The organism is Fertoeibacter niger (assembly GCF_009380135.2).
Taxonomy (GTDB): Bacteria; Pseudomonadota; Alphaproteobacteria; order Rhodobacterales; family Rhodobacteraceae; genus Fertoeibacter; species Fertoeibacter niger.
Genome location: NZ_WHUT02000003.1, coordinates 111,215 through 223,471, shown reverse-complemented (window position 1 = coordinate 223,471; position 112,257 = coordinate 111,215). Strand labels below are relative to the sequence as shown.

Below are 112,257 nucleotides of genomic sequence, written 5' to 3'. Positions count from 1 at the left end.
GCCACCTTCGCCTCGGGCCGCTGTTCGGAAGACGAGACCACCGCTACCATCACCCGCACCTATGCCGAAACCGGAGAAATCCTGTGCCCGCATTCCGCCGTGGGTGTGCATGTGGCCGAACAACATCTGGGCCCCACGCCGATGATCACGCTGGCCACCGCCCATCCCGCCAAATTCCCCGATGCGGTCGAGGCGGCGATGGGCACGCGCCCGGCGCTGCCCCCCCGCATGGCCGACCTGTTTGATCGGCCCGAACGCATCACCCGCGCGCCCAATGATCTGGCGGCGCTGCAAACCCTTATCCGCGAAAGGACCGGGCGTTGACCAACGGCCAAGACCTGCTTCGGCTTACCACCCTTCCCAATGGCTTTCGCATCGTCACCGAACATATGCCGGGGCTGAAATCGGCCTCGATCGGCATCTGGGTGCAGGCGGGCGGGCGGCACGAGAGGGCCGAACAGAACGGCATCGCGCATTTTCTGGAGCATATGGCCTTCAAGGGCACAAAGCGCCGGTCAGCCCTGCGGATTGCCGAGGAAATCGAGGATGTGGGCGGCTATATCAACGCCTATACGTCCAAGGAGATTACCGCCTATTACGCCCGCGTCCTGTCGCCTGATGTGGCGCTGGCGCTGGATGTGATTGCCGATATCGTGCTGAACCCGGTGTTCGACCCCAAGGAGATCGAGACGGAACGCCATGTGATCCTGCAGGAAATCGGGCAGGCGCTGGATACGCCCGACGACATCATCTTTGACTGGCTGCAAGAGGTGTCCTACCCCGACCAGCCCTTCGGCCGCACCATCCTGGGGCCGGAAGAGCGCGTGTCGGGCTTTTCGCGCAACGATCTTTTGCGTTTCGTCACAGAACATTACGGGCCCGACCAGATGATATTGGCGGCAGCGGGCGGCATCGACCATGACGCCATTCTGGCGCAGGCGACGGCGCTGTTCGGTGGGCTGGCGCGGGTGGGCGGGTCGCTGATCCAGCCTGCGGCCTTCGCGGGCGGCGAGCGGCGCGAGGTGAAGGATCTGGAACAGGCGCATTTCGCGCTGGCGTTTGAAAGCCCCGGCTACCGCGCGCCCGATGTCTATGCAGCCCAGGTCTATGCCACCGCGCTGGGGGGTGGCATGTCGAGCCGCCTGTTCCAGAAAATCCGCGAGGAGCGGGGGTTATGCTATTCGATCTTCGCGCAGTCGGGTGCTTATGAGGATACCGGCCAGATCACGATCTATGCGGGCACGTCCGAGGAAGAGATCGGCGAGCTGACGCATCTGACGATTGCGGAATTGAAACGGTCGGCCGATGACATGACCGATGCCGAGGTGAACCGCGCCCGGGCGCAGTTGAAGGCAGGGCTCTTGATGGGGCTGGAAAGCCCGTCGAACCGGGCCGAGCGGTTGGCCCGCCTGCTGGCGATCTGGGGCCGCATTCCCGATATCGACGAGGCTGTGGCGCGCATCGACGCGGTGACAACCGCAGGCGTGCGCGGCTATGCGGCGACGATGACCGGGGCCCGCGCGGCGCTGGCGCTGTATGGCCCGGTGGGTGACGCGCCCGGGGTGGATGCGATCCGGCAGGCGCTTGCCGCCTGATGCTGGGCCTGCGCCGCAAGGTCAGGATTGAAACCGCGCGGATGACCCTGCGCCTGCCCACGCACGGCGATTACAATGCCTGGGCGGGCCTGCGCGCCAACAGCGCCGATTTCCTGCGGCTGTGGGAACCGCAATGGTCGTCGGAACACCTGACGCGCAAGGCCTTTACCAACCGGGTCTATTGGGCCGCACGGGCGCAGGTGCAGGGCACGGCGCTACCCCTGCTGCTGATCCGGCGCGGCGATGACGCGCTGTTGGGGGCCATCACGCTGGACAACATCCGCCGTGGCCCGGCGCAGGCGGGCACGTTGGGCTATTGGATGGGGCAGGCGCATGCCCGGCAGGGCTACATGCGCGAGGCGGTGCAGGCCGTGGTGCATCACGCCTTCACCAGCCTTGACCTGAGCCGCGTCGAGGCCGCCTGCCTGCCCGAAAACGCCGCCAGCCGGGGCGTGCTGGAAAAATGCGGCTTCAAGTATGAGGGCGTGGCGCAAAGTTATCTGCAGATTGCCGGGCGCTGGCGCAACCATGTGCTTTACGCCAATCTGCGCGGCGACCGGCGCGGCAAGACCGACGTCGGCTGAATTTTCCGGCAGGGGAGGCTGACCCACGGGATCGTGATCGGTCTGCATGCGGGCATATGCGCCGGGCGTGCTAGCATTTCCGTCATGTGATTGCGCCGCTGTCGGCGCCGGGGGTTTCACACCCCCGGACCCCCGTGGGATATTTTGTTCTGGAAAGAGAGGCGGGCGCTTTGGGGGGCGCGCAGGCCTGTCCCCCTGGCAAGGAGTTGCGCGTGCTGAGATTCATTCTGCCGGTGATCCTGATGGCCGGACTGCCCGCCATGGCGCAGGACCGCGTTCCCAGCCATTGCATCGCGCTGGCCGCGGCCCCGGGGCTGGAGGTGATCCACAAGGCCAGTTTCGGTGCGCCACTGGCCCAGGACCGGGTGCGCATCCGCTATGTCGACCATGCCACCTTCGTGCTGGAAACGCCGGGCGGGCTGGTGGCGGCCACCGACTACACCGGCTATCTGGGCGCGGTGGATGTGGTGCCCGATGTGGTGACGATGAACAACGCCCATTCGACGCATTGGACCAGCCGCCCCGACCCGCGCATTCCCCATGTGCTGAAGGGCTGGGGCGAGGGGCTGGAGCCCGCCGTGCACGAGCTGGATCTGGGCGAAATGCTGGTGCGCAATGTCAGCACCGACACGCGCGGGCCGTTTGGCGAGGGCGCGCGCAGCTATGGCAACTCGATCTTCGTGTTCGAGGTGGCGGGGCTGTGCATCGGCCATCTGGGCCATCTGCACCATGAGCCCGATGCCGCGCAATATGCGGCGCTGGGGCGGATGGATGTGCTGATGGTGCCGGTGGACGGCGGCTATACGATGGACATTGCCACGATGATGAATGTGGTGCGGCGGTTGCGGTCGTCGGTGGTGATTCCGATGCACTGGTTTTCGGGCAGTTCGCTGGAGGTGTTTCTGACCACGATGGGCGCGGAATTCGAGGTGGTGCGGCTGGAGCAGCCCGATATCGAACTGTCGCTGGCCGATCTGCCGCGCCGCCCCACGATCCTGGTGCTGGACCCGCAGCCGCTGCCCTGATCAGGGCAGGGGCTGGCAGGCGGGCGCAGGGCGGGCTAGGTTCCGGCCCAACCCCGGAGGTGCTGATGCTGAACCCCGCCGATCCCGGCTTTGTGGCCGCCCTGGCCGCCCGCCTGCCCGAAGACACTCTGCGCACGCCCGAGCCGCGCCATCTGGCCGAGCCGCGCGGGCGCTATCACGGGCAGGGTGGCGCCGTTGCGCTGCCGCGCAGCGCGGATGAAGTGGCGGCAGTTGTGCGCGCCTGTGCGGCGGGCCGCGTCGGCATCGTGCCGCTTGGGGGCGGTACCGGGCTGGTGGGCGGGCAGGTGATGCCATCGGGCCCGCTGCCACTGATCCTGTCGCTGGAAAGGATGACTGCCATTCGCGCGGTCTATCCCGCCGAGAATGTGATGGTGGCCGAGGCGGGGGCGGTGCTGGCCGATGTGCAGGCGGCGGCGCTGGCGGCGGACCGGCTGTTTGCGCTGTCGCTGGCGTCGGAAGGGTCGTGCCGGATCGGGGGGAACCTTTCGGCCAATGCGGGCGGGGTGAATGTGCTGCGCTATGGCAATGCCCGCGACCTGTGCCTGGGGCTGGAGGCGGTGCTGCCCGATGGCACGGTCTGGCACGGGCTGAAACGGCTGCGCAAGGACAACACCGGCTATGATCTGAAGAACCTGTTGATCGGGGCCGAGGGCACGCTGGGCGTGATCACCGCCGCCAGCCTGAAACTGTCGCCGATCCCTGCCGGTCAGGGCACGGCGCTGCTGGTGGTGGAAAGCCCGGCAGCCGCGCTGGATCTGCTGGCCATGGCGCAGGCACGGCTGGGCGGGCTGGTGTCGGCGTTCGAGTTGATGCACCGCATGGGGCTTGATTTTCTGGCCGAAACCATGCCCGACCTGCGCCAGCCCTTTGCCAGCCCGCCCGAATGGATGGTGCTGATCGACCTGGGCCTGCCGCAGGGCCTTGACCCCGCGACGGCGCTGGAAGGCCTGTTTGCAGCAGCGATGGCGGCGGGTCTGGTCAGCGATGGCTTGATCGCGCAATCGGGTGCGCAGCGGGCGGATTTCTGGTCCATCCGCGAGAATATCCCCGAGGGCAACCGGCGGATCGGCGCGATTTCCAGCCATGACATTTCGCTGCCGTTGGGGGCGGTGCCCGATTTCATCGCGGCGGCTGGCCCGGCGCTGGCCCGGCTGGGCGACTGGCGCATCAACTGCTTTGGCCATCTGGGCGACGGCAACCTGCATTACAATGTCTTTCCGGTGCGGGGCCGCAGCCGCGCCGACCACGAAAACAGCCGCGACGCGATCAAGTCGCTGGTGCATGACATGGTGCATGGCTTTGGCGGCTCGGTCAGCGCGGAACATGGCATCGGGCGGCTGAAAGTGGGTGATCTGGAACGCTATGGCGACCCGGCCAAGCTGGCCGCGATGCGCGCGATCAAGGCGGCTCTCGACCCGTACGGCATCATGAACCCCGGGGCGGTGCTGCGCGGTTAAGGCTGGTTCCCCTGTCACGGCGCGCCATGACGCCGTGCAGGAAACACCGTGCATTTTCTGCCAAAAATATCCCCGCCGGAGGCCTCCGTCATTGACCGCCCGCGATGGCTGGTGAGGGTTTTCGGCTCGCCAGACCGAGGCCCCGCAGCGTGGAAGCCTGTTGCCCAAGAATTTTCTGTAAAATTCTTGCAAAAAATCTTCGAAGATTTTTGGGCAACAGGCGGGTGGACCCGCATAACGCCGCGGGGAGCCTGCGGCGGGGGCACCTTTGCCCGGATGAAGGCGGTCAGAGCCCCTCAAAGGCGCAAAGGGCATGCACCTCCATCCCCAGCGCCTCCAGCTTTTTCCGACCGCCAAGATCGGGCAGATCGACGACAAAGGCGCAGCCGACCACTTCGGCCCCCAGCCGCTCGATCAGCCTTATGCCCGCCTCGGCTGTGCCGCCGGTGGCCAGCAGGTCATCGACCAGCAGCACCTTTTCGCCGGGTTGCAGCGCGTCGTCATGCATTTCCACCACCGCCTCGCCATATTCCAGCAGGTAGGATTGTTCGATGGTGCGGGCGGGCAGCTTGCCCTTCTTGCGGATCGGGACAAAGCCGGTGGACAGCTGATGCGCCACCGCCCCCCCCAGGATGAAGCCCCGCGCCTCAAGCCCCGCCACCCTGTCGATCCGGAGGCCGGCATAGGGCGTCAGCAACTGGTCGATGGCCATGCGGAACCCGCGCGCATCTGCGAACAGCGTGGTCACGTCGCGGAACAGGATGCCCGCCTGCGGGAAATCGGGGATGGTGCGGATATAGTCGCGGACGGTTTTCACCATGGGAAGCGCCTTTCAGAAGCCGAGATCGGGTTTTGATACCATGAGCCAGAATATGCCGATCAGCGCGCCGAAGGCGGGCCAGCCAAGCGCGAACCACATCCGGTAAAGCCGCAGCACTTCGGCGGGCAGCGGCGTCCCGGCTTCCACGGCTGCGGCGGCCAGATTGCGGATGCGGATTTGCAGACCCACCACCGGCAGCCAGCAGGCGAAGGCCAGCACATAAAGCACGTAGCAAACCAGCAGCCAAGGTGCCGTTGGCGAATGGCCCGCCAGATGGATCAGCCACAGCCCGGTCAGGGGCTGGATGATGCCGGCGGGGGTGGTGAAGACCGCATCGGCCAGCACCACCGCAGATGAAACGGAACGGATGGTTTCGGCCCGCCCGGTCCGCATCGCGCAGACCATCTGAAACGCCGTGCCGATACCCGTGCCGAACAAGACGGTGGAGGACACTATATGCAGCCAGCGCGCTATGAGGTATGGGTCCATCACCGTTCCTCGGCCAGTGCCAGATGCACCAGGATCAACGGCAGTATCGCCAGATTTTTCAGCAAACCGCCGAACGGGTCCAGCCAGAGGCCGGGCGCGATCAGGGTCAGGCCAAGGGTATAGGCCGCGACCACGGCCAGTTGCGCGAGCGCTGTCCTGCGCGGCTGCCAGTTGCGCAGCAGGGCCAGGGCCAGCGCCGCATCGACAAGCCCGCCGCCCCGCGCCAGCAGCAGCGCCAGTGGTTCGGGCAGGGCTGCGACGGCGGGCAGAAAGCTTGGGCCGGGCAGCCCCAGCCCCAGCAGCGCCGATACAGCCCAGATCAGCGCCAGTGCCAGCCGGACCAGTGGTTTCAGCAGATACAACCGGGCCTGCCACAAGTCCTGCGTCCCGGCCGGGCGGGCCCAGACAAACTGGCTGACGGGCTGCGGTTGCAGGCCGGTTGCGGCCAGCAGGGGGGCCGGATCGGCCCGCACCCCGGTTTCCAGCTGCGCCACCGACGTGGCCGACAGCGGCCCCAGCCGCAGCACATCGCCCAGCCGGCCCAGCCGTCGGGCCAATGGCAGGGGCAGGTGCAAAAGCGGCTGCGCGGGCAGGCCAAGCCAACGCCGCATCAGGCGGCTGAGGTCGGCCTGAGAGATTGTCTCGGGGCCGCCCACATCCCAGGGGCCGGGGCCGGGCGGGGCAACAAGGCAGGCCTGCACGATCCTGGCCAGATCGGTGGCATGGATCGGATTGAAGGGCTGATCGCCGGTGCCGATGACGGGCGTGCGCAGCGGCAGCGCCGCCAAAGCCCTGAGCAGCGACGATCCGCCGTAGGACGTATCCGCCAGCACAAGGCCGGGGCGCAGGATGGTATGGCCGTCAAACACCGCCTCGGTCTCGCGCCGCCAGCGGGCGAAGCGGGTATCGGCCTGCAACCCCACCGCCGAGATATGCACCGCCCGCGCGCCGGGCGACAGCGCCGCCAGAACCGCGCGGGGCGCATCGCGGTGCACGGCGGCAAAGGCTGCATTGCTGCCGGTCAGCAGGCCTGCCGCATTCACCAGACAGGTGCCGGGCGGCAGGTGAGGGTGCCAGAACGCAGGATCATGGCAGGCCGGATCGGCCAGATCGGCCGCGACGACGGCAAAGCCCATGCGGGCCAGGCGGCGCGGGTCGCGCGCCTGCGCGATGACCTCGGCCCCTGCGCCGCGCAAGTGAAAGGCGATGTGCCGCCCGATGAACCCATCCGCGCCCAGGATCAGAACGCGCATGTCACAACACGCGGCCTGCGACCGCATCGAGTTTGGCCAGCAGGCTGGCGTCACGGGCGGCGGGGGCGGTGATCAGGGCGTGGTCCAGCGCACGGTCGCAGCCATGCGGGCAGGGGGCGCGGCTGGCCCCCAGCAGCGCGGGCAGGGCGGTTATCAGCGCGCGGGCATTCGCTGCATTGGCCCCCAGCGTGGCCACGATCTGGGTGATGTCCACCGCGCCATGGTCGGGGTGCCAGCTGTCATAATCCGTGACCATGGCCACCGAGGCATAGCAAAGCTCGGCCTCGCGGGCCAGTTTCGCCTCGGGCATGCCGGTCATGCCGATCACGTCGCAGCCCCAGGACCGATACAGCCGCGATTCTGCCAGGGTGGAAAACTGCGGGCCTTCCATCGCCAGATAGGTGCCGCCGTCATGCACCGTCACGCCCGCCGCGCGCCCTGCCGCCGCGCAATGGGCCGACAGGCGCGGGCAGGTGGGATGGGCCAGCGACACATGCGCCACGCAGCCCGGCCCGAAGAAGGATTTCTCGCGCGCGAAGGTGCGGTCGATGTATTGATCGACCAGCACAAAATCACCCGGCGCATAGGATTCGCGGAACGATCCGCAGGCCGATACCGCCACCACATCGGTTACACCCAGCCGTTTCAGCGCGTCGATGTTGGCGCGGTAGGGCACGGATGACGGGCTGTGCACATGGCCGCGCCCGTGCCGGGGCAGGAAAGCGATGGGCAGCCCGCCCAACCGCCCGACCAGCACCTCATCCGAGGGCGCACCCCAGGGGGTTTTCACCTTCACCCACGAGGCACCCTCCAGCCCCGCGATGTCATAGACACCCGAGCCGCCGATGACGCCGATCATGGTCTGCATGCTGATCCCTTTTCGCTGTTCGTCACCACGTTAGCGGCTGTCGCCGGGGGCCGGAAGGGGCTGCACGCGCCAAGGTTGCGGCGGGATGACGGATGCTCAGGATTTGGGCGGGGCGTCGTCGGGCGGGCGCACTTCGCCCGGGGCAGCCGTCAGGCCATAGGGGGCGACGATGCGCCAGACATGGGCGGGGATCATGTTCTTCATCCGGGCAGGAAAGTTGCGGCGCAGGTGCAGCACGGTTTCCACCGCCTTCATCTCTACCCGCGCGCGGGCGAATTCAAGCCCGCGCGGCCCTATGCGGGGTTGCAGCCACGACACGATGGGCCGCACCCAATCGGGCATCCGGCGCAGGGGCATGCCTCCCGCCGCCCGGGCGGTGTTGGCGAGGAACCCTTTCACCGCGCCCTGCCGCTTGCCCTTGTCGGTCAAGGGGGCCAGTGCAAGTTTGCCGTCCAGCAGCGCCAGCAGCTCGGCGCCCCGCGTGTTGCGCACGATCACCCACTGGTCGCCGTCGCCGCCCATATAGCCCACGGTGATGTCGGCCAGCCGGTTGGTGTAATCAACGCAGGTCTTGCAGGTCATGGGAAAGAAATCGGCGGGCAGGTGGCTGATCGGCAGTTGCAGGAACGGGATGGTGCGGGTGGGGCGGCCATCGTCGAATCGCAGTTCCACCCGGAAATCGGCGCGGAATTCCAGATAGCTGACGGTTTCGGGGGCCGGGTCGAGCAGGGCCAGAAAGCTGTGGAAATTCGCGGTGGTGGTGTTGTCGGAACAGGGGGTGCCGATGACATATATCCGGTCAAGACCCAGCTCCGCCTCCAGCGCGCGCAGTGCATAGACCTGGCAGGGGATGCCGATCAGTGCGAGGCGGCGGTGGCCTGCGGCGCGGGCCGGTTCCAGCAGCGCCAGCGTGGGCGCATAGCCCATGCGCATGCCGCGCACATCGGCCATGCGGGCCGGGTCGGTCACGATCACCGGCAGCGGTTTCCAGCGGTCGGCGGGGTCGGGGGCCACGGCCAGCACGGCATCAACCGCGCCGGTTTCCAGCAGGCGTGCGGCAAGCGCGGTGGCGATGCCGGTCCATTGCGCGCCGGGGGCGGGCGGGGTCAGGCGGGCGCGGTGCATGGCAAGTGTGGTGCCGAAAAACGCCTCGTCCCCCCGGGCGGGGTCGGCGGTGCGGCCATGCACGCGGCGTTCCAGTGCGGGGTAGTCGGGCTGGATGAACTGGCAGGCCCGCCCGCAGGCCTTGCCATCCTCCAGCCGCGAGACGCCGCAATCGGTGCACAGCCCCGGGCGCGCGACCCCCGGCAGAGCGGGTGCGGTCAGGCCGGGAGGTGTGTCGCGCGGCATGGGCGGGCTCCGGTTCGGCTGGGTCATCTTCAGAGGTAGCGCGGCACAGGCATGCTGTCACCCTTTGGCATCGTCACCGGCAGCCGTTAGCACCGGCGGCCATGCGACTTGCCCGCAACGTCAGCCTTCGCCCGGGCGGGCCAGTTCGAACAGATCGCGCACCACTGCATAGTCACGGTAGCCAAGGCGCGACAGCGGGTTGAAGCGTGTCACATCGAACCGCCCCTCAACCACGCAATCATCGCGCAGGTGGATGCCTGTCACTTCGCCAAGGATCAGGAAGTTGTTCTTGCCTTTCAGGGTGATCACCTGCGTCACCCGGCATTCCAGCGCCGCCGGGCTTTCGGCCACGCGCGGGCAGTCGATCGTTTCGCATTCCGCCTTGGCCACACCCGCATGCAGAAACTCATCGGTGCCGCGCGGCAGGGCGGCAGAGGTGGCGTTCATGTCATCCTTTTGTGCCTCGCCCACCATATTCACGCAGAACACGCCCGAGGTTTGCAGCGCCGCCAGACTGTCCTTGGCCCCGGTCGAGGCGAACATGACCTGTGGCGGCACATAGGCCACCGCGTTGAAGAACGAATAGGGCGCAAGATTGTCGCCATCCGGCCCCCGCGTGGAAATCCAGCCGATCGGGCGGGGGGTGACGATGGCGTTGAACGGGTTGTGTGGCAGGCCGTGGCCGTTTTCGGGGCGGTAGAACATGGGGCCTCCATTCCGGTTTGCCCTCGTTTTGACAGCGTGTTACGGGCGTTTCCAGCGGATTCGGGGCCTGATCTTCAGGAGGCGGCGTGTATCAACTGGAAGAAGAGACCGAGGCCGACTGGTGGGAGGTCGAGGCGCTGTATGATCTGTGCTTTGCACCGGGGCGCACGGCGCTGTCATCCTACCGGCTGCGCGACGGGGTGCCCACGGTGGCGGCCCTGTGTGGCGTGCTGCGCGATGCTGACAATATTCTGGCCGCCGCGATCCGCTATTGGCCGGTCGAGGTGGCCGAACAGGATGTGCTGCTGCTGGGGCCGGTGGCGGTGCATCCAACCCGGCAGGGCGAGGGTTTGGGCGGGCTGTTGATCACCGAAAGTCTGGCCGAGGCGCGCAAGCTGGGCTGGGAACGGGTGCTGCTGGTGGGCGACGCGCCGTATTACGGGCGCTTCGGGTTCAGAAAGCTGCCCGATGTGGTGATGCCGCCGCCGACCAACCCTGACCGGGTGCTGGGGCTGGAACTGGTGGCGGGGGGCTGGAAAGGCGTGGCGGGGCCAGTGGTCAAGGCGCGTCGGTAGGCTGTGATCTTGCGGGGCACAGGCGCGGGGGATTGCGGCAGGGGCCGCAGCACCCTACCTTCCCCCTATGGAAGACACAGCGCCCCTGCCAGCCCTGCACCATGACCCCGCGCCCGAAATCGCGGCGCTGGCGCTGCGCTACAAACGCGCGAACGGCCCGCTGATCGCGGTGATGAACCGGCTTGGCGGGTCGATCGAGGCGCAGGTGGCGCTGTTGCCCGCCGGCCTGCAGGACCAGATCGAAGGCCTGACCCGAATCGCGCTGGAACAAAGCTACCGCGTGGCGGGGGCCGGGCGGCTGGCCCCGCGTCTGGGGCCACGCGCGGCACCTGCGCTGGCGGCGCTGACCGGGGCGGCGGGGGGCTTGGGCGGGCTGCCCACGGCGCTGGCCGAACTGCCGTTCACCATCACACTGATCCTGCATTCCATCCGCGGCGCGGCTACCGCCGAGGGCTTTGACCCTGACCATGATATCACCCGGCTGGAATGCCTGCGCGTGTTCGGGGCCGCCAGCCCGCTGTCGGTGGATGAGGGCGTGAACACCAGTTTCCTTGGCGCGCGGCTGACGCTGACCGGGCCTGCGCTGCAACGGGTGATCGCGGCGGTGGCCCCGCGTCTGGCGGCGGCGCTGGGGCAGAAACTGGCGGCGCAGGCGGTGCCGGTGCTGGGCGCGGTCGCCGGGGCCACGCTGAACGCGGCCTATCTGGGCTATTACCGGGAAATGGCGCAGATCCGGTTCGCGCTGCTGCGGCTGGCGCAGACGCATGGCAACGGCCCGGTGCTGGCGGCGTTTCAGGCGGCCACGGCCCCGGCCCGGGTAACGCGCGCCTGACCCGCGGGCGGTGGCGTTGTGCATGACGGCGCTTGTCACTTGATCGGTGGCCGGGTTTTGACAGGATGGGGCACCACTTGCCGGAGCCCTGCCATGCGCCTGATGCTTTTGCTGCTGCCCCTGCTGCTGGCCGCCTGCCTGACGCCCGGCCCTGCGAATAAGGACCGCATCACCACCTTGCTGGAGGGGCGCCGCGTGTTCTTTGATCAGGACGGGGCGGAAACCATTGCCGAAGCCGACCGTCGCCAGCAGGTCTGGAACGCCGATGGCACCACCCTGCGGTCAAACATGGGGCTTTTCGGCGGTGACGTGGCTGGCCGCTGGACCACGCGCAACGATCTTTACTGCACCATGCTGGGCTATCAGACGGAATGGATCTGCTACCGCGTCACCCTGTCGGACAAGGGGCGGCGCATCCGGTTTTCCGAAGTGGTGGATGACATCGGCGATGTGATCTTCTGGCGCAACGACTATCGCGGCACCTTTGCCGATGCCGCGCCCTGACCGGCGCGATTTGGCGTTTTCTTCGCCGCCGCGCCGCGCTAGCCTGCCCGCGCACAACACCGGGGAGGATGCGATGCAGACCGTCAGATGGGGCATTCTGGGGGCCGCGAATTTCGCGCGCCATCACATGGCCCCGGCCATACACGAGGCCGAAGGTGCCGAACTGGCCGCGCTGGCCACGTCGAACCCCGCCAATGCCGCGCCCTTTGCCGCCTTTGCCCCGGGCCTGCGCGTGCATGACAGCTATGATGCGCTGCTGGCCGATCCGGGGATTGACGCGGTCTATATCCCGCTGCCCAACCATCTGCATCTGGAATGGACGCTGAAGGCGCTGGCGGCGGGCAAGCATGTGCTGACCGAAAAGCCCATCGCCCTGAAGGCCGAAGAGATCGACCAGATCATCGCCGCGCGTGACGCCAGCGGGCTGCTGGCCGCCGAGGCTTACATGATCGTGCATCACCCGCAATGGCAGCGCGCCCGCGAATGGGTGCAGTCGGGCGAGATCGGCACGCTGCGGCATGCCGATGCGGCCTTCAGCTTTGACAACGGGGCCGACAGCGGCAACATCCGCAACCGGCCCGAAACGGCGGGCGGCGGCATCCGCGACATCGGGGTTTACACCTATGGTTCGGTCCGTTTCGTGACCGCGGCAGAGCCTGAGGATCTGCAAGCCCGCATCCGCTGGGAAAATGGCGTGGATGTCTGGGCGCAGGTCACGGGCACATTCGCCGGGCCGCTGGGCCAGTTCACCTATGGCGCGATGACCTCGATGCGGCTGTTCCCCCGGCAGGAGGTGGTGTTTCAGGGCGACAAGGGCCTGATCCGCGTGGCCCCCGGCCCGTTCAACGCCGGCATATTCGGCGAGGCGCGGGTGGAACTGCACCGCCCCGGCCTGTCGGTGACTGTGGAACGCTTCCCGGCGGTGCGGCAATACAAGCTGCAGGTCGAGGCGTTCGGCCGTTCCGTGCGTGAGGGCGTGCCCTATGCCTGCCCGCTGGAGTTTTCGCGCGGCACACAGGTGATGATCGACAGGGTGTTCGCGGTGGCCACGGCCATCTGACCTGTGGCGGATTTCGTCTTTCACCTGCCGGGCAGCGTGCTGCGCGATGCGGCGCTATTGAAACCCTATTACCGCCGCCTGATCGACGGGCTGCGGCAGCGCGGTCTGGCGGTGGATTGTGTGCAGCATGACCGGGCTTTGCTGCCCGGTCAGGTGGCCGCGGATCAGGCGTTCCACATAGCCGATCATGGCAGCCACCGCCATCCGCGCCTGCTGAACACCGGCATCGCCTATGTCTATCCGTTCTGGAACCTTGATCCATGGGGCATCAGGGCGCTGTCGTCGATTGCCGAAAAACCCTTTGAACCCGGGGCGGTGGATAGTGCCGCCGCTGGGGGTTTTGCCGCCCGCCTGCACCGGCGGCTGGTGCAGGCCCGCCAGTCACGCTATGAGCAGCCGCAGGCCCGGGCCGATCTGCCACGGGGCAGCATCGCGGTATTCCTGCAATCTCAAAGCCACCGCCAGACCGGCGAGACCTGCCACCTGACCCTGCGCCAGATGGTCAAGGCGCTGATGGAGCGCGACGACCCGCGCGCCATCCTGATCAAGCCGCATCCGCTGGATGCCGACCCTGCCACCGCCCGCTTTCTGGCCCGCATGGCCGCGCAGGATAGCCGCCTGAGCATCGTGGCGGCCAATATCCACGACATGCTGGCGGTGGCCGATGTGGCGGTGACGATCAACTCGGCAGTGGGCATCGAGGCGATGCTGCACGGCGTGCCGGTGGTGCTGTGCGGGCACAGCGATTTCCACCATTGCGCGGTGACAGTGCCCAGGGTGGCCGACATGGACACAGGCATTGAAGCCGCGTTGGGCACCATTTGGCCCCACGCAGTCTTTCTCTACTGGTATTTCGCGCTGAACTGCCTGAACGCGGGGCGCGACACATTGGTCGATGAATTTCTGGAAAAGGTGGCGGCCACCGGCTTTGCCGTGCCCCGCTGAGCCGCCCCTTGCATCAAACGGGTGTGGGGGGCAGCACCCAGAATGTCCGGTCTTCCGCCACACGGCCAGTCTTGCGCGATGAGGGGCCGGTTTTCACAAAGGCGCAACGTGTCAGGTAAGCCTCCCACAATGGCTTGAAACCCGCGTCACCATGCCTGACCTCAGTGCAGCCGATGGCCAACAACGCCCGCTTTCGCGCCTCTGTCAGATCTGCCCCGGTCCCGCCCTCATCTATCGGTTGCCCGGCCTCGGCCAGCAGCACCCAGGCCAGGGGTTCGACCATGGGCTGCGATCCGGCATCAGCCAGAAAATGTTCGGCGTTGCGCAGGTGGCGCACATAGTCGGATGGCTGGCGGCGATACAGCGCACGGTGCACCTGCATCGCCTGCAACAGGGTTTCCGGCGTCACCCCTCCATCGCCTCCAGCTCGTCAATGAAGCCTGCGATCATCGACAACCCCTTGTCCCAGAACTTCGGGTCTGACGCATCCAGACCAAAGGGGGCCAGCAGTTCCTTGTGGTGTTTCGACCCGCCCGCCTTCAGCATGTCGAAGTATTTCTCCTGAAACCCCGGCGTGCCTTCGGCATAGACGGCATACAATGCGTTCACCAGACCGTCGCCAAAGGCATAGGCATAGACGTAGAACGGGCTGTGCACGAAATGCGGGATATAGGCCCAGAAGGTTTCATAACCTTCCATGAAATCAAAGGCATCGCCAAGCGATTGCGCCTGCACCGACATCCACAGCGCATTGATGTCATCGGGCGTCAACTCGCCCTCGGCCCGGGCCGCATGCAGTTTGCATTCGAAATCGTAAAAGGCGATCTGGCGGACCACGGTGTTGATCATGTCCTCCACCTTGCCCGCCAGCAGGGTCTTGCGTTCCGCCGGGGTCTTGGCGGCATCCAGCAGCTTGCGGAAGGTCAGCATCTCGCCGAACACCGATGCCGTTTCCGCCAGCGTCAGCGGCGTCGATGACAACAGTTCGCCCTGACCCGCCGCCAGCACCTGGTGCACGCCATGGCCCAGCTCATGCGCCAGCGTCATCACGTCGCGCGGCTTGCCCATGTAGTTCAGCATCACATAGGGATGCACGGTGGTCACGGTGGGGTGCGCAAAGGCCCCGGGTGCCTTGCCCGGCTTCACCCCGGCGTCGATCCAGCCCTTGGTGAAAAACGGCTCGGCCAGTTCCGCCATCCTGGGCGAAAAGGCACCATAAGCCTCCATCACCGTTCGGGTGGCCGTGTCCCAATCCACCAGCTTCGGCGTGTCGATGGGCAGGGGTGCGTTGCGGTCCCAGACCTGCATCCGGTCCAGCCCCATCCATTTCGCCTTCAGCCGGTAATAGCGGTGGCTGAGTTTCGGATAGGCCGCGACCACGGCATTGCGCAGGGCCTCCACCACCTCGGGCTCCACATGGTTCGACAGGTGCCGCCCGGTCTGGGGCGTGGGCATCTTGCGCCAGCGGTCGTGGATTTCCTTTTCCTTGGCCAATGTGTTGTGCACACGGGCGAACAGCTTCACGTTCTTTTCGAACACGCCGGCCAGTGCCCGCGCCGCCGCCTCGCGTTTCGCGCGGTCGGTGTCGGTCAACAGGTTCAGCGTGGCCTCCAGGTTCAGCGGATCCTCTTCCCCCGGCACATCAAAGGTCAGCCCCGCCATCGTCTCGTCAAACAGCCGGTTCCAGGCGGCAGCCCCGACGGTGGACTGGTCGTGCAGGAATTTCTCCAGCTCGTCCGACAGCTGGTAGGGGCGCATCGCACGCATCCGGTCGAACACCGGCTTGTAGCGCGCAAGATCCGCGTTGGCCGCCAGCAGCCCTTCCAGATGCGCGTCGTCCAGCCGGTTGAACTCCAGGCTGAAGAACACCAGCGGCGTGGTAAAGGCGGTGATGCGGTCCTGCATGTCAGCCATGAACTTGGCGCGCTCGCTGTCCATGGTGTTCTGGTAATAGCGCAGCCCCGCATAAGACATCAGGCGGCCCGCCACGATGTCGATCTTCTCATAGACCTGCACGCAGGCCAAGAGCCCCGCCGCATCCAGCGCCGCCAGCTTGCCCTCGTGATCCGCCGCAAACCCGGCGCAGGCCTGTTCCAGCCAGCCCATGTCGCGGGCCACTTCGGGCGCATCGGGGGCGGGATACAGATCGGTCAGATCCCAGTCCGGCAGATCGCCGAACGCGCCAGAGCCTGTCGCGGCATCGAAAACGGGGCGGGGCAGGGGCAGCGTCATGGGGAACCTCATTCGTTGTTGCCCATGATGTAGGCGTCCCAAGGGGCCAAGCGCAACGCCCTCTTTCCCTATTTTCTGTCCTTAAATATCCTCCGGGGGTGCGGGGGTGGAAAACCCCCGCTGCCCGGCCAGCAACGCGCGCAGCGTGTCCAATGTATCAATCTCGGCCACCGGCTTGTCGCGCCGCCAGCGGATCATGCGCGGAAACCGCAGCGCGATGCCCGATTTGTGCCGGGGGCTGGCCTGTATGCCTTCGAAGGCCAGTTCGAACACCAGTTCCGGCGGCACGCGGCGCACCGGGCCGAAACGCTCCAACGTGTTGCGGCGCACCCAGTCGGTGATCTGGCGGAATTCGGCATCGGTCAGGCCGGAATAGGCCTTGGTGAAGGGCACCAGATCGTCGCCGTCACGCACCGCAAAGGTGAAATCGGTATAAAGCGTGGCGCGCCGGCCGCTGCCCGCCTGCGCATAGATCATCACGGCATCGACGGTGTGGGGGTCCAGCTTCCACTTCCACCAGTCGCCGCGCTTGCGGCCCAGATGGTAGGGCGATGACAGGCGTTTCAGCATCAGGCCTTCGGCGTTGCGGTCCCGTGCCGTCGCGCGCAGGGTTGCGACACCGGCCCAGTCATCCGCCATCACGGGGGGCGACAGGGCCAGCGCCATGCCGCCGGGCAGGGCGGCGATGATCGCGGCCAGACGGGCGCGGCGTTCGGCCAGGGGCCGCGCACGGATATCCTGGCCCGCGTCTTCCAGCAGGTCATAGGCCAGCATCCGCGCCGGGGCCTCGGCCAGCAGCTTCTTCGACACGTTCAGCCGCCCGATGCGCTTTTGCAGCGCGGCAAAGGGCTGGGGGGCGCCGTCGCCCGCCGCATGCCAGGCCAGCACCTCGCCGTCGATCACCGTGCCCATCGGCAAAAAATCGGCCAGCGGCGCGAATTCGGGGAAACGGTCGGTGATCAGCTCTTCGCCCCGCGACCACAGCGCGAAAGCGCCCGGCCGGTGGATCAGCTGGCCGCGGATGCCATCCCACTTCCATTCCGCCAGCCAGTCGCCTGGCTGGCCCAGACTGCCCGGTTCTGCCTCCAGTGCTGCGGCGAGGGCAAAGGGATAGGGTTTCGCCGCGTCTGCCTGCGGGTCATCGGGTGCGATCAGCCGGGCATAGCTGGTGGTCTGCGGCGACCAGTCGCCCATCAGCCGGTGCGCAAGGGCGGATTCGGCGATGCCCGTCGCCTCGGCCAGCGCGCGGGTCATCAGGCCCCGGCTGACCCCCATGCGGAAACCGCCGGTGATCAGCTTGTTGAACAGGAACCGCTCGGCGGTTGCCAGCTGGTCCCACGCCGCCAGAATGAAGCTGCGCCGCGCGGCGGCGGGCTGGCCGGTCAGCGCGATCAGGTCGGTGATCCATGTGGCCAGCGGGCGGTCGCTGGTCTGCCCTGCTGCGGGCAGGATCAGGGCGATGGTTTCGGCCAGATCGCCCACCACGGGATAGGCCTCTTCCACCAGCCACAAGGGCAGGCCTGCCGCCTCTGCCGCCCATATGCGCAGTTCGGTGCTGGTGACAGCGCGTTTCGGGCGGCGGCCCGATAAAAGCGCGATGGTCCAGAGCCGGTCAGCCTCGGGCGCCTCGCGGAAATATTCCGCTAGCGCTGCTACCTTGGCATTGGTTTTCGTCGTGCGGTCCAGCGCGTCGAACAGGGCGGCAAAGCGGATCATGTGGTGGGTTCCGCAGCGGGCGGGGCGATGACCTCGGCCTCGGGCGCGTCAAGGCCTTCGCCCTCGTATTCCGTGGCCACGATACCCGCCTCATAGCCCTGGGTTTCCAGCCAGCGGCGGAACACGGATGTATAGCCATGCGTCACGAACACCCGTTCCGCCCCCGTCGCGCGGATGGCCGCATTCAGCCCGTCCCAATCCGCATGGTCCGACAGCACAAAGCCCTGTGCCAGCCCGCGCCTGCGCCGCACGCCGCGCAGCGCCATCCAGCCGCTGGCAAAGGCCTGCGCCGCCGGGCCAAATCGAGCAGCCCAGACCGACCCCAACGCCGAAGGGGGGGCCAGCACCAGCGCGCCGGGGTGTGATGCCGCATCCACCCCCGCCGTGACCTGCGTGGTGGCGGGCAGGCGAATGCCCTGTGCGCGCAGCACTGCATTTGTGGCCTCGACCGCGCCATGGGTCAGCACCGGGCCGATGCTGGCGTCGATGCCGGTCAGGATGCGCTGCGCCTTGCCCAGCGCATAGGCCCCCAGCACCGACACCCGGCCCTCCGCGGCATTCGCCGCCCACCAGCGGTTGATCTGGCCCATCACGGCGGCATTGCTTTGCCAGTGGAACACCGGCAGGCCGAAGGTGCATTCGCTGATGAAGCTGTGGCAGGGCACGGGGGCAAAGGGTTCTGACAGCCCGTCATCCTGCACCTTGTAATCGCCCGACACTACCCAGACCTCGCCCGCGCGTTCAACCCGGATCTGTGCCGATCCGGGCACATGGCCCGCCGGGTGGAATGACACGGTGACGCCGCCGATGCGCCTTGGTTCGCCGTAGGCGATGGTGTCCATCGCCACATCGCCCAGCCGGTGCCGGATCACCGGCGCGGCGGCGGCGGTGGCCAGATAGGAACCATGGCCGGGCCGCGCATGGTCGGAATGGCCGTGGGTGATCAGCGCCCGCGCCACCGGACGCCAGGGGTCGATGAAAAAATCACCATCGGGGCAATAGATGCCCTTTTCGGTAAAGATAAGAACGGGGTCGCGTGCCATCACAGGAACAATAGCGCAGGGCCAGAGTTGTTCCATCCGTGATCTGTGCCCAAAAAACAGGCGGGATCGGAAGCTGTGGCACGGATTTCGACAAACAGCCCTTCCCCCGCGCAAAATCGGCTGCTTAACTGGCAGCAAGCCCGGTCACGGGCAGCCAACCGAAAGGGCGCGACGGTGACGACCTATTTCAACGAGATGTTTGATGCCGGAAAGGTGCGCGCCCCTTACGCCCGGCTGGAAGACTGGACCAAGGCGATGCCCGCCGAATTGCGGGAAATGAAACAGGCCGAGGCCGAGGCGCTGTTCCGCCGCATCGGCATCACCTTTGCGGTTTATGGCGAGGGCGGCGATCCTGACCGGCTGATCCCCTTCGACATGTTTCCCCGTGTCTTTACCGCGCTGGAATGGGCGCGGCTGGAGCGCGGCATCAAGCAGCGCGCCAAGGCGCTGAACGCTTTTCTGGTCGATGTTTACGGGCGGGGCGAGATTGTGCGCGCGGGCCGCATTCCGGGGCGGCTGGTCTATCAGAACGCAGCCTTTGAAAAGGCGGTGGTGGGGTTCATTCCGCCGAAAGGCGTTTATTCGCATATCGTCGGCATTGATCTGGTGCGCACCGGCCCGGATGATTTCTTTGTGCTGGAGGATAATTGCCGCACGCCATCGGGCGTCAGCTACATGCTGGAAAACCGTGAAATCATGATGCGCATGTTCCCCGATCTTTTCCGCGAAAACCGGATCGAGCCGGTGGACAGCTATCCCGAAAAACTGCGCCGCACCTTGGCGTCTGTGGCCCCCGCCAAATGCCACCACGAACCTACCGTGGTCATACTGACGCCGGGGCATTTCAATTCAGCCTATTACGAGCACAGTTTTCTGGCCGACCTGATGGGCGTGGAACTGGTCGAAGGGCAGGATCTGTTCGTGGAGGGTGAATTTGTCTGGATGCGCACCACCGAAGGCCCCAAGCGCGTGGATGTGATCTACCGCCGGATTGACGACGCTTATATCGACCCGCTGTGTTTCCGCCCGGATTCGATGCTTGGCATTCCGGGGCTGATGGATGTCTACCGTTCCGGCGGGGTCAGCATCTGTTCTGCCCCCGGCGCAGGCGTGGCCGATGACAAGGCCGTCTACACCTATGTGCCCGACATGATCCGGTTTTATCTGGGCGAGGAGCCCATTTTGAAAAACGTGCCGACATGGCAATGCGCCAAGGGCGATGATTGCAAATATGTGCTGGAACATCTGGGCGAACTGGTGGTGAAAGAGGTGCATGGTTCGGGCGGCTACGGCATGCTTGTGGGCCCCAAATCCACCAAGGAGCAGATCGAGGCGTTCCGCGCCCGCGTCGTGGCCGATCCGTCGAATTACATCGCGCAACCCACGCTGGCGCTTTCCACCACGCCCACCTTTGTGGACGAGGGCATCGCGCCCCGCCATGTGGATTTGCGGCCCTATTGTCTGGTGGGCGAACGGGTGGAACTGGTGCCGGGCGGACTGACCCGGGTGGCGCTGAAAGAGGGCAGCCTTGTGGTGAATTCGTCGCAGGGCGGCGGGGTCAAAGACACGTGGGTTCTGGCGGAGTGATGACATGCTGAGCAGAACCGCCGACAATCTTTACTGGATCGCCCGCTATATGGAACGCGCCGAAACCATGGCCCGGCTGCTGGAGGTGGGGTCGCGCATTTCCCTGCTGCCTTCGGTGCATGGCTACCGCAGCGAATGGGACAGCCTGTTGCAGGCTTCGGGCACCGCCATTGGCTTTGACAAGAAATATGGCGAGGCGGTGCAGCGCAACATCGAAAGCTATCTGTTCTTCGATCACGACAACCCGTCATCCGTGGCAAGCTGCATCGTGTCGGCGCGCGAAAACGCCCGCATCGTGCGCACGGCGCTGACAACGCAGGTCTGGGATGCGCTGAACACCGCGTTTCAGGAATTGCGGCAACTGGAACGCACACCGCGCAGCCAACTGGAACTCAGCCGTCTGACGGAATGGACCATGCGGCACGCCGCCATGGTGCGGGGTGCCATCGACGCCACGCTTTTGCGCAATGACGGCTATGATTTTCTGAACCTGGGCTATTATCTGGAACGGTCCGACAACACCGCCCGGCTGATGGATGTGAAATACTACGTCCTGCTGCCCCGTGTGGAATTCGTGGGCTCGGGCCTCGACAATTACCAATGGACCACACTGTTGCGCGCCATGTCGTCGCACCGGGCGTTTCACTGGGCTTACGGCGGCGAGGTGACGGCGCGCAAGATCGCGGATTTCCTGATCCTGAACCCGCAATGCCCAAGGTCGCTGATCACCTGTGTCGAGGGCATCACCGGCCATCTGGCCCGGCTGGAGCGGTTGTATAAACGTTCCTCCCCGGCGCAGGGAAAGGCGCAGGCGCTGCATGACGGGCTGAACCGGGTGACGGTGGAAGACATATTTGACGAAGGTCTGCACGAGTTTCTGACCCGCTTCATTCTGGATGTGGCGGCGCTGGGCGGCATGGTGCATGAAAACTATCTGAGCGGGGATCTGCGCTGATGCTGCTGACGGTCGATCATGTGACGCGCTACCGCTATGACCGCCCGGTGCGCGGGCTGGTGCAAAGCCACCGGCTGACCCCTGCCAGCAATGATGGCCAGAAAGTGCTGGAATGGAATGTGACTGTCAGCGACGGCATTCCCGGCGGCACCTTCCGCGACGGGGCGGGCGATTGCCTGAAGGGCTGGACGGTGCCCGGCCCGGTGTCTGAGGTTTCGGTAACGGTGACGGGCCGGGTGGAAACCCGCGACATGGCCGGCGTGCTGCGCGGCCACCGCGAATGGACCCCGCCCGATTGCTATCTGCAAGATACGCTGCCCACACGGGTGGATGCGGCGCTGGTCGAGATTGCCGAAACGGTGCGGGGCTTTGCCGATGCGCTGGATGCCGCGCACCGGCTGTCGGCGCTGGTGGGCCAGGCGATTGCCTATACGCCCGGTGCCACCCAGTCGCAGACCACGGCCTCCGAGGCGATGACCCAGAAACAGGGTGTGTGCCAGGACCATGCCCATGCCCTGCTGGCCGCAGCGCGGCATGCGGGGCTGCCGGGGCGCTATGTCTCGGGCTATCTTCTGGCCGATGCGGAAGGGGCGGCGCATGACGCGGCCCATGCCTGGGCGGAAATCTGGGTGCAGGGGCTGGGTTGGGTAGGTTTTGACGCAGCCAATGCCTGCTGCCCGGATGACCGCTATATAAGGTTGGGCTCGGGTCTTGATGCCCAAGATGCGGCCCCGATCAGAGGCACGACACGCGGCCCGGGGGTGGAACATCTGGATGTTGTGGTTGCGGTTCAGGCCGTGCAGCAATAGGGTCACGCCGTGCGTCGGTATCGGGGATTTCCATGACCTATTGCGTCGGTCTGCTGCTGAGGGATGGCATGGTGCTGCTGTCCGATACCCGCACCAATGCGGGGCTGGACAACATCGCCACCTACCGCAAGATGTTCGTGTTCGAAGACACCGGCGAACGGGTGATCACCATCCTGACGGCGGGCAGCCTGTCGGTCACGCAGACCACCATCGCGCGGCTGCGCGACGCGATGGATGATCCTGAATCCACGCCCGAAACCTCGATCATGAAGGCGCCCACGCTGCTGAAAGTGGCGGAACTGGTGGGCAACACCCTGGCCCGCGTGCGCAGCGACATTGACGAGAAACTGTCGGCCATGGGGCAGGGGGCCTCGGCCAGCATGATCGTGGCCGGGCAGCGTCGCGGTGGCGCGATGCGGATGTTCCTGATCTATCCCGAGGGCAATTTCATCGAGGCGACCGAAGACACGCCGTTCCTGCAAATCGGCGAACACAAATACGGCAAGCCGATTCTCGACCGGGTGGTCAAGGCGCATACTTCGCTGGCCGATGCGCAAAAGGCGGTGCTCTTGTCGATGGATTCGACGCTGCGGTCAAACCTGTCGGTTGGCATGCCGCTGGATCTGGCGGTGATCGAGCGTGATGCCTGCCGCGTGACCCTGCGGCGGCGGATCGAGGCGGGCGACGAATCGTTCCGCGCCATGTCGGATGCGTGGTCGAACGCGCTGCGCGAAGGCTTTACCCGCATCACCGTTTAGCGCGTGACGCAGCGGGGCGGTTGCGCTGGCCGCCCATTTGCGGCATCTGGCAGCTTCACTGATGCAAGCCCCGGGGGACCACCATGGATTACGGCAAATCCGGCAACGCCAAACCCAGCAAGCACGCGCCGCGCCACAACGAACACAACGCCAAGGGCACCGACAAGAACCCCTTCGGCGACCGCGCCACCAAGGCCGAACTGCTGGAGCGGATGAAGGCCGCCGCCGAGGCCCGCAAAAAGGCCGCAGACGGGCAATAAACACCGGCGCGGCCTCAGGTCATCGGTGGGCCTGATACAGCGCCGCCGCGGCGTCAAAGAATCCGGCGCGGATGGCGTGGGTTTCCATCATGACCTCATGTTCCGCCCCCGGCACCAGTTGCAACCGCCCGCCCGGCCAGCGCGCCATGCGGGCGCGAATCGGGGCGGGGTCGACCACCCGTTCGGCGCTGCCCAGCACGCAAAGCGTGGGTGTGGCGGGCGAGGGCAGGGCGGCCAGCGCCCGGCATTCGGTCAACGCCGCATGCAGCCAACCCAGGCTTGGCCCCCCCAGGGCCAGTTCGGGCACGGCGGCAACCTGCGCCTTCATCCAGCCGAACATCTCGGGATCGGTGGTCAAGACGTTGCCCTGATATGGGGCCTCGGCCACATAGGTGGTGGCGGTCGTGCCCGGCGCATAGCGGTGCCCGCGTTTCACCAGCAACGACGCCGCGGCCAGCGTGACGGCCAGCGGGCGCATCACCGGCGCGATGCGGATGCCCCACATCGGCGCGGAAAACACCGCCGCGCGCACCGGCAGGCCCAGCATAAGCGCGCGCAACCCGATGCAGCCGCCCATGGAATGCGCCATCAGATACAAGGGTTGCGGCAGCGCCAGATCCTCGGCCAGCGCCACCAGCGCCTGCACGTCGCGCTGATAATCGCGGAAGTGCGCGACATGCCCGGTCATCGCATCGGCCAGGGGCCGGTCGGCCAGCCCCTGCCCGCGCCAGTCCACCGTCACGGTGGCATAGCCGCGCGCCGCCAGATCGGCGGCGGCACGGCCATATTTTTCGGCATATTCGGTGCGGCCAGGAAACAGCAGCACCGTGCCCAGGTCGCCCGGGCCCCAGACGGCGGCACGCAGCCGCACCCCGTCGCTGGCGGTCAGCCAGAACGCGCGGCCCCCGTCAGGGCCGTCGGCCAGTGCGGCATGGAACGGGGCGGGCGGGTTCACCCCAGAACCGCACCCAGTTTCATCGCCGTGCCCATGTCGCCATCGACCGCCAGCTTGCCGGTCATGAAGGCCATCGTCGGGTTCATGTCGCCAGACAGAATCGCCTGGAACACATCCGCCTCGGCGGTCAGCGTCACATCGGCGGCATCGTCGCCCGCGCGCACGCCGCCCGCGTCGAACATGATCGCGCCTTCGCCCGGAATGACGAATTTCGCCACGCCGTCAAAGCCCTGCACCCGGTCACTCAAGGCCGCGACTGCGGCGTCAATCATCGTGCTCATCCCGAAATCCTTGCGAAGTTGTGGTTCATCCCTTGTTCGTGACCGGCGGGATATGGCTTTTCCCCAAGGCCACGCTACAGTCGGGACTATGAAAGCGCGCGGATGGTTACACAATCGTATCGTTGCGGCATTGCTGCCGATTTTCCTGTCATGCGCGCCGGTTTTTGCGCAGACGCCCGCGCTGGACGCGCTGTTTGACGAACTGGCCGGTGCCGATGCCCGGGCCGCCCTGCGAATCGAGCGCCAGATATGGAGCGAATGGTCAAAATCCGGCTCGGCCGCGATGGATTTGCTTCTGCAACGCGGGCGCGACGCGATGGAGGCGGGCGATACCGATGCGGCCATCGACCATTTCACCGCGCTGATTGATCATGCGCCTGATTTCGCCGAAGGCTGGAATGCGCGGGCCACCGCCTATTTCGTGGCGGGTCAATACGGCCCTTCGGTGAATGACATAGCGCAGGTGCTGGCCTTGAACCCCCGGCATTTCGGGGCGATGTCGGGGCTGGCGGCCATCATGGAACAGCTTGACCGCCCCGCACAGGCGCTGGAGGCCTATCGCGCGGCACTTGCTATACATCCGCACCTTGCCGGGATAAGTGAGGCTGTGGAACGGCTGGAAGCCAAAGCCGCCGGGCAGGAACTTTGAAAGCAGGCTGATGCGCGCGACCGGACGGGTCACGGCGGTCCTCGGGCCGACCAATACCGGCAAGACTCATTACGCGATCGAACGCATGCTGGGCCACCGCACCGGGGTGATCGGCCTGCCGCTGCGTCTGCTGGCGCGCGAGGTCTATGACCGCTGCGTGGCGCAGCGCGGCCCGTCAGTGGTGGCGCTGGTGACGGGCGAAGAGCGTATCGTGCCCGAGCGCACGCAGTATTGGGTCTGCACGGTCGAGGCGATGCCGCAGGAAATCGGGGCCGATTTCGTGGCGGTGGACGAGATTCAGCTGTGCGGCGACCCAGAACGCGGCCATGTGTTCACCGACCGGCTGCTGCGGGCGCGCGGGCTTCACGAAACGCTGTTCCTGGGGTCTGACGTGATGCGCCCGGCGATTGCCGCGCTGATCCCGGGCGTCACCTTCATGCGGCGCGAGCGGTTCAGCACCCTGACCTGGGCAGGTTCGAAAAAGATAAGCCGCATGCCGCCTCGTAGCGCCATCGTGGGGTTTTCGGTTGATAATGTCTATGCCATCGCCGAACTGATCCGCCGACAAAAGGGCGGCTGCGCGGTGGTCATGGGCGCACTGAGCCCCCGCACCCGCAACGCGCAGGTCGCGCTCTATCAGAATGGCGATGTGGATTATCTGGTGGCCACCGACGCCATCGGCATGGGCCTGAACCTGGACATCCGGCATGTTGCCTTTTCCGCCACGGCGAAATTCGACGGGCGGCGAATGCGCGCGTTGTTCCCGCATGAGCTGGGCCAGATCGCGGGCCGCGCGGGCCGCCACACCGACCCCGGAACATTCGGCGTGACGGGCGAGGCCGGGCCGCTGGACGACGGCGTGATCGACGCCATCGAAAACCACCGTTTCGCCCCGATCCAGAAACTGAACTGGCGCAACGAGGCGCTGGAATTCGGCACGGTCGAACGGCTGGTCGCCAGTCTTGAGGCCCCGACCACGAACGAATGGCTGGCCCGCGCCCGCGAATCCGACGACCTTCAGGCGTTGAAAACCCTGTCGCAGATGCCCGAGATCGCCGACCGCAGCCGCAGCCCGCAAGCGGTGAAACTGCTGTGGGATGTCTGCCGCATTCCCGATTTCCGCGGCAAGTCCGGAGGCGAACACACCGCCCTGCTGGCGCGCATCTTCGGCTTTCTGCAAGGCGGAAAAGTGCCGACGGATTGGTTGACCACGGTTATCAAGCATATCGACAGAACCGATGGTGATATTGACGCGTTGTCGAAACGTCTGGCCTATATCCGCACCTGGACCTATGTGGCGCAACGCAAGAGCTGGGTTGAAGATGAAAGCCATTGGCGCGACGAAACGCGCGCTGTAGAAGACCGGTTGTCGGATGCGCTGCACGCGCAGTTGACGCAACGCTTTGTCGACCGGCGCACATCCGTGCTGATGCGCCGGTTGAAACAGAAGGAGAGCCTTGTGGCCGAGGTGAATGACAAGGGTGAAGTGACGGTGGAGGGCGAATTCGTCGGCCGTCTGGAAGGGTTCCGTTTCCGTCAGGATGCGTCGAATTCCCCGGACGAGGCGAAAACGCTGCGGCAAGCTGCCGTTCAGGCGCTGCGCCCCGAGTTCCATCTGCGGGCGGACAAGTTCTACAACTCCCCCGATACCGAGATGGACTTCACCGAGCAGGGCGGCCTCATGTGGGGCAATCAGGCGGTGGGCAAGCTGGTGGCCGGGGCCGAGGCGCTGCGCCCGTCAGTCGAGGCCTTTGTCGATGAGGATGCCGGGCCGGATGTCGCCGAAAAGGTGCGTCGCCGCTTGCAGCATTACATCGACCGCAAGGTGGCGGCACAGTTCGAACCCCTGCTGGCGATGAGCCGGGATGAGGCGCTGACCGGGCTGGCGCGCGGTTTCGCCTTCCGTCTGGTCGAGGGTCTGGGCCTGCTGCCCCGTGATGTAGTGACCGAAGAGGTCAAGACGCTGGATCAGGAGGCGCGTTCGGCCCTGCGCAAGCATGGCGTGCGGTTCGGCCAGTTCACCATCTTTCTGCCGCTGCTGCTGAAACCTGCCCCCACCCGGCTGCGTCTGGTGCTGTGGAGCCTTGCCAACGGCTTGCAGGAATTCCCCGAAAGCCCGCCTCCGGGGCTGGTGACGATCCCGAATATCGCCGAAGTGCCGAAGCAGCATTACACGCTGGCGGGCTATCACCCCGCAGGCGCGCGGGCGATCCGCATCGACATGCTGGAGCGGTTGGCCGATCTTTTGCGGGCGAAGGACAGCCGCGCTGGGTTTGAAGCCACGCCGGAAATGCTGTCGATCACCGGCATGACGCTGGAACAGTTCGCCGATCTGATGGGCGGGTTGGGCTATCGCGGCGACAAGGCCGAACGGCCCAAGGTGAAGCCCGAGGCGGCGATGGCCGCGCCGGTTGCGATTCAAGCTGCGGCGGTCGAGGCTGCACCGGCGGAAGCGCCCGCTGTGGCAACGGACGCGGCCGAGGGTGAAGCCGTTGCTGTGGAACCCGTGGCAGACGCGCCGGCTGAGACGGCACCGGTTGAAACCGCGCCGGTCGAGATGGAAAGCTATTACACCTTCGTCTGGGCCCCCCGCCCGCGTGGAGGCGAGGGCCGTGGCCCGCGTCGCAACGACCGGGGTGGTTCGCGTGAGGGCCAGCAGCCCCGAGACCGCCAGCCTGCGCGTGAGGGTCAGCCTGCACGTGAAGGCCAACCGCCCCGCGAAAACCAGCCGCAGGGCGAGAACCGGGGCCGTGGCGGCCCGCGCGGCGACCGGCCCCGCAACGACCGCCCGCGCAGCGATGCACCCCGCACCGAGGGCGCAGCCACTGATACGGTGGTTGCAGCCCCCGCCGAGGCGCAGACCCGCCCCGACCGTGGCCCGCGCCCCGAGCGCAGCGAAGGTTACAAGGGCAAGCCGAAAGGCAAGGGCGGCGAGCGTGGCGGCAATGACCGTGGCGAACGCGGTGGGAATGACCGTGGCGGCAAGGATGGCGCGCGCGAGAACCGCAGCAACGCACCGAAAACCTTTGAATCCCGCCCGCCCCGCGTCGAAAAGATCGACCCTGACAACCCCTTTGCGGTGCTGGCGGCGCTGCGCAACCGGACCTAAGGCCGCATGCGGGCGCGGCGGGAACCTGTTCCTTCGCCGCGCCCGTTGATTCGTCTGGACAAATGGCTGGTGCAGGCGCGGTTCGTGAAAACCCGCAGCCTTGCCGCCGAACTGGTGGACAGCGGGCACGTCCGGGTGAACGGCCAGCGCAGCGCCAAACCGGCGCAGGCGGTAGGGCCGGGCGATGTTCTGGTGTTTCCGCAGGGCAACCGGATTCGCATGGTGCGGATCACCGGGGTGGCGCTGCGGCGCGGATCGGCCAGCGATGCGCTGGCGCTGTATCTCGATCTGGATGCGCAGGTTGCGGTGGCGGAGGATGTTCCGCCGATTGCGCCGCCCGACGGCTGATCGTTCTGCCGCAGCCGGTTTTGCCGCAGCCTTGATCTTTCCTTCCCGCGCCCGCTTGCATGCGCCGCGGCACCGGACTAGGTAACAAAGCGCATCAGAGACAGCCGAGCCACGCCATGACCTATGTTGTTACCGACAACTGCATCGCCTGCAAATACACCGATTGTGTGGAAGTATGCCCCGTGGACTGCTTCTATGAGGGCGAAAACACGCTGGTCATCCACCCGGATGAGTGCATCGACTGTGGCGTTTGCGAGCCTGAATGCCCCGCCGATGCGATCCGCCCGGACACCGAGCCGGATATGGAGGCCTGGGTTGCCTTCAACCGCAAATATGCCGAGCTGTGGCCGGTGATCACCCAGCGCCGCGACCCGCTGCCCGAGGCCGAGGCGCGGGACGGCGAAAAGGGCAAGATGGAGAAATACTTCAGCCCCGCACCCGGCGTTGGCGGCTGAAACAACACAGATTTGCGAATCGCCCTGTGCCATGACAGGGCGTCAGGCCTGGGATGCAAGCCGGAAAATCGTTTGATTTCAATGGCTCTGCCAAGTCGGGCACAATGTTGCCCCAGTTGGAATCACCTGCAAATCGTGCTATACTGCTGTTACAAAAGAAGCACGGAAGCCTGACCACCCTCTCAGCGCTGCTCGCCTGAGGCGGAAATTCTTGCGACATGTCACATGCATCCCCGGGGCTGATGGCCCCGGTTGGTGATTTTGTCGCCGGAAACAGGCTTCTCATCGAGGAAGCGCCTGAATGACCAAATCCAAGAAGCCCGAGTTCCGCCCTGACGAGTTCGTCGTCTACCCCGCGCATGGCGTGGGCCGGATCATCTCGATCGAAGAGCAGGAGATTGCCGGCCTGCACCTGGAACTGTTCGTGATCTCGTTCGAAAAGGACAAGATGACGCTGCGGGTGCCCACCCACAAGGCGACGGAAATCGGCATGCGCTCGCTGTCCTCGCCCGATGTGGTGACAAAGGCGCTGGATACGCTGAAGGGCAAGGCGCGGGTGAAACGGGCGATGTGGTCGCGCCGGGCGCAGGAATATGAACAGAAGATCAACTCGGGCGACCTGATGTCGATCGCCGAAGTGGTGCGCGACCTGCACCGCTCTGACGACCAGCGCGAACAAAGCTATTCCGAGCGGCAGCTTTACGAGGCGGCACTGGAACGGCTGACCCGCGAAGTCGCCGCCGTGTCGGGCGTGGACGAGGCGGGCGCCGCCAAGACCGTTGGCGACGTGCTGGTGGCCCGCGCGGCCTGATTGCTGTGACAGGGGAAAACCGCGCTTTCGGGCGCGGTTTTTTCATGCCCGCTTCTTTGCCCTGACGGGCGATGGCGTTGCGGTGGCGACATCGCCCATCGGGGCGGAGGAGCGACGCTATGCCAGATGTGCCGCCGCAACCGCAAGCGCCGCGGCCTCGGCCAGTTGTTGCGAGGCCCCCAGCACATCGCCGGTCTGCCCGCCGATCTTGGCCCGCGCCACCAGCGCCAGCGCAAGGCACAGCCCCCCGGCCAAGGCGGCCATCGCCACCGCCATTCCCCCCGTCAGCAGCAGCGCCAGGCCTATCCCCAGAGCCGCAGCGCCCAAGGCTACACCCGCCGCAGGCCGCCCCACGCTTTGCGCCAGCCCCGCGCCGCGCGCATTGGGAAGGGCGGACATCAGCACCGCCATCGGCACCCGGCTGAGCGCGCCGACCGCGATCAGCACGGGCCAATGCGCCCCTGCCTCCAGAACCGCCACCAGAGCCGACCAGCGCGCCAGCCCCACCACCAGCAGCGCCACGACGCCATAGGTGCCAATGTGACTGTCCTTCATGATGGCCAGCCGCCGCGCCTTGTCCCAGCCGCCCCAAAGGCCATCGGCGGTATCGGCCAGCCCGTCTTCGTGCATGGCCCCGGTCAGCATCGCCTGCGCGCCCAGCACCAGCGCCGCCGCCACCCCGGCCGGCAAACCCGGCCACAGCGCCAGACTGCCCGCCGCCGCCGCCAGCGCACCCACCACCGCCCCCGCCAAGGGCCAGGCCCAGGCGGCATCTGCGCCGCGCAGCGGTGCGTGGGGCAGCGGCAGTCGGGTCAGCAGACCAAGCGCGGCCCGCAGATCGGCCAGATGCCCCGCCAGATGGTCGTTCCCGGTCATGCGATTGCCCTTTCCGTGCTGGCCCTGCGCCGCCTTTGTCGATACCCAAGGCAGGCGACAGGATCAACGAGGGACAGGCCATGCAAGCCCCATTCACCACGATCACAGGGTTCCACGCCGTCTTGCAGGCGCTGCCCGGCTTTGACGCCGCCGCTGCGGATGCCGCCCGTGCCCGCAACGCGCAACTGACCAAGCCGCCGGGCGCGCTGGGCCGGCTGGAGGATCTGGCGATCTGGTATGCCGGCTGGCGGGGCGACCCGCGCCCCCGCATCAACCGCCCGCAGGTGCTGGTTTTTGCGGGCAATCACGGGGTCACGGCGCAGGGCGTTTCGGCCTTTCCGGCCGAGGTGACGGCGCAGATGGTGGCCAATTTCAAGGCTGGCGGGGCGGCGATCAACCAGTTGGCGCAGGCCTTTGGCGCGACCATGGCCGTTGTGGCGCTGGACCTTGATACGCCCACGCGCGATTTCACCGCGGGTGCTGCGATGACCGAGGATGATCTGGTGGCCGCTCTGGCCGCAGGGTGGGAGGCGGTCGATCCGCAGGCCGACCTTCTGGTGACGGGCGAGATGGGCATCGGCAATACCACCGTGGCGGCGGCGCTGGCCTGTGCGCTGTTCGGCGGCGGGGCGGGTGACTGGACCGGGCGCGGAACCGGTGTGTCGGATGAGGGGCTGGCGCTGAAAACCCGCGTGGTTGCCGCAGGGCTGGCGCTGCATGGCGATCTGACGGGCGACCCGCTGGAGGCCTTGCGCTGCCTTGGCGGGCGCGAACTGGCCGCCATGGCCGGGGCCATCGCCCGGGCGCGCGTGCTGCGCGTGCCGGTCATTCTGGATGGGTTCATCTGCACGGCGGCAGCGGCGGTGCTGGAATGCGCCGAGGAAGGCGCCCTGGGCCATTGCGTCGCAGGCCATGTCAGCGCCGAGGGTGCACATGGCGCCCTGCTGGCCCGGCTGGGCAAAAAGCCGCTGCTGGATCTGGGTCTGCGGCTGGGCGAGGGGTCGGGTGCCGCATTGGCCATTGCGGTGATGCAGGGGGCGGTGGCCTGCCATTCTGGCATGGTGACGTTTGAAGAGGCGGGCGTGTCGGGCGGGTAAGGTTTTGGCGCTGGCCAGCGCCGGGGGTTTCACACCCCCGGACCCCCGTGGGATATTTGGAGACAGAAAATGAACGCAAGGAGGGGGCCGCTCATTCCGCCGCCTCTACCTTGGGCCGAACCTCGTCAAGTTCCTGGATCAGCGCGGTTTCAAGATCGCGGTCCAGCTGTTTGGCGCGGGCGATATAGGCCTCGTTCTTCAACGTGGGCAGGCCCGGCACCCACAACTCGGCCAGATCGCGCAGCGCCGAACGGTCGACCTTGAAATAGGTGCGTGACAGTTGGGCGGCCTCGTATTCGGTGAAGCCGATGTTTTCCAGCACATAGCGCCCGGCGCGGACAGAACTGTCAAAGGTTTCGCGCACGATGTCATTGGCACCCGCCTGATACAGCTCGTAGGTATGCACCCGGTCGCGGGCGCGGGCGACGATATGCAGGTCGGGGCGGGACTTGCGGGCAAAGGTCACGATCTTGATCGCGCTTTCGGGGTTGTCCACCGCCACGACCAGAACCGAGGCCTCGGCCAGGCCCGCAGCCTCCAGCAGTTCGGGGCGGGTCGGGTCGCCAAAGAATCCCTTAACGCCAAAGCGGCGCATGGTTTCGATGATCTTCATGTCGGCATCCAGCACCACGGTGCTGATCCCGCTCATCCGCACCAGACGGTTGACCACCTGACCGAACCGCCCGATGCCCGCGATGATGACGCGGCCCTTTTCGTCGATCTCGTCGGCGGGTTGGTCGGGGGTGCTGGCAGCCATGCGGCGGGCCAGCGCGTCATAGCCGATGAACAGGGCGGGGGTCAGCAGCATCGAAAGGCTGATGACCAGCAGCGTGACCTGCGCGATAGGTGTAGGCAGGATGGTCTGCTGCACGGCAAAGCTGACGATCAGAAAGCCGAACTCGCCCGCCTGCGCCAGCCCCAGGGTGAACAGCCAGCGGTCATGGCCCCGCAGGCGAAAGATCAGCGTCAGGGCGAACAGCACGGCGGCCTTCAGGGCAATCAGGCCCAGCGTCAGGCCAAGGATCAGCAGCGGGTTGGCGGCCAGAATGGCAAAGTTGATGCCCACCCCCACGGTCATGAAGAACAGGCCCATCAAGATGCCCTTGAAGGGTTTGATGTCCGCCTCCAACTGGTGCCGGAACTCCGAGTTGGCCAGCACCACACCGGCCAGAAAGGTGCCAAGCGCGGGCGACAGGCCCACCAGCATCATCAGGAATGCGATGCCGATGACCATCAACAGCGAGATGAAGGTGGACATTTCTGGCAAGCGCGAGGCATGCACGAAACGGAACACCGGGCGCGACAGGAAATGCCCGCCCAGGATGATGGCGGCCACGATGGCCAGTGTCACCAGTGTCACAGCCCAGCCGGGCAGAGATGCCACTAGCCCCAGCAGGGGTTCGGCGGCCCCGGCCGGCGCGTGGCTGTCAGATGTGCCAAGCGCGAAGGTTGTCGGCGTGCCGCCCGTCACCACCAGCAAGGGGATGATGGCCAGCATCGGCACCACGGCGATATCCTGCGTCAGCAGCACCGAAAAGGTCGATCGCCCGCCCGCCGTGCGCATCAGGTTCTTTTCCGACAGGGTTTGCAGCACGATGGCGGTGGATGACAGCGACAAGAGCATGCCCACCGTCAGCCCGATCTGCCATGCGATGCCCAGCCAGACCAGCACCCCGGCGATGGCCAAAGTGGTGCCCACCACCTGCAACCCGCCCAGGCCGATCAGCTTGTGCCGCATGTCCCACAGCGCGCGGGGGTCCAGTTCCAGCCCGATCAGAAACAGCATCAGCACCACGCCGAATTCGGCAAAATGTTGCAGGTCTTCGGTCTCGGTCCCCGCCAGACCCAGCAGCGGCCCCATGACGATGCCCGCCGCCAGATAGCCCAGCACCGAACCCAGCCCCAGCCGCACCGACAGCGGCACGATCAGCACGGCGGCCCCCAGATAGATCGTGGCTTGCAGCAGGAAGTTTTCCATGGCGGGGCTCTCCGTTGGGGGCGGGCGGACAGGGTGGCGGCTTCAGGTGGGCAGGGCGGTATCGGGTTTGAACTGGTCCATCACGATCTGGCTTTGCACGCGGGCCACGGCGGGGTGGGGCAGCAGCACCTGATGGATCAGCCGGTTCAGCGCCGCCAGATCGGCGCAATAGACGCGCAGAAGGTAATCCGCCTCGCCGGTCAGTGTCCATGCCGAGATGACCTCGGGCCGGGTGCCGACCAGGGTGGCAAAGCCCTTGACCACATCCGGGGCATGCGTTGCCATCTGCACCTGCACGAAGGCCTGCACATGCAGCCCCACCCGCGCCGGATCAAGCCGGGCGGTATAGCCGGTGATGAAACCCTCGGCCTCCAGCCGCTGCCGGCGACGGCCCGCCTGACTGGGCGACAGGTGCAGCATGTCGCCCAGATCCTGCGCCGTCAGATGGGCGTTCTTTTGCAGGGCGGTCAGCAGGCGGGAATCAATCTCGTCAATCATTGCGGAAAACTCGCGCTGTTCGCGGCAAGTCTGCGGGAATGCCGCAGATATGGCAATGTGCGGGGGCCAGAATGCGCAAAAAACCCGCATGGCCTGGCCTATTCTTGCAATTGTCACGCATGAAGGAGATCGCCATGGGCCCGTTCCCGCATTCCGCGCCGCAAGCCGTCATTTCCGCCGCCAATCCCGCCGGGACCGATGGCTTTGAATTTGTCGAATTCGCCCACCCCGAGCCGGAAAAGCTGCGCGAACTCTTCACGCGGATGGGCTACGCGCTGACCGCGCGGCACAAGACCAAAGCGGTGGAACTGTGGCAGCAGGGCGACATCACCTATATCCTGAATGACGAGCCCGGCAGCCATGCCCGCCGGTTTGTCGATGAACACGGCCCCTGCGCGCCGTCGATGGGCTGGCGCGTGGTTGATGCGCAGCATGCCTTTGCGCATGCGGTGGCGAACGGGGCCGAGCCCTACATGGGCCGCGACAAGACGCTGGACCTGCCTGCAATCGTGGGTATCGGCGGGTCGTTGATCTATTTCACCGACCGCTATGGCAGCACGAACCCCTATGACGCGGAATACGACTGGCTGGCGGCGGCGAAGCCCGCCGGGGTGGGGTTCTATTACCTCGACCACCTGACCCACAATGTCCACAAGGGCAACATGGACACGTGGTTCGACTTCTATGGCCGCATCTTCGGCTTCAAGCAGATCCGGTTCTTCGACATCGAGGGCAAGTTCACCGGGCTGTTTTCCCGCGCATTGACCAGCCCCTGCCAGCGCATCCGCATCCCGATCAACGAGGATCGCGGCGAGACCGGGCAGATCGTGGAATATCTGAAACGCTACAAGGGCGAGGGTATTCAACATATCGCGGTGGGGGCGGCAGACATCTACAGCGCCACCGACGAGATCGCCGCGCGCGGGCTGACGTTCATGCCGAAACCGCCGATGGCCTATTACGAGCTGTCGAAAACCCGCGTGGCGGGCCATAACGAACCCATCGACCAGATGGCGAAACACGGCATCCTGATTGACGGCGAGGGTGTGGTGGATGGCGGCGAGACGCGCATCCTGTTGCAGATATTCTCGAAAACCGTGATCGGGCCGATCTTCTTCGAATTCATCCAGCGCAAGGGCGACGACGGGTTTGGCGAGGGCAATTTCCGCGCATTGTTCGAAAGCATCGAACAGGACCAGATCGACCGGGGTGTGCTGAAGGCGAGTTGAGGCCTGATCCCTACCCGGGTCAGGGGCCGGAACGAAAGGGGCGGCGCAACATCTGCGCCGCCCCTTTCTCATCGCCATCAGGCCCTGTTCAGCCCTGCGGCATGGCCAGCGTGATCATCCGGCTGCCCTTTTGATAGCGCAATTCGCTGGCGGTGATGGCCGCCACCGTGCCACCGTCCACCCGGTCGCCCACGGCGACCTTGCGGTAGCGGCCATTGGCCTGCCGCACCAGCGCCGAGCGTTTCGATGACGTGCCATAGACGCCGATCAGGTTGATCTTTGACAGGTTGATGGCATTGGTGAACGTCGCCTGTTTCGCCACAGAGGCGCGGGTGGGAATGCGCGGGGCGGCACTGGCCACCACTTCGGGCTCATCATCCGCCTCGGGTTCCGATCGCGCTGCGGGCTGTTCTTCGGGCTGGGCGGCGGGCGGATCGGGCTGGCGCACGGCGGCGGCCACGGCAGCCTCGACCGAACGCGAGAAATCCTGGGGCCGGGTCTGCGGTTTGCGCGAGACGGTCAGCGCCAGCGGGCTTTGCGGCACGACAGCCGGGGCGCTGGCCGCAGCCAGCACCAGCGAGGCCGCTGCCGTCGCCTCGCGCGCCGCCTCGGCCTGTGCGAAAACCGAGGCCGGACGCACCAGCGGGCGGCGGCTGGTCACGCGTGTGCCATCGGCATCGGCCAGCGCCGCGTCATCTTCGGCCTGCGCGGGCGGGGGCACCAGACCCTCGGGGCGGCTGCGCGGGCGCGCACCGGCCAGCGCCGGATCGGGCGCGGCGTTGGCGGTGTCCGCGGGGGCGGCATCGGGTGCCTGCGCCGCTGTGGCAGCCGGTTCCGCTGCGGCGGGTGGCACGGCAGCGGCAGCGGCAGCGGCTGGGCGCGCAGGCGGCACCAGCGCCGGGCGGCCTGCAACCAGCGTATAGCCTTCGGGCGTCACGATGCCTTCGGGTGTCGGCAGGATGCGGCCCGCGCTGTCAAACTGATAGGTGGTGCCGAAGGGTGGCGGCGGCAGTTGGGCTGCGGGCAGGGCATCTGTCGCGCTGCGCGGCTGCGGCAGGGCCACGGCATCCAGCTGTTCCAGCGGACTGTCCATCGTGGCCAGAAAAATCTCGTCCTGAGCCTCGGACAGCGGGCGCACGCTGGGGCTTTCGGTTGCGGAGACCGGCAGGTCCGGTGCGGGCAGGTCCGGTGCGGGCAGATCAGGCGCGGGCAGGGACGGGGGCGCCGCCACTTCTGCCACCACTGCCGCGGCGTCTGCGGGCACCGTCGCGCCGGGCAGGGCCGCCGCGGCAGCTTCAGGCGCAACCGCATTCGCGGGCAGATCGCTGGCAGAGGTTTCCGCTGCTGTGTCTGCGCCGGGCGCAACCACCTCTGGCGCATCCGCTACGACAGGAACATCAGCCGCCACTGGCACATCAGCCGCCGGAAGCTCTGCCGCCTCTTCGGCTGAAAAATCTGCCGGATCCTGAAGGTCTGCCAGCATCTCATCCTCGATGCCCGGCAGGGGCAGGGCATCGGGGGCGGTGATCGCCGCAACATCGCCGCCGTCATCGGGCACAGCGGCGGTATCCGGCAGGGTCAGCGCAGCCGCCTCGACCTCGGCGGTGTCGGACCGGCTGGCGATGTAGAACGACGACCAGGCCGCCACCAGCGCCAGAAACAGCAGCAGCGCCCCTGTCAGGATCAGGCCCAGATAGCGCGGCTTGCCCCGCTGCGGCAATTGCCGCGCACCAAAGCCGCCCATGGTGCTGGCACCGCTGGCGGGTGGCTGCGCCCCGGCGGGCGTGGCCGAAGGCTTGGCAATCGGCTTGACCGGCTTGCGCCCGCGTCCGCCGGGAATGCTGGGGGCTGTCACCGCCGCGCCGCTGGCCTGCGGGCGCGGCACCGCAGCCGCGGTGGGCCGGCTGGCTGCAGGGGCCGCACGGGCAGCCGGGGCCGCCACGGGTGACGCGAGTTTCGGCGGTTTGGGGGCGGTAAAGGTCGTGGCGGCCACAGTCAGAGGCGGCGGAGCGGCATCGGCTGCGGCCCGGCGGCTGGCGAACGATGGTGCTGCGGGCTCTTCCGCCGCCACATCGGCCACGTCGATGAAGGGCGCGTCGGGCACATCGGTTGCGCGGGCGGGTTGCACAGGTTCCAGCGGATCGGCCAGCACGCTGGCAGGGGCGGGCCGCGCCGGAGCTGCCGGCTCGGCGCGCGCGTCACGCGCGGCCCTGGCCGCAGCCGCCTGGGGCGACGATGCCTGGGGTCTGGTCGTTGCGGGGGCGACGGGAACCGCAGGCTCTGGCACAACCGCAGGCTCTGGCACAACCGCAGGTTCTGGCACAACCGCAGGTTCTGGCACAACCGCAGATTCTGGCACGACCGCAGGCTCTGGCACGACCGCAGGCTCTGGCACAGGTCTTGCCGGGGGGGCGGGTTCTGGCGCAGGCTCTGGCACGGCGATGGTCACGGGTTCGGCCGCTGCCGCCGCAGGTGGAACAGGCGCGGCCACCACCGGTGCCTCATCAGCCGCGGCGCGGGGCGCAGGCATGTCAGGCTTGGGCATGGGCGGGGTTTCCGCCTGCACCACCGCAGGCGCGGCAACCGGATCGGCCTCGGCTACGGGCTCCGGCGTCCGGGCCAACGGCGCTGCCATGGCCGGGGCGTCCGGTTCCACCATTGCCGCAGGTGCAGCAACCGGTGCGGGGTCTGCCTTGGGCATTTCCCGTGCGACGATGATGATGGGCTGGGCGTCACGCTCCACCTTGTCGCCCTCGGGCAGCAGGGTAGGCGCCATCGTGGTGGGGCCGAACCACGGCTCCTTGCCGAACACGCCGGGCGGCGGGATCGCCACAAAGGACAAGGGGTTGAAACGATGCTCGGCGGCAAAGCCCTCGGCCACCTCCAGCGTTTCGCGCGCCACGACGGCCACCTGCACGGTGGGGCCGCTGCCTGCCCAGTCAAACACCAGATCGGCCACGTCATAGGGGGTGCGGCCCTGCAAGGCCGCCCTGATCTGTTTGCGCCGCTGCGCGGCATCGGGGCCGGGCGCGTCCAGTTCCATGTAAAGGATCTGGGAATTGGGGATCACCAGCTTTGTGGTGATGCCCCGGGGCGACAGGCCGGTGGCCGAGCCGCGCAGGTATCCCAGCGCCTCGGTCAGGTCGGGGTTGTCGAACCGGGTCTGACCGATTTCCAGCCAGCCCCGCGCGGTGCGGTGCAACAGGCCGATCTCGTCATCCGACAGGGTGAGGGCAAAACTGGGTTTCATTCCACGGGTCTAGCATGGTTTGCGGGGTGTCGGGGAGTCTGCCGCCGCGACCCTTGATCCTTTACAGCAGGTTTTTGCCGAATGAAAGAAAAAGCCCCAAGGATCGCCTTGCGGCCCGCGTCAGAGAGAGGAAATGTCGCTTAAATCCAAGGAGGATCCCCATGCGCATTCTGACCGCTCTCGCCCTGGCCACCGCCATCGCCCTGCCCTTCGCCGCAATGGCGCAAGAGGTGCAAAGCCCCCGCATCACCGTGACCGGCGAAGGCCGGGTCGATGCACGGCCCGACATGGCCACCATCACCCTTGGCGTGATGACCGAAGCGGCCACCGCAGCCGAGGCGATGGCCGCCAATTCCGCCGAACTGGCCAAGGTGCTGGAGCGTCTGCGCGCGGCGGGCATCGCCGATCGTGATCTGCAAACCACCGGGCTGTCGCTGAATGCCAACTGGCAATCGACCAGAGACAACGCCCCTCCCGTGATCACCGGCTATATCGCGCAGAACATGCTGACGGTGCGGGTGCGGGCGCTGGATACTTTGGGCGGCGTGCTGGATGCGGCGGTGCAGGACGGGGCCAATACGCTGAACGGCGTGGGGTTCGGCCTGACCGACCCCGATCCGGCGATGGACGAGGCGCGCAAGCGCGCGGTGGCCGATGCCGTGGCCAAGGCCACGCTGCTGACCGGCGCTGCGGGCGTGGGGCTGGGCCCGATCATCGAGATCACCGAAGGCGGCGGCTATGCCCCGCCGATGCCCCAGTTCCGCATGGAGGCGGGAATGGCCGCCGATGCCGTGCCGGTGGCCGAGGGTGAAGTGACGATGACCGCGCAGGTGACGGTGATCTTCGCGCTGGAGCAATAAGCGCGTCTTGCGCATCGCAGAATGGGGCTGGTGCTTGCGCCAGCCCCATTTCCATTCGCGCAGCCCTCAGGCGGTGGCCTTGGCCAAAGCCTGATCCAGATCGGCGATCAGGTCATCGGCATCCTCGATGCCGATCGACAGGCGCACCACATTCGGCGCGGCCCCGGCCCCGGCCAGCTTTTCCGGCGGCAGTTGCCGGTGCGTGGTCGAGGCGGGATGGATGATCAGGCTGCGCGTGTCGCCCAGATTGGCCACATGGCTGAACAATTCCAACCCGTCGACCAGTTTCACGCAGGCGTCATAGCCGCCCTTCACCGCAAAGGTGAACAGCGCCCCGGCACCCTTGGGGCAGATGCGCGCCATCCGGTCATGCCAGGGCGATGACGCAAGGCCCGCATAGGTCACAAAATCCACCCGGGGATCAGCCTCCAGCCAGGCGGCGACCTTTTTGGCATTTGCAACATGACGTTCCATGCGCAGGCTCAGCGTCTCGATCCCCATCAGCGTGTAATGCGCGCCCTGCGGGTTCATCGTCATGCCAAGATCGCGCAGCCCCACGGCGATGGAGTGGAAGGTGAACGCCATGCCCCCCAAGGCGGCATGGAAGTTCAGCCCGTGATAGGCGGGTTCGGGTGCGGCCAGGCTGGGGAACTTTCCGCTCGCCGACCAGTCGAATTTGCCTGAGTCCACCACGATGCCGCCTGTCACCGTGCCATTGCCGGTCAGGTATTTCGTGGCCGAATGCACGACCAGCGTGGCTCCGTGCTCGATGGGCCGCGTGAGGTAGGGCGTCGCGGTGGTGTTGTCCACGATCAGCGGCAGGCCCACCTTGTCGGCCACCGCCGCGACGGCATCCAGATCGGTGATATAGCCGCCCGGGTTGGCGATGCTTTCGACGAAGATCGCGCGGGTGTTGTCATCCACCGCCGCCTCAAGCGCCGCCAGATCGTCGGTATCGACAAACTTTGCCGACCAGCCGAATTTGCGGATCGTGTTGGAAAACTGCTGGATCGTGCCGCCGTAAAGCCGGGTGGATGCCACCACATTGCAGCCCGGCCCCATCAGCGGAAACAGCGCCATGATCTGTGCGGCATGGCCGGACGAACAGCATATGGCGCCCGCCCCGCCCTCCAGCGCCGCCACGCGTTCGGCAAGCGCCGATACCGTGGGGTTGGTCAGGCGCGAATAGATATAGCCCACCTCCTGCAGGTTGAAGAGTTTGGCCGCGTGATCGGCATCGCGGAACACATAGGCCGTGGTCTGGTAGATCGGCACCTGCCGCGCGCCGGTCGCCGGATCGGGCTTTGCCCCGGCGTGGATTTGCAGCGTATCGAAGCCAAGCTTGCGCGGTGCGGTCATCTGGGTCTCCCTCCCGTGGATCAGATCGGCGGCAGGTTAGGGGAAGCGATGCCACCGCACAACCGGCTTGCAGGGGGCGGAAAACGGGTGGAATCTTGCGGAAAAGGAAAAAAACCTGCGGAAAATCGGGTGAATGAAGCGCAAAGCCTGAAGCGGCGTTCAGGCGCGTTCATCCTTGGGGGAACCCATCACCACATAGGTGGTCAGCGCGTTCACCTGCGGCAGCACGCCCAGAACCTCGGTGTGGAAATGCTTGTAGGCGGCCAGATCGGCGGCCTCTACCCGCAGCAAATATTCCACGGTGCCGGTGATGTTGTGGCATTCGCGCACCTCGGGCGCGCGGGCCATGGCACGCTCGAACGCCTCTTGCGCGGCCTTGGTATGCACCGACAGGCCCACGGTGATATAGGCCAGAAAGCCCGCACCCATCTTGCCCGCATCCAGCACCGCGCGGTAGCCCTTGATCACGCCGCTGCGCTCCAGCTCCTGCACCCGGCGCAGGCAGGCCGAGGGTGACAGGCCGATACGGTCGGCCAGATCAAGATTGCTGATCCGGCCGTTGCGCGTCAGTTCGCGCAATATCTTTTGGTCTATCTCATCCAGTTTCGCCATTTATTGCGAAGAATGCGTTCTTGGCAGCAAAATTGCAATCAAATGCCGCGTGATCCGGATGATCCTTGCGCCATGACATATGATCTTTTCACAGCGCTGGTCGCTTTCGCCTTTGTCACCTCGGTCACGCCGGGGCCCAACAACCTGATGCTGATGGCGTCAGGCGCGAATTTCGGCTGGTCGCGCACCGTGCCGCATATGCTGGGCATCGGCATCGGCTTTGTCGCCATGGCCTTTCTGGTGGGGTTGGGGCTGGCGGGCGTGGTGCTGGCGCTGCCTGCGGCGGAATGGGCGCTGAAGCTGGCCTCGGTGGCCTATATGCTGTGGCTGGCTTGGAAGATCGCCAATGCCGCCCCGCCGAAAGAGGGCCAGGCCAAGGGCCGCCCCATGACATTCCTGCAGGCGGCGGCGTTTCAATGGGTGAACCCGAAGGCCTGGGCCATGGCGCTGACCGCGACCGCCGTTTATGCCCCCGACCGCAGCCTTGCCAGCCTTGCGCTGGTGGCGGGCGTGTTCGGCGCGGTGAATCTGCCCTCGGTCAGTGTCTGGACGCTGATCGGCCAGCAGTTGCGCCGCGTGCTGACCAACCCCGCGCGGCTGCGGGCGTTCAACTGGACCATGGCCGCATTGCTGGTCGCGTCGCTTTATCCAGTGCTGCGGATGTAATCGCTCAACGCACCCACAGGCCCTCGCGCTTGATGGTGTTGCGGATGATCTGTTCGCGCCGGGGCAGGGCCGCGCGATCAAACAGCGCCCGCACTGCGGCACCCTTGCCCTGATAAAGCATTTTCTTGAAGGGCTGATACTCCTTCAGCACCTTTTTCACCGGGTTCTGCGCGGCCACCTGTTCCAGCACCGCCACCACCCGGTCGGCTTCGCGGGCGTAAAGCAGCGGCAGGGTGCGCCAGTGGCAGGTCACATCACCGTCCAGCCCCGACAGCCCCGGCCCGGGCCGCCCGCCGCCCAAGGCATGCACCACCAGCGGCAAAGCCACCTGATCCAGCCAGGGGTCAAGCGACTGGCAGACCAGTTCTGGCGGCGGGTCATCGCGGATCGCGGTGGCATAATCCAGAAACCGCTGGCCAAAGGCCTGCGGGCTGTCATGCAGAAACCAGCCCGCGTTGAAGTAGAGATAGCGTTGCCAGTAATTGTCAGGCTGCGACAGATCGAGGCTGCTGGCGAAATCCAGCCCGAACTTGGTGTAGAGAGAGGACCAGATATCCGCCATCGTCGGGCCATAAAGATCGGGCTGCGGCCAGGTGCCCTCGCGCCGCATCGAGGCCGAGGGGCGGGTGAAATCAATCGCCAGCGTATCGAGCGGCCCGCAGACCAGCGTGTCGGTATCCAGAAACAGGAAGGGCGCATCAGGCAGGGCCGCCAGCGCCTCGATCTTGTTGCCATAGGGATAGCTTTGGCCGAACACCCGGTTCTCGAACGGCAGGAATACCGCGCCCAGGCTTTGCAGCAGGCCCCGCGTGGCCGGATCGGTGACGCGCGGGTCATCGGGCCAAAGGGGCCCTTGCTGCGGTTCGGCCAGATAAAGCTGGCCCGCAAAGCCGGGGTTCGTGGCGCGCAGCGAGGCGGCCAGCAGCACTGCCTCGTATTGCAAACGGCCACCCTGCACCACGGCAAGGATATTGAAGGATTGCCGGGCGGGGGGGGCTTTGGGCATACTGAACCTGCGCTGACGGGTGAAGGGCAGTCTATCCGGCTTCGCGCGCGGTGAAAAAGCGAAAAGGGGCAACAGGATGCGGTGGTTCGGCGGTGTTGCGGCGGTGCTGCTGGGCCTTGCGGCCGGTGGGCCGGGTCTGGCGCAGAATTTCACCACGGCGGCCGAGGTGAAGCCGATTCTGGCGGCCACAAAGGGCAGTTGGGTGGCTATCCGGGAATATGAGGGCAATGACCTTTTGTATTTTACCCATCTGGAAAGCTGGCGCTGCGGCCTGTCGGAGATCCGGTTTTCGGTGAATTCGGGCGCAGCGGCAAAGGTCTGGGAAACCGAACCGTGCCACGAGGGCACGGCCCAGCCCAATGCGATGACGCTGGAGGGGCATCTGCCCTATGTCGTGCTGCCCCTGGGCATGGTGCAGAGCGTGTCGGTGGTGGTGGTGTTCGACGACGGCACCGAGGACCGCGCCGATCTGGAGCGTGCGGCGGTGCTGATCCCCTGAGGCGGAGGAGCCGTTCCCGCGGCAATCGAGGCCCCGGGAACGGCCTTGCCAGGGGATGCGGGAACCGGCGGCGCGGTGGTCTGGGGCGATGGGGGGCCGGGATGGTGGAGGCCTCCGGCGGGGATATTTGGGCCAGCAAGAAAGGGTGTGCGGTTTTTGGGGGGCCGGATTGTCGAGGCCCAAGGCGGGGATGCTTTGCCAGGATGAAGGCGCGGATGGCGTATAGCCGCGGATGTCGCGCCGTGGCAGGTCAGTGCCGCGTCACGGGTGAGGGGTGAAACGCAGGCTGAGGCAGGACATGCCGCCATCAAGTTTGGCGCATTCGCTGTTGCCGATGAGGCGCAGGTTGTAACCCGCGCGGTCCAGAGTTTCGGCGGTGCGGAGGAAACCGGCGGGGGCCAGCACCAGATCATTGAAGCGGATGGAATTGGCTGCGGCCTCTTCGCCCTCGCCTGTGTGGATGACTCGGTAGCCGTCGAAACAGCCTGACGCGGCAAGCCGCGGGGTGGCGAGGATGGTCTCGGCATCCAGCAGCGAGCAGTCGGTCTTGAAATGCAGCACGCCGGGCGGGGTTTCCACCTCGCGCACCTTGTGGCCCCAGGGTGTCACCAGCCGGATCAGTTCGGCGATGCCCGCCGCATCGGTGCGGGCCGAGCGGCCCACCAGAATCTCACGCTCCGTCACCAGGATGTCGCCGCCCTCGATGAAGCCGGGGCCGGTGATGCTGACGACCTGGCCGTAAAGCGCCGCCAGATGCGGGGCCATTTCCGCCGCTTCGCCCAGACGCGAGGGCGCGCCGGGGCGCATGACCACCGCGCCTTCGGGCAGGCAGAGTGCGGTATCCTCGACAAAGACCGAATCCGGGTAGGGTTCCAGCGCGTCAAGTTCCACGATTGTGGCGCCAGTGGCGCGCAGGGCGGCGGTGTAGTCGGCGTGGTGCGCCAGCATCAGCGCCAGATCGGGCGCGCCGGTATCGACCGCGCGCAGGCCTGCCGTGATGCTGGCGGCGGGGCGGCGGGTGATGGCATGGCTGAAGCGGAAGGAACGGTCGGTCATGGGGCCTCGGGGTCTGTGGGCCGGTCCGGTGCGGCGCTCCAGCGGTATAGTGCTGCGCGGGCTTCGGCAAGGCTGGCGTAGAGGGCCGAGACTGGCCAGCGGGGATCGGTCTCGCGCTGCCAGGTCAGGTGCACGATGGCGCAGCGCCCGTCGCGGCGGATGTAAAGCACGTCATCGCTGCCATCGGCGCGCCCCAGGGCATGCCAGCCCCAGCCCCGGCCCAGCATGTGCCCCTGCGGCGGCAGGCCGTCTTTCAGCGCCCCGGCCAGCAGCGCGCCTGACGTGGCATCGACCTGCCACCATCCGGGGGGCGGGTGGGCTGCAAAGGCCTGCCGTTGGTGACGGAGCCAGGTGGGCTCGAACAGGCGGGCGAAGAAGGCAAGGAGCGGGGATTGTGGCATGGCGGCAGCATGGCGGGGGCGGCGTGCGGGCGCAAGCGGTGCGGGATTTTGCGTGATGGGCTGATGCGCAGCGTTGCACGCCATCTGCCACAGGTTTGGCCGCAAAGCCCTGAAAAACCGGTCTTTTGTTTGAGTTGGTGGGCGATCCTGGAATCGAACCAGGCACGAGTCGCCTCGGCGGAGTTACAGTCCGCTGCCGCACCTTGCAGCACATCGCCCACTGAGGGGCGTGATTAGCGAAGGGGTGGGGGGGCGTCAAGGCGGAAAGTGAAGGGGGCAACGTTGGGTGGGTTCACAGGCAGCCTGCACGGGGCGGGGCCGTTTTCGCTTGCACGCACCGGCCCTGCGCCGCATTGTCTCTGCCGCGCAGCCGGGGCTGTGGCGGCTGGCAGCGGGGCAAAGCATGACGACGGGATCGCAGAAACCTTCCTGGGTGATCGACAAGGAACGCGCCCGTCGCACGGCGGAAAAGGAAACCGTCTGGCTGTTCGGCCTGCATGCGGTGCGCGACGCGCTGGTGAACCCGGCGCGGGAAAAGCTGCGGCTGGTGCTGACCAAGAACGCCTTCGACAAGCTGGAAGAGGCGGTGGCTGAGGCGGGGATGGAGCCGGAGATTGTCGATCCGCGCCGGTTTGACGTGCCGATCGACGAGGGGTCGGTGCATCAGGGGGCGGCACTGGAGGTGCGGCCGCTGAACTGGGGGCGGCTGGAGGATATCTGCGTGTCGGGCACCGGTGCGCCGCTGGTGGTTCTGCTGGACCGGGTGACAGACCCGCATAACGTGGGCGCGGTGCTGCGGTCGGCCGAGGTGTTCGGCGCGCGGGCGGTGATCGCACCCCAGCGCCATTCGGCCCCCGAAACCGGCGCTTTGGCCAAGACGGCCAGCGGCGCGCTGGAACGTCAGCCCTATTTGCGCGTCGTCAATCTGGCCGATGCGATGGAAAGCCTGAAATCCATGGGTTATGTGCTGCTGGGGCTGGACGGCGAGGCGACGGAAACGCTGGCCGAGGCGGTTGCTGCGGCGGGCACGCGGCCCATCGGGCTGGTGCTGGGGGCCGAGGGGCCGGGCCTGCGCGACAAGACCCGTGACACCTGCGACAAGCTGGTGCGGGTGCCTGCGGCGGGGGATTTCGGTTCGCTGAATGTATCGAACGCGGCGGCTGTGGCGCTTTATGCGGTGAGCCAGAGGTAGTCGCATATATTGCGCATGTCGCGCATGGCGGCAGGGCGCTTCAGGCCAACCAGACGCCGATGCATGGGGTTCACAGTTGCGCGACCGGGCCTTTTTTCCGGCGGGCCTGTTGCTATTTTGTAACCAGAGCGGGGTCGGAACCCCCGTTCGAACTTCACTGTCCCTCGTTCCGCCACTGCGCCCGTCCCCTTTGGCACGGGCGCTTTTTTTATGGCCCAAGCCGGGGTATCTGTGGTGTCTGACGCTGGCAAAGCCCGGCTGCACCCGATGCCCCAAGGAGAAGAACCGATGAACCCGTCAGATGATCAACTGCGCGACATTCTGACCACGACCCGGGTGATCGCCCTTGTCGGCTGGTCACCGAATGCCGACCGTCCCAGCCACCGGGTTGCGGCATGGCTGGCGGGGCGGGGCTACCGGGTGATTCCGGTCAACCCCGGGCAGGCGGGCGGCACGGCGCTGGGCGAGGTGATCTATCCCGATCTGGCGTCGATCCCCGCCGATGTGCCGGTGGATATGGTCGATATCTTCCGGCGGTCTGATGCGGTGGGGCCGGTAGTGGATGAGGCTTTGGCGCATCTGCCGGGGCTGCGCACGGTCTGGATGCAGCTGGGGGTGGAGAATGCGGCGGCAGCGGCGCTGGCCGAGGCGCAGGGTGTAAGGGTCGTGCAGAACCGCTGCCCGGCCATCGAAATTCCGCGTTTGGGGCTGTAGGCCCAAAAAATCTTCGAAGATTTTTGCAAAAAGTTCTCGAGAACGTTCGGGTGCAGTGCGGGCGACCGGCGGGGGTCTCAGCCCGCCCGCCATAGCCGCACCGGGGGCTTTGCGGCGCGATGCAGCACGCCCTTGGCCTCCAGATCCAGTTGCACGGCTTTCACCCACCATCCGGCCTTTTCCCCGCCCGGGAACAGCGCGGGCGGCAGGTGGGGGGCAACGGCGGCAATGATCTGGGCCGGGGTCAGGCCAGGCGGGGCATCGGGCACCACGGCCAGCACCGCCGCGCGCATGGCGGTGAATTTCCCGGCATCGACATTGTAGGTCTTGCCGGGTTGCAGCGCATTCTCGACGGCGATTTTCGGCATGGCACGCTCCGGGTTTTTCCTCAGCCTAGCCGCGCGCGGCCTTTTCGGCCAGCCCGGATACACCCTCGCGCCGGTCAAGCTCGGCCAGCACCTCGGCCAGCGTCACATCGCGGGCTGCCAGCATGACCAGCAGGTGATAAAGCACATCCGCCGCCTCGGCTGTCAGCCGTTCACGGTCGCCCTTCACCGCCTCGATGATCGCCTCGATGGCTTCCTCGCCGAATTTCTCGGCGCATTTTTCCGGGCCCTTGGCCAGCAGTTTCGCGGTCCAGGAACTGTCAGGATCCGCCCCCTTGCGGGCCGCGATAGTGGCGGCGAGGCGTTCCAGCGCAGAGCCGTTCACAGCCGCACCGGGATGCCGGCGGCGGCCATGTGGGCCTTGGCCTGCGCAATGGTGAATTCACCGAAGTGGAAGATCGAGGCGGCCAGCACGGCGGAAGCGCCGCCCAAAGTCACACCCTCCACCAGATGATCCAGCGTGCCGACCCCGCCCGAGGCGATGACGGGGACGCTGACCGCATCCGAAATGGCGCGGGTCAGGGCCAGGTTGAAGCCTGCACGGGTGCCGTCGCGGTCCATTGAGGTGAGCAGGATTTCCCCCGCCCCTTTCGCCGCTACCGTGCGCGCAAATTCCACCGCGTCGATGCCGGTGGGTTTGCGCCCGCCATGGGTGAAAATCTCCCACCGCCCCGGGGCCACGGTTTTCGCATCAATCGCCACCACGATGCACTGGCTGCCGAAACGGTCAGCGGCATCGCGCACCACATCGGGATCGGCCACGGCGGCAGAGTTGAACGACACCTTGTCGGCCCCCGCCAGCAGCAGCGCGCGCACATCGTGGTGCGTGCGCACCCCGCCGCCCACCGTCAGCGGCATGAAGCATTGTTCCGCCGTGCGCGTGACCAGATCGAACATCGTGCCGCGGTTTTCATGGGTGGCGTGGATGTCGAGGAAACACAGCTCGTCCGCCCCGGCCGCATCATAGGCGCGTGCGGCCTCCACCGGGTCGCCCGCATCACGCAGGTTGGTGAAGTTGACGCCCTTGACCACACGGCCATCGGCCACGTCAAGGCAGGGAATGATGCGGGTTTTCAGCATGGGCAGACCTTAGCGCGGCAGGGCGGGGCGGGGAAGGGGGCTGTCTGCCCCCTCGCCCTTCGGGCTCACCCCCGAGGATATTTCTGTCTGGAAAGAGCGGGTCAGCGGGCCAGCGCCGCCAGCGCCGCCGCCAGATCAATCGCCCCATCATACAGGGCGCGGCCCGAGATGGCACCGGCGATCACCCCCGTGTCGCGCAGGGCGATCAGGTCGGCCAGCGATGCCACACCGCCCGAGGCGATGACGGGGATGCTGACGGCGCGGGCCAGCGCCTCGGTGGCCGCGATGTTGGGCCCCTGCATCGCGCCGTCGCGGTCGATGTCGGTGTAGATGATGGCGGCCACCCCGGCGTCCTCGAAACTGCGGGCCAGATCCGTGGCCTGCACGCCGGTCTCATGCGCCCAGCCCTTGGTGGCGACGACGCCCTTGCGGGCGTCGATGCCCACGGCGACCCGGCCGGGAAAGGCGCGTGCCGCCTCGCGCACCAGTGCGGGGTTTTCCACCGCCACAGTGCCCAGGATCACCCGCGCCAGACCCTTGGCCAGCCAGCCCTCGATCGTCGCCATGTCGCGGATGCCGCCGCCAAGCTGGCAGGGCACCTTCACCCGCGCCAATATCGCCTCGACCGCCGCGCCGTTCACCGGCTGGCCCGCGAAGGCGCCGTTCAGATCGACCAGATGCAGCCACGCGCAGCCTGCACCGGCAAAGGCCGCCGCCTGCGCTGCCGGATCATCGCCGAACACGGTGGCGGCCGTCATCTCGCCGCGCAGCAGGCGCACGCACTGGCCGTCTTTCAGATCAATGGCGGGATAGAGGATCATGGCAGGCTCCGGCTGATTGCCGCGCCCATTTCGCATGGCGGGGGCCGATTGCCAAGGTCTGCGCCGCAGACCTGCCCGGATCGCGCGACCCCACGTCACGCTTGCCGGAATCGGCCACGGTCGCGGATAGTCAAATCAACCTTCAGGGAGGAGGATCACATGAAATTCATCGCACTCGCCGCCGCAATCGTGTTCGCAGCCGGGGCCGCCCTTGCCGACCCGGTCGAAGGGGTCTGGCAGACCCAGGTGGATGACGGGGCCTATGCCCATGTCACCATCGCGCCCTGTGGCGGGGCCTTCTGTGGCGTCATCTCGCGCACGTTCAAGGACGGGGCCGAATACGCGTCGGAAAACATCGGCAAGCAACTGGTCATCGACATGGTGCTGCAAAGCGACGGCACCTATGAGGGCAAGGTCTGGCGCCCGGCCAACAACAAGATCTATGTCGGTGGCATCGAATTGAACGGCAATTCGATGAAACTGGCGGGTTGCGTGGCGGGCGGGCTGATCTGCAAGAAGCAGACGTGGAGCCGGGTGAACTGATACAGGTCTATCCGGGTTCCCGCGACGGCCAGCACAGCATCGCCACGTCTATTACCCGCAGCAACCTGTCGCGCGGCGCGCCGTCGCGCGCCAGCGTTGACAGGCCCTGAAGGAGGGCCATCACATATGCCGCCAGCGCATCGGCATCGGTGCCGGGGGGCAGGACGCCAGCGGCGATGTCCTTGCTGATCCGGCCGCGCAATGCGTCCACGATCCGGCCGCGTATTGCGGCCAGTTCCGCCTGCACATCTGCCGCCCCCGCCGAACAGCTGATGGCGGCCGTGGCCAGCAGACAGCCGGGCGGCGTATCGGCGCCGGTATTGCCGATGGCCCCCGCCTGCAACAGCCCCAGGGCCGCTGCCCTTGCGCTGGGGGCATTGTCGATGATGCCCTCTGTCGTGACGGGGCCTGACAGATACAGATCCACCGCCGCCAGAAACAACCGCTTCTTGTCACCATAGGCCGCATACAGGCTGGGTGGTGTGATGCCCATCGCCGCCGTCAGATCCGCCAGCGATGTGGCCTCATACCCATGCCGCCAGAACAGCAGCATGGCGCTGTGAAGCGCCGCCTCGCGGTCAAACGACAGCGGGCGGCCGGTCTTGCGGCGGGCATGTTCCATAGCGATCAATATGAAACAGCTTGCGGGGCGGTGCAAGACCTGTCATGCGTTTCATATCAACCACTATGAAAGACAGATCATGCCCCTGACCGATTACCGCACGCTGGGCCGTTCCGGCCTTGTCGTCAGCCCGATGGCGCTGGGCACCATGACCTTCGGCACCGCGCGCTGGGGCATGGCCGAGCCCGAATCCCGCGCCGTGTTCGACGCCTATACCGAGGCGGGCGGCAATTTCGTGGACACAGCCGATGTCTATTCCGCCGGACGCAGCGAGGAAATGCTGGGCGATTTCATCGCCGAACGCGGTCTGCGCGACCAGATCGTGCTGGCCACCAAGTCGGGGTTCGCGGCGGGGCAGGGGGTGCATCAGGGCGGCAGCGGGGCAAAACACCTGCTGGCGTCGCTGGAACGTTCGCTGCGGCGGCTGCGCACCGACTACGTCGATCTTTACTGGCTGCATATCTGGGATGGCGTCACCCCTGCCGAGGAACTGCTTGAAACCATGGCGGGAATGGTGCGGGCTGGCAAAATCCGCTACTGGGGCCTTTCCAACTCTCCGGCCTGGTTCGTGGCGCAGCTTGCCACGCTGGCGCAGGTGCGCGGCCTGCCGGGGCCGGTGGCGCTGCAATATTTCTATGCGCTGGTGAACCGCGACGTGGAGGATGAGCATGTGCCACTGGCCCGCACCTTTGGCATGGGCCTGATGCCGTGGAGCCCGCTGGCCTATGGCCTGCTGGCCGGGAAATACGACCGCGCGACGGTCGAGGCGGCAGCCCCGCGCCAAGGCGGAGTGCCGCGTGATGCGGCGGTCGCAGGCGAGGTGCGGCCCGAGGATGACAAGCGGCTGGACGGGGCCAACCCCTTTGGCGACTCGCTGTTTACCGAAAAGAACTGGCGCATCGTCGATGTGTTGCGGCAGGTGGCGGCGGATGCAGGGCAAAGCCCGGCACGGGTGGCGCTGGCCTGGGTGGCGGGGCGGCCCGGGGTGGCATCGGTGTTGATGGGCGTCAGCCGCGCGGCGCAGGTGGGCGACAATGCCGCGGCTTTGGGCGTGGTGCTGACAGACGCGCAGCGCGCGGCACTGGATGCGGTCAGCGCGCCGGACAGCCCGCGCATGCTGTATGGCCTGTTCACCCCGGCCGTGCGTAGCCAGGTGGTGTTCGGTGGTGCGCAGGTGTCGGGCTGGCCGGGCTGAACACTCAGCCGAACACCGACCAGCCGGTAGCCCGGGCCAGACGCTCCATCGCAAGGCTGCCCAGATGCGAGTTTCCCCGGTCGTTCAGGCCGGGGGACCAGACGGCGATGCTGGCCCGCCCCGGCGCCACCGCCAGAATGCCGCCGCCCACGCCCGACTTGCCCGGCAGGCCCACGCGATAGGCGAAATCGCCCGAGGCGTCGTAATGCCCGCAGGTCATCATCAGCGCGTTGATCCGCCGCACGCGGGACGGTGACACCAGATGCGGCATGCCGGGGGCCGCCATCAGGAACCGCCCCGCACGGGCCAGTTGTGTGCAAGTCATGTCCACCGCGCATTGGTGGAAATAGGTGCCCAGCGTTTTTTCCGGCGGATTCAGCAGGTTGCCATGCGCCCGCAGAAAATGTGCCAGCGCCATGTTGCGATGCCCGGTTTCGGTTTCGGACCGTGCGACACGCTGGTTGATGTGGATGTCGTCATCCCCTGCGGCGGTGCGGATGAAGGTCAAAAGCTCGCCCAGCACCTCGCGCGGGGCATGGCCCGCAAGGATCGCATCGGTGACGACTATGGCCCCAGCGTTGATGAAGGGGTTGCGTGGGATGCCCTTTTCATACTCCAGTTGCAGGATCGAGTTGAAGGCATGGCCCGAAGGCTCGCGCCCCACCCGCGCCCAAAGCTGGTCGCCAAGACGCCCCAGCGCAATCGCCAGTGTGAACACCTTGGAAATCGACTGGATGGAAAACGGCACGGTGGCATCGCCCGCCGTCAGCATCCGCCCATCGGCCAAGGCCACGGCGATGCCGAAACGGGCGGGGTCAACCTGCGCCAGTTCGGGGATATAATCAGCCACCCGGCCCCGGTCGGGGGCAGCGGCCATGTCGGCCCCGATCCCTTGCAGGATGGCGGCCAGATCCACTCAGGGGGTCCAGCGCAGGAAATTGCCAATCAGGCGCAGCCCGGTGGCTTGTGACTTTTCCGGGTGGAACTGGGTTCCCACCATCGTGTCGCGCCCGATGATCGCGGTGATGGCCGTGCCATAATCGGCATGGGCCAGCCGTTCGGCCGGGTTGGCCACGCGGAAATGATAGGAATGCACGAAATAGGCATGGTCGCCCGTGGCAATGCCCGCCAGCACCGCATGCGGATGGTCGATCACCAGATCGTTCCAGCCCATATGCGGCACTTTCAGCGCCGGGTCATCGGGGGTGATCTTCACCACCTCGCCGCCGATCCAGTCGAAACCCCGGGTGTCGGTGTATTCGCGGCCCCAGCTTGCCATCATCTGCATGCCGACGCAGATGCCAAGGAAGGGGCGCGCGCGCGTCGTCACCGCCTCTTCGATCGCCTCGAACAGCCCGCCATAGGCCCCCAACGCCTGACGGCAGGCCGGAAAGGCCCCGTCGCCCGGCAGCACGATCCGGTCGGCGCGGGCCACATCCTCGGGCCTGTCAGACACCAGAACGTCGCCCGCGCCCACCTCGGCCGCCATGCGCTGAAAGGCCTTTTCGGCGGAATGCAGGTTGCCGCTGTCGTAATCGACCAGAACCGTCAGGCCCATGCGTCACCAGTGCGGGTGCCCAAGGATTTTTGAAAATCCTTGCAAATTTTTTCCTCGAAAAAATTTGGCGCGCGCATCACAGCACGCCTTTGGTCGAGGGGATGGCATCGGCCTTGCGCGGGTCATGCTCCACCGCCGCGCGCAGGGCACGGGCCACCGCCTTGAAGGCCGCCTCGGCAATATGGTGGCTGTTGATGCCATGGATCATGTCCACATGCAGCGTGATGCCGCCATGGGTGGCCAGCGCCTGAAAGAATTCGCGCACCAGTTCGGTGTCGAACGTGCCGATCTTCTGCGTGGGGAAGGCCACGTTCCACACCAGATAGGCCCGCCCCGACAGATCCAGCGCGCAGCGCACCTGCGCGTCATCCATCGCCAGGTGGCACTCGCCATAGCGCCGGATGCCGCGCTTGTCGCCCAGCGCCCGGGCCAGCGCCTGCCCCAGCGCGATGCCGCAATCCTCGACCGTGTGGTGGTCGTCGATATGCAGATCGCCCGTCGCGCGCAGGGTAATGTCGATCAGCGAATGGCGGGCCAGCTGATCCAGCATGTGATCGAAAAAGCCGACGCCGGTTTTCACCTCGTAAAACCCGTTTCCGTCAAGATCGACGGACAGGCTGATGGTGGTTTCGGCGGTGGTGCGGGTGATCTCTGCGCTGCGCATGGCGGGCTCCGCTGGTCGGGGATGCGGGCCTTATAGGCGGGGCAGGGCGCGTTGGGAAGGGCCGCGGCCCCGGGCGATGGCGGTGGGATCACGGAAATTTCTTATTTTGCGATTAATTCGCAATTGCATCTGCGTAGCGCCGTGCTATCTCTTCCTGCGAATGGTTCGCAAAGTGGAGACCTGGATGCCGATGCTGCAACGACGCAACCTTCTGGCCGGTCTGGCCCTGGGGCTGGCCTTTGGTGCCGCCCCCGCGCTGGCGCAGGACAAATTCCGCGCCGTCACCACCTTTACCGTCATCGCCGACATTGCGCAGAACGTGGCAGGCGATTTGGCGGTGGTGGAATCCATCACCAAGCCGGGGGCCGAGATACACAATTACCAGCCCACGCCCCGCGACATCATCAAGGCGCAGGATGCCGATCTGGTGCTGTGGAACGGGCTGAACCTGGAACTGTGGTTCGAGCAGTTCTTCGGCAACCTCAGCGACATTCCCAGCGCCGTTGTGTCTGACGGGGTAGAGCCGATGGGCATTGCCGATGGCCCCTACACCGGCAAGCCAAACCCGCATGCCTGGATGAGCCCCTCGGCCGCGCTGATCTATGTGGACAACATCCGCGATGCCTTTGCCGAACATGACCCGGCGAATGCCGCTGCCTATGCGGCCAATGCCGAGGCTTACAAGGCCCAGATCACCGCAATCATCGAGCCGATCCAGGCGGCGCTGGCCACGGTGCCCGAGGAAAAACGCTGGCTTGTGACCAGCGAAGGCGCCTTCAGCTATCTGGCGCGGGATTTCGGGCTGAAAGAGCTTTACCTGTGGCCGATCAATGCCGACCAGCAGGGCACACCGCAGCAGGTGCGCCGGGTGATCGACGCGGTGCGTGACAACAACATTCCGGTGATCTTCAGCGAAAGCACGATTTCCCCCGATGCGGCGCAGCAGGTCGCGCGGGAAACCGGCATCCGCTATGGCGGGTTGCTGTATGTGGATTCGCTGACCGATGGCGATGGCGCCGTGCCGACCTATCTGGATATGCTGCGCGTGACTTCGGAAACCATTGCAAAGGGCCTGACGGAATGAATTCCACCCACCCGTTTGCGCCGCTGCCGGTCAATCCGGCTGCGGCACCCCAGCGGCCCGCCCCCGCGACGCAGGACGAAGGGGCGGGTGTTTCGGTGAAAAACCTGTGGGTCACATACCGCAACGGCACCACGGCGTTGCGCGATGCCAGTTTCGCCTCGCCCAAGGGCACGATCACCGCGCTGGTGGGGGTGAACGGCGGCGGCAAATCCACCCTGTTCAAGGCGATCATGGGCTTTGTTCCGGCCGCGCGGGGCGAGATTTCGGTGCTGGGCATGTCGGTGCCCGAGGCGTTGCGCCGCAATCTGGTGGCCTATGTGCCCCAGTCCGAAGATGTGGACTGGACGTTTCCGGTGCTGGTCGAGGATGTGGTGATGATGGGCCGCTATGGCCATATGGGGTTTTTCCGCATTCCCCGTGCCGCCGACCATGCCGCCGTGGCACAGGCGCTTGACCGGGTGGGCATGGCCGATTTTCGCAAGCGCCAGATCGGCGAGCTGTCCGGCGGGCAGAAAAAGCGGGTGTTTCTGGCCCGTGCGCTGGCGCAGAACGGGCAGGTCATACTGCTGGACGAACCCTTTACCGGCGTGGATGTGAAGACCGAAGATACCATCGTGGCCTTGCTGCGCGACCTGCGCGACGAGGGGCGGGTGATGCTGGTGGCCACACACAACCTTGGGTCCGTGCCGGAGTTTTGCGACCGCACGGTGCTGGTCAAGGGCACGGTGCTGGCCTATGGCCCCACCGCCGAGACGTTCACGCAGGCCAATCTGGAAAAAACCTTTGGCGGGGTGCTGCGGCATTTCGTGCTGGGCGACCACGAGGGGCAGCAGCGCCGCATCATCACCGATGACGAGCGCCCGCTGGTGTTTCACGGCGCGGCCCATGCGCCCCGGGGGCGTGACGATGACCCTGCTGCTTGAACCCTTTGGCTATGGCTACATGGTCAACGCCATGTGGGTGTCGGCGCTGGTGGGCGGGGTCTGCGCCTTCCTGTCGGCCTTTCTGATGCTGAAAGGCTGGTCGCTGATCGGCGACGCGCTGAGCCACTCCATCGTGCCCGGCGTTGCGGGGGCCTACATGCTGGGTCTGCCGTTTGCCTTGGGGGCGTTCTTTTCCGGCGGGCTGGCGGCGGTGGCCATGCTGTTCCTGAACCAGCGCACCAAGCTGAAGGAAGATGCGATCATCGGGCTGATCTTCTCCAGTTTCTTCGGGCTTGGGCTGTTCATGATTTCCGTCTCGCCCACCTCGATCAGCATCCAGACCATCATCCTTGGCAATATACTGGCGATCACGCCGGGCGATACGCTGCAACTGGCGATCATCGGCTTTGTGTCGCTGGCGGTGCTGCTGGCGAAATGGAAAGACCTGATGGTGACGTTCTTTGACGAAACGCATGCCCGTTCCATCGGCCTGCGCCCCGGCCTGCTGCGCATCGTGTTTTTCACGCTGCTGTCGGCTTGCACGGTGGCGGCCATGCAGACGGTGGGGGCTTTCCTTGTCATTGCCATGGTGGTCACGCCGGGGGCCACGGCCTATCTCTTGACCGACCGTTTCCCCAGCCTGCTGCGCATTGCGGTGGCCATCGGCACGCTGACCAGTTTCTTCGGCGCCTACATCAGCTTTTTCCTTGATGGCGCGACGGGGGGCATCATCGTGGTGTTGCAGACGCTGATCTTTCTGGCCGCGTTTGTCTTTGCGCCCAAGCATGGGCTGCTGGCCACCCGGCGCAAATCGGCGGAGGCGCTGCTGTGATGGAAACCCTGCTGCAACCCTTCCAGTTCGGCTTCATGCAGAATGCGCTGCTGATCTCGGTGCTGGTCGCGGTGCCCACCGCGCTGCTGAGCTGTTTTCTGGTGCTGAAAGGCTGGTCGCTGATGGGCGACGCCGTTTCGCATGCGGTGTTTCCGGGGGTGGTGCTGGCCTATATCCTTGGCCTGCCCTTTGCCGTGGGGGCCTTTGCCGCGGGCATGACCTGCGCGCTGCTGACCGGCTATATCAAGGACAACAGCCGGGTAAAGCAGGACACGGTGATGGGCGTGGTGTTTTCCGGCATGTTCGGGCTGGGTCTGGTGATGTATGTGAAGATCCAGACCGATGTGCATCTGGACCATATCCTTTTTGGCGACATGCTGGGCGTGGGGCTGGCCGACATCGTGCAGACGGCGGTGATCGCGGCGGTGGTCACGGGCATATTGCTGCTGAAATGGCGCGATTTCCTGCTGCATGCATTTGATCCGGCACAGGCGCGGGTGCTGGGGCTGCGGGTGGGCTGGCTGCATTACGGGTTGCTGACGCTGTTGTCGCTGGCCATCGTTGGGGCCTTGCAGGCGGTGGGCATCATCATCGCCATCGCCATGCTGATCGCGCCGGGGGCCATCGCGTTTCTGCTGACCCGCACGTTCAGCGCGATGATGGCGGTGGCCGTGGCCGTGGCGGCGGGTGCGTCGTTCGCCGGGGTTTACCTGAGCTTCTTCATCGACAGCGCGCCCGCGCCGACCATCGTTTTGTTGATGTCGCTGTGCTTTGTCGCGGCCTTTGTGCGCGCCTCGGTCAAGGCGCGGCGGATCGAGGCGCGGGCGGCGCGGTAACTGGGGCTTCCCCGCCTGTCCCCCTCAGGGCTGCCAGAGCCGCGCGGGTTGGCCGCGCTCCAGCACATAGAACGCATTGGCATCCACCGGCTGCCAGTCATCCGCCACACCGTCCGGCCAGATCACCCGCGCCTCGGCCCCCGTCGCCGCACCCAGCCCGAAATGCCACCACCCGGCCTGACCGCTGGCATGGCCGCCGCCTGATGTGATCTCGCGCCGCTGCACAGCGTCGCCTGACCGCAGTTCCAGCCAGCCACCGATCGCGTCGCGGTTCACGCCCGGCTGATCCAACCGCATCTGCACCCAGCCGCCCGCCCCGGGTGTGACGTTGCGCCAGATCTGGGCGGGTTCCCAGCGGTTGACGGCCACCAGATCAACCAGACCGTCAAGGTTGAAATCGGCCATCGCGCCGCCACGCCCCACCAGCATGCTGGCCACGCCTGCCACATCGCCGGTTTCCTGAAACGTGCCGTCGGCGCGCTGCACCAGCAGGTTGTTGGGGTCGCGCTGGGCGAAATCGGGCATCCGGGCCACGTTGCCCTTCACCACGTAAAGATCGGCCCGCGCATCGTTGTTCACATCGCCGAACTGCGCATGCCATGCGGTCGAGGGCACCACCTCGCCCCCGGTATAGGGCCGGTGCGCGGTGACGCCTTTGGGAAAGGCCACATCGGCATAGGCGGGCGCGCTGCCGTCGGGTGCCTTCAGCGTCTGCAACTTGTTGTCGGCCATGCTGGTCAGGAAATATTCGGGATAGCTGTCGGCGTTCAGGTCATAGGATGCGATGCCCATGCCCCAGATGCGCAGGTTCTGCCAGCCATCCTCGGCGGTGTAGCGCTGCGGTTCGGCACCGGGCATGATGCGCCACATCTGTTCCTGCCCGCCTTTGTAATACTCGCGGTCGTTCGACACGCGCAGGCTGGGCGTGCCGGAACGGTTCCAGTCGGTGAACAGCAGCGACAAGGCGCAGAAACTGGGCAGCAGCGGCAGGGGGGCGGCGAAACGCCCGCCCGTTGGACCCGGTCGGTGCAACCAGTTCGGCGTGCAGGAACCCCAGGGAAACGCCTCTTCCTGCCGGTCGATGTAATTGCCGATGGCCAGCGTGGGCCAACCTGCCCCGCCTTCCCAGGTCGCGGCAAAGGCGGCCGACCATGCATCGCCGCCGTCAAAGCCCCAATCCTTGTTGGCGCGGGCAAAGCGGCAGTCGCCAAGGCCCCGCATCACCACATTCTCGCCCACGCGCAGCAGCACCAGATCCATGATGCCGTCGCTGTCGATATCCAGCGGATAGGCCCCGGTCACGGCGTCAAGCTCCAGCCCCGCCACCTGGGGCACGAAGGCCAGCGGCCCGCCCGTGGTGCTGGCGTTGCGGTAGAAGGTGGCGGGCGCGCTGCCACCGGCGAACAGCAGGTCGGCAAAGCCGTCGGCGTTGCAATCGAATGTCGCCACCCCGCCGCCCACCATATATTCCCAGTCGCCCTCATAACGGCTGGTGATGCCCGAGGTGGCGCTGTCATCGGCAAAGGCCGGGATTGTCAAAGTATCACCCGCAAATGCGGGCAGGGGGGCCAGCAGCAGCGCGGCAATCAGGGGGGCCGGCAGCATGGCTGCACGCAGGGGGGAAAGCTGGCGCATGGTCATCTCCGCGTGGTCAGGGCAATGGTGTGGGCGCCGATGCAGCGGCCCTGCGCCAGCCCCTGCTCGATGGCGGCGCGAAAATGGATGCCGCCGTAAAGCCGCGAAATGCCCGCCTCCTCTGCCGCCGCGTGAAAGCTGGGGAACTGGCGCGGGGCAAGGCCATCGGGGGCCATGGTGTTGTCCTCAAAGGCAAAATCATCACCGAACAGCGCCGTCAGGATCACATCCGCCGCGCCCGATTGTGTGCTGTGCCCGCTGGGATATTCGGGAAAAGGCGGCGTGATCAGCAACGGCTCCCATGCCGGGTCGATCACCCGGCGGATATAGGTCACGGGGCGCAGCAGATCATACCGGAACTTGGCATCCCAGCAGCCGATGAAACTGTCGGCCAGCCCGACGCCCAGCAGGGCATGCACCTCGACCTGCCGGTCAAAGGGGGCATTGTCGCGTTCCAGCACCTGCCGGGCGATCGACACCCAATGGCCGGGCGGCGTGGTGGACAGCATCGGATCATCCGACCAGGACCGCGCGATGTGGATATGTTCAGGCGTCAGGTTGGCCTTGGCCTCGACCACCTCCATCGCCTCGCGGTAGAAATCTGACGCGGGGTCTTCGCTGTAGGCGGGGGGCGGGGGCAGCGGGCAGGTCTTGCCATCGGGCATGGCAAAGGTGCGGTTGTTGCCCCAGTCGGGCAGCAAGGGGGCCTGCTGCTGGCGCACGGTGGCATTGGTTGGCACCCAGCTTTCGGGGGCGGCACCGGGCGTATAGGTTTGCGGAAAGCCCATGTTTTCAATCACCGCGCCGCCATCATCCGCCGACCAAGCCAGCACATGTGCCGCCACCGCCTCGCCCTGCGCGATGGACCGGGCCACCACATCGGGGGCCACGCCTTCGGTCACGCGGTCGCGCAGGCGGGTGCCCATGGCGGCCATGGCGCGCTGCCCGGTGGGGCCGGTGTTGCCGAAATAGGCCTCGACCGCTTGGGTCAGCGCGGCATTCAGCACCACCGCCTCGTCATAGGCGGCCCCTTGTTGCCGTTCGGGCAGGGTGGTCAGCCCGTTCAACTGGCCCGCCAGCGACAAAAGGTCATCCGACCCGCCCGCCACCGCCTCATGCGCCGTCACCCCCAGATAGGCGAAGGACCGGCTGGCCACGGGCGGCGAATAGGTGGGTGTGTGGCGCACCAGTTCCAGGATCAGGCGATACCAGTCATGCAGCACCTTCTCGGGTGCCGCAGCCCGCGCCACGCCGGGCGACCAGACGCATAGCGCCAGCAAGAACGCGGCGCACAGGCGCGACAGCAATATCATGGCATTCCTCCCCCAGGCCTCTTGCGGGCCGCGCCGCAGATAACCATGCGGCGGCCCTCGGGGGCAAGAGAGTAGCAGGGCCAAGCAGGCTGCGGCAAAGCCCCTGTCGGCCCGGGCACCGGCACAACCCGGCCCCAGTCTTCGGCGGAAATCCCCGGCGCGGTTGGCAGGATGCCGCGCAGGACCGCCGCCCGCTTTTGCCGCATTCCGCCCGCCATGCTACCCCGAGGGTCGTGGCACAAGCGGCGCGGCACGGGGCGGCGGTGCCGCGAAAACGGGGGCAGGCGATGAAAGACACGGGCAGGGTGCCGGACGACGGCGCAGCACAACTGCATTTTCTGGATGAGGTGGCCGCAGCCTATCTGCTGGCGCAACTGCGCGGCATCCGCAGCGTCACGCTTCGCCTGCTGGGCGAAAACCCCCATGCACTGCCCGAAGTGACGGCCTTTCTGGAGGCCGAGGGCTTTGACGTGGTCTCGGCCCCGCTGGAGCGGATGATCCCGCCGCCCTCGCGCCGCTTTGTGTTCCGCTATCACGGGCAGGCCGCCACCGTCACCATCGCGCCCGATCAGGAGTGATCGCGCCCGCGGCCCGCACTGTGATCTGCCTTTGGGCCTTGTGACGCCAGCACCAGCAGGCCCCCCGCAATCGCCCAGTTCTTGATCACGATCGACATCTGCCATGGATCGTCGGGCAGCCAGTGAAACGCGCTTGTCACCATGCAATAGCCCGCCAGCGCCAGCGCCCAGAACCGCGGCGCAACCCCGGCGATCAACGCCACCGCCGCCAGCGCATTGAAGGCCGCTGCCGGCCAGACCAGCCAGCCGGGCAGGCCCGCACCCGCCAGCAACCCCTCGACAGCCCCGGGATCGGTCAGTTTCTGCACCGCCCCGGCGGCAAACAGGGCGGCGATCAGAACACGGCCCGTCAGGTTCAGCATCTTGTCCATTCGCACCTCTGGCACAGCAACGCGGCGGGGTGGGCCAAAGTTGCAGGCTACACCGGCCCTTCCTTGACCGATTCCATCGCTACATAGGTCGAGGTCGATGCCACATGCGGCAGCGCCGACAGTTTTTCGCCCAGCACGCGGCGGTAATCCTGAATGTCGGCGGTGCGCACCTTCAGCAGGTAATCGAACCGGCTGGCAATCATGTGGCATTGCTCCACCTCGGGGATTCCCAGAACCGCGCGGTTGAAGGCCTGCAAGGCCGCCTCGCGCGTGTCCGACAGCCGCACCTCGACAAAGGCCACATGCGCCAGACCCATGCGGATCGGGTTCAGAATGGCCGCATAGCCGGTGATCACGCCCGCCTCTTCCAGCCGTTTCATCCGTGCTTGCGTGGGCGATTTCGACAGGCCGATGCGGCGCGCAAGTTCGGTGGCGCTGATGCGCCCCTCGGTCGCCAGCACGCGCAGGATGGCGGTGTCGAATCCGTCCAGTTCCACCGTTTCGTTTTGCATCGCCGGACCTCGCATCTTCGGGCGTTTCGTCTGCCAATCGGTGATAATCAGGACAAACGGCTGCTCTTTCCCGTGTATCCTGCCCCAAACAGGAGAGTTCCGCCATGCCCCACACCGCCCCCGACGCCTGGACTGTGATCGACACGCAAAGCCTGGCCGACGAGGCGGCACTGGTGCAGGCGCTTATCGCCGATGCGGGGCTGGATGCGGGCCAGCGCGTGCGGATCACGGCGGCCGGTGCCGATCTGGTGCGCCGCATCCGCGCCTCGGTCAAGCCGGGGCTGATGGAGGTTTTCCTGGCCGAATACGGCCTTTCGACCGAAGAGGGCATCGCGCTGATGTGTCTGGCCGAAGCGCTGCTGCGCGTGCCCGACGCCGACACCATGGATGCGCTGATCGAGGACAAGATAGCGCCATCCGACTGGGGCCGGCATCTGGGCAAGTCGGCCTCGTCGCTGGTCAATGCCTCTACCTGGGCGCTGATGCTGACCGGCAAGGTGCTGGAGGACCGCGAGCCGGGCATCGTGGGCCATCTGCGCGCGGCGGTGAAACGGCTGGGCGAGCCGGTGATCCGCACCGCCGTGACGCGGGCGATGAAGGAAATGGGGCGGCAGTTCGTGCTGGGCGAAACCATCGACGCCGCCATGCGACGGGCGACCGAGCTGGAGGCCAAGGGCTACACCTACAGCTATGACATGCTGGGCGAGGCGGCCCGGACGGAAGCCGATGCGCGGCGGTATCACCTCAGCTATACACGCGCGATCACGGCGATTGCCGGGGCCTGCAAAAGCCGCGACATCCGCGAAAATCCCGGCATCTCGGTGAAACTGTCGGCGCTGCATCCGCGCTATGAAGTGGCAAAACGGGAACGGGTGATGGCCGAACTTGTGCCGCGCGTGCGGGCGCTGGCGGGGCTGGCCAAGGCGGCGGGGCTGGGCTTCAACATCGACGCCGAGGAGGCGGACCGACTGGCGCTATCGTTGCAGGTGATCGAGGCGGTGCTGTCGGACCCGTCCTTGGCGGGGTGGGACGGGTTCGGCGTGGTGGTGCAGGCCTACGGGCGGCGCGCGGGCGCGGTGATCGACTGGCTTCATGCGCTGGCGGTGCGGCTGGACCGCAAGATCATGATCCGGCTGGTGAAAGGCGCCTATTGGGACGCCGAGGTGAAACGCGCGCAGGTTCTGGGGCTGGCGTCTTTCCCTGTGTTCACCCGCAAACAGGCCACCGATGTGTCCTATATCGCCAATGCACGGAAACTGCTGGGGTTGACCGACCGCATCTATCCGCAATTTGCCACCCATAACGCGCATACGGTGGCGGCGGTGCTGGACATGGCCACCGACAAGTCGGCGTTTGAATTCCAGCGCCTGCACGGCATGGGCGAACGTCTGCATGACATCGTGCTGGCCGACCATGGCACGCGCTGCCGCATCTATGCCCCCGTAGGGGCGCACCGCGATCTGCTGGCCTATCTGGTGCGCAGGCTGCTGGAGAACGGGGCAAATTCCAGTTTCGTGAACCAGATCGTCGATGCGGATGTGGCCCCGGAAACCGTGGCCGCCTGCCCCTTTGCCGCGATGGAGCGGATGGTGCCGGTGCCCAGCCCGGCGATTGCCACCGGGCCGGGGCTGTTCGGTTCGCGCGTGAACTCCATGGGTTATGACCTGACGGATGCCGCCGATCTGGCGCGCATTGCGGCGGCGCGCGACTTGCACCAAAGCCGCCATTTTGCCGCAAAACCTGTGCTGGCCGTAGGCGCTGGGGCGGGCGAGGCGGTGGCTGTCTGCAACCCGGCGACGGGTGCCGTCATCGGCCATGTCCGTGCCGCGACGGATGCGGATGTGGAAACGGCCTTGGCCGCCGCCCGGCCCTGGGATGCGCCTGCGGTGGAACGTGCCGCAACCCTGCGCCGGGTGGCCGATCTGTATGAGGCCGAGGCCGGGCCGATCTTTGCCATCCTCGCGCGCGAGGCGGGCAAGACACTGGCCGATGCGGTGGGCGAGTTGCGCGAGGCGGTGGATTTCCTGCGCTATTACGCCGATCAGGGGCAGGGGCTGACCGCCGCCCCGCGCGGGGTCTTTGCCTGTATCAGTCCGTGGAACTTTCCGCTGGCGATTTTCACCGGGCAGATTGCCGCCGCGCTGGCCGCAGGCAACGCTGTGTTGGCCAAACCCGCGCCGCAGACGCCGCTGATCGCGGCGCTGGCGGTGGACCTGATGCTGCGCGCGGGGGTGCCTGCCACGGCGCTGCAACTGCTGCCCGGTGACGGGGCGGTGGGGGCGGCACTGACCCGCGATACGCGGCTGAATGGCGTGTGTTTTACCGGATCGACCGCCACGGCGCTGAAAATCCGCGCCTCCATGGCCGACCATCTGGACCCCACGGCCCCGCTGATCGCCGAAACCGGGGGGCTGAACGCCATGCTGGTGGATAGCACGGCCCTGCCCGAACAGGCGGTGCGCGACATTCTGGCGGCGGCCTTCCAGTCGGCGGGGCAGCGCTGCTCGGCGCTGCGCTGTCTTTATGTGCAAGAGGATGTAGCGGAAACGGTGCAGGAAATGCTGTTCGGCGCGATGGATGAACTGGCGCTGGGCGACCCGTGGGAACTGGCAACCGATATTGGCCCGGTCATAGACGCCACAGCGCAGGCGGATATTGCCGCCTATGTGGCGGCGGCGCGGGCCGAGGGGCGGGTGCTGAAAGAATTGACGGCCCCCGCCACCGGCCATTTCATCGCGCCCACGGTCATCCGCGTGCCGGGCATCGCCGCCATGCCGCGCGAGGTTTTCGGGCCGGTGCTGCATATCGCCCGGTTCCGCGCGTCAGAGATCGACGCCGTGATCGCGGCGGTAAATGCCACCGGCTATGGCCTGACCTTTGGGCTGCACACCCGCATCGATGACCGGGTGCAGCATGTGGTGGACAGCCTTCATGTCGGCAACATCTATGTGAATCGCAACCAGATCGGCGCGGTGGTGGGCAGCCAGCCCTTTGGCGGCGAGGGGCTGTCGGGCACCGGGCCAAAGGCGGGCGGTCCGGATTATCTGGCGCGGTTCTGCGCGGCCCCCGCCCCGCTGGCCCGGCCCGACGGGCTTGTGACCGATGAAGAGGCCGCAGCGGCTGCGCTGCGGCTGCTACGGCCCCGGCCCGAGGCGCTGCACAGCCGCAACCTGCCCGGGCCCACAGGCGAGTCGAACCGCCTGTCGGCGTTTCAACGTGCGCCGCTGCTGTGCCTTGGCCCCACGGCGGCAACCGCGCGGGCGCAGGCCGGGGCGGTGCGCGCGCTGGGCGGTCTTGCGGTCGAGGCCCCCGGCCTTGCGCCCGACGCCCTGGCACGGCTGAGCGGGCATTCCGGGGCGCTGTATTGGGGGGCGGCCGAGGATGCGCGCCCCTTTGCCCAGGCGCTAGCGCGGCGCCAAGGCCCGATCCTGCCGCTGATCGGCGGCATGCCCGACGCCGCCCATGTCGCGCTGGAGCGGCATGTCTGCATCGACACCACCGCGTCGGGCGGCAACGCGCAACTGCTGGCAGAGGTGGGGGCCGCTTAGCCACCCCAACATCGACAAGCGCGGGGCGCCGCCCCGCGGGTCAGCGGCCATCACGGCCCTTGACGCGCGAACGCGGATCGGAAAGCGTGGCCGCATGTTTCCGATCCGCGATCACAACCCGTCGGGGCGCAGGCCCTATGTCACCTGGGCGCTGCTTGCGGCGAACATCGGTGTGTTTCTGGCCTATTGGCTGACCATCCCCGACGACATGGCGTTGGGCCTGTTCTTCTTCCAGTGGGGGCTGGTGCCGGGCGAGGTAAGCCAGGGCTATGGCTTGCACGGCTTTTTCACCTCGATGTTCCTGCATGGCGGCTGGATGCACCTCATCGGGAACATGCTGTTTCTCTACATCTTCGGCGACAATCTGGAAGACGAGATGGGGCATGTGGGCTTTGCGCTGTTCTATCTTGCCAGCGGCGTGGCGGCGGGGCTGTTTCAGGTGGTGTCCGAACCGGGGGCCTATGTGCCGATGGTGGGCGCGTCGGGGGCGATTGCCGGGGTGATGGGCGGCTATCTGCTGCTGTTTCCCAAGGCACGCGTCGATGTGCTGATCATCTTCGTGATCTTTTTCCGCATCTTCCCGATTCCGGCCTGGATCGTGCTGGGGCTGTGGTTCGCCCTGCAACTGCTCAGCGGTTTTGCGACGCCATCGGCCGAGGCCAGCGTGGCCTATTGGGCGCATATCGGCGGCTTTGTGGCCGGAGTGGCCTTCACGTTGCCGGTCTGGCTGCGGCGTGGCGGATTTGCCTTCTGGAACCGCACCCATGGCGTGCCGCCGCACCCGGAGGCCAGCTATCCCGTTGCGCGCAGCCGGGTGCCCGTGGTGCCGCGCCGCAAGTAAGGCGCCGTCACTCGCCCCGGATCACCTTGCGGAAGGGTTCGAACAGGTTCTGGTTGCCGCAGATCACCGCGCCCTTTTCCAGCGGGTCATCGCCCTCGCGGATGCCCGACACCATGCCGCCCGCCTCGCGCACCAGCAGGATGCCTGCCGCCATGTCCCAGGGCTGGATGCCGCGCTCCCAATAGCCGTCATACCGGCCCGCCGCCACATAGGCGAGATCAAGCGACGCAGCCCCCCAGCGCCGCACCCCGGCACAGACCGGCATCAGCCGCGCCAGATCCTGCAATGTGGCGGGCAGAGTGCCCTTGCCGCCAAACGGCACGCCGGTGGCAAAGATCGATTCGATCATCTGCCGCCGCCCCGACACGCGCAGGCGGCTTTCGTTCATCCAGGTGCCGGCACCCTTTTCGGCCCAATACATCTCGTCCTTGGCGGCATCGAACACCACGGCCGACACGATCTCGCCCTTGTGCTCCAGCGCGATGGAAACGGCCCAGTGCGGCAGGCCGTGCAGGAAATTCGTCGTGCCGTCCAGCGGATCGACGATCCAGCGGCGGGTGGGGTCTGCCCCCGCCGTTTCGCCGGTTTCTTCGCCCAGCCAGCCATAGGTGGGGCGCGCGCCCATCAGGTCTTCCTTGATGATGCGTTCGGCCTCGCGGTCGGCCTTGGTCACGAAATCCCCGGGGCCCTTGGAGGACACCTGAAGGTTTTCCACCTCGCGGAAGTCTTTCACCAATGCGCGGCCCGCCTTGCGCGCGGCCTTGATCATCAGGTTGAGGTTCGCGCTGCCTTGCATCGGTGACTCCATCGGTTCAAGCGCGGTCCTATACGCGGGGGCGGGGCGGATGTGAAGGGGCAGGGGCCATTGCGCCGAAAGGCGGGGCAGGGATAACGCGCCTGTCACGGCGGATCACGGAAAAGAGACCTCGCCCCGCCACAACTTTTGAAACTTCTGCAAATGCCCTTCCGTTGCTTGGGGTGTCGGCTGCGGGCTCACCCGGCCGGAGCAGTCTGTTTGAGCGTGCTGCCGGGCCGCCAGCCGGGTGGGACACATATTTGTTCGGGAGAGAATGAAATGGCACTACTGACTGGCCCCGAGGGCCGCATATCCGATCCTGTCATGGCTGAAGCCGGTCCCGTTGGCGCGGGGGTGGTGACACTGGCAGGCGCGCCTGGCGGTAACGGTCAGGTGCGCCTGACCTTCACCAGCGCAGAAGTCGGCAACGGCAACGAGAATGACAGCAACACGATGGCAGGCCAGGACGGCGGCCTTGCCGTGCGCGCGCAGGGCGAAGATGCGCTTGGCATGCTGACCGGCCCGGTGGAACGCTATGGCGACGAGGGCACCACCTTTGTCGGCGCAACGTCCGACGTGCGGTTCGACGTGCGCGATCTGGTCAGCGGTGTGGCCCGCGGTGACGCGTTCGAAGTGGTCGAACTGGGCACGATGGCTGGCGATGTCTACGACAAGAGCGCGTCCTCGCGCGCCTATTACATCAATGCCGGGATGGGCAATGATACCGTGACCGGCAGCAGCGCCAATGATTTCCTGGTGGGTGGTGCAGGCAATGACCAGATGAGCGGCGGCCTGGGGAACGATTCGTTCATCGGCGGCGGCGGCAATGACACCATTCTGGGCGGCGACGGGCGTGATACGCTGATCTTCAACATTGCGACGGATGGCGCTGACCGGGTGAACCTTGGCGCCGACATGGATACGGTTTCGGTTTCCGGCGCGGGCGTGGCGCAGGTGCGCCTGACCTTCACCAGTTCCGAAGTTGGCAACGACCAGGCCCGCGACTCGGGCACCATGACCAACCAGGATGGCGGCCTTGCCGTGCGTATGCAGGCCGAAGACATGGCGGGCGCGCTGACCGGCCTTGAAACGCGGCTTGATGACGAAGGCATCCGTTTTGTCAGCGCCACTCCGGGCCTGACCTTTGACGTGCGCGATCTGGTCAGCGGCGTAGAGCGCGGTGACGGGTTCGAGATTGTCGAACTTGGCTCGCAGGCGGGCGACCTGCTGTCGCATGGCCCCGAAACCCGGTCCTACTACATCAACGGCGGCATGGGTGATGACACAATCACCGGCAGCAAGGCGGATGACTTCCTTGTCGGCGGTGCGGGCAATGACGTGATCGCCGGGGGCACAGGCAACGACAGCTTCATCGGTGGCAGTGGTGACGACACGATCACCGGCGGCAAGGGCAGCGACACCATGTTCTTCAACGTCGTGACCGACGGTGCCGATCAGGTGAACCTTGGCACCGAAGACGATGTTGTGAACGTGTCGGGTCCGGGCGTTTCGCAGGTGCGCCTGATGTTCACCAGTTCCGAGGTGGGCAACCAGTCGGTGAACGACAGCGGCCTGCTGACCAACCAGGACGGCGGCCTTGCGGTGCGCTTGCAGGCCGAAGACGGCGCAGGGATGTTGACCGGCGCAACCAGCCGCTTCGACGACGAGGGCATCAGCTTTGTCAGCACGACCCCCGGCATGACCTTTGACGTGCGCGATCTTGTCAGCGGTGTTGCGCGCGGTGACGGTTTCGAGGTTGTTCAACTGGGCACGGTGCAGTCAGAGCGCCTGCAGGCAGCCGCGCCCAGCCGGTCCTACTACATCAACGCGGGGCAGGGGAACGACACCGTCACGGGCGGAATGGCGAATGACTTCCTCGTTGGCGGCGCAGGCAATGACCTGCTCTCGGGTGGTCAGGGCAACGACAGCTTCATCGGCGGCGGCGGCAATGACACCATGTTTGGTGGCGCTGGCAACGACCGTGCCATCTTCTCGATTGCGACCGACGGTGCCGATGCGGTGAACCTGAACGAAGGCGATGATGTCTTTGCCGTGGCAGGGGTCGCGGGCACACAGATTCGCCTGACCTTCACCAGCGCCGAAGTCGGCAATGGCAACGCCGTCGACTCGAACACGATGCTGAACCAGGATGGCGCGCTTGCGGTGCGTCTGCAGGGCGAAGATGTGGCCGGGGATCTGACCGGCGGCGTCACGCGGGTTGATGACGAGGGCATCTCCTTTGTCAGCACCACAGCAGGCGTCACCTTCGACGTGCGCGATCTGGTCAGTGGCGTGGGCCGTGGCGATCAGTTCGACGTGGTGCAACTGGGCACCGAGGCCGGTGATTTCATCGACCAGAGCGATGCAGGCGCGATCGACTACTATATCAACGCCGGCATGGGCAATGACACGGTCGAAGGCGGCCGGGGCAATGACTTCCTGGTGGGCGGCGCAGGCGATGACGTGCTGATCGGCGGCCGCGGTCAGGACAGCTTCATCGGCGGCGGCGGTGCCGATACCATCCTGGGCGAGGATGGCGTGGATACGCTGATCTACAACGTCGTTACGGACGGCGCCGATCAGGTCAACCTGGGCGGTGGCAATGACATCGTGAACGTGGGCGGGCCCGGGATCACCCAGGTGCGTCTCAGCTTTACCAGTGCCGAAGTCGGCAACGGCAATGCGCGTGACGGCAATGCCATGTTGAACCAGGATGGCGGGCTGGCCGTGCGCCTGCAAGCCGAAGACGCCATGGGCGCGCTTACGGGCAGCGTTGCGCGTCTTGATGACGAAGGCATGATCTTCTTCAGCACGACCGCCGGGCTGAAATTCGACGTGCGTGATCTTGTCAGCGGCGTGGCACGCGGTGACATGTTCGACGTGGTGCATCTGGGCATTGGAAGCAGTGAAGTCATCAACGTCGCTGCGCAATCCACCGACTACTACGTGAACGCAGGCATGGGCAACGATACGATCATCGGCGGCTCGGGCAATGACTTTCTTGTCGGTGGCGCCGGCAATGACCGGATCAACACCCGCGAGGGCGACGACTCGATCATTGGTGGTTCGGGTGAAGACGTGTTCATCTTCAGCGCCATGCCGGGCAATGACACGCTGTTCGATTTCGTGTCGGGCACCGACAAGATCGACCTGATCGCCTTTGGCATCGAGTTTGATGATCTGACCTTCAGCGCGGCAGGCAGCAACACGGTGATCGGCGTCGATACCGACGGCAACATGATGGATGACTTCACCATCACGCTGCTGAACACGCTGAACGTCGTGGAAAGCGACTTCATCTTCGTCGCCTGATCCGCAACCCGGGCCGATACGGAAAACCCCGCCGGTTCCGCCGGCGGGGTTTTTCTTTGCCGTGCGTGAACGCTCAGCGCGCGGTATAGAACTGGCTTTTGCGCGGCAGGAAGATGGTCAGCACCCCCAGCGCGGGCAGCCAGGCGCAGACCTGAAAGACAAAGCGGATGCCGGTTGCATCCGCCACGATGCCCAGCACCGCCGCCGCCAGCCCCGCCATGCCGAACGCGAGGCCAAAGAAGATGCCCGCCACCATGCCCACCCGGCCGGGCAGCAGTTCCTGCGCAAAGACCACGATGGCCGGAAAGGCCGAGGCCAGCACCAGCCCGATGATCATCGACAGGACCCCGCTCCAGAACAGGTCGGCATAGGGCAGCATCAGGGTAAAGGGCAGCACGCCCAGGATCGAGAACCAGATCACCGTCATCGTGCCGAACCTGTCGCCGATCGGCCCGCCGATCACCGTGCCCACCGCTGCGGCGGCCAGGAACAGGAACAGGAACAGCTGCGACTGCCGGGTGGTCACGTCAAACGTCTCGATCAGGTAAAAGGTGTAATAGCTCGACAGGCTGGCCATGTAGACATTCTTGGAAAAGGTCAGGAAGGTCAGCACCACCAGCGCGATCACGATGGTCCGGCGCGGCAGGGGCAGGGTGCGGCTGACCGGCGCGCGACCTGCGGCGCCCTTCAGCGCGCGGGCATACCACAGCCCCACCCGTTGCAGGATAACCATCCCCACCAATGCGATCAGGCAGAACCACGCCACGGACGGCCGCCCCAGCGGCAGCACGATGAAGGCCGCCAGCAGCGGCCCCGCCGCCGTGCCGAAATTGCCGCCCACCTGAAACACCGATTGCGCCATCCCATAGCGCCCGCCCGAGGCCATCCGCGCCATGCGCGACGATTCCGGGTGAAAGATCGCCGACCCCACCCCGATCAGCCCGGCCCCCGCCAGCAACAGCGGATAGCTGGGCGCAAAGGCCAGCAAAAGCAGCCCGCAAAAGGTGGCGGCCATGCCAATGGGCAGCGACTGCGGCATCGGATGCTTGTCGGTATAGATGCCGATCATCGGTTGCAGCAGCGAGGCCGTGACCTGAAACACCAGCGTCAGCAGCCCGATCTGCCAGTAATCCAGCGCGAAATCATCCTTCAGCATGGGATAGATCGCCGCCAGCAGCGATTGCATCACATCGTTCAGCATGTGGCAGATGCTGACGGCAAAGATGATGGAAAAGGTGGTGGGGTTCACCGCCGGGCGTTGCGGGCTTGTGGCATCGGTCACGGCAGGTCTCCGGCACTGGGTTCCGCCTCAGGGTGTAGGACCGCCCGCCGGGAAGGTCCAGAGCACTGGTCCTGCCACATCACGTTCTGTAACATGTTAATTATCGCCCCCCCCCTCCGCCGCTGCGATCCGGGCCACTGCGGTCCCTGCCTCGCTCCAAGGCATGCTCCGTTGCAGGCCGCATCGCCACCGGCCAATGGCACCGCAGCCCATGGTCTTGCGCTGCATTTTCTGTCTGAAAATATCCCCGCGCGGCGCGCCTCCGCCGTCCGGCCCCTTGCGACCGGTCACTGGTCCCCCCTGCGGCAGCGCCGTTGCGGGGGCCTCGATGGCCGCCGCGACGGCTCCCCCGCGCCAGTTCAGCCGCGTTGCAGCTTCACCGGCTCGCTGCGCCCCAGCCGCAGGAAGTGCGCCATGAAGGGTTTCGTGGCGTCCTCGTCGCGGGTCGCAGCATAGCTGCGTTTGGTGATCACCTGCGGGCCCAGCGGGCGGATGGCGAAATCGGGGTTGGCGCGCACCTGCGCCACCACCCAGTCGGGCAGCACCGCCACGCCCCGGTCGGATGCCACCAGCATAAGGATCACCGCCGTCAGTTCCACCCCCCGCATCCCGCGCGGCTCCACCCGCGCCGGGGCCAGAAGTTCGGTGAACACATCCAGCTTGTCGCGCGCCACGGGGTAGTGGATCAGCGTCTGGTCGCGGAAATCCTCGGCGGTGATCACCTCTTTCTGCGCCAGCGGGTTCGCGGCCGCGCACAAGAACCGGGGGTGATAGTCGAACAGCGGGTGAAACACCGTGCCCTCCATCTTCACCGGGTCAGATGTGATCACCAGATCAATCTCTTCCCGCGCCAGTGCTGGCATCGCGTCAAAGGCAAGGCCCGCGCGGATGTCCACATCCACCTCGGGCCAGGCGCGGCGGAACTGTTCCAGCACCGGCAGCAGCCACTCAAAGCAGGCGTGGCATTCCATTGCGATATGCAGCCGCCCTGTCTTGCCGGATTTCAGCGCGCGGAATTCCTCGTCCAGCGCGTCGATCTCTGGCAGGATCCGCTCGGCCAGCCGCAGCATGCGCAGCCCCGCCGCCGACAGTTTCAGGGGTTTCGAGCGGCGCACGAACAATTCGATCCCGGCCTGATCCTCCAGCCCCTTCACCTGATGGCTCAGCGCGGATTGCGTCATGTTCAGGATGTCGGCGGCACGGGCAAGGCCGCCCGCCTGATGGATGGCGCGGATGGTGCGCAGATGGCGGAACTCCAGATGCATCCTGCGGTTTTCCTCATATAGATCTTGAAGATTATGAATTTGTCTCACATCACAGATTTTGCGACAAGGGGGCATCAGAAGGAGCCTTCCCATGTCCGCACCGCGCATCTCGTTCGAATTCTTCCCGCCGCAGACGCTGGATGCGTCTTTCCGCCTGTGGGAAACGGTGCAGATGCTGGCCCCGCTGAAACCCGCCTTCGCGTCAGTGACCTATGGCGCAGGCGGCACCACCCGGCGGCTGACGCATGAGGCGGTGACGACCATCGGCAGGAATTACGGGCTGAACGTGGCCGCGCACCTGACCTGCGTGGATGCAACGAAATCCGAAACCCTCGCGATTGCCGAGGCTTACGCCGAGGCGGGCGTGACCGAGATTGTCGCCCTGCGCGGCGATGCGCCCAAAGGTGCCAGCCGTTTCGTGCCGCATCCGCTGGGGTTCGCCCATTCGGTCGAGCTGATCGAATCGCTGGCGGCCAGCGGCAAGTTCAAAATCCGCGTGGGTGCCTATCCCGAACCGCACCCCGATGCCGCCGATCCCTTGGCCGATGTGCGCTGGCTGAAACGCAAGATCGACGCCGGGGCCAGCAGCGCCATCACCCAGTTCTTCTTTGATGCCGACACGTTCTTCCGCTTCCGCGATGCCTGCGCGAAAGAGGGCATCTCCGCGCCGATCATCCCCGGCATCCTGCCGGTGCAAAGCTGGGCGGGAACAAAGAAATTCGCCGCCCGCTGCGGCACCTCGGTGCCGGCACGTCTGGACGAGGCTTTTGCCATGGCCGCCCGGGATGGCCGAGAGGAATTGCTGGCGCTGACCCAATGCACCACGCTCTGCACAAGGCTGATCGAGGGCGGGGTGGAGGATCTGCATTTCTACACGCTGAACAAGCCGCATCTGACCTTGCAGGTCTGCCGCGCTTTGGGTCTGGCCCCCGATGTGGCGCTGGAAAAGGTGGCCTGAGCCGGGCCGCCCCCCCCGCTGCCCATCGGGTGCGGTTGGCGTGGCCCCGCTTGCCGGTCCTGCGAAAATCGCTATCGTCGCATTGATCCTACAAAGGACCGATGCAAGTGCCGAAAAAACCCGTCTACATCCTCAACGGCCCCAACCTGAACCTGCTGGGCAAGCGCCAGCCCGAGATCTATGGCCGCGAGACGCTGGCCGATGTGGCCGACCGCTGCGCGGCGCTGGCCGAGGACTTGGGCCTGACCATCCGCTTTCACCAGTCGAACCACGAGGGGGCCATCGTGGACTGGGTGCATGAGGCGCGCGAACAGGGTGCCGCGATCATCATCAACCCCGCCGCCTATACCCATACATCCGTGGCCATCCTTGATGCGCTGCATGCGTTCGAAGGCCCGGTGCTGGAGGTGCATATCTCCAACGTCCACAAGCGCGAAGGCTTTCGCCACCACTCCTATGTCAGCCTGCGCGCTGACGGGGTGATTGCCGGTTTCGGCACCGAGGGCTATCTGCTGGCCCTGCGCCGCGCAAAAACCCTGCTGAACTGAGGAGAGCCGATGGATCTGCCGCCCAACCCGTTCAAACATGCGCTGGCGGCTGGCCGCCAGCAGATCGGCCTGTGGAACTCGCTGCCCGGCCCCTTGGTGGCCGAGGCGCTGGCAGGTTGCGGCTTTGACTGGATCGTCATCGACACTGAACACGCGCTGACCGACGTGCCCGACACGCTGGCGATGATGCAGGCGATGGCCCCCTATCCGGTCAGCGCGGTGGTGCGGCCAGCATCCAATGACCCGGTGCTGATCAAGCGATTGCTGGATCTGGGAGCGCAGACGCTGCTGATCCCCTATGTGCAGAACCCCGATGAGGCGCGGGCGGCGGTGGCGGCCATGCGCTATGCCCCCGGCGGCATCCGGGGCGTGGCGGGCATGACGCGGGCCAGCCGTTTCGGCGCCGTGGCCGATTACGCCCAGCAGGCGGCGCAAGAGCTGTGCCTGATCGTGCAGGTGGAAACCGCCGAGGCGCTGTCCCGGATCGAGGCGATTGCCATGGTCGATGGCGTGGACGCCCTCTTCATCGGCCCCGCCGATCTGGCGGCCAGCATGGGCCATCCGGGCGAGTTAGGGCACCCTGCGGTGGTAGCCGCCATCGAGGATGCCATCCGCCGTATCGTGCGCACCGGCAAGCCTGCGGGCATCCTGACGCTGGACCCCGCCTTTGCCCGTCAGTGCATGGACTGGGGCACGCGCTTTACCGCTGTGGGCATGGATATCGCGCTGATGGTGCGGGCGGCACGGGCGCTGGCGCGGGATTTCCGTGACGCCTGAGGTGCGGGTCCGGCGTTGCAGGCCTGCCGTGCCGCTGTTTTTGCCAGGATGAAAGGGCCGGGGGTGCAGGATCGGTTCTGCTGGCATGCGGCGGCTGTGGTCACGGATGGCGACACGGTGTCGATCGGGCCGGGCATGGCGGCGCTGCCCGTATCTGTGATCGCGGATCGCCCGGCGGGGGCGGCGGTGCAGGCGGTCTTTGCCGCGGCAGCGGCGGGGCTGGCGTTCCGCGTGGGCCTGCCCGATGCGCCGCCGCCCGTGGCTGGCCCGGTGCCGGTGTTCGAGACGCTGACCTCGGGCAGTTCGGGGGCCGCGCGGCGCATAAGGCGGACCCAGGCATCATGGATTGCCAGCTTCGCGGTGAATGCGCGCCTGTTCGGCATCGGGCCGGGCGTGCCGGTGGCCGTGCTGGGGCGGCTGGTGCAGTCGCTGGCACTGTATGCGGCGGTCGAGGCGGTGCATCTGGGCGCGGCTCTGCATCTGCTTGAGGGTCTGCGCCCCGACCGGCAACGCCGCGCGCTGGCAGCGCGGGGGGGTGAAGTGCTGTATGCCACCCCCGCCCAGTTGCGGCTGCTGGTGGCGGCGGGCGGGCCCGCGCTGCCCGCGCTACGCGTGGTGCTGGTGGGCGGGGCCGCGCTGGATGCGCCATTGAGCGCGGCCTTGGCCGATATGTGCCCGGGGGCCGAGATGCGGGAATTCTACGGCGCGGCCGAGGCCAGTTTCATCGCCCTGGCGGATGCCGCCACCGATGGCGGCGCGGTGGGCCAGCCCTATCCGGGAGTGGAGATTGCTTTGCGCGATGCGGCGGGGGCGCCGGTGATCGAAGGAGAGGTGGGGGCCATCTGGGTGCGCTCGCCCTATCTGTTTCAGGATTACGCCGGGGCGGACCGGGGTGGCGCGGTCTGGGACCGGGGCTGGCTCTGGCCCGGTGACTATGGCCGGATGCTGCGCGGGCAGTTGCATCTGGCCGGGCGGGCCGGGCGCATGGTGACAGTGGCCGACCAGAACGTGTTTCCCGAGGAGATCGAGGCATGGATGGCGGGCCTGCCGGGTGTCGTTCAAGTGGCGGTCATCGCGCGGCCCGACGGGTTGCGCGGCCATGTGATCGAGGCGGTGCTGTGCGGCGACCCGGCGGCGGAACCGGCGCTGCTGGCGGCCTGCCGCGCGCGGTTCGGCCCGCTGAAGGCCCCCCGGCGGTTGCATTGGCGGGATAACTGGCCACTGCTGCCCTCGGGCAAGACCGATCTTCGGGCGCTGGAGGCCGGGTTGTGACCGCCGCCTGGCTGGTGGCCGCCCGGCGCACGGCGGTGATGCCGCGCGGCGGGGCCTTTGCCCGGCTGGGGCTGGCCGATCTGGCCACACCGGTGATCGCGGCCTGTCTGGCCGATGCGGGCATCGCCCCGGGCGCGGTGGATGAACTGGTGCTGTCGAATGCGCTGGGGGCCGGGGGCAACCCTGCGCGGCTGGTGGCGCTGGCGGCGGGCCTGCCGGAAACAGTGGCGGGCGTGACGCTGGACCGGCAATGCGCCGGGGGCCTTGATGCGCTGCTGATCGCCCGCGCGCTGATCCTGGCGGGGCAGGCCGATGTGGTGCTGGCAGGCGGGGTGGAAAGCTATTCCCGCCGCCCCCTGCGCCTGCGCACCGACCCGGATGGCGGGCCTGCGCTGGCCTATGACCAGCCGCCCTTCACCCCCTGGCCCGACCGCGATCCGCCGATGGTGATGGCGGCGGAGGCGCTGGCGCAGGCCTTGGGCATCACCCGGGCCAAGCAGGACGACTGGGTAGTGGCAAGCCATGCCAAGGCCATGGCGGCCGGGGCAGGGCCCGAGATTGTGGCCTTGCCGCAGGGGTCAGCCGATGGCTTTGCCCGCGCGCTGACCCCAGCACTGGCCGCACGGGCGCGGGTGCTGGCGGGCAGCATCACGGCGGCCAATGCCGCTGTGGCGGCGGATGGCGCGGCCTTTGGCCTTGTGGTGTCAGACCGTGTGGCGCGAAACCTGCCGCGTGCCCTGCGGCTGGCGGCCGGTGCCACGCTTGGCGGGCGGCCGGAAGAGCCGGGGCTGGCCCCGGTGGCCGCCATCGCGCGCGCCCTGACACAGGCCGGGCTGGCGGCCAGCGATCTGGCCTTGGCCGAGGTGATGGAGGCTTATGCCGTGCAGGCCATCGCCTGTGTGCAAGGCGCGGGGCTGGACCCCGCGCGCGTGAACACGGGCGGCGGGGCGCTGGCGCGCGGCCATCCCGTCGGGGCCTCGGGCGCGGTGCTGGCGGTCAGGCTGTTCCACGACCTGCAGGCGGGTTACGGGCTGGCCACCATCGCGGCGGCAGGCGGCATCGGAACCGCGCTGGTGTTGCAGGCGGAGTGACGCTTTCGCACCCGCCACCCGTGAACAAACCGTCTTTCACCTCTTTCCAGAGAAAGATATCTCATGGGGGGTAATGAGCGCCCGGAAAACCCTCCAGTGGAAGGTTTTCAGCGAAGAACGCATTGCCAGTGGCAAGGCCGGGGTGTGAAACCCCCGCTGTCACGCCGGCTACCGTCTGGCCTCAGCGTTCAAACCCGCGCAGTTCCGCATAATCGGCCAGATCGGCGCGGTTGGTGCGGGTGGCATTGGCCGGGGCTGCGGGGTCTTCATACCCCAGTGCCAGACCGCAGATCACCATCTCCTGCGGCGGCAAGCTCAGGCTCTGCTGCACCACATCGGCATGCTGCGCCAAGGCACCGATGCCGCAACTGGCCAGCCCCGCCGCCGTGGCGGCAAGGTGCAGCGTCTGCATCGCCATGCCCAGGTCAAGAAACGCACCCGGCCCCATGCTGCGCTCCAGCGTCACCACGATCCCCACCGGCGCATCGAAAAACCGGAAGTTGCGGCGGAACTGCGCGCGCCGCCTGGCCAGATCGCGCCGGTCGATCCCCAGTGCTGTGTAAAGCGCATAGCCCGCCGCGCGCTGGCGTGCCTTCAGCGTGGCGGGCATCGGATCGGGGAACCAGGCATATTCGGCCACCGGCGGGCGGCCCGCATCCAGCGCCGTCTCCAGTTCGGCGACCAGCGCGGCCAATGGTGCGCCCGCCAGCGCGATGAACCGCCCCGGTTGCAGGTTGGCACCGGAAGGTGCCGTGCGCGCGGTTTCCAGCAGCGCCTCGACCATGGCGCGCGGCACGGGGTCGGGGCGGAATGCACGCACCGACCGCCGCGAACGGGCCAGAGCGGAAAATTCCGCCCCCGGATCGGCGGGTGTCGCCACCGGCCTCAGGCCCGCGACAGCAGCGCCTCGGGGCGCAGCCGCGCCAGGCCGCGTGTCAGGGCGGCGCAGATCGCCACTTTCAGCAGATCACCAGCCAGAAACGGCAGGGCCAGCAGCGTGGCCTCGGGCAGGGTCTTGCCCAGCACCAGGGCCATGCCGGCGATTCCGCAAAGCGTGACCACAACGATGCCGCCGGCAAAGGCCCCAGCCAAGGCGGCGATGCCGATGGGGGCCGACCATTTTTCCACGATCCAGCCTGCCACAAAGGCGCCCAGAGGAAACCCCACCAGATAGCCTGCCGATGGCCCGACGAACACGCCAAGCCCGCCGCGCCCGCCCGCCAGCAGCGGCAGACCCAGCGCCACCAGCGCCAGAAACAGCAGCACGGCAAGCGCGCCGCGTTTCGCGCCCAGCACCGTGCCGCACAGCATGATGCCCAGCGACTGCGCGGTGATCGGCACGGCCACCAGATCAATCTTCGGCACCAGCCCCAGCACCGCGATCAATGCGGCGAACAAGGCGATATGGGTAAGGTTGCGTTCCATGATCCGGTGTCCCCTTTCGGTCTTTGCGCCTTTTGGCGGATATTTTGCGTCATGGGTCAAGCCTCGACGCCACATTTTCCGGCTAATCTGCAAATTTTATCTACAAATCTTGCAAATACGCTCTGCAAATTGCCTTTGCAAACCGTGCAAACCAGCTACAGGCCACCCCGCGCGCGCAGGGCTTCGGCCACGTGATCGGCCTCGTCCAGTGCCATCAGCGTCACCGGCAGCACGATGCGCCAGCTGGGCCGGCGGGGATTGCGGGCGCGCCAGGCCTCTATCAACTGCCGTGCGCGGTCCAGCAGCACCGGGGTAAAGCGGATGACCAGCGCAATGGCCAGCGCCAGCAGCCGGGGTTGCAGGCCGATGCGGGCAAGGGGGGCGGCCACCCGCTCCAGCACCGCAATCATAGCATCCAGCCGGGTGGTCATCGTCACCAGATTGGCCAAGGCCACCGCGCTGAGCATCTTCAGCCCGATGCCCAGCCCGGCCGCCCAGGCCCCGGTGATGCCATGCCACAACGCCAAGACCAGCAGAAACGGCCAAAGCGGGCGCAGCATGGCCGCCGCATGGCGCGTCAGCCGCCACCCCAGCGCCAGATGCAGCGCCACCACCATGCCTGCCGCCAGCCCGATCAGCCGCAGATCGCCCAGCGGCACCAGAACCAGCGTGGTGCCCGCCAGTGCCGCCAGTTTCAGCCCGGCGGGCAGGCGGTGCAGCGGCGTTTCAAACGGGGTGGTCAGCGTCAGCATCGGCGTCGCCCAGCCGGGCCATCTCGGCCCGGAATTCCGCAGCCACCTCGGCTGCCGGGCCGTCGCGGTGAATGCGCCCGTCAGCCAGCCACAGCACGCGGTCATAACCCTCGACCATCGCGGGGTCGTGGGTGATCGTCACCAGCCGCTGCGGCAGGGTTGACAAGAGCCGCGTCAGCCGGGTTTGCGTGGGCAGGTCCAGCCCCGAAAACGGCTCGTCCAGCAGGATGGTCTGCGGGCTCATGATCAGCACCGACAGCAGGCACAGGAAATGCCGCTGGCCCTGCGACAGGCTGTGAACCGAGGCCGAGGCCCAGTGTTCGCGCCCGTGTTCGGCCAGTGCCAGCAGCGCCAGCGCCCGTGCGGCCGGTGCGCTGTGCCCCTTTTGCCGCAGGCCAAAGGCCAGCTCCTCCTCCACCGTGGGAAAGATGATCTGATGATCGGGGTTCTGGAACAGGATGCCGATGGCGTTCAGCGCCGCCTTGCGGTCGGCTGCGGGATCAATGCCGTTGAGGCGGATACGCCCGGATGTGGGTCCGACCAGCCCGGCCAGCAGCCGCAGCAGCGTGGTCTTGCCCGACCCGTTACGCCCCAGAATGCCAATGCGCTGTTCGGTCAGATGCGCGGTCAGCCCCGACAGGATCGGGTTTCCCGCCACGGCGAAGCTGACATTTTCCAGCACTATGCCGGGAGAGGCGGTTTGCGCGGACAACGGATGGCCTTCGATCTTGGGGCGCTGGATCGCGTTGCGGTCTTGTAGGCGCAGTTGCGCGCCTTGCCAAGCGCGCTGCGGGGGCCGGGGCCGCACCCGCATAAATTGCGCATGAAAATGCCGGGCGCAAGCAAAGGTTGCGCCCGGCACAAGAATGCAGGCCGGTTCAGCAGGCGGCGATGAACCGCTGGCCGCTGGCATTGCGGTAATAGCACTGGCCACTTTGCGGGGCCGGGCCGATCAGGGTGGATGCGGCGACGCCAACAGCGGCACCGACCAGCGCGCCGGTCAGCCGGTCATCGCTGCCCGACACGGCGGCACCAAGGGCCGCGCCACCCAAAGCGCCGGCAGCGGCGTTCTGGTTGGAGGTTTCGCAGGCGGTCAGCGCCAGCAGCGGCAGGATCAGAAGGAACTTTTTCATGGCGGCCTCATGTTGAACGGGGTTCAGTCGGTTGACTACGTTGAACAACGTTCGCGGCACCGGTTTGTTCCCGGCCATTGTGCCAAACGGGCGGTTTCCCGCCCGCAGCCCCGTTCAGCCCCGCTGTTCAGCCCTGCCGGGCTGCTGCCACCGACGCCTCGAGAATCTCCATCGCCTCGGCGAAATGCGCATCGGGAATGGTGATCGGCGCAAGGAAGCGGATGACATTGCCGTAAACGCCGCAGGTCAGCAGGATCAGCCCGCGCTTCAAAGCCTCCATGCGGATGCGGTTGGTCAGACCCGCATCGGGCTCGTGATTGCCGGGGTTGGCGAATTCCACCGCCACCATGAAGCCGGGGCCACGGATGTCGCTGATTTCCGGCGTGACAGAGCGTATCGCCTCCAGCCGCTGCTTCAGCCGCCCGCCCAGTTCGTTGGCACGCGCGCAAAGGTCTTCCTCTTCAATCACGTCCAGCACGGCATTGGCGGCGGCGATGCCCAGCGGGTTGCCGCCATAGGTGCCGCCCAGACCGCCGGGGTGGGCCGCATCCATCAGTTCCGCCCGCCCGGTCACGGCCGCCAGCGGCAACCCGCCCGCCAGCCCCTTGGCCATGGTGGTGATATCGGCGGCCACATCATAGCCATGCATCGCAAACAGCGTGCCGGTGCGGGCAAAGCCAGTCTGCACCTCATCCGCGATCATCACGATGCCATGCTCGTCACACAGCTTGCGGATGGCGCGCACCAGCTCCTTGGGCGCGGGGTAAAAGCCGCCCTCGCCCTGCACGGGTTCAAAGATGATGGCGGCGACGCGGGCCGGGTCGAGATCGGCCTTGAACAGCTTGGTAATGCCCGCCATCGCATCGGCGGTGGATACGCCATGCACATCCTGCGGGAAGGGCACATGCCACACATCGGGCATCATCGCGCCGAAGCCTTTCTTGTAGGGCTCCACCTTGCCGGTCAGGCTCATGCCCATGTAGGTGCGGCCATGGAACGCCCCGCCAAAGGCGATGACGCCGTTGCGCCCCGTGGCGATGCGGGCGATCTTTACCGCATTCTCGCAGGCCTCGGCCCCCGTGGTAACAAACACGGTTTTCTTGGCGAAATCGCCCGGAACGGCGGCGTTCAGCCGCTCGGCAAGACGGATATAGGATTCGTAGGGCAGCACCTGGTGGCAGGTGTGGGTGAAGCGGCCCATCTGCTCGGCCACCGCCGCCATGACGCGCGGATGGCAATGGCCGGTGTTGACCACCGCGATCCCGGCGGCAAAGTCGATATAGCGGTTGCCCTCGATATCCCAGACCTCGGCGTTCAGCGCGCGGTCGGCGTAGATCTGCGTCATCATCCCCACGCCACGCGAAATGGCATCGTCACGGCGTTTGGCAACTTCGGCGTTCAGCATGGCAGGCTCCGTTTGCGGGCCCGGGCGGGCCAGTGTTGCCGTGCATCTGATCCTGTTTTGGCGCGCCGTTCAACCGGGATCGCTGTGGTGGGCCTGCGGCAGCGGCGGGGATGTTTTTGCCAAGGTGACAGCGCGACGGATTGCGGCAGAAATGTGGCGTGGTTTTGAGGGGCGGCGAAAAGATTCATCTCGCGTTAACCTTGCATGGGGCAGGCTGCGACTCGCGAATGAGGCGAGGTTGCGATGGCCATGGGATTGTCTTTCTCACCCCACCCCCACCACACCCCCCTGACGGAGGATGATCTTCTGTCGCGCCTGCGCCTCATTCGTTCCCGCAGGGTGGGGCCGGTGACATTCCACCGCTTGCTGGCCGATCATGGCACGGCGGCGGCGGCGCTGGCGGCGCTGCCCGGCATCGCCCGTGCCGCGGGGGTCGAGGGGTATGCAGCCTGCCCGGTCGAGGTGGCGCGGCACGAACTGGCCCAGGGACGGCTGGCGGGCGCGCGGCTGCTGGCCTTTGGCGGGCCGGGCTATCCGGTGGCGCTGGCCGACCTGCCCGACGCGCCACCACTTTTGTGGGTGCAGGGCGATGCCGCGCTTTTGAACCGGCCCATGGTGGCGCTGGTGGGGGCGCGCAATGCGTCATCCTTGGGGCTGCGGATGGCCGACCGGCTGGCAACAGGGCTGGCCGAGGCGGGTTTCGTCATCGTGTCGGGGCTGGCGCGCGGCATTGATGCGGCGGCCCATGCGTCGGCGCTGGCCAGCGGCACCGTGGCGGTGCAGGCGGGCGGGGTGGATGTGGTCTATCCGGCAGAGAATGCCGCACTGGCCGCGCAGATCGCCGCACAGGGCTGCCGTGTGTCGGAACAGCCGCCGGGCACCGAACCGCAGGCCAGGCACTTTCCGCTGCGCAACCGCATCGTGGCCGGGCTGGCCCGCGCGGTGATCGTGGTCGAGGCTGCGGCGCGGTCGGGCAGCCTGATTACCGCGCGCACGGCACTTGATCAGGGACGCGAGGTTTTTGCCGTGCCGGGCCATCCGTTCGATGCAAGGGCTGCTGGCTGCAACATGCTGTTGCGTGACGGTGCGACCCTGATCCGTCATGCCGGAGACGTGATCGAGGCTATCGGGCGGGCAGAGGCGACGCAGCCTGCCATGCCCCGCGCCGTGGTGCAGGCCCCACCGCCGCGTCACGCGTCACCCTTGCCCGGCCCCGTGCCTGCATCACGCCCGCTGGCCGAGATTGCCGCCCTGCACAGCCGCATCCTTGACCGGCTGGGGCCCAGCCCGCTGGCCGAAGACCAGCTGATCCGCGATCTGGCCATGCCCTCGGCCCATATCGCGCCCGAACTGCTGACGCTGGAACTGGAAGGCAAGATCCTGCGCCAGGCCGGGGGCCTTTTGTCGCGCGCCGTCTGACGTCGCCCGGGCCTGGGCCGCAAAGCCCTTCCTTGACAAGCGCCTCGCTTCGCCCACATCTTGCGCCGCCACCGTCAAGGGTGAGCGAAACAGAGGTTTTCATGGCAGTCGTCGTCGTCGAGTCTCCGGCCAAGGCCAAGACAATCAACAAGTATCTCGGCGCCGACTATACGGTTCTGGCCTCTTACGGGCATGTCCGCGACCTGCCGCCGAAGGATGGCTCGGTCGATACCGAGGCCGATTTCGCCATGACATGGGAAGTTGCCGCCGACAGCAAGAAACATGTGCGCGCCATTGCCGAGGCGCTGAAGTCTGACAATGAACTGATTCTGGCCACCGACCCCGACCGCGAGGGCGAGGCGATTTCCTGGCATCTGCAAGAGGCGCTGGCGTCGAGCATCAAGAAGGGCACCAAGGTTAGCCGCGTTACTTTCAACGCGATCACCAAGCAGGCCGTGACCGAGGCGATGAAAAATCCGCGCCAGGTGGATGTGCCGCTGGTCGATGCTTACCTCGCCCGCCGCGCGCTGGATTATCTGGTGGGGTTCAACCTGTCGCCGGTGTTGTGGCGCAAGCTGCCGGGGGCCAAATCGGCGGGGCGGGTGCAATCGGTCTGCCTGCGGCTGATCGTGGAACGCGAGATGGAGATCGAGGCGTTCCGCGCCCGCGAATTCTGGACGGTGGGGGCCACTTTGGCCACGCCAAGGGGCCAGGAATTCGAGGCGAGGCTGACCGTTCTGGGTGGCCGCAAGCTGGACAAATTCGACATTCCAACTGCCGAAGCCGCCGAACTTGCGGTGCATTCTGTCAATAATCGAACATTGACGGTGCTGTCGGTCGAGGCAAAGCCCGCCAGCCGCAACCCCTCGGCGCCCTTCATGACCTCGACCCTGCAACAAGAGGCCAGCCGCAAATTCGGCATGGGGGCCAAGCAATGCATGAACGCGGCGCAGCGGCTGTATGAGGCCGGGCACATCACCTATATGCGCACCGACGGCATCGACATGGCCCCCGAGGCCGTGACCCAGGCACGTGATGCGATCAAGGCGCGTTTCGGTGCCGCCTATGTGCCCGACACCCCGCGGCTCTACAAGAACAAGGCCAAGAACGCGCAGGAGGCGCATGAATGCATCCGCCCCACCGACATGGCGGCGGCGGCAGATGATCTGCGGCTGACCGAGGCCGACCAGCGCAAGCTTTACGACCTGATCTGGAAACGCACGATTGCCAGCCAGATGTCTGCCGCCCGGCTGGAACGCACGACGGTGGATGTGGGCAGCGATGATGCCCAGATCGTGCTGCGCGCGACGGGGCAGGTGGTGCTGTTCGACGGCTTTCTGAAAGTCTACGAGGAAGGCCGCGACGACGAGGATGATGACGAGGGCCGCCTGCCGCAGATCATGCAGGGCGAGGCTGCCGAAAAGCGCAAAGTGCAGCCCGAACAACACTTTACCCAACCGCCACCGCGCTACACCGAAGCCACGCTGGTGAAACGCATGGAAGAGCTGGGCATCGGCCGCCCCTCCACCTATGCCTCGATCCTGACCACGATCGTTGACCGCGAATATGTGCGCAAGGACAAGAACCGGCTGTTCCCCGAAGACAAGGGGCGGCTGGTGACGGCTTTCCTGTCAAATTACTTCCGCAAATATGTGGAGTATGACTTTACCGCCGATCTTGAGGGCGAGCTTGACGACGTGTCGGCGGGCGAGCGCAACTACAAAGATGTGCTTGCCCGTTTCTGGCGCGATTTCTCGGCGGCCATTGCGGAAACCGCCGATCTGCGCATCGGCGAAGTGCTGACGAAGATTGACGAATTTCTGGCGCCGCATCTTTACCCGCTGCGCGCTGACGGGTCAGACCCTCGCGTGTGCCAGGTCTGCGGCACCGGGCGGCTCCATCTGAAGACGGCGCGGGGCGGCGGGGCCTTCATCGGCTGCGGCAACTATCCCGAATGCCGCTATACCCGCCCGATCTCGGTTTCGGGCGACGAGGATGGCGCGATTTCGCCCGATGGCAAGGTGCTGGGCCAGGATGATAACGGCCTGAACATCAGCCTGCGCGCCGGGCGTTTCGGCCCCTATGTGCAGCGTGGCGAGGCGAGCGAGGCCGAGCCGAAACCCCCGCGCGCCAGCCTGCCCAAGGGTTGGGCGCCCGACAGCATAGATCTGGAGCGGGCCTTGCTGCTGCTGAACCTGCCGCGTCCGGTGGGCCCGCACCCCGAGGATGGCGCGATGATCGAGGCCGCCATCGGGCGCTATGGCCCCTATGTAAAGCACAACACCACCTACGCGAACCTTGCCGATGTGGACGAGGTGTTCACCATCGGCATGAACCGCGCGGTCGAGGTTCTGGCGCAAAAGGCCACGCGCGGCCGGGGTGCCACCGTTGCAGCCGCGCCGATAAAAGAGCTGGGTGAACACCCCGATGGCGGGATTATCGCCGTGATGCCAGGGCGTTACGGCCCTTATGTGAAGTGGGGCAAAGTCAATGCCACCCTGCCGAAAGAGATCACCCCCGAGGCCGTGACACTGGACGAGGCGATGGCCCTGATTGCCGAAAAGGCGGGCAAGGGTGGCAAGGCCAAGGTGGCGAAGAAGCCGGCGGCGGCGAAAAAGCCTGCGGTGAAGGCGGTCGCCAAACCTGCGGCCAAGGCTGCCGCGAAAACCGAGACAAAATCGCCCGCGAAACCGGCGGCCAAGACCCCCGCAGTGAAAAAAACTGTGGTCAAAAAAGTGGCCAAAGCGGCGGAGTGATCCGCCGCTGTCAGTTCCCGCGCGGGTTGATCAGCCGGGCCATCACCGTCTCGGTGCGGACATGGCCGCAGACGGCACCGCCCTCGGTCACGGCCACGCCCTTGGCCCCGTCGCGCAGCAGTTCCATCACCTGCCGCACCGGCGTTTCCACATCGACAGATTGCAAAGCCTGCGAAGGGCCACTTTGCATAACATCCCGCGCGGTCAGCACCGACAGCGGATTCATGTGGGCCACAAAATCCGCGACGTAATCCGACACCGGATTGGCGATGATCTCGCGCGCCGTGCCGCATTGCACGATGCGCCCGCCCTCCATCAGCGCAATGCGGTTGCCGATCTTGAACGCCTCATCCAGATCGTGGCTTACAAAGATGATCGTGCGTTTCAGCTTGGTTTGCAAATCCAGCAGTTCATCTTGCAAACGTGCCCTGATCAGTGGGTCAAGTGCTGAAAAAGGCTCGTCCATCAACAGGATGGGCGCTTCGGTGACAAAGGCGCGTGCCAGCCCCACGCGTTGCTGCATGCCGCCCGAAAGCTCTCCCACCCGCCGGTCGGCCCATTGCGTGAGGTTCACCAGCGCCAGTTGCGCATCAACCCGGTCGCGGCGCTGCGCCGCGGTCTGGCCCGCAAGCTCCAGCCCCAGACCCACATTTTCCCGCACCGTGCGCCAGGGCAGCAGGCCAAAGGCCTGAAACACCATGGCGATGCATTCGCGCCGGATACGCAGCAGATCGGCGGGCGAGCAATTTGCGGTATCGCAAGACCAGTCGCCGTCATGCACGATGACCCGGCCCCGCACCACGGGGTTCAACCCGTTCACCGCCCGCAGCAAGGTGGATTTGCCCGAGCCGGAAAGCCCCATCAGAACAAGGATTTCACCCTTGGCCACCGTCAGGCTGCAATCATGCACACCCAGCACCTGCCCCGTCGCCTGCTGCACCTGGGCCCGGGTCTGGCCCTGATCCATCAGCGGCAGCGCACGGTCGGGGTGATCGCCGAAAACGATGCTCACCCGGTCGAATTCGACAGCATTCATGCGCGTGTCACCCTCAGCATCCGGTCAAGAACGATGGCCACCACCACAATGATGAATCCGGATTCAAACCCCAAAGCGGTATTGACCGAGTTCAGCGCCCGCACCACCGGCACGCCCAAGCCATTGGCCCCGACCAGCGCCGCAATCACCACCATCGACAGCGACAGCATGATGGTCTGGTTCAGCCCGGTCATGATCTGCGGCAGGGCATAGGGCAGTTCCACCTTCCACAGCCGTTGCCGGGGGGTCGCGCCAAAGGCGGTCGCCGCCTCCAGCAGCGCCTGCGGTGTGCTGGAAATGCCTAGATGCGTCAGCCGGATCGGCGCGGGCAGCACGAAAATCACCGTAGCAATCAGCCCCGGCACCATGCCGATGCCAAAAAACACAATAGCCGGAATGAGATAGACAAAGGTTGGCAGAGTCTGCATCAGGTCAAGCACCGGCACCATATAGCCATACAGCCGGGGCCGGTGCGCCGCAGCGATGCCGATCGGCACGCCCAGCCCCATGCAGACCACGCAGGCTGACAGCACCAGTGTCAGGCTTTCGGTCGTCTCCTCCCAATAATCCTGGTTGAGGATGAACAGAAAGCCCAGCAAAACCAGCAAACAGGTCTTCCACGATCTTTGCAAACCCCAGGTCAGCGCCACGAAACAGGCGATGATCGCCAGCGGCGGCGGGCTTTGCAGCACCCAGAGGATCGCGTCGATAAGGCTTTCCAACGCAAGCGCCACCGCATCGAAAATCGGCGCGCCATGGTTTTGCAACCAGTCGAAAACAGACTTTGCAGTTCTGCCCACCGGAATCTTGTAGTCTGTCAACCAGTCCATTCTGCCCCGCTGCCGGATAGAAAAAGGCCCCGGTCTTGCCGGGGCCGAAGGGCGCTTATTGCAGCGCGGCGGTTACGGCGGCGGCGGCATCGCCACCGTCCTTTGTGGTCACACCCGCCAGCCAGGGTGTCACGGCGGCGGGATTGGCGGCCAGCCAGGCTTTCGCGGCCTCTTTCGGGTCGGCCCCGTCATTCAGGATCGCGCCCATGATCTCGTTTTCCATCTCGAGGGAAAACTCCAGGTTCTGCAACAGCTTGCCGGTGTTCGGGCATTCCGCCACATAGCCCGCGCGGGTGTTGGTCGCCACTTCGGCACCGCCAAAGTTGGGGCCAAAGAAATCGTCACCACCGGCCAGATATGTCAGTTCGAAATTGGCGTTCATCGGATGCGGGGCCCAGCCCAGGAACACCACCGGCTCACCACGGCCATCGGCGCGGGCCACCTGCGCCAGCATGCCCTGTTCCGAGGATTCCACCACGTCGAAATCCTTCAGACCAAACGCATCCTTTTCGATCATGTCCAGGATGATCCGGTTGCCGTCGTTGCCGGCTTCGATACCATAGATCTTGCCCTCCAGCGCATCGGCATTGGCGGCCAGAGCGGCAAAATCGGTGATGCCCAGATCGGCCCCGGCCTTGTTCGTCGCCAGCGTGTATTTCGCCCCGGTCAGGTTGGTGCGCACTGTGTCCACGGTTTTCGCATCGCGGTAGGGCGCGATGTCGGCCTCCATCGTGGGCATCCAGTTGCCCAGGAACACATCGACATCACCCCCGGCAAGCGACTGGTAAGTCACGGGCACAGAAAGGATTTTCGTCTCAGTCTCATACCCCAGCGCCTCCAGTATCACCGAGGTTGCTGCTGTCGTGGCGGTAATGTCCGTCCAGCCGACGTCGGAAAAGATCACCTTGTCGCAGGCGGCAAAGGCCGGGTTGGTCAGCGCCAGCAGGGCGGCGGTCAGCAAGGGGGTGCGGAAAGTGGTCATGATGGCTCCCTGTTTTTTGTTGATTGACGAGTCAATAAACTTCACCTTATCTCGGTTTGGCAAGGGTTTTGTTGAGGTCTGCCAATGCCGAAACTTGGAATGGAGCCTATCCGAAAGGCCGCGCTGGTCAAAGCCACGATTGTCGAGATCGGGCGCAGCGGCAGTCTGGACGTGACGGTCAGCCAGATTGCCAAGCGTGCGGGCATGTCCTCGGCGCTGGCGCATCACTATTTCGGCGGCAAGGAGGCGATGTTTCTGGCCGCGATGCGGCATGTGCTGTCGCTGTATGGCGCCGAGGTGCGCGGCGCGTTGTTGGCAGTCGACGGGCCGGAACAGCGGCTGATGGCCATTCTGCGCGCCTCGTTCAGCCCGGCGAATTTCCGGCGTGAGGTGGTTGGGGCCTGGCTGAACTTTTACGTTCTGGCGCAGACCGTGCCAGAGGCGCGTCGGTTGCTGGCGGTTTATCAGCGGCGGTTGCGGTCTAACCTGTTGTTTTGTTTGCGGCCTTTGGTGGATGACAGGGCTGGGGCCGTGGCCGATGGCCTGGGCGCGCTGATTGACGGCGTGTATCTGCGCGAGGCGCTGAAAGGCGGCACACCCGATGGGGGCGCCGCTGTGGCAACTGTGCTGACCTATCTTGACCGGCAGATGAAGGGGGCAGGCGCATGAGGGCGCAACCTACGGCCAGCCATTTCATTGCGGGTGCCTATGCCGACGATCCGGCGGGGGCCGTGATCGAGGTGATATATCCCGCGACCGGCGAGGTGATCGCGCAGCTGCATGAGGCGACACCCGCCATCATCGACCGCGCCCTTGCAGCCGCCGAACAGGCGCAACGGGCCTGGGCGGCCACGCGGCCGGTGGAACGCGCGCGCATCCTGCGCCGTGCCGCCGATCTTATCCGCGCGCGCAATGATGATCTTGCCCGGCTGGAAACGCTGGACACCGGAAAACCCATTCAGGAAACCCTGGTGGCCGACTGGCCATCGGGGGCGGATGCCCTTGAATTCTTTGCCGGATTGGCGCCTTCGGTCACGGGGGAAACCATTCCGCTGGGGGCTGATTTCGTCTATACGCTGCGCGAACCGCTGGGGGTTTGCGTCGGTATCGGGGCCTGGAACTACCCCAGCCAGATCGCCTGCTGGAAGGCTGCGCCCGCGCTGGCACTGGGCAATGCCATGGTGTTCAAACCGTCAGAGGTCACACCGCTGGGCGCCTTGAAACTGGCCGAAATTCTGGTGGAGGCCGGTCTGCCGCCCGGGCTGTTCAATGTGGTGCAGGGGCGCGGTGCCGTGGGTGCGGCGTTGGTGACAGATGCGCGGGTGGCGAAAGTGTCGCTGACCGGCTCGGTGCCCACGGGCCGGCGGGTTTACGCGGCGGCGGCCGAGGGTCTGCGCCATGTGACGATGGAACTGGGCGGCAAATCGCCGCTGATCATCTTTGACGATGCCGATCTGGAAAGCGCCGTTGGCGCAGCGATGCTGGGGAATTTCTATTCCGCGGGGCAGGTATGCTCCAACGGGACGCGGGTGTTCGTGCAGCGTGGCATCAAGGCGCGGTTTCTGGCACGGCTGGCGGAGCGCACGGCGACGATCAAGCTGGGCGATCCGCTGGATCCGGCGACACAGATGGGGCCGCTGGTCTCTGTCGCGCAGCGTGATCGGGTGATGGCGCATGTGGACACCGCCCAAAGGCAAGGCGCAGTGCTTGTTTGCGGCGGTGCTGCGGTGGGTGAGTGCTATTTGCAACCCACAGTGTTTGCAAATGTGACCGACGACATGCAGCTGGCACAGGACGAGGTGTTCGGCCCCGTCATGGCCGTGCTGGATTTCGATGATGAGGCCGAGGTTGTCAGCCGCGCCAATGCCACGGCCTTTGGCCTGGCCGCCGGTGTGTTCACCGCCGATCTGACGCGGGCGCACCGGGTTGTGGCGGCCTTGCAGGCGGGCACCTGCTGGATCAACGCCTATAACCTGACCCCGGTTGAGGCCCCCTTTGGCGGGGTGAAGCTGTCAGGTGTGGGGCGCGAAAACGGGCGTGCGGCGGTGGAACATTACACACAGGTGAAATCTGTCTATGTCGGTATGGGTCCGGTCGATGCGCCGTATTGAGTGCCACAGCGCGGGGATGGCCGGATGAGCAGCGATTTCGTGATTGTGGGCGCCGGTTCGGCCGGTTGCGCCATGGCCTACCGGCTGACCGAGGCCGGGGCGACGGTGACGGTGGTGGAACACGGCGGGTCCGATGCCGGGCCATTCATCCAGATGCCTGGGGCGCTGTCCTATCCGATGAACATGAGCCTCTACGACTGGGGGCTGAAGTCTGAACCGGAACCACATCTGGGTGGTCGTGTGCTGGCCACGCCGCGCGGCAAGGTGATCGGCGGATCATCCTCGATCAACGGCATGGTCTATGTTCGCGGCCATGCGCGCGACTTTGACCACTGGTCCGACAGTGGTGCGCAGGGCTGGGCCTATGCCGATGTGCTGCCCTATTTCAAGCGGATGGAGCATTGGCACGGCGAGGGTGACGCCGATTGGCGCGGCCATGACGGGCCGTTGCACATCACCCGTGGCCCGCGTGCGAACCCGCTGTTCAACGCCTTCATCACTGCAGGCGCACAGGCCGGCTATCCGGTGACGCCCGACTACAACGGCGAGGCGCAAGAGGGTTTTGGCCCGATGGAGGCGACCATCTGGCGCGGGCGGCGCTGGTCAGCGGCCAATGCCTATCTGAAACCCGCGCATAAATCCGGCAGGCTGCGGCTGGTGCGGGGGCTGGCGCGGCGTGTCGTGATCGAAGACGGCCGGGCCATGGGTGTGGAAATCGACCGGCGTGGAACGATTGAGGTCTTGCGGGCGAACCGCGAAGTTGTTTTGGCAGCATCGTCGCTCAACACCCCGAAATTGCTGATGCTTTCCGGTATTGGCCCGGCGGGGCATCTGGCAGGCCATGGCATTCCGGTCATCGCCGACCGGCCCGGCGTTGGCGCGAATTTGCAGGATCATCTTGAGTTGTATCTGCAATTTGCAAGTTTGCAGCCGATCACTTTGTATAAATACTGGAATCTCTGGGGCAAGGCGCTGATCGGGGCACAGTGGCTGTTTACCAAGACGGGCCTCGGGGCCTCCAATCAGTTCGAGGCCTGCGCCTTCATCCGGTCAAAGGCGGGGGTGGACTATCCCGATATCCAGTATCATTTCCTGCCTATCGCGGTGCGTTATGACGGACGCGCGGCTGCCGAAGGCCATGGCTTTCAGGCGCATGTCGGTCCGATGCGTTCAACCTCGCGCGGGTCTGTCACGCTGCGCTCGGCCGACCCCGCAGCGCCCCCCGTGATTCGCTTCAACTACATGTCGCAGCCCGAGGATTGGGACGACTTCCGCCGCTGCATCCGCCTGACGCGCGAAATTTTCGCGCAAGAATCCTTCAAGCCCTTCGTGAAACACGAAATTCAGCCGGGCTCATCCCTGCAGAGCGATGCCGAACTGGATGCCTTCATCCGGGATCACGCCGAAAGCGCCTATCATCCCTGTGGCACCGCGCGGATCGGCCGGCGCGATGACCCGCTGGCGGTGGTCGATCCGGAATGCCGGGTGATCGGGGTGGACGGGCTGCGGGTGGCCGACAGTTCGATCTTTCCGCGCGTGACCAATGGCAATCTCAACGCGCCATCGATCATGGTGGGCGAAAAGGCAGCCGATCACCTGCTGGGCCGCGCGCCGCTGCCACCCGCGAATCAGGAGCCGAAGCTCAACCCGCGCTGGCGTGAGAGCCAGCGCTGAGGCGCGTCAGTCGATGATCTCATAGGGCAGCAGGCCTCGCCGGTCGGCGTCAACCTTCAGTCGGCGCTCCAGCGGCGGCACCGACCGCTGGTGGCAGCCCTGACGCTCACATATGCGGCAAGAAATGCCAATTGGTTCAAATTTACCTTTGAGATCAAGGCCATCGGCATAGACCAAGGCAGCCGCATGCTGCACCTCGCAGCCAAGCGCGATCGCAAAACGCCGCACAGGCGCCTGAAACGAGCCGCCCGGTTTCGAGACGTCACGCGCAAGGCACAGGTAGCGCACGCCGTCCGGCGTCTCGGCCAGTTGCCGCAGAAAACGGCCCGGCGTCTCAAAGGCGCGGTGCACATTCCACAACGGGCAGGCCCCGCCATAGCGCGCGAACTGGAAACGGGTGGCAGAGTGGCGTTTCGTCACGGTGCCCGCCTGATCGACACGCACGAAGAAAAACGGAATACCCTTTGCACCCGGTCTTTGCAAAGTTGACAGCCGGTGCGCCACCTGTTCAATCGAGGCGCCGAACAGGTCGGCCAGACGCTCCAGATCATGCCGGGTTTCCAGCGCCGCCTGCTGAAAGGCGCGGTAGGGCAGCAGCGCGGCCCCGGCGAAATAATTCGCAAGGCCGATCTTGGCAATGTCGCGCGCCTCGGACGTGTGGAACCGCGCGAGATCCAGCGTGGCCTCCAGAAGGTCATTCTGTGTCAGCAACGCCACCTGATGCAGCATCTGGAAGCGCTGCGTGGGGCCGGAGGCGCGTGTCGAAATCTCGAGCACCGCGGTCTGCCGGTCAAAACGGCGGATCAGCGGCTCGTCGGAAAACTGCACATCGACGCCCGCGCGCGTCAGTGTGTCACTGGCGATGAACAGCGGGTCTTTGCGCAAACCCGACGGCGCGGAGTAATGCTCGGCAGCCCGGTCGATGGCGTCCAGATAGTTGTCACAATAGTGAAAGAAATCACGCACTTCCTCCCAAGGTGACGGGCGCAGGGCAGCCTCGCTGCGGCCCAGCGCCTCGTCCAGCGAGGCCAGTTGCTCATGCGTCTGGCGGTAGGCGCGGTGCAGGTCAAGAAAGGCGCGCGCCAGGGCCGGGGCGTTTGATGCGGCCAGCCGAAGATCGGCCACCGGCGGGTTTGCTGCACCGAACACCGGGTCAGCCAGCGCCTCGCGCATGTCGGCGACCATGCGTTCCGCATCGCCTGTGGTCAGCACGGTCACGTCCAGCCCGAATTCCTGCGCCAGCGCCAAAACGACCCCGGCCGAGATCGGGCGGTGGTTGTTCTCCATCTGGTTGAGATAGGGCAGGGAGATACCCAGCTTTGATGCAAAGGCCTTTTGCGTCGCGCCCAGCGTCGCGCGCAATTCCCGCAGTTTTGCCCCGGCATAGAGTTTCTGGCTGGCCATTCCATGCTCCCTTTGCAAACCATCGCATTTGCAAAGGTGTTGCGTCAACCGGGAAGGCCCAGATCGCGCGCGCGCCGCATCACCGCCATGATGGCCAGCACGGCCGCCAGTGCCGAGACCAGCATGATGACGATCAGCGGCATCTCGCTGGCCCCGGGCTGCAACACGGCCCCGGCCAGCGCCGCCAGTGCGGCACCCCCGCCGATCATGATCGCCCCGCCAAGGCCAGAGGCCGTGCCGGCCAGATGCGGGCGCACCGACAGCATGCCCGCATTGGCGTTCGGCAATGTCAGGCCGTTGCCGAGGCCGACCGTCGTGATCATGCCGAAAAACACATTCGGGTCATGCAGGCCCAGCAGCGTCAGGCCCAGCAGCAGCGCCATGCCGACCGTCGTGACAAGCACACCCCACAGCACCATCCGGTTGATGCCGAAGCGCACCGAAAACCGGCCCGACAGATAGTTGCCGATAGCGTAACCTACTGCAGGTGCAGCAAAATATACGCCGACCTGCGATGAGGATAGGCCGAATACCTCGGTTCCGACAAACGGCGCCCCGCCCAGATAGGCAAAGAAGCAACCCGATGTGAATGCCGCGCACAAAGCATAGCCCCAGAAGCGCCGCGACGTCAGAAGCTCGGGATACTGCCGCAATTGCGCTGCAAATCCCAGCCGGTTGAGGGCCGCCGTTTCACCCAGATCGGCCCAGACCAGCGCGAAAACCAGCAGCCCAAGCACCAGAAGCAGCGCAAAATTCGCCTGCCAGCCGAAAAAATCATCCAGCACGCCGCCGATCACCGGCCCGATCATCGGCACCAGCGACATGCCCATCGTCACATAGCCGATCATCGAGGCGGCCTGTTCATCGGGCACCATGTCGCGGACCACGGCCCGACTCAGGACCATGCCGGCGGCGATAACCGCCTGTGCCATGCGGAAGGCCAGAAAGACCGTGGCATTCGGAGCCAGCAACGTGCCGATCGTCGCCAGCAAAAACAGCCCCATGGCCCACAGGATGACACTGCGGCGGCCATAACGGTCGGAAATTGGTCCCACCAGAATTTGCAAAACCGCGCTGAGCCCCAGGTAAAGTGCAACAGACAGCTGCATCAGCGGATAGGGCACCTCAAACCACGCCGCCATGCCGGGCAACGATGGAAGGAAGATGTTCATGGTCAGCGCTGACAGGCCCGCCAACAGCACAAGGGTGACGATATGCGGCGGGGTGGTGCGGTCTAGAAACCGGACGGGGGCATGTGTGCTCATGGCGAAGAGCTAGGACGCCCGGCCGGGATTGTCCACAGCGGACGGGCGCGCGCAGGTCAGGCCCATTTGTGAAAGATGAAGAACGCACCGCAGGCGATGAAGGCAAAGCCGACCAGATGATTCCATGTCAAAGGCTCTTTCAGGAAGAATACCGAAAAGGCGGCAAAGACCAAAAGGGTGATAACCTCTTGAATCGTCTTCAATTCTGCGGCTGAAAAATGCCCGTGTCCGATCCGGTTTGCGGGAACCTGCAGCAGATACTCGAAAAATGCGATGCCCCAGCTGATCAGGATCACCGTCAGCAGTGGGGTGGCCTTGTATTTCAGATGGCCATACCAGGCGAAGGTCATGAAGATGTTCGACGCCAGCAGCAGACCGATGGTCAACACGGGGACGGGGATGGATGGCATGATACCTCAGTTTGCTGATATGCAATTTGCTGCCATGGCATTGCCAATAGTTTGCAAATTTTCTGAAATCCACTTTCAGAGCCGGGATGGCCGCACTATGCTGCGGCTGCATTGAGGGGGCAAGGCCATGAATGACATTCTCGCGCAGTTGGAACAGCGCCGTGCTGTGGCCCGCAGCGGCGGTGGCGCGCACCGTGTGGCGGCACAGCATGCCAAGGGCAAGCTGACCGCACGCGAACGCATCGAACTGCTGCTGGATGACGGCTCGTTCGAGGAATACGACATGTTCGTGCGCCATCGTTGCACCGATTTCGGGATGGAGGCCGACCGGCCGGCGGGTGACGGCGTCGTGACGGGCTGGGGCACTGTCAACGGTCGCATGGTATATGTCTTCAGCCAGGACTTTACAGTGTTCGGCGGCTCCTTGTCGGAAACCCATGCGCAGAAGATTTGCAAGATCATGGACATGGCTTTGCAAAACGGTGCGCCGGTGATCGGCATCAATGATTCCGGCGGTGCGCGCATCCAGGAAGGCGTGGCCAGCCTTGCGGGCTATGCCGAAGTGTTCCAGCGCAATGTGCTGGCCTCGGGCGTGGTGCCGCAGATCAGCCTGATCATGGGCCCCTGTGCAGGCGGCGCGGTCTACTCTCCCGCCATGACCGATTTCATATTCATGGTGAAAGACACGTCCTATATGTTCGTGACCGGCCCGGATGTGGTGAAAACCGTGACGAATGAGGTGGTTACGGCAGAGGATCTGGGCGGGGCGTCCACCCATACCAAGAAATCCTCGGTCGCGGACGGGGCGTTTGAAAACGATGTGGAGGCATTGGCCGAGGCGCGGCGGCTGATTGATTTCCTGCCGTTGTCGAACCGGACGGCAGGGCCGGTGCGGCCGTTCTTTGATGACGTGGCGCGGGTCGAGAACAGCCTGGATACGCTGATCCCCGACAACCCCAACCAGCCCTATGACATGAAAGAGCTGATCCTCAAACTGGCCGATGAGGGCGATTTCTTCGAGATTCAAAAGGATTACGCGGCGAACATCATCATAGGTTTCTTGCGTCTCGAAGGCCGCAGCGTGGGCGTGGTGGCCAATCAGCCCATGGTGCTGGCGGGTTGTCTTGACATTGACAGCAGCCGCAAGGCCGCGCGTTTCGTGCGGTTCTGCGACGCCTTCGAGATCCCGATCCTGACGCTGGTGGATGTGCCCGGCTTTTTGCCCGGTGTAGCGCAGGAATTGGGCGGTGTCATCAAACACGGCGCGAAGCTGCTGTTCGCCTATGGCGAGGCGACGGTGCCGAAGGTGACGGTAATCACCCGCAAGGCCTATGGCGGGGCCTATGACGTGATGGCGTCAAAACATCTGCGCGGCGATGTGAATTACGCCTGGCCCACCGCCGAAATTGCGGTGATGGGGGCCAAGGGGGCGAGCGAGATCCTGTATCGCAGCGAGTTGGGTGATCCGGCGCAGATCGCACAACGTGCAAAGGACTATGAGGCGCGGTTTGCAAACCCCTTCGTGGCCGCCGAACGTGGGTTCATCGACGAGGTGATCCTGCCGCATTCAACGCGTCGCCGCGTGGCACGCGCTTTTGCGGCGCTGCGCGGCAAGAAACTCAGCAATCCTTGGAAAAAGCACGATAACATTCCGCTGTGACCCCAGCCGGAAAGGACGCCTCGGATGCACATTGACACGAATTCAGCCTGCGGTAACGGGCGATGACCGGCGGTCGCCCGCTGCTGGTGCAGCTTGAGGGGGGGGTGAACCTGCCCGCAACCGATGGGCCGATTGCCGTGCCCTCTGGCCAGCCCGTGCAACTGCTGGACGTGGTGTGGAACGCACCAGGTCCCGAAGGGCTGACGCTGCGCTTTCGCTTTCTGGCACCGCAGATCGCGCGCGAGGGCGGCAGCGTCGGCTTTGATGCGGCCGTCGCCGACATGCAGGCGCTGTGCGAAAGCTACGCCTTGCCGCGGATTGCCGATTTCGGCCCGGCCCCGGCGCAGGTCGTGATCAGCCTGGCCGACCGCCCGGTGCCGTTTGGCGAATCCGACCCGGCGGCAACTCAATTTTTCGAGGCTTTCAGCATCGCGGATGGCCTCTGCATCTGGGAGGCATTCTGATGCCAACACAAAATGTTGTGGCTGCGGGCGGCTTCTTGCCGGTGGCTGATGTAGCGCGGTCACAGGGGGGCGGCTTGGACAGAAGGCTGTGTCAAATCGTTTCCGTATCAGATACGATTCGTGCAGGCCGAACCCAAGCGGTCTATACCTCGCATTGGGGGCGGAGGGGCGTAGCAACGCTTCCGCCGGCCCCCCAAGAATACAGGAGTAGAGGATGTCGAAGAGCACGCGTATCGTTTTCGCAATGTGCATGGTGGCTTTTGTTGCCGCATGCGCCGCGAAAGAAGAAGAAATTGTCTATGTGGACACCCCGGTTTCGACCGAGCCGGTCTACACAGGCAAATACAAGTAAGGTTCCGGGGCGGGCCTGCGGGGTTTTCCCCCGGTCCGCCCTGTTCCGCGCCCTCCGGTCCGGGGAGGCTGCGCGATGATCAAGCACCGCGGCTTCCCAGGCCGCCTGACCGGCACCGATTTTCAGTTTGTCATCCGCCGTGCCAGCAAAGAGGGCGCGACAAAAATCATAAAGCGCGAGCGCTACCGCGACCGCAAGGCGATGGACCGTGCGGCCGACGCAGGCTTCATGGCGGCGCTTTGGGCGCATTTTGGTGAGGAACCGTTCGAGCGCGGCAATCTGGATGCGGGGCGGATCTCGTGGCTTTTCGGCCGTGAAGTGGTTCCCGCCGAAGACCCGTTTGACCCCGAAAGCTATGACGCGCTGCTGCGCATCGACCGCAAACGGGCCGAGGCGGCCTTTCCCGAGGTCTTTTCCCCCGATGCCCCGCCGCTGCCTGATTGGGCCGACGAAGACGGGGACGACTAGGCATGTTTTCGCGCAAGCCCTTGGCAATACGGCAGAGTTCCGCGTTTAGAGCGGGGCCTGTGCATATCGGCTTTGCCTTGGCCGGGCGCGCGCGGCAGGCTGGGCCGCGGGCGGCGGCCTGCGCCGTCGTCTCTTGCTGCAACCAACGTGCCTCTTGCCCTGTCTTGCGGCCTGACCTCTGCGGGGTTGGGTCGCTTTTTTGCGGCGATGCGCGCCGAATTGCCGATGCCGGCGCCGCCCGGCTTTTGCGCTTTCCCCGGCAAGGCGTTGAGGTAAAATCGGTTTTCATAATAACCTGCAATGGAGACCGAGCAGAATGCGCTACATCCCCCTTTTCGCCGCCGCCCTCATGGCCACAGCCGTGGCAGGCTGCACCGACCCCTATGGCAGGGGCTACAGCAACGCGGCCAACAATGCCGCCGTGCGCACGGTTGGCGGGGCCGCCGCCGGTGCGCTTATCGCCGATGCCACGGGCGGCAGCCGCACGCGCGGCGCGCTCATTGGCGCAGTGGCGGGTGGCGTGTCCTGCGGCATCCCTGGCCTGCCTGCCTGCAACTGACGGCAAAGCTGCTAACCGCAGCATCTGCAATTTGCAAAGACCATCCGGGCCTGCGCCCGGGTGGTCTTTTCCGTTTTTGGGCCCTGTCCGGGGCCTGTCTGACAAGGGACCGCCATGTTCAAGAAGATCCTGATCGCCAACCGTGGCGAAATTGCCTGCCGCGTCATCAAGACCGCCCGCAAGATGGGCATTGCCACGGTGGCGGTCTATTCCGACGCCGACCGAAACGCGCTGCATGTGAAAATGGCGGATGAGGCGGTGCATATCGGGGCGTCCCCGGCGAACCAATCGTATATCGTGATCGACAAGATCATGGCGGCGGTGCGGGCCAGCGGGGCCGAGGCGGTGCATCCGGGCTATGGGTTCCTGTCGGAAAACCGGGCCTTTGCGGCGGCGCTGGAGGCCGAGGGCGTTGTTTTCATTGGACCGCCGTCATCAGCCATCGAAGCGATGGGTGACAAGATCACCTCGAAGAAAATCGCGCAAGAGGCCGGGGTTTCGACTGTGCCGGGCTACATGGGCCTTATTGCCGATGCGGATGACGCGGTGAAAATCGCAGGGCAGGTGGGCTATCCGGTGATGATCAAGGCCTCGGCCGGGGGCGGGGGCAAGGGCATGCGCATTGCCTGGAGCGAGAGCGAGGTCAAGGAAGGCTTCGAGTCGTCCAAGAACGAGGCGGCGGCCAGCTTTGGCGATGACCGGATCTTCATCGAGAAATTTGTGACGCAACCCCGGCACATCGAAATTCAGGTGCTGGCCGACAGCCATGGCAACTGTGTTTACCTGCACGAACGCGAATGCTCGATTCAGCGGCGGAACCAGAAGGTGATCGAAGAGGCGCCCTCACCCTTCCTTGATGCCGCGACCCGCAAGGCGATGGGCGAACAAGCCTGCGCGCTGGCCCGGGCCGTGGGCTATACATCGGCAGGCACGGTGGAATTCATCGTGGATGGCGCGCGGAACTTCTATTTTCTGGAGATGAACACCCGGTTGCAGGTTGAACATCCGGTCACCGAACTGATCACCGGCGTCGATCTGGTGGAACAGATGATCCGGGTGGCTGCGGGGCAGGCTTTGCCATTTGCACAAGGTGATTTGCAAATCAACGGCTGGGCAATGGAAAGCCGGCTTTACGCCGAGGATCCCTACCGCAATTTCCTGCCCTCCATCGGGCGACTGACCCGCTACCGCCCACCGGTGGAAAGCGCCAGTGCCGAGGTTGTTGTGCGCAACGATACTGGCGTGTTCGAGGGCGGCGAGATCAGCATGTACTATGACCCCATGATTGCCAAACTTTGCACATGGGCGCCAACCCGTTTGCAAAGTATCGAGGCGATGCGGCTGGCGCTGGACACGTTCGAGGTCGAGGGCATCGGGCACAATTTGCCCTTCGTCGCCGCAGTGATGGACCACCCGCGGTTTGTATCGGGCAACATCACAACCGCCTTTATCGCCGAGGAATATCCCGAAGGATTTCAAGGCGCTGTGCTGGACAGTTCAACCTTGCGCCGCGCCGCGGCCGCGGCCTGTGCGATGAATTTCGTGGCTGAGGTGCGCCGCACCCGCATTTCCGGCACGATGGACAATCACGAGCGCAAGGTGGGCCGTGACTGGGTCGTGACGCTGCAGGATGTGGCGCATCGCGTGACCCTCGCGCCCGACCGTGACGGGTCAACCGTCACGTTTGCCGATGGCGCGGCGCTGCGGGTGACATCCGATTGGACGCCCGGGCAACCGCTGGCGCGGCTGTTGGTTGATGGCACGCCGCTGGTGATGAAGGTGGGCAAGATCCCCTCGGGCTTTCGTCTGCGGCTGCGCGGGGCCGATCTGAAATGCCATGTGCGCACCCCGCGCGCGGCCGAACTGGCGCTGCTGATGCCGGAAAAAATGCCGCCCGACACGTCGCGTTTCCTGTTGTGCCCGATGCCGGGGCTGGTGGTGAAGATCAACGTGGCCGAGGGCGACGAGGTTCAGGAAGGGCAGGCATTGGCCACGGTGGAGGCGATGAAGATGGAAAACATCCTGAAGGCCGAGCGCCGTGGCGTGGTGAAGAAGATCAGCGCCAGCGCCGGGGCCAGCCTGAGGGTGGACGACATCATCATGGAGTTCGAGTGACATGCGGGGCGGGGCGGTCAACACGACACGCGCGCTGCGGCATGCCGCTCAGCGCCCCGCCGGATATTGTTCCAGCAACTCCTCGCGCCGGATGGGGAATTTGTCGATGGCGCGGCTGATCTCGCGCACGCTCCATGGCAGGGGCTTGCGCAGTTTCGCCTCGCCGTCCTTGTCCATGATCACCAGCGAAAATCCGCGTGGCCGCAGTTTCTGGCGCCAGTCCGAACGGGCAGCCGGATCGGTATCGGTGATCACCACCACATCGCGCTCTGCCAATGCCCCGGGTTCATCGGCCAACAGCCGCATCTGCGCCTCGAATGAGGGGTCCGCGGGGCTGTCTGCAAACACAACGACAGGGCGCTTCAGCCAAAGCAATTCGTCCCGTGTGACCGCCGCCGCATCAAGAGGCGTGTCGAGGGGCGCGTCCTGCGCCAGCACGGCCAGCGGCAGGAATGCTGCAAGAACAAAGATGTAAAGTGGTTTCATGCGTCCTCCTGTCCCTTTCATATAGGGCAGATGGGGCGGGAACCAAAGGCTCATCGCGGGGGCAGGGCCCCTGCCGCAGGAAAAGGGACCGTCCCGATGACCGAAAAGCTGGAGGGCTGGCGCAGGCTGGCGGAAAAAGAGCTGAAGGGCCGCAGTCCTGACAGCCTGACGTGGCAGACGCTGGAGGGTATTGCGGTCAAGCCGCTGTATACGTCTGCGGATACCGACGCTCTGCCGCATATGGGCAGCCTGCCGGGGCTGGCACCCTTTACCCGCGGCGTGCGGGCCACGATGTATGCCGGGCGGCCCTGGACGATCCGGCAATATGCCGGGTTTTCCACCGCCGAGGAATCGAACGCATTTTATCGCCGTGCGCTGGCCGCAGGGCAGCAGGGCGTGTCGGTGGCCTTCGACTTGGCGACGCACCGGGGCTACGATTCCGATCACCCGCGCGTGGTGGGCGATGTGGGCAAGGCCGGGGTGGCGATCGACTCGGTTGAAGACATGAAGATTCTCTTCGATGCGATCCCGCTGGAAAAGGTCAGCGTTTCCATGACGATGAATGGCGCGGTGATCCCGATCCTGGCCAGTTTCATCGTGACGGGCGAGGAACAGGGCGTGCCACGCGCGGCCCTGTCGGGCACCATCCAGAATGACATTCTGAAAGAATTCATGGTGCGCAACACCTATGTCTATCCGCCCGAACCCTCGATGCGGATCATCGCGGACATCATCGAATACACCAGCGCCGAGATGCCCAAGTTCAACTCCATCTCGATTTCCGGCTATCACATGCAGGAGGCGGGGGCCAATCTGGTGCAGGAGCTGGCCTTTACCCTGGCCGACGGGCGCGAATATGTGCGCACGGCAATTGCGCGCGGCATGGATGTGGATGCCTTTGCCGGGCGGCTGTCGTTCTTCTTTGCCATCGGCATGAATATCTTCATGGAGGCGGCCAAGCTCAGGGCGGCGCGGCTGCTGTGGCACCGGATCATGACCGAATTCGGCGCGCAAAAATCCGAAAGCCTGATGCTGCGCACGCACTGCCAGACTTCGGGCGTGTCGCTGCAAGAGGCTGACCCCTACAACAACGTGGTGCGCACCGCCTATGAGGCGCTGGCGGCGGTGCTGGGCGGCACGCAAAGCCTGCACACCAATGCGCTGGACGAGGCGATGGGCCTGCCCACGGCGTTCTCCTCGCGCATCGCGCGCAATACGCAGTTGATATTGCAAGAGGAAACCGGCGTCACGAAGGTGGTCGATCCGCTGGCCGGTTCCTACTATGTCGAAAGCCTGACCGCGCAACTGGCCGATGAGGCATGGACGCTGATCGAAGAGGTCGAGGCGATGGGCGGCATGACCAAGGCCGTGGCCAGCGGCATGCCCAAGCTGCGCATCGAGGAATCGGCGGCGCGGCGGCAGGCGGCGATTGACCGGGGCGAGGATGTGATCGTCGGCGTCAACAAATACCGGCTGGCCGAGGAAGACCCGATCGACATTCTGGATATCGACAATGACAAGGTGCGGATCGGGCAGGTCGCCCGCCTGACCCATATCCGCGCCACGCGTGATCAGGCGGCCTGCACCGCCGCGCTGGATGAATTGACCCGCCGCGCGGCGGAAGGCGGCAATCTGCTGGAAGCCGCCGTGACCGCAGCCCGCGCCCGCGCCACAGTGGGGGAAATCAGCATGGCGATGGAGAAAATCTTTGGCCGCCACCGCGCCGAGGTGAAAACCCTCGCCGGTGTCTATGGCGCCGCCTATGAGGGCGATGCCGGCTTTGCCGCCATTCAATCCGATGTCGAGGCCTTTGCCGAAGAAGAAGGCCGCCGCCCCCGCATGCTGGTGGTGAAAATGGGCCAGGACGGGCATGACCGGGGGGCCAAGGTCATCGCCACCGCCTTTGCCGACATCGGTTTCGATGTCGATGTCGGCCCGCTTTTCCAGACGCCGGAAGAGGCCGCGCAGGACGCCATCGACAATGACGTGCATGTCATCGGCATCTCGTCACAGGCAGCGGGGCATAAAACACTGGCCCCGAAACTGATTGCAGCGCTGAAGGAGGCAGGGGCCGGCGACATTCTGGTGATCTGCGGCGGTGTCATCCCGCAGCAGGATTACCAGTTTCTCTATGACCATGGGGTAAAGGCGATCTTCGGTCCCGGCACCAACATCCCCGATGCGGCCAAGGATATCCTGCGCCTGATCCGGGCAGCCCGGACGTAATGCCGCCCCGCGCAATGCGATGAGGCGTTCTTTCCCCTCTTTCCAGACCCAAATATCCACGGGGGGTGCGGGGGGCAGTCAGCCCCCCGCCTCCGCAGCAACAGCTACAGCTCGATATCCGCGTCCGGTGACATATCCGGCACCTCCGGTGCTGGCTTAGCCATAGGCGCATCCGGTTTGCGCCGGATAATGATGTCACCATTCGGCAGCTTTTCCGGCGCTTCATAGTTGCGCAGGTCGCCGATCATCACCATCAGCTCGCGCAGCGCGGGTTCCAGTTCGGTCAAGGCCTGGCCCATGTCGTCCAGCGCCGGTTCCATGTTTTCCATCAGCCCGCGCAGCAGCAGCTTGGCCCCCTCTTCCATCAGGCTGAAGCCCTGGTCAACATCACCTTCGGGCGCAGCCTCCTGCGCATGCAGCGGCGTCAGCATCAGGCACAGGGCAAGTGGGGCGATGAGATGTTTCATGCCCCCAATATAGGCGCATTTCTGTGAATAAAATAGGTCACAGCACCAGGTCCACCGTCACCGGAAAATGATCCGACGCGGCAAGCAAGGCGTCGCGCATGGCAGGGTCGTTCCAGCAGGCCGGGTCGTTGAACGGGTGCCAGATGCGCCAGCGCGCCCCCGGGGCCAGATCGGGCGACAGCATGATGAAATCCAGCAGCGCGTCGAAATAGCGTTCCTGCTCTACCAGATAGAATCGTGCCGTCGAAGGCGCCACGCCCAGTTTCTGCGTCAGCACCATGCGGGCATGCGGATCGGTCAGTTGCAGGGCGGGGGCGGCATCCTGCCCCAGCACGATCTCGATCCCCGACTGGCCGAACAGCTTTTCAAACTCGTCCAGCCCCGGCCCGTCGTTGAAATCGCCCATCACCAGCAGGCTGTCGCCCGCCTCCAGATGGCCCACCACCCGGCGGCGCAGCCAGACGCATTCCGCCAGTTGCTTGCGGCGGTTGTCGATGGAAATGCGGATGCGTTCCGCGTCACTCCGCGCGCCATGCGGGGCTTTCGATTTGGCATGCACGCCGATCAGCCGCAGTTCGCGTCCGTCCACCGTCAGCACCAGTTCCAGCGGCGGTTTGGAAAAGCGGATCGGTTCGGGGGCGGCATCGGCGTCGATGTCGAACCGGAACACGCCGTCGAAACGCGGGGCCTTGGCCGCCTCTTGCGGGTCGTGCCGCGCACTCAGCCGGTCGGGGTCGTAAAGCAGGGCAATCTCCTGCTCGGTCTCGCTGGTGAAACCGATGATGGCGCGGCGGGCGCGCAGGCCGAACCGTTTGGCAAACCGTTCCAGCGCCGTGACGGTTGACCGGCGCGACCCTTGATCCGGTGCTTCGATCACTGTCACCGCATCGGCATCCAGCGCGGCAAACACTTGCGCCAGCGCCGCCGTCTGCTGCGCGCGCGTCACCCCATGCCGGGCAGAGCGTTCGGCATCATCCCACAGCCGCCCGTTGTCATCAAACAGCGAATTGAACCATTCGACATTGTAGGTGGCGATGCGCAGCTTTCCCATCAGGCGGGCTGCTTTGCGCGGATCTCGTCCCATGCGGCATTGATGTCGATCATCCGGCGTTCGGCCAGTTTCACCGCCTCGGCGGGCACACCGCGCGCCATCATGCCGTCGGGGTGGCTGTCGCGCACCGCGCGTTTCCAGGCGGTGCGGATGTCGTCAAGGGCGGCATCGGGGGCCACGCCCAGCACATCATAGGGGTCGCGCGCGCAACCCGGCACGAATCGCGCGCGCACCGCGCGGAACGACCGCTCGTTGATGCCGAAAATCCCGGCAACTTCGGCCAGAAATTCATCCTCCTTGGGGTGATAGGCACCGTCCGAGACGGAAATGTGGAACAGCCCTTCCATCAGGTCGATCAGGATACGGTCATCGTCGCGAAACATCGCGCGGATCTTGCGGGCATAGGCATCAAAGCCCGCCACATCCTGCCGCGCCAGATTGAACACGCGGGCGGCATTCGCCTCTTCGCCCTCGGGCACGGCGAAAACCTGACGAAAGGCCGTCACCTCATCCCGCGTCACCTCGCCATCGGCCTTGGCCATCTTGGCCCCCAGCGCGATCACGGCGATGGTAAAGCCGACCGAGCGTTCTGGCGGGGTGCGCAACCGGTCAAACACCGCCGAAAGCCCTTCACCGGCGGCGAGGGCGGAAAGCGCGGCGGTGATGCGGCTCCAGATCGACATGGGCACAGCATAACCTGCGCCGCGCGCGCTGTCAGGTCAGGAAATGCTGCGAATGCACAGCGGTCATTCCAGCACCCGCACACCGTGCGGCGTGGCAAATGTGGCGCGCAGGGCAACGGCCGGGCCGGGCAGAATCTCCAGCCGGGGTTCGTCGAAACGGCCTGTCAGCAGCACATTCAGCGCATCGGCCTCGGGGTGGGCAATCTCCAGGCGGGTCAGGCGCACGTCGCATTCGGGCAGGCGCAGGGCAGGGTGGGCCGCCCCCTGCCACTGGATCAGCGCGGGAAAGCAGCCGTCGAAGGGCAGGCAGCCATCCGCGGGCACGGCCATGCGCCAGCGGAAATCGCTGCGCGCGAGATCGACCGGCACACCCACGCCGGCGGGCGACAGGGCCACCTCCCCCTCCAGATCATTGCAGCGCGCCACCCAGTTCGTCAGGCGCGGGCGGCCAGTGAAACGGTCAAGGTCGAACCAGCGCGGCCAGGCCGGGGCAGGGGCGCCGGGATCGGCGGCGATCACCTCCAGATAAAGATCACCCAGCCCCAGCAGCCGGTTGTGCGTGGCCATGTGGGGGTGCTGGCCACCACCAGCCAGCGCCACGCCCAAGGCCGCCTCGACCGCCGCCACACCCTCGTCCAGCGTTTCCGCCGCAACCGCCAGATGGTCCAGCAGCAGCATCAGGTCGCGGCCTGCGTGATCTCGCCCGTCGCCCGCAAGGCGCTGGTCAAAGACTTGAACCGCGCCTGCGCCACTTCGCCGAACAGCCCCTCGCCGTGCGGGGTCAGTGCCAGACCCAGGATGCGCTTTTTCGGCTGCCAGGTCAGGCTGCCCGCCTGCGCCGGATCGGCAATCGAGAACATCGCGCCAAAGCGCATGGCCTTGCCCAGCACCTCGGCCTCTTGCACTTCCTCGTCGGTCAGCAACCGGAAAAGCGGTTCCAGCCGTGATCCCGAACGGCTGTTCTTGTAGCGGTGCAGCAGCGCCAGGCCCAGAAACACCCGGCCCGGATGATCCAACCCGCCCAGATTGGCCCGGGTGGCATTGTCGAAACAGACCTCGGCCCGGTAATCGGGATGCGCGCGCCAAGTCGTGTCATGCAGCAGGCAGGCGGCCTTTACCAGGCGCTGGCGCTCGGGCGGGGCAGCCTCGAACAACGGCGACAGGAAGGTGTAAAGCTTCTTGCCAAAGCCCGGCATCCGGGCCGATGTGGCCTCGGCCACGCGGGCGGCCTCGATCAGCGGGTCGCGGGCGCGCAGGGTTTCGGGCATCTGTTCATAAAGAAGCCCCTCGCGGATGCCGTAGGCCGACACGTCGATCTCGCGCGGTTTGAAGATGCGGACCAGTTCGCGCAAGACCTCGCAGGCCAGCGGCACCAGTTCCATCCGCTCGGTCGAGGTGCCGGTGCGCACCCGCAGCGCGCCAAGGTCAGAGGTGCCGATCCAGTCCAGCGTGTCCAGCAAGGCCTTGGGCTGCATGCGGTATTCATGCAGCACGGTCAGCGGGTAGCCGCGCCGTTCCATGTCAAGCCGCGCGATCACCCGCCACGAGCCGCCCACCAGATAGATGCGGTCGCCTTCTGGTTTGATAAGGTCATGCAGGCCGTCAAGAATGCCGGCGATATGGGCCTGCCGTTCCTTCACGCCGCCGGACACCTGTTGCAGGCGGAACGGGCCCAGCGGTGATGTGGCGCGCCGCCCCACCTGACCTCCGCCGATCCGGGCCAGTTCCATCGAGTTGCCGCCGATGTCGCAAACGATTCCCGTGGCCTCGGGCCAGCCAAGCAGCACGCCCTGCGCCGACAGGCGGGCCTCTTCATCGCCGTCGATGACCCACATGTTCAGCCCGGTTTCGCGCAGCACCTGTTCCTGAAACGCCGGGCCATCGGCCGCTTCGCGCACGGCGGCGGTGGCCACCACGGTCATGGGGTGAATGTCCATCCCCTTGGCCAGAAGGGAAAAGCGGCGCAAGGCGGCAAGCGCGCGTTCGCGCCCGCGCGGGTTCAAGAGGCCGGTTTCCGCCAGCCCCTGACCCAGCCCGCACATCACCTTTTCATTGTAGAAATAGGCGGGTGAGCGGGCAGCCCCGTCAAACACCACCATGCGGACAGAGTTTGATCCCACATCCACCACGCCCACCCGGCTGAGCGCCCGGGCGGAGGGGTCTTCGAACAACGGACGGCCAAAGGGACCGTATTCGTCGGCACCCCCGTCGGCGGCGGCGGGTTCAGCGGCGTCGGTCATGGCAGAGTCTCCGGCTCGGTCGTGCGCGCGACCATGCCGCCTGGTTGCGGCATGGTCAACCGGCATCCGTTGTCTTGACGGCACGGCAGATCTCAGGCTGTGGGCTCGTCGCTCTGCGCGGCCTGCAGCATGGCCGTGTCGGCCTGCGTTTCCTCTGCCAGACTGTCCTTGTAAAGTGCGGCCAGACGCGGCACGTCCTTGGCCCCGGCGGTGCCACGGCCCGACAGCGACGGGTTTTCCATGAAGAACCGGTGGCAGTTGAACAGCACGCGATCGCCTTCGGGCAATTCCCGCACATACTGGCCATCGGGCTGCAAGACCCAGCTTTGCGCGGTATCGGCCATGTTGGCCGCCATGATCTGCCCGACGATCTGGTCTTTCACCGTGGGGTTATGCGCCTCTACCAGCGTTTCGACGCGGCGGTTCAGGTTGCGCCCCATCCAGTCGGCAGACGAGAAGAACACCCGCGCCTGATCCGACGGCAGCCCGTGGCCATTGCCGAAACACACGATGCGGCTGTGTTCCAGGAACCGCCCCACCACCGATTTCACCCGGATGTTTTCCGACAGGCCCTGCACCCCGGGGCGCAGCCCGCAGATGCCACGCACCACAAGGCTGATCTGCACCCCGGCCTGGCTGGCGGCATAAAGCGCATCAATCACCTCGGGCTCGATCATCGAGTTGATCTTGCCCCAGATCTGCGCCGGGCGGCCTGCGCGGGCATGGTCGGCCTCGGCGGCGATCAGGTCCAGCAGGCGGGGCTTCAGCGTGGTGGGCGAGATGGCCAGGTTTTCCAGCCCCTCGGGCTGCACATAGCCCGACAGATAGTTGAACACCTTGGTCGCATCGCGCCCCAGCGCCGCATCGCAGGTGAAGAACGACAGGTCGGTATAGATGCGTGCGGTGATCGGGTGATAGTTGCCGGTGCCGTAATGGGTGTAGGTCACCAGATTTTCACCCTCGCGCCGCACCACGGTGCTGATTTTCGCGTGGGTTTTCAGGTGCATGAAGCCGTAAACCACATGCGCGCCCGCCCGTTCCAGCCGCCGCGACTGGCGGATGTTGGCAGCCTCGTCGAACCGCGCCTTCAGTTCCACCAGCGCCGTCACCGATTTGCCCGCCTCGGCCGCCTCGCACAGCGCGCTGACAACGGGGCTGTCCCAGCTGGTGCGGTAAAGCGTCTGCTTGATGGCCAGAACATTGGGGTCACGCGCCGCCTGTTCCAGAAACCGGATAACCATGTCGAAGGTTTCATAGGGGTGGTGCAGCAGCATGTCCTTTTGCCGGATCGCGGCGAACATGTCGCCGTCGTGATCCTCCACCCGTTCGGGCACACGCGGGCTGAAGGAGGGCCACAGCAGATCCTTGCGGTTGGACAGGATCAGTTCCTTCAGATCGGCAACGCCCAGCAGCCCGCGCACCTCGACCACCTCATCGGTGGCGACGCCCAGCTCTTCCATGATCAGGGCGCGCAGTTCTTCGGGGGCGCCTGTGCTGATCTTCAGGCGGATCACGTCGCCCCGGCGGCGGCGTTTCAGCGCGGTTTCAAATTCGCGCACCAGATCTTCGGCCTCGTCCTCGACCTCCAGATCGCTGTCGCGCAGCACGCGGAAGCTGCAATGCCCGCGATCGGTGTAACCGGGGAACAGCATGTTCAGGTGCAGCAGCAGCAGCTCTTCCAGCGGCAGGACGCGGTGCTCGCCCGGGTTGCCGGGCAGCACGACAAAGCGCGAAATCTGCTGCGGGATCGGCAGGAGGGCCTGCAACGTGCGCCGGTCGCTGACACGTTCCAGTTCCAGCGCCAGACAGAAGCCAAGGTTGGGGATGAACGGGAAGGGATGCGCCGGGTCGATGGCCAGCGGCGACAGCACCGGAAACACCTTGTGCAGGAAATGTTCCTCCAGGTGTTTCAGGTCGCGGGCGGTCAGTTTGGAGCGGGTCAGGATGGTAATACCCTGCTCTTCCATCTCTTTCTTCAGGCGGTTGAACACCGTCTGCTGCATGGCCATCAGCCCGCGCGCATCGGCGTTGATCAGCGAAAGCTGGTCCAGCGGGGTGCGGCCATCCTCGGACAGCGCGGCATTGCCTGCCCGGGCCAGCTGGCGCAGGCCAGCCACGCGCACCATGTAGAATTCATCCAGATTGGTGGCCGAGATCGACAGGAAACGCAGACGCTCCAGCAGCGGCACGGCGGGGTTCGACGCCTCGTCCAGCACGCGCCAGTTGAAGGCCAGCCAGCTGAGCTCGCGGTTGAAGAACCGGCGCGGGCCGGTGATTTCTTCAGGCGGAAGGGCGATGGCTGCAGGGAAGGGGGCCTTCAGGAAATCCGATTGTGTCATGCTGTTCTTCGCCATCAGGGGTTTGCGCCGCTTATCGGTGCGCTGCGTGAAAGGATTATGACAGTTTTTGCCGCGCTGTCATGACGGGTCCAGCAGTTCGGCGGCCAGATTGCGGGTGATCGACCGCCCCAGCGCCAATGCCCGCGCGTCAAGTGCTGCCACCAGCGCATTGGCGGCGGCAAAGGAACGGTCCATCCGTGCCACCAGATAGGGGATCAGGCTGGGCGGCACGTTGATCTGGCGGTCGGCGAACAGCTTGACCAGCACCGCCGACAGCAGCGCATCATCGGGCGGGGCCAGATGCGCCAATGCGGTGCCCTGCATGCGGCTGGCCAGATCGGGCAGGGCAAGGCCCCAGTCGCGCGGCGGGCGATCGGCGGTGATCAGCAGCGCGCCCCGGCCCGCGACCAGCAGGTTGTGCAGATGAAACAGCGCCTCTTCGCCAGCCGGATCGCCCGCAAGCAGGGCCGCATCCTCGACCACCACGGCACCGCTGGCGGCCAGACGCGGCAGATCGGCACAGGCCAGCGCGGTTGCGGGCACCAGCCTTGCCCCGGC

109 protein-coding genes, 1 tRNA gene and 1 pseudogene (2 of these 111 only partly in view) are annotated in these 112,257 nt (G+C 65.9%); 54 read left to right on the top strand and 57 right to left on the bottom strand.

Annotated elements, in window-relative coordinates; all coding sequences use genetic code 11:
• The 5 genes from thrC to GEU84_RS06680 form a co-directional block, all read left to right on the top strand.
• On the top strand, nt 1–324 hold the 3' end of the coding sequence (gene thrC / locus GEU84_RS06700; RefSeq protein WP_152825117.1) for a threonine synthase. It extends 1,062 nt beyond the left edge of the window; 324 of the gene's 1,386 nt are visible here — the last part of the coding sequence; its start codon lies beyond the left edge, outside the window; it ends in the stop codon at nt 322–324.
• Complete coding sequence (locus GEU84_RS06695) at nt 321–1,595, top strand: M16 family metallopeptidase (RefSeq protein ID WP_277604882.1); 1,275 nt, start codon at nt 321–323, stop codon at nt 1,593–1,595. The genes thrC and GEU84_RS06695 overlap by 4 nt, the downstream gene beginning before the upstream one ends.
• Entirely contained in the window at nt 1,595–2,179 is a 585-nt protein-coding gene (locus GEU84_RS06690) for a GNAT family N-acetyltransferase (protein WP_152824706.1), read from the top strand. The genes GEU84_RS06695 and GEU84_RS06690 overlap by 1 nt, the downstream gene beginning before the upstream one ends.
• Before the next feature lie 242 nt (nt 2,180–2,421).
• Nucleotides 2,422–3,204, top strand: coding sequence for an MBL fold metallo-hydrolase (locus GEU84_RS06685; RefSeq protein ID WP_152825121.1), 783 nt, complete (start codon nt 2,422–2,424; stop codon nt 3,202–3,204).
• 65 nt (nt 3,205–3,269) lie between these two features.
• Nucleotides 3,270–4,682 (top strand): FAD-binding oxidoreductase, encoded by a 1,413-nt coding sequence (locus GEU84_RS06680; protein ID WP_152824707.1) that lies wholly within the window; start codon nt 3,270–3,272, stop codon nt 4,680–4,682.
• Nucleotides 4,683–4,968: 286 nt separating this feature from the next.
• Here the strand turns inward: GEU84_RS06680 and GEU84_RS06675 are convergent, their stop codons facing one another.
• From GEU84_RS06675 to GEU84_RS06650, 6 genes are all read right to left on the bottom strand, one after another.
• Nucleotides 4,969–5,502, bottom strand: a complete 534-nt coding sequence (locus GEU84_RS06675; protein WP_152824708.1) for an adenine phosphoribosyltransferase — start codon at nt 5,500–5,502, stop codon at nt 4,969–4,971.
• A 12-nt stretch (nt 5,503–5,514) separates the two neighbouring features.
• Entirely contained in the window at nt 5,515–5,991 is a 477-nt protein-coding gene (locus GEU84_RS06670) for a DUF2269 family protein (protein ID WP_152824709.1), read from the bottom strand.
• Nucleotides 5,991–7,244 carry a DoxX-like family protein gene (locus GEU84_RS06665; RefSeq protein ID WP_152824710.1) on the bottom strand — a complete coding sequence of 418 codons (1,254 nt, stop codon included), beginning with the start codon at nt 7,242–7,244 and terminating at the stop codon, nt 5,991–5,993. Before GEU84_RS06665 ends, GEU84_RS06670 begins: the two co-directional genes overlap by 1 nt.
• A 1-nt stretch (nt 7,245) precedes the next feature.
• Nucleotides 7,246–8,112, bottom strand: coding sequence for an S-methyl-5'-thioadenosine phosphorylase (locus GEU84_RS06660; protein WP_152824711.1), 867 nt, complete (start codon nt 8,110–8,112; stop codon nt 7,246–7,248).
• 96 nt (nt 8,113–8,208) lie between these two features.
• The gene (locus GEU84_RS06655; protein WP_152824713.1) at nt 8,209–9,462 is read right to left on the bottom strand and encodes a Coenzyme F420 hydrogenase/dehydrogenase, beta subunit C-terminal domain; all 1,254 of its coding nucleotides are present in this window, start codon (nt 9,460–9,462) and stop codon (nt 8,209–8,211) included.
• A 120-nt stretch (nt 9,463–9,582) separates the two neighbouring features.
• Nucleotides 9,583–10,167 carry a flavin reductase family protein gene (locus GEU84_RS06650; RefSeq protein WP_152824715.1) on the bottom strand — a complete coding sequence of 195 codons (585 nt, stop codon included), beginning with the start codon at nt 10,165–10,167 and terminating at the stop codon, nt 9,583–9,585.
• Between the two features lie 86 nt (nt 10,168–10,253).
• On the opposite strand from GEU84_RS06650, the gene GEU84_RS06645 reads away from it, so the two are divergent.
• The 5 genes from GEU84_RS06645 (at nt 10,254) to GEU84_RS21325 (ending at nt 14,083) form a co-directional block, all read left to right on the top strand.
• On the top strand, nt 10,254–10,742 hold the full coding sequence (locus GEU84_RS06645) for a GNAT family N-acetyltransferase (RefSeq protein WP_174539363.1): 489 nt from the start codon (nt 10,254–10,256) through the stop codon (nt 10,740–10,742).
• Nucleotides 10,743–10,809: 67 nt separating this feature from the next.
• Nucleotides 10,810–11,574: an EcsC family protein gene (locus GEU84_RS06640; RefSeq protein ID WP_152824716.1), complete on the top strand. Its 765-nt coding sequence runs from the start codon at nt 10,810–10,812 to the stop codon at nt 11,572–11,574.
• A gap of 93 nt (nt 11,575–11,667) precedes the next feature.
• A complete protein-coding gene (locus GEU84_RS06635; protein ID WP_152824718.1) occupies nt 11,668–12,078 on the top strand; it encodes a hypothetical protein in 411 nt (136 codons plus the stop codon).
• A gap of 73 nt (nt 12,079–12,151) precedes the next feature.
• Nucleotides 12,152–13,138: a Gfo/Idh/MocA family protein gene (locus GEU84_RS06630; protein WP_152824720.1), complete on the top strand. Its 987-nt coding sequence runs from the start codon at nt 12,152–12,154 to the stop codon at nt 13,136–13,138.
• A gap of 3 nt (nt 13,139–13,141) precedes the next feature.
• Nucleotides 13,142–14,083: a capsular polysaccharide export protein, LipB/KpsS family gene (locus tag GEU84_RS21325; protein ID WP_152824722.1), complete on the top strand. Its 942-nt coding sequence runs from the start codon at nt 13,142–13,144 to the stop codon at nt 14,081–14,083.
• Between the two features lie 13 nt (nt 14,084–14,096).
• Here the strand turns inward: GEU84_RS21325 and GEU84_RS06620 are convergent, their stop codons facing one another.
• The 4 genes from GEU84_RS06620 to GEU84_RS06605 form a co-directional block, all read right to left on the bottom strand.
• Complete coding sequence (locus GEU84_RS06620) at nt 14,097–14,492, bottom strand: hypothetical protein (protein WP_152824723.1); 396 nt, start codon at nt 14,490–14,492, stop codon at nt 14,097–14,099.
• A complete protein-coding gene (locus tag GEU84_RS06615; protein WP_152824725.1) occupies nt 14,489–16,315 on the bottom strand; it encodes a M3 family oligoendopeptidase in 1,827 nt (608 codons plus the stop codon). Before GEU84_RS06615 ends, GEU84_RS06620 begins: the two co-directional genes overlap by 4 nt.
• A gap of 81 nt (nt 16,316–16,396) precedes the next feature.
• Complete coding sequence (locus tag GEU84_RS06610; protein WP_152824727.1) at nt 16,397–18,031, bottom strand: ATP-dependent DNA ligase; 1,635 nt, start codon at nt 18,029–18,031, stop codon at nt 16,397–16,399.
• The gene (locus GEU84_RS06605; protein ID WP_152824729.1) at nt 18,028–19,074 is read right to left on the bottom strand and encodes a ligase-associated DNA damage response exonuclease; all 1,047 of its coding nucleotides are present in this window, start codon (nt 19,072–19,074) and stop codon (nt 18,028–18,030) included. Before GEU84_RS06605 ends, GEU84_RS06610 begins: the two co-directional genes overlap by 4 nt.
• Nucleotides 19,075–19,269: 195 nt before the next feature.
• On the opposite strand from GEU84_RS06605, the gene GEU84_RS06600 reads away from it, so the two are divergent.
• From GEU84_RS06600 to GEU84_RS06580, 5 genes are all read left to right on the top strand, one after another.
• On the top strand, nt 19,270–20,661 hold the full coding sequence (locus tag GEU84_RS06600) for a circularly permuted type 2 ATP-grasp protein (protein ID WP_152825125.1): 1,392 nt from the start codon (nt 19,270–19,272) through the stop codon (nt 20,659–20,661).
• 4 nt (nt 20,662–20,665) lie between these two features.
• Nucleotides 20,666–21,616, top strand: coding sequence for an alpha-E domain-containing protein (locus GEU84_RS06595; RefSeq protein ID WP_152824731.1), 951 nt, complete (start codon nt 20,666–20,668; stop codon nt 21,614–21,616).
• Nucleotides 21,616–22,425: a transglutaminase family protein gene (locus GEU84_RS06590; protein ID WP_152824733.1), complete on the top strand. Its 810-nt coding sequence runs from the start codon at nt 21,616–21,618 to the stop codon at nt 22,423–22,425. The genes GEU84_RS06595 and GEU84_RS06590 overlap by 1 nt, the downstream gene beginning before the upstream one ends.
• Before the next feature lie 32 nt (nt 22,426–22,457).
• Nucleotides 22,458–23,183, top strand: a complete 726-nt coding sequence (locus GEU84_RS06585) for a proteasome-type protease (protein ID WP_152824735.1) — start codon at nt 22,458–22,460, stop codon at nt 23,181–23,183.
• An 83-nt stretch (nt 23,184–23,266) separates the two neighbouring features.
• Nucleotides 23,267–23,443: a hypothetical protein gene (locus tag GEU84_RS06580; RefSeq protein ID WP_174539362.1), complete on the top strand. Its 177-nt coding sequence runs from the start codon at nt 23,267–23,269 to the stop codon at nt 23,441–23,443.
• A 19-nt stretch (nt 23,444–23,462) separates the two neighbouring features.
• On the opposite strand, the gene GEU84_RS06575 is transcribed toward GEU84_RS06580, so the two are convergent.
• Entirely contained in the window at nt 23,463–24,398 is a 936-nt protein-coding gene (locus GEU84_RS06575) for an alpha/beta fold hydrolase (RefSeq protein WP_174539361.1), read from the bottom strand.
• Nucleotides 24,395–24,679, bottom strand: coding sequence for an SCP2 sterol-binding domain-containing protein (locus GEU84_RS06570; protein ID WP_152824737.1), 285 nt, complete (start codon nt 24,677–24,679; stop codon nt 24,395–24,397). The genes GEU84_RS06575 and GEU84_RS06570 overlap by 4 nt, the downstream gene beginning before the upstream one ends.
• A gap of 88 nt (nt 24,680–24,767) precedes the next feature.
• Here GEU84_RS06570 and GEU84_RS06565 point away from each other — a divergent pair, with 88 nt between their 5' ends.
• The 5 genes from GEU84_RS06565 to GEU84_RS06545 all read left to right on the top strand — a co-directional run bounded on the left by GEU84_RS06565 (nt 24,768) and on the right by GEU84_RS06545 (nt 30,051).
• Nucleotides 24,768–25,328 (top strand): tetratricopeptide repeat protein, encoded by a 561-nt coding sequence (locus tag GEU84_RS06565; protein WP_152824738.1) that lies wholly within the window; start codon nt 24,768–24,770, stop codon nt 25,326–25,328.
• A gap of 10 nt (nt 25,329–25,338) precedes the next feature.
• Complete coding sequence (locus tag GEU84_RS06560) at nt 25,339–28,437, top strand: helicase-related protein (protein ID WP_152824741.1); 3,099 nt, start codon at nt 25,339–25,341, stop codon at nt 28,435–28,437.
• A 45-nt stretch (nt 28,438–28,482) separates the two neighbouring features.
• Nucleotides 28,483–28,785 (top strand): RNA-binding S4 domain-containing protein, encoded by a 303-nt coding sequence (locus GEU84_RS06555; protein ID WP_420899272.1) that lies wholly within the window; start codon nt 28,483–28,485, stop codon nt 28,783–28,785.
• A gap of 116 nt (nt 28,786–28,901) precedes the next feature.
• A complete protein-coding gene (gene fdxA, locus GEU84_RS06550; protein ID WP_152824744.1) occupies nt 28,902–29,240 on the top strand; it encodes a ferredoxin FdxA in 339 nt (112 codons plus the stop codon).
• Nucleotides 29,241–29,541: 301 nt separating this feature from the next.
• Nucleotides 29,542–30,051, top strand: coding sequence for a CarD family transcriptional regulator (locus tag GEU84_RS06545; RefSeq protein ID WP_152824747.1), 510 nt, complete (start codon nt 29,542–29,544; stop codon nt 30,049–30,051).
• Between the two features lie 117 nt (nt 30,052–30,168).
• On the opposite strand, the gene cobS is transcribed toward GEU84_RS06545, so the two are convergent.
• Nucleotides 30,169–30,927 carry an adenosylcobinamide-GDP ribazoletransferase gene (gene cobS / locus GEU84_RS06540; RefSeq protein WP_152824749.1) on the bottom strand — a complete coding sequence of 253 codons (759 nt, stop codon included), beginning with the start codon at nt 30,925–30,927 and terminating at the stop codon, nt 30,169–30,171.
• 80 nt (nt 30,928–31,007) lie between these two features.
• On the opposite strand from cobS, the gene cobT reads away from it, so the two are divergent.
• The gene (gene cobT / locus GEU84_RS06535) at nt 31,008–32,024 is read left to right on the top strand and encodes a nicotinate-nucleotide--dimethylbenzimidazole phosphoribosyltransferase (RefSeq protein ID WP_152824751.1); all 1,017 of its coding nucleotides are present in this window, start codon (nt 31,008–31,010) and stop codon (nt 32,022–32,024) included.
• 91 nt (nt 32,025–32,115) lie between these two features.
• On the opposite strand, the gene GEU84_RS06530 is transcribed toward cobT, so the two are convergent.
• Together GEU84_RS06530 and GEU84_RS06525 are read right to left on the bottom strand one after the other, a co-directional pair.
• A complete protein-coding gene (locus GEU84_RS06530) occupies nt 32,116–34,002 on the bottom strand; it encodes a cation:proton antiporter domain-containing protein (RefSeq protein ID WP_152824753.1) in 1,887 nt (628 codons plus the stop codon).
• A gap of 42 nt (nt 34,003–34,044) precedes the next feature.
• Nucleotides 34,045–34,500 (bottom strand): Lrp/AsnC family transcriptional regulator, encoded by a 456-nt coding sequence (locus GEU84_RS06525; RefSeq protein ID WP_152824755.1) that lies wholly within the window; start codon nt 34,498–34,500, stop codon nt 34,045–34,047.
• 134 nt (nt 34,501–34,634) lie between these two features.
• On the opposite strand from GEU84_RS06525, the gene hppD reads away from it, so the two are divergent.
• Entirely contained in the window at nt 34,635–35,729 is a 1,095-nt protein-coding gene (hppD, locus tag GEU84_RS06520) for a 4-hydroxyphenylpyruvate dioxygenase (protein ID WP_152825129.1), read from the top strand.
• A gap of 88 nt (nt 35,730–35,817) precedes the next feature.
• Here the strand turns inward: hppD and GEU84_RS06515 are convergent, their stop codons facing one another.
• Complete coding sequence (locus GEU84_RS06515) at nt 35,818–38,979, bottom strand: translation initiation factor 2 (RefSeq protein WP_152824757.1); 3,162 nt, start codon at nt 38,977–38,979, stop codon at nt 35,818–35,820.
• 161 nt (nt 38,980–39,140) lie between these two features.
• Between GEU84_RS06515 and GEU84_RS06510 the strand changes: the two genes are divergently transcribed.
• On the top strand, nt 39,141–39,839 hold the full coding sequence (locus GEU84_RS06510; protein ID WP_152824759.1) for an SIMPL domain-containing protein: 699 nt from the start codon (nt 39,141–39,143) through the stop codon (nt 39,837–39,839).
• A 66-nt stretch (nt 39,840–39,905) separates the two neighbouring features.
• Here GEU84_RS06510 and GEU84_RS06505 read toward each other — a convergent pair whose 3' ends face one another.
• Both GEU84_RS06505 and GEU84_RS06500 read right to left on the bottom strand, forming a co-directional pair.
• Complete coding sequence (locus tag GEU84_RS06505; RefSeq protein ID WP_152824761.1) at nt 39,906–41,198, bottom strand: O-acetylhomoserine aminocarboxypropyltransferase/cysteine synthase family protein; 1,293 nt, start codon at nt 41,196–41,198, stop codon at nt 39,906–39,908.
• Between the two features lie 159 nt (nt 41,199–41,357).
• Entirely contained in the window at nt 41,358–41,810 is a 453-nt protein-coding gene (locus GEU84_RS06500; RefSeq protein WP_152824762.1) for an Lrp/AsnC family transcriptional regulator, read from the bottom strand.
• A gap of 72 nt (nt 41,811–41,882) precedes the next feature.
• On the opposite strand from GEU84_RS06500, the gene GEU84_RS06495 reads away from it, so the two are divergent.
• The gene (locus tag GEU84_RS06495) at nt 41,883–42,476 is read left to right on the top strand and encodes a LysE family translocator (protein ID WP_152824764.1); all 594 of its coding nucleotides are present in this window, start codon (nt 41,883–41,885) and stop codon (nt 42,474–42,476) included.
• A 4-nt stretch (nt 42,477–42,480) separates the two neighbouring features.
• On the opposite strand, the gene GEU84_RS06490 is transcribed toward GEU84_RS06495, so the two are convergent.
• Nucleotides 42,481–43,482: a hypothetical protein gene (locus GEU84_RS06490; RefSeq protein ID WP_152824766.1), complete on the bottom strand. Its 1,002-nt coding sequence runs from the start codon at nt 43,480–43,482 to the stop codon at nt 42,481–42,483.
• A 76-nt stretch (nt 43,483–43,558) separates the two neighbouring features.
• Between GEU84_RS06490 and GEU84_RS06485 the strand changes: the two genes are divergently transcribed.
• Complete coding sequence (locus tag GEU84_RS06485; RefSeq protein WP_241427602.1) at nt 43,559–43,981, top strand: hypothetical protein; 423 nt, start codon at nt 43,559–43,561, stop codon at nt 43,979–43,981.
• A gap of 261 nt (nt 43,982–44,242) precedes the next feature.
• Here GEU84_RS06485 and GEU84_RS06480 read toward each other — a convergent pair whose 3' ends face one another.
• From GEU84_RS06480 to GEU84_RS06470, 3 genes are all read right to left on the bottom strand, one after another.
• The gene (locus GEU84_RS06480) at nt 44,243–45,037 is read right to left on the bottom strand and encodes a dimethylarginine dimethylaminohydrolase family protein (RefSeq protein ID WP_152824768.1); all 795 of its coding nucleotides are present in this window, start codon (nt 45,035–45,037) and stop codon (nt 44,243–44,245) included.
• On the bottom strand, nt 45,034–45,438 hold the full coding sequence (locus GEU84_RS06475) for a hypothetical protein (protein WP_152824770.1): 405 nt from the start codon (nt 45,436–45,438) through the stop codon (nt 45,034–45,036). Before GEU84_RS06475 ends, GEU84_RS06480 begins: the two co-directional genes overlap by 4 nt.
• 135 nt (nt 45,439–45,573) lie before the next feature.
• A tRNA-Tyr gene (locus tag GEU84_RS06470) sits at nt 45,574–45,657 on the bottom strand.
• Between the two features lie 184 nt (nt 45,658–45,841).
• Here GEU84_RS06470 and rlmB point away from each other — a divergent pair.
• The gene (gene rlmB / locus GEU84_RS06465) at nt 45,842–46,630 is read left to right on the top strand and encodes a 23S rRNA (guanosine(2251)-2'-O)-methyltransferase RlmB (protein ID WP_152824772.1); all 789 of its coding nucleotides are present in this window, start codon (nt 45,842–45,844) and stop codon (nt 46,628–46,630) included.
• 288 nt (nt 46,631–46,918) lie between these two features.
• The gene (locus tag GEU84_RS06460; RefSeq protein WP_152824774.1) at nt 46,919–47,344 is read left to right on the top strand and encodes a CoA-binding protein; all 426 of its coding nucleotides are present in this window, start codon (nt 46,919–46,921) and stop codon (nt 47,342–47,344) included.
• Nucleotides 47,345–47,421: 77 nt separating this feature from the next.
• On the opposite strand, the gene GEU84_RS06455 is transcribed toward GEU84_RS06460, so the two are convergent.
• The 4 genes from GEU84_RS06455 to hisA all read right to left on the bottom strand — a co-directional run bounded on the left by GEU84_RS06455 (nt 47,422) and on the right by hisA (nt 49,631).
• The gene (locus GEU84_RS06455) at nt 47,422–47,712 is read right to left on the bottom strand and encodes a DUF6958 family protein (protein ID WP_152824776.1); all 291 of its coding nucleotides are present in this window, start codon (nt 47,710–47,712) and stop codon (nt 47,422–47,424) included.
• A 25-nt stretch (nt 47,713–47,737) separates the two neighbouring features.
• Nucleotides 47,738–48,055 carry a phosphoribosyl-ATP diphosphatase gene (locus GEU84_RS06450; protein WP_338144766.1) on the bottom strand — a complete coding sequence of 106 codons (318 nt, stop codon included), beginning with the start codon at nt 48,053–48,055 and terminating at the stop codon, nt 47,738–47,740.
• Nucleotides 48,052–48,810 carry an imidazole glycerol phosphate synthase subunit HisF gene (hisF, locus tag GEU84_RS06445; protein ID WP_152824778.1) on the bottom strand — a complete coding sequence of 253 codons (759 nt, stop codon included), beginning with the start codon at nt 48,808–48,810 and terminating at the stop codon, nt 48,052–48,054. Before hisF ends, GEU84_RS06450 begins: the two co-directional genes overlap by 4 nt.
• A gap of 101 nt (nt 48,811–48,911) precedes the next feature.
• On the bottom strand, nt 48,912–49,631 hold the full coding sequence (gene hisA, locus GEU84_RS06440; protein ID WP_152824780.1) for a 1-(5-phosphoribosyl)-5-[(5-phosphoribosylamino)methylideneamino]imidazole-4-carboxamide isomerase: 720 nt from the start codon (nt 49,629–49,631) through the stop codon (nt 48,912–48,914).
• A 159-nt stretch (nt 49,632–49,790) separates the two neighbouring features.
• On the opposite strand from hisA, the gene GEU84_RS06435 reads away from it, so the two are divergent.
• Nucleotides 49,791–50,174 carry a DUF2147 domain-containing protein gene (locus GEU84_RS06435; RefSeq protein WP_152824782.1) on the top strand — a complete coding sequence of 128 codons (384 nt, stop codon included), beginning with the start codon at nt 49,791–49,793 and terminating at the stop codon, nt 50,172–50,174.
• 7 nt (nt 50,175–50,181) lie between these two features.
• Here the strand turns inward: GEU84_RS06435 and GEU84_RS06430 are convergent, their stop codons facing one another.
• On the bottom strand, nt 50,182–50,796 hold the full coding sequence (locus GEU84_RS06430) for a TetR/AcrR family transcriptional regulator (protein WP_152824784.1): 615 nt from the start codon (nt 50,794–50,796) through the stop codon (nt 50,182–50,184).
• 79 nt (nt 50,797–50,875) lie between these two features.
• Here GEU84_RS06430 and GEU84_RS06425 point away from each other — a divergent pair, with 79 nt between their 5' ends.
• Nucleotides 50,876–51,991 (top strand): aldo/keto reductase, encoded by a 1,116-nt coding sequence (locus GEU84_RS06425; RefSeq protein ID WP_152824787.1) that lies wholly within the window; start codon nt 50,876–50,878, stop codon nt 51,989–51,991.
• Between the two features lie 4 nt (nt 51,992–51,995).
• Here GEU84_RS06425 and GEU84_RS06420 read toward each other — a convergent pair whose 3' ends face one another.
• The 3 genes from GEU84_RS06420 to hisB all read right to left on the bottom strand — a co-directional run bounded on the left by GEU84_RS06420 (nt 51,996) and on the right by hisB (nt 54,213).
• A complete protein-coding gene (locus GEU84_RS06420; protein WP_174539360.1) occupies nt 51,996–52,907 on the bottom strand; it encodes a glutaminase in 912 nt (303 codons plus the stop codon).
• Entirely contained in the window at nt 52,908–53,549 is a 642-nt protein-coding gene (hisH, locus tag GEU84_RS06415; protein ID WP_152824789.1) for an imidazole glycerol phosphate synthase subunit HisH, read from the bottom strand.
• A gap of 76 nt (nt 53,550–53,625) precedes the next feature.
• On the bottom strand, nt 53,626–54,213 hold the full coding sequence (gene hisB / locus GEU84_RS06410; RefSeq protein ID WP_152824791.1) for an imidazoleglycerol-phosphate dehydratase HisB: 588 nt from the start codon (nt 54,211–54,213) through the stop codon (nt 53,626–53,628).
• 190 nt (nt 54,214–54,403) lie between these two features.
• Here hisB and GEU84_RS06405 point away from each other — a divergent pair, with 190 nt between their 5' ends.
• Genes GEU84_RS06405 through GEU84_RS06390 form a run of 4 tightly spaced genes read left to right on the top strand, consistent with a single transcriptional unit; the run spans nt 54,404 to nt 57,888 of the window.
• Nucleotides 54,404–55,297 carry a metal ABC transporter substrate-binding protein gene (locus tag GEU84_RS06405; protein ID WP_152824793.1) on the top strand — a complete coding sequence of 298 codons (894 nt, stop codon included), beginning with the start codon at nt 54,404–54,406 and terminating at the stop codon, nt 55,295–55,297.
• Complete coding sequence (locus GEU84_RS06400) at nt 55,294–56,220, top strand: manganese/iron ABC transporter ATP-binding protein (RefSeq protein WP_152824795.1); 927 nt, start codon at nt 55,294–55,296, stop codon at nt 56,218–56,220. Before GEU84_RS06405 ends, GEU84_RS06400 begins: the two co-directional genes overlap by 4 nt.
• Nucleotides 56,204–57,052, top strand: coding sequence for a metal ABC transporter permease (locus tag GEU84_RS06395; RefSeq protein WP_152824798.1), 849 nt, complete (start codon nt 56,204–56,206; stop codon nt 57,050–57,052). Before GEU84_RS06400 ends, GEU84_RS06395 begins: the two co-directional genes overlap by 17 nt.
• The gene (locus GEU84_RS06390) at nt 57,049–57,888 is read left to right on the top strand and encodes a metal ABC transporter permease (RefSeq protein WP_338144765.1); all 840 of its coding nucleotides are present in this window, start codon (nt 57,049–57,051) and stop codon (nt 57,886–57,888) included. The genes GEU84_RS06395 and GEU84_RS06390 overlap by 4 nt, the downstream gene beginning before the upstream one ends.
• 24 nt (nt 57,889–57,912) lie before the next feature.
• Here the strand turns inward: GEU84_RS06390 and GEU84_RS06385 are convergent, their stop codons facing one another.
• Both GEU84_RS06385 and GEU84_RS06380 read right to left on the bottom strand, forming a co-directional pair.
• Entirely contained in the window at nt 57,913–59,523 is a 1,611-nt protein-coding gene (locus GEU84_RS06385) for a CRTAC1 family protein (RefSeq protein ID WP_241427601.1), read from the bottom strand.
• 2 nt (nt 59,524–59,525) lie between these two features.
• Nucleotides 59,526–60,836 (bottom strand): vanadium-dependent haloperoxidase, encoded by a 1,311-nt coding sequence (locus GEU84_RS06380; RefSeq protein WP_152824803.1) that lies wholly within the window; start codon nt 60,834–60,836, stop codon nt 59,526–59,528.
• 287 nt (nt 60,837–61,123) lie between these two features.
• Here GEU84_RS06380 and GEU84_RS06375 point away from each other — a divergent pair, with 287 nt between their 5' ends.
• Complete coding sequence (locus tag GEU84_RS06375; RefSeq protein WP_152824805.1) at nt 61,124–61,414, top strand: hypothetical protein; 291 nt, start codon at nt 61,124–61,126, stop codon at nt 61,412–61,414.
• On the opposite strand, the gene GEU84_RS06370 is transcribed toward GEU84_RS06375, so the two are convergent.
• Together GEU84_RS06370 and GEU84_RS06365 are read right to left on the bottom strand one after the other, a co-directional pair.
• Nucleotides 61,405–61,785 (bottom strand): DoxX family protein, encoded by a 381-nt coding sequence (locus GEU84_RS06370; RefSeq protein WP_152824807.1) that lies wholly within the window; start codon nt 61,783–61,785, stop codon nt 61,405–61,407. The genes GEU84_RS06375 and GEU84_RS06370 overlap by 10 nt on opposite strands.
• 47 nt (nt 61,786–61,832) lie before the next feature.
• Complete coding sequence (locus GEU84_RS06365; protein WP_152824808.1) at nt 61,833–62,297, bottom strand: Lrp/AsnC family transcriptional regulator; 465 nt, start codon at nt 62,295–62,297, stop codon at nt 61,833–61,835.
• Nucleotides 62,298–62,401: 104 nt separating this feature from the next.
• Between GEU84_RS06365 and putA the strand changes: the two genes are divergently transcribed.
• Together putA and GEU84_RS06355 are read left to right on the top strand one after the other, a co-directional pair.
• Nucleotides 62,402–65,845, top strand: a complete 3,444-nt coding sequence (gene putA / locus GEU84_RS06360; protein ID WP_152824810.1) for a bifunctional proline dehydrogenase/L-glutamate gamma-semialdehyde dehydrogenase PutA — start codon at nt 62,402–62,404, stop codon at nt 65,843–65,845.
• Nucleotides 65,846–65,939: 94 nt separating this feature from the next.
• The gene (locus GEU84_RS06355) at nt 65,940–66,686 is read left to right on the top strand and encodes a rhomboid family intramembrane serine protease (RefSeq protein WP_152824812.1); all 747 of its coding nucleotides are present in this window, start codon (nt 65,940–65,942) and stop codon (nt 66,684–66,686) included.
• A gap of 7 nt (nt 66,687–66,693) precedes the next feature.
• Here the strand turns inward: GEU84_RS06355 and GEU84_RS06350 are convergent, their stop codons facing one another.
• Nucleotides 66,694–67,482, bottom strand: a complete 789-nt coding sequence (locus tag GEU84_RS06350) for an inositol monophosphatase family protein (protein WP_152824814.1) — start codon at nt 67,480–67,482, stop codon at nt 66,694–66,696.
• 279 nt (nt 67,483–67,761) lie between these two features.
• On the opposite strand from GEU84_RS06350, the gene GEU84_RS06345 reads away from it, so the two are divergent.
• On the top strand, nt 67,762–70,794 hold the full coding sequence (locus tag GEU84_RS06345; RefSeq protein ID WP_174539358.1) for a calcium-binding protein: 3,033 nt from the start codon (nt 67,762–67,764) through the stop codon (nt 70,792–70,794).
• Between the two features lie 73 nt (nt 70,795–70,867).
• On the opposite strand, the gene GEU84_RS06340 is transcribed toward GEU84_RS06345, so the two are convergent.
• Nucleotides 70,868–72,076, bottom strand: coding sequence for an MFS transporter (locus GEU84_RS06340; protein WP_338144764.1), 1,209 nt, complete (start codon nt 72,074–72,076; stop codon nt 70,868–70,870).
• Nucleotides 72,077–72,435: 359 nt separating this feature from the next.
• Nucleotides 72,436–73,341, bottom strand: coding sequence for a LysR family transcriptional regulator (locus GEU84_RS06335; protein WP_152824818.1), 906 nt, complete (start codon nt 73,339–73,341; stop codon nt 72,436–72,438).
• A gap of 91 nt (nt 73,342–73,432) precedes the next feature.
• Between GEU84_RS06335 and metF the strand changes: the two genes are divergently transcribed.
• The 5 genes from metF to GEU84_RS06310 all read left to right on the top strand — a co-directional run bounded on the left by metF (nt 73,433) and on the right by GEU84_RS06310 (nt 77,987).
• Complete coding sequence (gene metF, locus GEU84_RS06330) at nt 73,433–74,299, top strand: methylenetetrahydrofolate reductase [NAD(P)H] (protein WP_152824820.1); 867 nt, start codon at nt 73,433–73,435, stop codon at nt 74,297–74,299.
• A gap of 101 nt (nt 74,300–74,400) precedes the next feature.
• Nucleotides 74,401–74,847: a type II 3-dehydroquinate dehydratase gene (aroQ, locus tag GEU84_RS06325; protein ID WP_152824822.1), complete on the top strand. Its 447-nt coding sequence runs from the start codon at nt 74,401–74,403 to the stop codon at nt 74,845–74,847.
• A gap of 9 nt (nt 74,848–74,856) precedes the next feature.
• Nucleotides 74,857–75,624, top strand: coding sequence for an HpcH/HpaI aldolase family protein (locus GEU84_RS06320; protein ID WP_152824824.1), 768 nt, complete (start codon nt 74,857–74,859; stop codon nt 75,622–75,624).
• 48 nt (nt 75,625–75,672) lie between these two features.
• Nucleotides 75,673–76,896, top strand: coding sequence for an AMP-binding protein (locus GEU84_RS06315; RefSeq protein ID WP_152824826.1), 1,224 nt, complete (start codon nt 75,673–75,675; stop codon nt 76,894–76,896).
• The gene (locus GEU84_RS06310) at nt 76,893–77,987 is read left to right on the top strand and encodes a thiolase family protein (RefSeq protein ID WP_174539357.1); all 1,095 of its coding nucleotides are present in this window, start codon (nt 76,893–76,895) and stop codon (nt 77,985–77,987) included. Before GEU84_RS06315 ends, GEU84_RS06310 begins: the two co-directional genes overlap by 4 nt.
• A gap of 181 nt (nt 77,988–78,168) precedes the next feature.
• On the opposite strand, the gene GEU84_RS06305 is transcribed toward GEU84_RS06310, so the two are convergent.
• The 6 genes from GEU84_RS06305 to GEU84_RS06280 form a co-directional block, all read right to left on the bottom strand.
• Complete coding sequence (locus GEU84_RS06305) at nt 78,169–78,867, bottom strand: nitroreductase family protein (RefSeq protein WP_174539356.1); 699 nt, start codon at nt 78,865–78,867, stop codon at nt 78,169–78,171.
• A 5-nt stretch (nt 78,868–78,872) separates the two neighbouring features.
• On the bottom strand, nt 78,873–79,412 hold the full coding sequence (locus GEU84_RS06300) for a biotin transporter BioY (RefSeq protein WP_152824830.1): 540 nt from the start codon (nt 79,410–79,412) through the stop codon (nt 78,873–78,875).
• A gap of 155 nt (nt 79,413–79,567) precedes the next feature.
• Nucleotides 79,568–80,164 (bottom strand): energy-coupling factor transporter transmembrane component T family protein, encoded by a 597-nt coding sequence (locus GEU84_RS06295; protein ID WP_152824832.1) that lies wholly within the window; start codon nt 80,162–80,164, stop codon nt 79,568–79,570.
• Nucleotides 80,139–80,978 (bottom strand): energy-coupling factor ABC transporter ATP-binding protein, encoded by an 840-nt coding sequence (locus GEU84_RS06290; RefSeq protein ID WP_152824834.1) that lies wholly within the window; start codon nt 80,976–80,978, stop codon nt 80,139–80,141. Before GEU84_RS06290 ends, GEU84_RS06295 begins: the two co-directional genes overlap by 26 nt.
• 64 nt (nt 80,979–81,042) lie before the next feature.
• Nucleotides 81,043–81,297, bottom strand: coding sequence for a glycine zipper 2TM domain-containing protein (locus tag GEU84_RS06285; protein ID WP_152824836.1), 255 nt, complete (start codon nt 81,295–81,297; stop codon nt 81,043–81,045).
• 127 nt (nt 81,298–81,424) lie between these two features.
• Nucleotides 81,425–82,702: a 4-aminobutyrate--2-oxoglutarate transaminase gene (locus tag GEU84_RS06280; RefSeq protein WP_152824838.1), complete on the bottom strand. Its 1,278-nt coding sequence runs from the start codon at nt 82,700–82,702 to the stop codon at nt 81,425–81,427.
• 249 nt (nt 82,703–82,951) lie between these two features.
• Here GEU84_RS06280 and dprA point away from each other — a divergent pair, with 249 nt between their 5' ends.
• Together dprA and topA are read left to right on the top strand one after the other, a co-directional pair.
• The gene (gene dprA, locus GEU84_RS06275) at nt 82,952–84,121 is read left to right on the top strand and encodes a DNA-processing protein DprA (RefSeq protein ID WP_152824840.1); all 1,170 of its coding nucleotides are present in this window, start codon (nt 82,952–82,954) and stop codon (nt 84,119–84,121) included.
• A gap of 101 nt (nt 84,122–84,222) precedes the next feature.
• The gene (gene topA, locus GEU84_RS06270) at nt 84,223–86,877 is read left to right on the top strand and encodes a type I DNA topoisomerase (RefSeq protein WP_152824843.1); all 2,655 of its coding nucleotides are present in this window, start codon (nt 84,223–84,225) and stop codon (nt 86,875–86,877) included.
• Between the two features lie 10 nt (nt 86,878–86,887).
• Here the strand turns inward: topA and choV are convergent, their stop codons facing one another.
• Genes choV through choX form a run of 3 tightly spaced genes read right to left on the bottom strand, consistent with a single transcriptional unit; the run spans nt 86,888 to nt 89,725 of the window.
• Nucleotides 86,888–87,913: a choline ABC transporter ATP-binding protein gene (gene choV / locus GEU84_RS06265; protein ID WP_152824845.1), complete on the bottom strand. Its 1,026-nt coding sequence runs from the start codon at nt 87,911–87,913 to the stop codon at nt 86,888–86,890.
• Nucleotides 87,910–88,743 carry a choline ABC transporter permease subunit gene (choW, locus tag GEU84_RS06260; RefSeq protein WP_152824848.1) on the bottom strand — a complete coding sequence of 278 codons (834 nt, stop codon included), beginning with the start codon at nt 88,741–88,743 and terminating at the stop codon, nt 87,910–87,912. Before choW ends, choV begins: the two co-directional genes overlap by 4 nt.
• A gap of 55 nt (nt 88,744–88,798) precedes the next feature.
• Nucleotides 88,799–89,725, bottom strand: coding sequence for a choline ABC transporter substrate-binding protein (gene choX / locus GEU84_RS06255; RefSeq protein ID WP_152824850.1), 927 nt, complete (start codon nt 89,723–89,725; stop codon nt 88,799–88,801).
• Between the two features lie 84 nt (nt 89,726–89,809).
• Here choX and betI point away from each other — a divergent pair, with 84 nt between their 5' ends.
• Genes betI through betA form a run of 3 tightly spaced genes read left to right on the top strand, consistent with a single transcriptional unit; the run spans nt 89,810 to nt 93,510 of the window.
• Nucleotides 89,810–90,394, top strand: coding sequence for a choline-binding transcriptional repressor BetI (betI, locus tag GEU84_RS06250; RefSeq protein WP_152824852.1), 585 nt, complete (start codon nt 89,810–89,812; stop codon nt 90,392–90,394).
• Complete coding sequence (gene betB / locus GEU84_RS06245) at nt 90,391–91,836, top strand: betaine-aldehyde dehydrogenase (protein WP_152824854.1); 1,446 nt, start codon at nt 90,391–90,393, stop codon at nt 91,834–91,836. The genes betI and betB overlap by 4 nt, the downstream gene beginning before the upstream one ends.
• A gap of 24 nt (nt 91,837–91,860) precedes the next feature.
• Nucleotides 91,861–93,510, top strand: coding sequence for a choline dehydrogenase (gene betA, locus GEU84_RS06240; RefSeq protein ID WP_152824856.1), 1,650 nt, complete (start codon nt 91,861–91,863; stop codon nt 93,508–93,510).
• A gap of 6 nt (nt 93,511–93,516) precedes the next feature.
• Here betA and GEU84_RS06235 read toward each other — a convergent pair whose 3' ends face one another.
• The 3 genes from GEU84_RS06235 to GEU84_RS06225 are packed head-to-tail and all read right to left on the bottom strand — an operon-like array spanning nt 93,517 to nt 96,589.
• Entirely contained in the window at nt 93,517–94,914 is a 1,398-nt protein-coding gene (locus tag GEU84_RS06235) for a helix-turn-helix domain-containing protein (RefSeq protein ID WP_152824857.1), read from the bottom strand.
• Nucleotides 94,915–94,958: 44 nt separating this feature from the next.
• Nucleotides 94,959–96,179 carry a multidrug effflux MFS transporter gene (locus GEU84_RS06230; protein WP_152824859.1) on the bottom strand — a complete coding sequence of 407 codons (1,221 nt, stop codon included), beginning with the start codon at nt 96,177–96,179 and terminating at the stop codon, nt 94,959–94,961.
• A 56-nt stretch (nt 96,180–96,235) separates the two neighbouring features.
• The gene (locus tag GEU84_RS06225; protein WP_152824861.1) at nt 96,236–96,589 is read right to left on the bottom strand and encodes a DMT family protein; all 354 of its coding nucleotides are present in this window, start codon (nt 96,587–96,589) and stop codon (nt 96,236–96,238) included.
• A 127-nt stretch (nt 96,590–96,716) separates the two neighbouring features.
• Here GEU84_RS06225 and GEU84_RS06220 point away from each other — a divergent pair, with 127 nt between their 5' ends.
• The 6 genes from GEU84_RS06220 to GEU84_RS06195 all read left to right on the top strand — a co-directional run bounded on the left by GEU84_RS06220 (nt 96,717) and on the right by GEU84_RS06195 (nt 102,207).
• Nucleotides 96,717–98,249, top strand: coding sequence for an acyl-CoA carboxylase subunit beta (locus GEU84_RS06220; RefSeq protein ID WP_152824863.1), 1,533 nt, complete (start codon nt 96,717–96,719; stop codon nt 98,247–98,249).
• Between the two features lie 110 nt (nt 98,250–98,359).
• Entirely contained in the window at nt 98,360–98,713 is a 354-nt protein-coding gene (locus tag GEU84_RS06215; protein WP_152825140.1) for a DUF6497 family protein, read from the top strand.
• A 214-nt stretch (nt 98,714–98,927) separates the two neighbouring features.
• The gene (locus tag GEU84_RS06210) at nt 98,928–99,065 is read left to right on the top strand and encodes a hypothetical protein (protein ID WP_152824865.1); all 138 of its coding nucleotides are present in this window, start codon (nt 98,928–98,930) and stop codon (nt 99,063–99,065) included.
• A 75-nt stretch (nt 99,066–99,140) separates the two neighbouring features.
• A complete protein-coding gene (locus GEU84_RS06205) occupies nt 99,141–99,533 on the top strand; it encodes a hypothetical protein (RefSeq protein ID WP_152824867.1) in 393 nt (130 codons plus the stop codon).
• 316 nt (nt 99,534–99,849) lie between these two features.
• Nucleotides 99,850–100,092 (top strand): hypothetical protein, encoded by a 243-nt coding sequence (locus tag GEU84_RS06200; RefSeq protein ID WP_152824869.1) that lies wholly within the window; start codon nt 99,850–99,852, stop codon nt 100,090–100,092.
• 114 nt (nt 100,093–100,206) lie between these two features.
• On the top strand, nt 100,207–102,207 hold the full coding sequence (locus tag GEU84_RS06195) for an acetyl-CoA carboxylase biotin carboxylase subunit (RefSeq protein ID WP_152824871.1): 2,001 nt from the start codon (nt 100,207–100,209) through the stop codon (nt 102,205–102,207).
• 48 nt (nt 102,208–102,255) lie between these two features.
• Here GEU84_RS06195 and GEU84_RS06190 read toward each other — a convergent pair whose 3' ends face one another.
• The gene (locus GEU84_RS06190) at nt 102,256–102,693 is read right to left on the bottom strand and encodes a DUF4174 domain-containing protein (protein WP_152824873.1); all 438 of its coding nucleotides are present in this window, start codon (nt 102,691–102,693) and stop codon (nt 102,256–102,258) included.
• A 96-nt stretch (nt 102,694–102,789) separates the two neighbouring features.
• Between GEU84_RS06190 and scpA the strand changes: the two genes are divergently transcribed.
• Nucleotides 102,790–104,919: a methylmalonyl-CoA mutase gene (gene scpA / locus GEU84_RS06185; RefSeq protein WP_152824875.1), complete on the top strand. Its 2,130-nt coding sequence runs from the start codon at nt 102,790–102,792 to the stop codon at nt 104,917–104,919.
• Between the two features lie 104 nt (nt 104,920–105,023).
• Here the strand turns inward: scpA and GEU84_RS06180 are convergent, their stop codons facing one another.
• The 7 genes and pseudogenes from GEU84_RS06180 to GEU84_RS06150 form a co-directional block, all read right to left on the bottom strand.
• Nucleotides 105,024–105,386 (bottom strand): AAA+ family ATPase, encoded by a 363-nt coding sequence (locus GEU84_RS06180; RefSeq protein ID WP_152824877.1) that lies wholly within the window; start codon nt 105,384–105,386, stop codon nt 105,024–105,026.
• 37 nt (nt 105,387–105,423) lie between these two features.
• A complete protein-coding gene (locus tag GEU84_RS06175) occupies nt 105,424–106,440 on the bottom strand; it encodes an endonuclease/exonuclease/phosphatase family protein (RefSeq protein WP_174539380.1) in 1,017 nt (338 codons plus the stop codon).
• Complete coding sequence (locus GEU84_RS06170; protein ID WP_152824881.1) at nt 106,437–107,120, bottom strand: molecular chaperone DjiA; 684 nt, start codon at nt 107,118–107,120, stop codon at nt 106,437–106,439. Before GEU84_RS06170 ends, GEU84_RS06175 begins: the two co-directional genes overlap by 4 nt.
• 63 nt (nt 107,121–107,183) lie before the next feature.
• Nucleotides 107,184–107,798: a VOC family protein gene (locus GEU84_RS06165; RefSeq protein WP_152824883.1), complete on the bottom strand. Its 615-nt coding sequence runs from the start codon at nt 107,796–107,798 to the stop codon at nt 107,184–107,186.
• Nucleotides 107,798–109,360, bottom strand: a complete 1,563-nt coding sequence (locus GEU84_RS06160) for a Ppx/GppA family phosphatase (RefSeq protein ID WP_152824885.1) — start codon at nt 109,358–109,360, stop codon at nt 107,798–107,800. The genes GEU84_RS06165 and GEU84_RS06160 overlap by 1 nt, the downstream gene beginning before the upstream one ends.
• A 173-nt stretch (nt 109,361–109,533) precedes the next feature.
• Nucleotides 109,534–111,699, bottom strand: a pseudogene (locus GEU84_RS06155) (RNA degradosome polyphosphate kinase); the annotation flags it as partial.
• Between the two features lie 78 nt (nt 111,700–111,777).
• Nucleotides 111,778–112,257, bottom strand: partial view of a P-loop NTPase family protein gene (locus tag GEU84_RS06150; protein WP_152824887.1) — the 3' portion only. It continues 192 nt past the right edge of the window; the window shows 480 of its 672 coding nt (coding positions 193–672); its start codon lies off the right edge, out of view — the gene reads right to left on this strand; its stop codon occupies nt 111,778–111,780.

Coding starts and splice junctions, on each gene's coding strand:
- GEU84_RS06690 (WP_152824706.1), top strand. CDS start 1,595: ATGCTGGGCCTGCGCCGCAAGGTCAGGATTGAAACCGCGCGGATGACC.
- GEU84_RS06685 (WP_152825121.1), top strand. CDS start 2,422: ATGGCCGGACTGCCCGCCATGGCGCAGGACCGCGTTCCCAGCCATTGC.
- GEU84_RS06680 (WP_152824707.1), top strand. CDS start 3,270: ATGCTGAACCCCGCCGATCCCGGCTTTGTGGCCGCCCTGGCCGCCCGC.
- GEU84_RS06675 (WP_152824708.1), bottom strand. CDS start 5,502: ATGGTGAAAACCGTCCGCGACTATATCCGCACCATCCCCGATTTCCCG.
- GEU84_RS06670 (WP_152824709.1), bottom strand. CDS start 5,991: ATGGACCCATACCTCATAGCGCGCTGGCTGCATATAGTGTCCTCCACC.
- GEU84_RS06665 (WP_152824710.1), bottom strand. CDS start 7,244: ATGCGCGTTCTGATCCTGGGCGCGGATGGGTTCATCGGGCGGCACATC.
- GEU84_RS06660 (WP_152824711.1), bottom strand. CDS start 8,112: ATGCAGACCATGATCGGCGTCATCGGCGGCTCGGGTGTCTATGACATC.
- GEU84_RS06655 (WP_152824713.1), bottom strand. CDS start 9,462: ATGCCGCGCGACACACCTCCCGGCCTGACCGCACCCGCTCTGCCGGGG.
- GEU84_RS06650 (WP_152824715.1), bottom strand. CDS start 10,167: ATGTTCTACCGCCCCGAAAACGGCCACGGCCTGCCACACAACCCGTTC.
- GEU84_RS06640 (WP_152824716.1), top strand. CDS start 10,810: ATGGAAGACACAGCGCCCCTGCCAGCCCTGCACCATGACCCCGCGCCC.
- GEU84_RS06635 (WP_152824718.1), top strand. CDS start 11,668: ATGCGCCTGATGCTTTTGCTGCTGCCCCTGCTGCTGGCCGCCTGCCTG.
- GEU84_RS06630 (WP_152824720.1), top strand. CDS start 12,152: ATGCAGACCGTCAGATGGGGCATTCTGGGGGCCGCGAATTTCGCGCGC.
- GEU84_RS06615 (WP_152824725.1), bottom strand. CDS start 16,315: ATGACGCTGCCCCTGCCCCGCCCCGTTTTCGATGCCGCGACAGGCTCT.
- GEU84_RS06610 (WP_152824727.1), bottom strand. CDS start 18,031: ATGATCCGCTTTGCCGCCCTGTTCGACGCGCTGGACCGCACGACGAAA.
- GEU84_RS06605 (WP_152824729.1), bottom strand. CDS start 19,074: ATGGCACGCGACCCCGTTCTTATCTTTACCGAAAAGGGCATCTATTGC.
- GEU84_RS06600 (WP_152825125.1), top strand. CDS start 19,270: ATGTTTGATGCCGGAAAGGTGCGCGCCCCTTACGCCCGGCTGGAAGAC.
- GEU84_RS06595 (WP_152824731.1), top strand. CDS start 20,666: ATGCTGAGCAGAACCGCCGACAATCTTTACTGGATCGCCCGCTATATG.
- GEU84_RS06590 (WP_152824733.1), top strand. CDS start 21,616: ATGCTGCTGACGGTCGATCATGTGACGCGCTACCGCTATGACCGCCCG.
- GEU84_RS06585 (WP_152824735.1), top strand. CDS start 22,458: ATGACCTATTGCGTCGGTCTGCTGCTGAGGGATGGCATGGTGCTGCTG.
- GEU84_RS06580 (WP_174539362.1), top strand. CDS start 23,267: ATGGATTACGGCAAATCCGGCAACGCCAAACCCAGCAAGCACGCGCCG.
- GEU84_RS06570 (WP_152824737.1), bottom strand. CDS start 24,679: ATGAGCACGATGATTGACGCCGCAGTCGCGGCCTTGAGTGACCGGGTG.
- GEU84_RS06565 (WP_152824738.1), top strand. CDS start 24,768: ATGAAAGCGCGCGGATGGTTACACAATCGTATCGTTGCGGCATTGCTG.
- GEU84_RS06560 (WP_152824741.1), top strand. CDS start 25,339: ATGCGCGCGACCGGACGGGTCACGGCGGTCCTCGGGCCGACCAATACC.
- fdxA (WP_152824744.1), top strand. CDS start 28,902: ATGACCTATGTTGTTACCGACAACTGCATCGCCTGCAAATACACCGAT.
- GEU84_RS06545 (WP_152824747.1), top strand. CDS start 29,542: ATGACCAAATCCAAGAAGCCCGAGTTCCGCCCTGACGAGTTCGTCGTC.
- cobS (WP_152824749.1), bottom strand. CDS start 30,927: ATGACCGGGAACGACCATCTGGCGGGGCATCTGGCCGATCTGCGGGCC.
- cobT (WP_152824751.1), top strand. CDS start 31,008: ATGCAAGCCCCATTCACCACGATCACAGGGTTCCACGCCGTCTTGCAG.
- GEU84_RS06530 (WP_152824753.1), bottom strand. CDS start 34,002: ATGGAAAACTTCCTGCTGCAAGCCACGATCTATCTGGGGGCCGCCGTG.
- GEU84_RS06525 (WP_152824755.1), bottom strand. CDS start 34,500: ATGATTGACGAGATTGATTCCCGCCTGCTGACCGCCCTGCAAAAGAAC.
- hppD (WP_152825129.1), top strand. CDS start 34,635: ATGGGCCCGTTCCCGCATTCCGCGCCGCAAGCCGTCATTTCCGCCGCC.
- GEU84_RS06515 (WP_152824757.1), bottom strand. CDS start 38,979: ATGAAACCCAGTTTTGCCCTCACCCTGTCGGATGACGAGATCGGCCTG.
- GEU84_RS06510 (WP_152824759.1), top strand. CDS start 39,141: ATGCGCATTCTGACCGCTCTCGCCCTGGCCACCGCCATCGCCCTGCCC.
- GEU84_RS06505 (WP_152824761.1), bottom strand. CDS start 41,198: ATGACCGCACCGCGCAAGCTTGGCTTCGATACGCTGCAAATCCACGCC.
- GEU84_RS06500 (WP_152824762.1), bottom strand. CDS start 41,810: ATGGCGAAACTGGATGAGATAGACCAAAAGATATTGCGCGAACTGACG.
- GEU84_RS06495 (WP_152824764.1), top strand. CDS start 41,883: ATGACATATGATCTTTTCACAGCGCTGGTCGCTTTCGCCTTTGTCACC.
- GEU84_RS06490 (WP_152824766.1), bottom strand. CDS start 43,482: ATGCCCAAAGCCCCCCCCGCCCGGCAATCCTTCAATATCCTTGCCGTG.
- GEU84_RS06485 (WP_241427602.1), top strand. CDS start 43,559: ATGCGGTGGTTCGGCGGTGTTGCGGCGGTGCTGCTGGGCCTTGCGGCC.
- GEU84_RS06480 (WP_152824768.1), bottom strand. CDS start 45,037: ATGACCGACCGTTCCTTCCGCTTCAGCCATGCCATCACCCGCCGCCCC.
- GEU84_RS06475 (WP_152824770.1), bottom strand. CDS start 45,438: ATGCCACAATCCCCGCTCCTTGCCTTCTTCGCCCGCCTGTTCGAGCCC.
- rlmB (WP_152824772.1), top strand. CDS start 45,842: ATGACGACGGGATCGCAGAAACCTTCCTGGGTGATCGACAAGGAACGC.
- GEU84_RS06460 (WP_152824774.1), top strand. CDS start 46,919: ATGAACCCGTCAGATGATCAACTGCGCGACATTCTGACCACGACCCGG.
- GEU84_RS06455 (WP_152824776.1), bottom strand. CDS start 47,712: ATGCCGAAAATCGCCGTCGAGAATGCGCTGCAACCCGGCAAGACCTAC.
- hisF (WP_152824778.1), bottom strand. CDS start 48,810: ATGCTGAAAACCCGCATCATTCCCTGCCTTGACGTGGCCGATGGCCGT.
- hisA (WP_152824780.1), bottom strand. CDS start 49,631: ATGATCCTCTATCCCGCCATTGATCTGAAAGACGGCCAGTGCGTGCGC.
- GEU84_RS06435 (WP_152824782.1), top strand. CDS start 49,791: ATGAAATTCATCGCACTCGCCGCCGCAATCGTGTTCGCAGCCGGGGCC.
- GEU84_RS06430 (WP_152824784.1), bottom strand. CDS start 50,796: ATGGAACATGCCCGCCGCAAGACCGGCCGCCCGCTGTCGTTTGACCGC.
- GEU84_RS06425 (WP_152824787.1), top strand. CDS start 50,876: ATGCCCCTGACCGATTACCGCACGCTGGGCCGTTCCGGCCTTGTCGTC.
- hisH (WP_152824789.1), bottom strand. CDS start 53,549: ATGGGCCTGACGGTTCTGGTCGATTACGACAGCGGCAACCTGCATTCC.
- hisB (WP_152824791.1), bottom strand. CDS start 54,213: ATGCGCAGCGCAGAGATCACCCGCACCACCGCCGAAACCACCATCAGC.
- GEU84_RS06405 (WP_152824793.1), top strand. CDS start 54,404: ATGCTGCAACGACGCAACCTTCTGGCCGGTCTGGCCCTGGGGCTGGCC.
- GEU84_RS06400 (WP_152824795.1), top strand. CDS start 55,294: ATGAATTCCACCCACCCGTTTGCGCCGCTGCCGGTCAATCCGGCTGCG.
- GEU84_RS06395 (WP_152824798.1), top strand. CDS start 56,204: ATGACCCTGCTGCTTGAACCCTTTGGCTATGGCTACATGGTCAACGCC.
- GEU84_RS06385 (WP_241427601.1), bottom strand. CDS start 59,523: ATGCGCCAGCTTTCCCCCCTGCGTGCAGCCATGCTGCCGGCCCCCCTG.
- GEU84_RS06380 (WP_152824803.1), bottom strand. CDS start 60,836: ATGATATTGCTGTCGCGCCTGTGCGCCGCGTTCTTGCTGGCGCTATGC.
- GEU84_RS06375 (WP_152824805.1), top strand. CDS start 61,124: ATGAAAGACACGGGCAGGGTGCCGGACGACGGCGCAGCACAACTGCAT.
- GEU84_RS06370 (WP_152824807.1), bottom strand. CDS start 61,785: ATGGACAAGATGCTGAACCTGACGGGCCGTGTTCTGATCGCCGCCCTG.
- GEU84_RS06365 (WP_152824808.1), bottom strand. CDS start 62,297: ATGCAAAACGAAACGGTGGAACTGGACGGATTCGACACCGCCATCCTG.
- putA (WP_152824810.1), top strand. CDS start 62,402: ATGCCCCACACCGCCCCCGACGCCTGGACTGTGATCGACACGCAAAGC.
- GEU84_RS06355 (WP_152824812.1), top strand. CDS start 65,940: ATGTTTCCGATCCGCGATCACAACCCGTCGGGGCGCAGGCCCTATGTC.
- GEU84_RS06350 (WP_152824814.1), bottom strand. CDS start 67,482: ATGCAAGGCAGCGCGAACCTCAACCTGATGATCAAGGCCGCGCGCAAG.
- GEU84_RS06345 (WP_174539358.1), top strand. CDS start 67,762: ATGGCACTACTGACTGGCCCCGAGGGCCGCATATCCGATCCTGTCATG.
- GEU84_RS06335 (WP_152824818.1), bottom strand. CDS start 73,341: ATGCATCTGGAGTTCCGCCATCTGCGCACCATCCGCGCCATCCATCAG.
- metF (WP_152824820.1), top strand. CDS start 73,433: ATGTCCGCACCGCGCATCTCGTTCGAATTCTTCCCGCCGCAGACGCTG.
- aroQ (WP_152824822.1), top strand. CDS start 74,401: ATGCAAGTGCCGAAAAAACCCGTCTACATCCTCAACGGCCCCAACCTG.
- GEU84_RS06320 (WP_152824824.1), top strand. CDS start 74,857: ATGGATCTGCCGCCCAACCCGTTCAAACATGCGCTGGCGGCTGGCCGC.
- GEU84_RS06315 (WP_152824826.1), top strand. CDS start 75,673: ATGAAAGGGCCGGGGGTGCAGGATCGGTTCTGCTGGCATGCGGCGGCT.
- GEU84_RS06300 (WP_152824830.1), bottom strand. CDS start 79,412: ATGGAACGCAACCTTACCCATATCGCCTTGTTCGCCGCATTGATCGCG.
- GEU84_RS06295 (WP_152824832.1), bottom strand. CDS start 80,164: ATGCTGACGCTGACCACCCCGTTTGAAACGCCGCTGCACCGCCTGCCC.
- GEU84_RS06290 (WP_152824834.1), bottom strand. CDS start 80,978: ATGCGGGTGCGGCCCCGGCCCCCGCAGCGCGCTTGGCAAGGCGCGCAA.
- GEU84_RS06285 (WP_152824836.1), bottom strand. CDS start 81,297: ATGAAAAAGTTCCTTCTGATCCTGCCGCTGCTGGCGCTGACCGCCTGC.
- GEU84_RS06280 (WP_152824838.1), bottom strand. CDS start 82,702: ATGCTGAACGCCGAAGTTGCCAAACGCCGTGACGATGCCATTTCGCGT.
- dprA (WP_152824840.1), top strand. CDS start 82,952: ATGGGATTGTCTTTCTCACCCCACCCCCACCACACCCCCCTGACGGAG.
- topA (WP_152824843.1), top strand. CDS start 84,223: ATGGCAGTCGTCGTCGTCGAGTCTCCGGCCAAGGCCAAGACAATCAAC.
- choV (WP_152824845.1), bottom strand. CDS start 87,913: ATGAATGCTGTCGAATTCGACCGGGTGAGCATCGTTTTCGGCGATCAC.
- choW (WP_152824848.1), bottom strand. CDS start 88,743: ATGGACTGGTTGACAGACTACAAGATTCCGGTGGGCAGAACTGCAAAG.
- choX (WP_152824850.1), bottom strand. CDS start 89,725: ATGACCACTTTCCGCACCCCCTTGCTGACCGCCGCCCTGCTGGCGCTG.
- betI (WP_152824852.1), top strand. CDS start 89,810: ATGCCGAAACTTGGAATGGAGCCTATCCGAAAGGCCGCGCTGGTCAAA.
- betB (WP_152824854.1), top strand. CDS start 90,391: ATGAGGGCGCAACCTACGGCCAGCCATTTCATTGCGGGTGCCTATGCC.
- betA (WP_152824856.1), top strand. CDS start 91,861: ATGAGCAGCGATTTCGTGATTGTGGGCGCCGGTTCGGCCGGTTGCGCC.
- GEU84_RS06235 (WP_152824857.1), bottom strand. CDS start 94,914: ATGGCCAGCCAGAAACTCTATGCCGGGGCAAAACTGCGGGAATTGCGC.
- GEU84_RS06230 (WP_152824859.1), bottom strand. CDS start 96,179: ATGAGCACACATGCCCCCGTCCGGTTTCTAGACCGCACCACCCCGCCG.
- GEU84_RS06225 (WP_152824861.1), bottom strand. CDS start 96,589: ATGCCATCCATCCCCGTCCCCGTGTTGACCATCGGTCTGCTGCTGGCG.
- GEU84_RS06220 (WP_152824863.1), top strand. CDS start 96,717: ATGAATGACATTCTCGCGCAGTTGGAACAGCGCCGTGCTGTGGCCCGC.
- GEU84_RS06210 (WP_152824865.1), top strand. CDS start 98,928: ATGTCGAAGAGCACGCGTATCGTTTTCGCAATGTGCATGGTGGCTTTT.
- GEU84_RS06205 (WP_152824867.1), top strand. CDS start 99,141: ATGATCAAGCACCGCGGCTTCCCAGGCCGCCTGACCGGCACCGATTTT.
- GEU84_RS06200 (WP_152824869.1), top strand. CDS start 99,850: ATGCGCTACATCCCCCTTTTCGCCGCCGCCCTCATGGCCACAGCCGTG.
- GEU84_RS06195 (WP_152824871.1), top strand. CDS start 100,207: ATGTTCAAGAAGATCCTGATCGCCAACCGTGGCGAAATTGCCTGCCGC.
- GEU84_RS06190 (WP_152824873.1), bottom strand. CDS start 102,693: ATGAAACCACTTTACATCTTTGTTCTTGCAGCATTCCTGCCGCTGGCC.
- scpA (WP_152824875.1), top strand. CDS start 102,790: ATGACCGAAAAGCTGGAGGGCTGGCGCAGGCTGGCGGAAAAAGAGCTG.
- GEU84_RS06180 (WP_152824877.1), bottom strand. CDS start 105,386: ATGAAACATCTCATCGCCCCACTTGCCCTGTGCCTGATGCTGACGCCG.
- GEU84_RS06170 (WP_152824881.1), bottom strand. CDS start 107,120: ATGTCGATCTGGAGCCGCATCACCGCCGCGCTTTCCGCCCTCGCCGCC.
- GEU84_RS06165 (WP_152824883.1), bottom strand. CDS start 107,798: ATGCTGCTGCTGGACCATCTGGCGGTTGCGGCGGAAACGCTGGACGAG.
- GEU84_RS06160 (WP_152824885.1), bottom strand. CDS start 109,360: ATGACCGACGCCGCTGAACCCGCCGCCGCCGACGGGGGTGCCGACGAA.